This is a genomic window from Prevotella sp. P3-92 (assembly GCF_002251205.1).
In the GTDB taxonomy this organism is placed as follows: domain Bacteria; phylum Bacteroidota; class Bacteroidia; order Bacteroidales; family Bacteroidaceae; genus Prevotella.
On the sequence record NZ_NPJE01000063.1, the window covers coordinates 1 to 115343 of the forward strand.

At 46.4% G+C, this 115343-nt stretch carries 89 protein-coding genes, 2 tRNA genes, 1 pseudogene and 1 riboswitch (1 of these 93 running past the window's edge); of the genes and pseudogenes, 46 read left to right on the top strand and 46 right to left on the bottom strand.

Annotation, left to right across the window (positions count from 1 at the left end; genetic code table 11):
* Positions 1-500 precede the first annotated feature (500 nt).
* The 6 genes from topA to CIK93_RS11135 all read left to right on the top strand — a co-directional run bounded on the left by topA (position 501) and on the right by CIK93_RS11135 (position 7304).
* Entirely contained in the window at positions 501-2819 is a 2319-nt protein-coding gene (gene topA / locus CIK93_RS11110; protein WP_094391510.1) for a type I DNA topoisomerase, read from the top strand.
* On the top strand, positions 2816-3343 hold the full coding sequence (locus CIK93_RS11115) for a shikimate kinase (RefSeq protein ID WP_094391511.1): 528 nt from the start codon (positions 2816-2818) through the stop codon (positions 3341-3343). Before topA ends, CIK93_RS11115 begins: the two co-directional genes overlap by 4 nt.
* A 40-nt stretch (positions 3344-3383) precedes the next feature.
* Positions 3384-5276 carry a biosynthetic arginine decarboxylase gene (speA, locus tag CIK93_RS11120; protein ID WP_094439928.1) on the top strand — a complete coding sequence of 631 codons (1893 nt, stop codon included), beginning with the start codon at positions 3384-3386 and terminating at the stop codon, positions 5274-5276.
* Between the two features lie 190 nt (positions 5277-5466).
* The gene (argB, locus tag CIK93_RS11125; RefSeq protein WP_094391513.1) at positions 5467-6237 is read left to right on the top strand and encodes an acetylglutamate kinase; all 771 of its coding nucleotides are present in this window, start codon (positions 5467-5469) and stop codon (positions 6235-6237) included.
* Between the two features lie 67 nt (positions 6238-6304).
* Positions 6305-6823 carry an RNA polymerase sigma factor gene (locus CIK93_RS11130; RefSeq protein WP_094391514.1) on the top strand — a complete coding sequence of 173 codons (519 nt, stop codon included), beginning with the start codon at positions 6305-6307 and terminating at the stop codon, positions 6821-6823.
* Positions 6813-7304 carry a hypothetical protein gene (locus CIK93_RS11135; RefSeq protein WP_094391515.1) on the top strand — a complete coding sequence of 164 codons (492 nt, stop codon included), beginning with the start codon at positions 6813-6815 and terminating at the stop codon, positions 7302-7304. Before CIK93_RS11130 ends, CIK93_RS11135 begins: the two co-directional genes overlap by 11 nt.
* A 256-nt stretch (positions 7305-7560) precedes the next feature.
* Here the strand turns inward: CIK93_RS11135 and CIK93_RS11140 are convergent, their stop codons facing one another.
* Complete coding sequence (locus tag CIK93_RS11140; RefSeq protein ID WP_094447406.1) at positions 7561-8334, bottom strand: CPBP family intramembrane glutamic endopeptidase; 774 nt, start codon at positions 8332-8334, stop codon at positions 7561-7563.
* 46 nt (positions 8335-8380) lie between these two features.
* On the bottom strand, positions 8381-9346 hold the full coding sequence (locus CIK93_RS11145; RefSeq protein WP_158214638.1) for a bifunctional riboflavin kinase/FAD synthetase: 966 nt from the start codon (positions 9344-9346) through the stop codon (positions 8381-8383).
* 82 nt (positions 9347-9428) lie between these two features.
* Between CIK93_RS11145 and CIK93_RS11150 the strand changes: the two genes are divergently transcribed.
* Positions 9429-9502, top strand: a tRNA-Ile gene (locus CIK93_RS11150).
* Positions 9503-9777: 275 nt separating this feature from the next.
* Complete coding sequence (locus CIK93_RS11155) at positions 9778-10278, top strand: tetratricopeptide repeat protein (RefSeq protein ID WP_094434794.1); 501 nt, start codon at positions 9778-9780, stop codon at positions 10276-10278.
* A 778-nt stretch (positions 10279-11056) separates the two neighbouring features.
* On the opposite strand, the gene CIK93_RS11160 is transcribed toward CIK93_RS11155, so the two are convergent.
* A complete protein-coding gene (locus CIK93_RS11160) occupies positions 11057-12151 on the bottom strand; it encodes an FMN-binding protein (RefSeq protein WP_371327200.1) in 1095 nt (364 codons plus the stop codon).
* 298 nt (positions 12152-12449) lie between these two features.
* Between CIK93_RS11160 and CIK93_RS11165 the strand changes: the two genes are divergently transcribed.
* Entirely contained in the window at positions 12450-14594 is a 2145-nt protein-coding gene (locus CIK93_RS11165) for an LruC domain-containing protein (RefSeq protein WP_094447407.1), read from the top strand.
* A 270-nt stretch (positions 14595-14864) separates the two neighbouring features.
* On the opposite strand, the gene CIK93_RS11170 is transcribed toward CIK93_RS11165, so the two are convergent.
* Positions 14865-16211 carry an LruC domain-containing protein gene (locus tag CIK93_RS11170; protein ID WP_094447408.1) on the bottom strand — a complete coding sequence of 449 codons (1347 nt, stop codon included), beginning with the start codon at positions 16209-16211 and terminating at the stop codon, positions 14865-14867.
* Between the two features lie 220 nt (positions 16212-16431).
* On the opposite strand from CIK93_RS11170, the gene CIK93_RS11175 reads away from it, so the two are divergent.
* The 4 genes from CIK93_RS11175 to CIK93_RS11190 all read left to right on the top strand — a co-directional run bounded on the left by CIK93_RS11175 (position 16432) and on the right by CIK93_RS11190 (position 23104).
* Positions 16432-17823 carry a hypothetical protein gene (locus tag CIK93_RS11175; RefSeq protein ID WP_144007618.1) on the top strand — a complete coding sequence of 464 codons (1392 nt, stop codon included), beginning with the start codon at positions 16432-16434 and terminating at the stop codon, positions 17821-17823.
* 121 nt (positions 17824-17944) lie between these two features.
* Positions 17945-19177 (top strand): nucleoside recognition domain-containing protein, encoded by a 1233-nt coding sequence (locus CIK93_RS11180; RefSeq protein WP_094391522.1) that lies wholly within the window; start codon positions 17945-17947, stop codon positions 19175-19177.
* 332 nt (positions 19178-19509) lie between these two features.
* Entirely contained in the window at positions 19510-20964 is a 1455-nt protein-coding gene (locus tag CIK93_RS11185) for a lipopolysaccharide biosynthesis protein (protein WP_094447410.1), read from the top strand.
* Positions 20965-20974: 10 nt separating this feature from the next.
* Positions 20975-23104, top strand: coding sequence for a S46 family peptidase (locus CIK93_RS11190; RefSeq protein WP_094447411.1), 2130 nt, complete (start codon positions 20975-20977; stop codon positions 23102-23104).
* Between the two features lie 171 nt (positions 23105-23275).
* On the opposite strand, the gene CIK93_RS11195 is transcribed toward CIK93_RS11190, so the two are convergent.
* On the bottom strand, positions 23276-25207 hold the full coding sequence (locus CIK93_RS11195; protein ID WP_094391525.1) for a DEAD/DEAH box helicase: 1932 nt from the start codon (positions 25205-25207) through the stop codon (positions 23276-23278).
* A 692-nt stretch (positions 25208-25899) separates the two neighbouring features.
* Here CIK93_RS11195 and CIK93_RS11205 point away from each other — a divergent pair.
* The 8 genes and pseudogenes from CIK93_RS11205 to CIK93_RS13945 form a co-directional block, all read left to right on the top strand.
* On the top strand, positions 25900-26253 hold the full coding sequence (locus tag CIK93_RS11205) for a hypothetical protein (protein WP_144269544.1): 354 nt from the start codon (positions 25900-25902) through the stop codon (positions 26251-26253).
* Between the two features lie 17 nt (positions 26254-26270).
* Entirely contained in the window at positions 26271-26759 is a 489-nt protein-coding gene (locus CIK93_RS11210) for a hypothetical protein (protein ID WP_094391528.1), read from the top strand.
* Between the two features lie 13 nt (positions 26760-26772).
* Positions 26773-27729, top strand: coding sequence for a DUF6175 family protein (locus CIK93_RS11215; RefSeq protein ID WP_094391529.1), 957 nt, complete (start codon positions 26773-26775; stop codon positions 27727-27729).
* A 12-nt stretch (positions 27730-27741) separates the two neighbouring features.
* A complete protein-coding gene (locus CIK93_RS11220) occupies positions 27742-28680 on the top strand; it encodes a hypothetical protein (protein ID WP_094391530.1) in 939 nt (312 codons plus the stop codon).
* 39 nt (positions 28681-28719) lie between these two features.
* Entirely contained in the window at positions 28720-29556 is an 837-nt protein-coding gene (locus CIK93_RS11225) for a hypothetical protein (protein WP_094434814.1), read from the top strand.
* Between the two features lie 77 nt (positions 29557-29633).
* Complete coding sequence (locus CIK93_RS11230) at positions 29634-30548, top strand: hypothetical protein (protein ID WP_144269545.1); 915 nt, start codon at positions 29634-29636, stop codon at positions 30546-30548.
* A gap of 5 nt (positions 30549-30553) precedes the next feature.
* Positions 30554-31810, top strand: coding sequence for a hypothetical protein (locus CIK93_RS11235; RefSeq protein ID WP_254046790.1), 1257 nt, complete (start codon positions 30554-30556; stop codon positions 31808-31810).
* A gap of 190 nt (positions 31811-32000) precedes the next feature.
* Positions 32001-32270 (top strand): annotated as a pseudogene (locus tag CIK93_RS13945) (zinc ribbon domain-containing protein); the annotation flags it as partial.
* Positions 32271-33164: 894 nt separating this feature from the next.
* On the opposite strand, the gene CIK93_RS11245 reads toward CIK93_RS13945, so the two are convergent.
* Positions 33165-34115, bottom strand: a complete 951-nt coding sequence (locus tag CIK93_RS11245; RefSeq protein ID WP_094447454.1) for a carbohydrate kinase — start codon at positions 34113-34115, stop codon at positions 33165-33167.
* Between the two features lie 234 nt (positions 34116-34349).
* Here CIK93_RS11245 and CIK93_RS11250 point away from each other — a divergent pair, with 234 nt between their 5' ends.
* Positions 34350-35606, top strand: coding sequence for a pitrilysin family protein (locus tag CIK93_RS11250; RefSeq protein ID WP_094447416.1), 1257 nt, complete (start codon positions 34350-34352; stop codon positions 35604-35606).
* 127 nt (positions 35607-35733) lie between these two features.
* Here CIK93_RS11250 and CIK93_RS11255 read toward each other — a convergent pair whose 3' ends face one another.
* Positions 35734-36750, bottom strand: coding sequence for a glycoside hydrolase family 43 protein (locus CIK93_RS11255; protein ID WP_094391537.1), 1017 nt, complete (start codon positions 36748-36750; stop codon positions 35734-35736).
* A 26-nt stretch (positions 36751-36776) separates the two neighbouring features.
* On the bottom strand, positions 36777-38000 hold the full coding sequence (locus tag CIK93_RS11260) for an endo-1,4-beta-xylanase (RefSeq protein WP_094447417.1): 1224 nt from the start codon (positions 37998-38000) through the stop codon (positions 36777-36779).
* A gap of 180 nt (positions 38001-38180) precedes the next feature.
* On the opposite strand from CIK93_RS11260, the gene CIK93_RS11265 reads away from it, so the two are divergent.
* The gene (locus tag CIK93_RS11265) at positions 38181-40118 is read left to right on the top strand and encodes a sialate O-acetylesterase (protein ID WP_094447418.1); all 1938 of its coding nucleotides are present in this window, start codon (positions 38181-38183) and stop codon (positions 40116-40118) included.
* 305 nt (positions 40119-40423) lie between these two features.
* Here the strand turns inward: CIK93_RS11265 and CIK93_RS11270 are convergent, their stop codons facing one another.
* Positions 40424-41839, bottom strand: coding sequence for an MFS transporter (locus CIK93_RS11270; protein WP_094391540.1), 1416 nt, complete (start codon positions 41837-41839; stop codon positions 40424-40426).
* Between the two features lie 332 nt (positions 41840-42171).
* Between CIK93_RS11270 and CIK93_RS11275 the strand changes: the two genes are divergently transcribed.
* The 3 genes from CIK93_RS11275 (at position 42172) to CIK93_RS13735 (ending at position 43472) form a co-directional block, all read left to right on the top strand.
* On the top strand, positions 42172-42591 hold the full coding sequence (locus CIK93_RS11275; RefSeq protein ID WP_094447419.1) for a hypothetical protein: 420 nt from the start codon (positions 42172-42174) through the stop codon (positions 42589-42591).
* A gap of 88 nt (positions 42592-42679) precedes the next feature.
* Positions 42680-43120: a D-Ala-D-Ala carboxypeptidase family metallohydrolase gene (locus tag CIK93_RS11280; protein WP_094391542.1), complete on the top strand. Its 441-nt coding sequence runs from the start codon at positions 42680-42682 to the stop codon at positions 43118-43120.
* A 256-nt stretch (positions 43121-43376) separates the two neighbouring features.
* Positions 43377-43472: a smalltalk protein gene (locus CIK93_RS13735; protein WP_158214640.1), complete on the top strand. Its 96-nt coding sequence runs from the start codon at positions 43377-43379 to the stop codon at positions 43470-43472.
* 208 nt (positions 43473-43680) lie between these two features.
* Here CIK93_RS13735 and CIK93_RS11285 read toward each other — a convergent pair whose 3' ends face one another.
* The 10 genes from CIK93_RS11285 to CIK93_RS11330 form a co-directional block, all read right to left on the bottom strand.
* Positions 43681-44289, bottom strand: coding sequence for a hypothetical protein (locus CIK93_RS11285; protein ID WP_094447420.1), 609 nt, complete (start codon positions 44287-44289; stop codon positions 43681-43683).
* Positions 44290-44678: 389 nt separating this feature from the next.
* Positions 44679-45227: a DUF3332 domain-containing protein gene (locus tag CIK93_RS11290; RefSeq protein WP_094391543.1), complete on the bottom strand. Its 549-nt coding sequence runs from the start codon at positions 45225-45227 to the stop codon at positions 44679-44681.
* Positions 45228-45258: 31 nt separating this feature from the next.
* Entirely contained in the window at positions 45259-45909 is a 651-nt protein-coding gene (locus CIK93_RS11295) for a WbqC family protein (RefSeq protein ID WP_094434830.1), read from the bottom strand.
* Complete coding sequence (gene lepB / locus CIK93_RS11300; RefSeq protein WP_094391545.1) at positions 45903-46439, bottom strand: signal peptidase I; 537 nt, start codon at positions 46437-46439, stop codon at positions 45903-45905. Before lepB (CIK93_RS11300) ends, CIK93_RS11295 begins: the two co-directional genes overlap by 7 nt.
* A gap of 6 nt (positions 46440-46445) precedes the next feature.
* Positions 46446-47882 carry a signal peptidase I gene (gene lepB, locus CIK93_RS11305; protein ID WP_094447421.1) on the bottom strand — a complete coding sequence of 479 codons (1437 nt, stop codon included), beginning with the start codon at positions 47880-47882 and terminating at the stop codon, positions 46446-46448.
* A 3-nt stretch (positions 47883-47885) separates the two neighbouring features.
* A complete protein-coding gene (dapB, locus tag CIK93_RS11310) occupies positions 47886-48602 on the bottom strand; it encodes a 4-hydroxy-tetrahydrodipicolinate reductase (protein ID WP_094391547.1) in 717 nt (238 codons plus the stop codon).
* Between the two features lie 147 nt (positions 48603-48749).
* Positions 48750-49535: an inositol monophosphatase family protein gene (locus CIK93_RS11315; protein ID WP_094434834.1), complete on the bottom strand. Its 786-nt coding sequence runs from the start codon at positions 49533-49535 to the stop codon at positions 48750-48752.
* 382 nt (positions 49536-49917) lie between these two features.
* On the bottom strand, positions 49918-51441 hold the full coding sequence (locus CIK93_RS11320; RefSeq protein ID WP_254046791.1) for a cell wall metabolism sensor histidine kinase WalK: 1524 nt from the start codon (positions 51439-51441) through the stop codon (positions 49918-49920).
* Positions 51442-51459: 18 nt separating this feature from the next.
* Positions 51460-52155 carry a response regulator transcription factor gene (locus CIK93_RS11325; protein WP_094391550.1) on the bottom strand — a complete coding sequence of 232 codons (696 nt, stop codon included), beginning with the start codon at positions 52153-52155 and terminating at the stop codon, positions 51460-51462.
* A gap of 46 nt (positions 52156-52201) precedes the next feature.
* Positions 52202-54472 carry an inorganic phosphate transporter gene (locus CIK93_RS11330; RefSeq protein WP_094447423.1) on the bottom strand — a complete coding sequence of 757 codons (2271 nt, stop codon included), beginning with the start codon at positions 54470-54472 and terminating at the stop codon, positions 52202-52204.
* 182 nt (positions 54473-54654) lie between these two features.
* Here CIK93_RS11330 and CIK93_RS11335 point away from each other — a divergent pair, with 182 nt between their 5' ends.
* Positions 54655-55776, top strand: a complete 1122-nt coding sequence (locus CIK93_RS11335; RefSeq protein WP_094447424.1) for a porin — start codon at positions 54655-54657, stop codon at positions 55774-55776.
* A gap of 222 nt (positions 55777-55998) precedes the next feature.
* On the opposite strand, the gene CIK93_RS11340 is transcribed toward CIK93_RS11335, so the two are convergent.
* Positions 55999-56586: a GNAT family N-acetyltransferase gene (locus CIK93_RS11340; RefSeq protein ID WP_094447425.1), complete on the bottom strand. Its 588-nt coding sequence runs from the start codon at positions 56584-56586 to the stop codon at positions 55999-56001.
* Positions 56587-56698: 112 nt separating this feature from the next.
* Between CIK93_RS11340 and xpt the strand changes: the two genes are divergently transcribed.
* Entirely contained in the window at positions 56699-57280 is a 582-nt protein-coding gene (gene xpt / locus CIK93_RS11345; RefSeq protein ID WP_094434844.1) for a xanthine phosphoribosyltransferase, read from the top strand.
* A 147-nt stretch (positions 57281-57427) separates the two neighbouring features.
* Here the strand turns inward: xpt and CIK93_RS11350 are convergent, their stop codons facing one another.
* From CIK93_RS11350 to CIK93_RS11375, 6 genes are all read right to left on the bottom strand, one after another.
* Entirely contained in the window at positions 57428-57904 is a 477-nt protein-coding gene (locus tag CIK93_RS11350) for a hypothetical protein (protein WP_094447426.1), read from the bottom strand.
* Between the two features lie 397 nt (positions 57905-58301).
* On the bottom strand, positions 58302-58655 hold the full coding sequence (locus CIK93_RS11355; protein ID WP_254046792.1) for a helix-turn-helix domain-containing protein: 354 nt from the start codon (positions 58653-58655) through the stop codon (positions 58302-58304).
* Between the two features lie 92 nt (positions 58656-58747).
* Positions 58748-59143, bottom strand: coding sequence for a cupin domain-containing protein (locus CIK93_RS11360; protein ID WP_094391557.1), 396 nt, complete (start codon positions 59141-59143; stop codon positions 58748-58750).
* Between the two features lie 865 nt (positions 59144-60008).
* Positions 60009-60761 (bottom strand): succinate dehydrogenase/fumarate reductase iron-sulfur subunit, encoded by a 753-nt coding sequence (locus CIK93_RS11365; RefSeq protein ID WP_094391558.1) that lies wholly within the window; start codon positions 60759-60761, stop codon positions 60009-60011.
* 5 nt (positions 60762-60766) lie between these two features.
* Positions 60767-62746, bottom strand: a complete 1980-nt coding sequence (locus CIK93_RS11370) for a fumarate reductase/succinate dehydrogenase flavoprotein subunit (protein ID WP_094391559.1) — start codon at positions 62744-62746, stop codon at positions 60767-60769.
* A 43-nt stretch (positions 62747-62789) separates the two neighbouring features.
* Positions 62790-63467 carry a succinate dehydrogenase/fumarate reductase cytochrome b subunit gene (locus CIK93_RS11375; protein ID WP_094447428.1) on the bottom strand — a complete coding sequence of 226 codons (678 nt, stop codon included), beginning with the start codon at positions 63465-63467 and terminating at the stop codon, positions 62790-62792.
* A 607-nt stretch (positions 63468-64074) separates the two neighbouring features.
* On the opposite strand from CIK93_RS11375, the gene mnmG reads away from it, so the two are divergent.
* From mnmG to deoC, 6 genes are all read left to right on the top strand, one after another.
* Positions 64075-65946 (top strand): tRNA uridine-5-carboxymethylaminomethyl(34) synthesis enzyme MnmG, encoded by a 1872-nt coding sequence (gene mnmG, locus CIK93_RS11380; RefSeq protein WP_094447429.1) that lies wholly within the window; start codon positions 64075-64077, stop codon positions 65944-65946.
* Positions 65947-65990: 44 nt separating this feature from the next.
* A complete protein-coding gene (locus CIK93_RS11385) occupies positions 65991-66521 on the top strand; it encodes an adenine phosphoribosyltransferase (protein WP_094389978.1) in 531 nt (176 codons plus the stop codon).
* A gap of 42 nt (positions 66522-66563) precedes the next feature.
* Positions 66564-68390 (top strand): excinuclease ABC subunit UvrC, encoded by a 1827-nt coding sequence (uvrC, locus tag CIK93_RS11390; RefSeq protein ID WP_094440105.1) that lies wholly within the window; start codon positions 66564-66566, stop codon positions 68388-68390.
* A gap of 475 nt (positions 68391-68865) precedes the next feature.
* Complete coding sequence (dtd, locus tag CIK93_RS11395) at positions 68866-69318, top strand: D-aminoacyl-tRNA deacylase (RefSeq protein ID WP_094447430.1); 453 nt, start codon at positions 68866-68868, stop codon at positions 69316-69318.
* 351 nt (positions 69319-69669) lie between these two features.
* Positions 69670-69993, top strand: a complete 324-nt coding sequence (locus CIK93_RS11405) for a nucleotide pyrophosphohydrolase (RefSeq protein WP_094389982.1) — start codon at positions 69670-69672, stop codon at positions 69991-69993.
* Positions 69994-70075: 82 nt separating this feature from the next.
* The gene (gene deoC / locus CIK93_RS11410) at positions 70076-70987 is read left to right on the top strand and encodes a deoxyribose-phosphate aldolase (RefSeq protein ID WP_094447432.1); all 912 of its coding nucleotides are present in this window, start codon (positions 70076-70078) and stop codon (positions 70985-70987) included.
* Here deoC and CIK93_RS11415 read toward each other — a convergent pair.
* On the bottom strand, positions 70984-71961 hold the full coding sequence (locus CIK93_RS11415) for a polyprenyl synthetase family protein (protein ID WP_094447433.1): 978 nt from the start codon (positions 71959-71961) through the stop codon (positions 70984-70986). The genes deoC and CIK93_RS11415 overlap by 4 nt on opposite strands.
* A gap of 87 nt (positions 71962-72048) precedes the next feature.
* Between CIK93_RS11415 and polA the strand changes: the two genes are divergently transcribed.
* The 6 genes from polA to CIK93_RS11445 all read left to right on the top strand — a co-directional run bounded on the left by polA (position 72049) and on the right by CIK93_RS11445 (position 81372).
* Positions 72049-74814, top strand: a complete 2766-nt coding sequence (gene polA, locus CIK93_RS11420; protein ID WP_094447434.1) for a DNA polymerase I — start codon at positions 72049-72051, stop codon at positions 74812-74814.
* A gap of 56 nt (positions 74815-74870) precedes the next feature.
* Positions 74871-75353 carry a hypothetical protein gene (locus CIK93_RS11425; protein ID WP_094449308.1) on the top strand — a complete coding sequence of 161 codons (483 nt, stop codon included), beginning with the start codon at positions 74871-74873 and terminating at the stop codon, positions 75351-75353.
* A gap of 877 nt (positions 75354-76230) precedes the next feature.
* Positions 76231-77550: a TolC family protein gene (locus CIK93_RS11430; RefSeq protein WP_094389987.1), complete on the top strand. Its 1320-nt coding sequence runs from the start codon at positions 76231-76233 to the stop codon at positions 77548-77550.
* A 56-nt stretch (positions 77551-77606) separates the two neighbouring features.
* Positions 77607-78719: an HlyD family secretion protein gene (locus CIK93_RS11435; RefSeq protein ID WP_094389988.1), complete on the top strand. Its 1113-nt coding sequence runs from the start codon at positions 77607-77609 to the stop codon at positions 78717-78719.
* Between the two features lie 4 nt (positions 78720-78723).
* Positions 78724-80418 (top strand): MFS transporter, encoded by a 1695-nt coding sequence (locus tag CIK93_RS11440; RefSeq protein WP_094389989.1) that lies wholly within the window; start codon positions 78724-78726, stop codon positions 80416-80418.
* A 126-nt stretch (positions 80419-80544) separates the two neighbouring features.
* A complete protein-coding gene (locus tag CIK93_RS11445; RefSeq protein ID WP_094447435.1) occupies positions 80545-81372 on the top strand; it encodes an AraC family transcriptional regulator in 828 nt (275 codons plus the stop codon).
* A 50-nt stretch (positions 81373-81422) separates the two neighbouring features.
* Here CIK93_RS11445 and CIK93_RS11450 read toward each other — a convergent pair whose 3' ends face one another.
* From CIK93_RS11450 to CIK93_RS11465, 4 genes are all read right to left on the bottom strand, one after another.
* A complete protein-coding gene (locus CIK93_RS11450; protein ID WP_254046289.1) occupies positions 81423-81995 on the bottom strand; it encodes a sugar O-acetyltransferase in 573 nt (190 codons plus the stop codon).
* Positions 81992-82408 (bottom strand): PH domain-containing protein, encoded by a 417-nt coding sequence (locus CIK93_RS11455; protein WP_094434870.1) that lies wholly within the window; start codon positions 82406-82408, stop codon positions 81992-81994. The genes CIK93_RS11450 and CIK93_RS11455 overlap by 4 nt, the downstream gene beginning before the upstream one ends.
* Before the next feature lie 209 nt (positions 82409-82617).
* Positions 82618-83013 carry a hypothetical protein gene (locus CIK93_RS11460; protein ID WP_094389992.1) on the bottom strand — a complete coding sequence of 132 codons (396 nt, stop codon included), beginning with the start codon at positions 83011-83013 and terminating at the stop codon, positions 82618-82620.
* Between the two features lie 83 nt (positions 83014-83096).
* Positions 83097-83486, bottom strand: a complete 390-nt coding sequence (locus CIK93_RS11465; RefSeq protein WP_094389993.1) for a hypothetical protein — start codon at positions 83484-83486, stop codon at positions 83097-83099.
* 240 nt (positions 83487-83726) lie between these two features.
* Here CIK93_RS11465 and gltB point away from each other — a divergent pair, with 240 nt between their 5' ends.
* Together gltB and CIK93_RS11475 are read left to right on the top strand one after the other, a co-directional pair.
* Positions 83727-88247, top strand: a complete 4521-nt coding sequence (gene gltB, locus CIK93_RS11470; protein ID WP_094434874.1) for a glutamate synthase large subunit — start codon at positions 83727-83729, stop codon at positions 88245-88247.
* A gap of 31 nt (positions 88248-88278) precedes the next feature.
* Entirely contained in the window at positions 88279-89628 is a 1350-nt protein-coding gene (locus tag CIK93_RS11475) for a glutamate synthase subunit beta (RefSeq protein WP_094447436.1), read from the top strand.
* A 73-nt stretch (positions 89629-89701) separates the two neighbouring features.
* Here the strand turns inward: CIK93_RS11475 and CIK93_RS11480 are convergent, their stop codons facing one another.
* The 9 genes from CIK93_RS11480 to CIK93_RS11520 are packed head-to-tail and all read right to left on the bottom strand — an operon-like array spanning position 89702 to position 103335.
* Entirely contained in the window at positions 89702-90739 is a 1038-nt protein-coding gene (locus CIK93_RS11480) for an iron chelate uptake ABC transporter family permease subunit (protein WP_371327201.1), read from the bottom strand.
* Between the two features lie 13 nt (positions 90740-90752).
* A complete protein-coding gene (locus CIK93_RS11485) occupies positions 90753-91910 on the bottom strand; it encodes an ABC transporter substrate-binding protein (RefSeq protein WP_094447438.1) in 1158 nt (385 codons plus the stop codon).
* 26 nt (positions 91911-91936) lie between these two features.
* The gene (gene cbiD, locus CIK93_RS11490; protein WP_094440114.1) at positions 91937-93664 is read right to left on the bottom strand and encodes a cobalt-precorrin-5B (C(1))-methyltransferase CbiD; all 1728 of its coding nucleotides are present in this window, start codon (positions 93662-93664) and stop codon (positions 91937-91939) included.
* On the bottom strand, positions 93661-95412 hold the full coding sequence (gene cobM, locus CIK93_RS11495) for a precorrin-4 C(11)-methyltransferase (RefSeq protein WP_094389999.1): 1752 nt from the start codon (positions 95410-95412) through the stop codon (positions 93661-93663). The genes cbiD and cobM overlap by 4 nt, the downstream gene beginning before the upstream one ends.
* The gene (gene cbiE, locus CIK93_RS11500; RefSeq protein ID WP_094447439.1) at positions 95397-96593 is read right to left on the bottom strand and encodes a precorrin-6y C5,15-methyltransferase (decarboxylating) subunit CbiE; all 1197 of its coding nucleotides are present in this window, start codon (positions 96591-96593) and stop codon (positions 95397-95399) included. Before cbiE ends, cobM begins: the two co-directional genes overlap by 16 nt.
* A gap of 13 nt (positions 96594-96606) precedes the next feature.
* Positions 96607-98016, bottom strand: a complete 1410-nt coding sequence (gene cobJ, locus CIK93_RS11505; RefSeq protein ID WP_094447440.1) for a precorrin-3B C(17)-methyltransferase — start codon at positions 98014-98016, stop codon at positions 96607-96609.
* Positions 98013-100073 carry a TonB-dependent siderophore receptor gene (locus CIK93_RS11510; protein WP_094447441.1) on the bottom strand — a complete coding sequence of 687 codons (2061 nt, stop codon included), beginning with the start codon at positions 100071-100073 and terminating at the stop codon, positions 98013-98015. The genes cobJ and CIK93_RS11510 overlap by 4 nt, the downstream gene beginning before the upstream one ends.
* A 30-nt stretch (positions 100074-100103) precedes the next feature.
* Positions 100104-101207, bottom strand: coding sequence for a sirohydrochlorin cobaltochelatase (locus tag CIK93_RS11515; protein WP_094447442.1), 1104 nt, complete (start codon positions 101205-101207; stop codon positions 100104-100106).
* On the bottom strand, positions 101194-103335 hold the full coding sequence (locus CIK93_RS11520; protein WP_094435048.1) for a TonB-dependent siderophore receptor: 2142 nt from the start codon (positions 103333-103335) through the stop codon (positions 101194-101196). The genes CIK93_RS11515 and CIK93_RS11520 overlap by 14 nt, the downstream gene beginning before the upstream one ends.
* 85 nt (positions 103336-103420) lie before the next feature.
* Positions 103421-103615, bottom strand: a riboswitch (cobalamin riboswitch).
* An 80-nt stretch (positions 103616-103695) separates the two neighbouring features.
* Here CIK93_RS11520 and CIK93_RS11525 point away from each other — a divergent pair.
* Positions 103696-104994: a cobyrinate a,c-diamide synthase gene (locus CIK93_RS11525; protein WP_094447443.1), complete on the top strand. Its 1299-nt coding sequence runs from the start codon at positions 103696-103698 to the stop codon at positions 104992-104994.
* Positions 104995-105657: 663 nt separating this feature from the next.
* Here the strand turns inward: CIK93_RS11525 and asnB are convergent.
* The 4 genes from asnB to CIK93_RS11545 form a co-directional block, all read right to left on the bottom strand.
* Positions 105658-107322, bottom strand: a complete 1665-nt coding sequence (asnB, locus tag CIK93_RS11530; protein ID WP_094391027.1) for an asparagine synthase B — start codon at positions 107320-107322, stop codon at positions 105658-105660.
* 70 nt (positions 107323-107392) lie between these two features.
* Positions 107393-108100, bottom strand: a complete 708-nt coding sequence (locus tag CIK93_RS11535) for a hypothetical protein (protein ID WP_094391026.1) — start codon at positions 108098-108100, stop codon at positions 107393-107395.
* Between the two features lie 47 nt (positions 108101-108147).
* Positions 108148-109401, bottom strand: a complete 1254-nt coding sequence (locus CIK93_RS11540; RefSeq protein WP_094447444.1) for an ammonium transporter — start codon at positions 109399-109401, stop codon at positions 108148-108150.
* A 74-nt stretch (positions 109402-109475) separates the two neighbouring features.
* Positions 109476-109823 carry a P-II family nitrogen regulator gene (locus CIK93_RS11545; RefSeq protein WP_094391024.1) on the bottom strand — a complete coding sequence of 116 codons (348 nt, stop codon included), beginning with the start codon at positions 109821-109823 and terminating at the stop codon, positions 109476-109478.
* 335 nt (positions 109824-110158) lie between these two features.
* Between CIK93_RS11545 and dapF the strand changes: the two genes are divergently transcribed.
* The 3 genes from dapF to CIK93_RS11560 all read left to right on the top strand — a co-directional run bounded on the left by dapF (position 110159) and on the right by CIK93_RS11560 (position 114556).
* On the top strand, positions 110159-111034 hold the full coding sequence (gene dapF / locus CIK93_RS11550) for a diaminopimelate epimerase (protein ID WP_094391023.1): 876 nt from the start codon (positions 110159-110161) through the stop codon (positions 111032-111034).
* A gap of 33 nt (positions 111035-111067) precedes the next feature.
* Complete coding sequence (locus tag CIK93_RS11555; protein ID WP_094391022.1) at positions 111068-112297, top strand: LL-diaminopimelate aminotransferase; 1230 nt, start codon at positions 111068-111070, stop codon at positions 112295-112297.
* Between the two features lie 69 nt (positions 112298-112366).
* Positions 112367-114556, top strand: a complete 2190-nt coding sequence (locus CIK93_RS11560) for a glutamine synthetase III (protein ID WP_094447445.1) — start codon at positions 112367-112369, stop codon at positions 114554-114556.
* A 240-nt stretch (positions 114557-114796) separates the two neighbouring features.
* Here CIK93_RS11560 and CIK93_RS11565 read toward each other — a convergent pair.
* Together CIK93_RS11565 and nadA are read right to left on the bottom strand one after the other, a co-directional pair.
* Positions 114797-114881, bottom strand: a tRNA-Leu gene (locus CIK93_RS11565).
* 142 nt (positions 114882-115023) lie between these two features.
* Positions 115024-115343: the final stretch of a quinolinate synthase NadA gene (gene nadA, locus CIK93_RS11570; protein WP_094391020.1), read on the bottom strand. 670 nt of this gene lie beyond the right edge of the window; 320 of the gene's 990 nt are visible here — the last part of the coding sequence; its start codon lies off the right edge, out of view — the gene reads right to left on this strand; it ends in the stop codon at positions 115024-115026.

Consider the following 115343-nt stretch of genomic DNA (forward strand, 5'->3'; position numbering starts at 1 on the left):
ACGCTATGTAAAGCGTTTTAGTAACACTTTTCCTGCATTGTAAAGTGATTCAGTAAAGGAATAAAATGAGAGTGAAGTAATTTAGTAAAATAACAAGAAAAGTGTAAAGTAGAATCAGTTAAAGTCAAAAGAATACCCATAAGCGAGGAAATTCAATGAGTTTGCTCAGCAAATTCATTGAAATTGCCCGGTAAATTCATTGAATTTGGTCAGTAAATTCATTGAATTTGCTAAGAAAAGCAACGTCTGAACATAGACTGTTGATATGCAAGTAGCTGAATAACAGACGTTCAAGGCATATCAACAAGACATTGGCAACAGAACACAGAAACACCATCGGCACAACGCTGAGGTATAGATAGCCGACGTTGAAGACAAGCAGACACCAACCAACTATCATGCGGCGAATAGTTAAGAAAACAAAAAAACACCTATATATATAAGGTGTAACCAAAACTTTTACCTACTTTTGCAGCCCGAACAATATTATTATCAAAGGTATGCAAAAGAATTTAGTCATTGTGGAGTCGCCTGCCAAGGCCAAAACAATAGAAAAGTTTTTGGGGAAAGACTATAAGGTCATGTCAAGTTACGGACACATCCGTGACCTCAAGAAGCACGACATGAGCATCAATACCAGCACACTCGAACCCGAATATGAAATACCAGAAGAGAAAGAGAAACTGGTAAAGGAACTCCAGACAACTGCCAAGAAAGCTGAAAAGATATGGCTCGCATCCGATGAGGACCGCGAAGGAGAAGCCATCTCATGGCACCTTTGCGAAGTACTCGGACTCGATGAAGAGAAAACAAGCCGTATCGTGTTCCACGAAATCACAGAGCCTGCAATTCTCAAGGCCATCGAAACACCACGTCACCTCGATATGAATCTGGTCAATGCACAACAGGCCAGACGTGTACTCGACAGACTCGTGGGATTCAAACTGTCACCCGTGCTCTGGAGAAAAGTAAAGCCATCACTCTCTGCCGGACGTGTGCAGAGTGTGGCACTAAGACTTATTGTGGATCGCGAACGCGAGATACAAAACTTCAAGAGCGTACCCTTCTATAGCGTAAGCGGCGTGTTTGGAGTGGTCAATGCAGACGGTTCACAGACCGAAGTAAAGGCTCAACTCAACAAACGCTTCAAGACACACGATGAAGTACTGGCATTCCTCGAGAAGTGTAAAGACGCATCATTCATAGTAGAAGAGGTGACCAAGAAACCTACCAAACGCACACCAGCTCCCCCATTCACTACTTCTACGCTCCAACAGGAAGCTGCACGCAAACTCGGACTCACCGTGAGTCAGACCATGATGGTGGCACAACACCTCTACGAAAACGGACTTATCACCTATATGCGTACCGACTCGGTCAACCTGTCGGCACTATGCACCGAAGCAAGCCAACAGATTGTCACCTCACTCTATGGCGACAATTACAGCCGACCAAGACAGTATCACACCAGTTCGAAAGGCGCACAAGAGGCACACGAGGCCATCAGACCAACCTATATGGACCGTACAGAGATTACGGGAACACCACAGGAGAAACGCCTCTATGAACTGATTTGGAAGCGTACTGCTGCCAGCCAGATGGCAGACGCAGAACTCGAAAAGACTACCATCAGTATTGCCATGAGTGGAACATCAGAACTCTTCGTGGCACAAGGCGAAGTGATTACCTTCGACGGATTCATCAAAGTATATCGTGAATCATTTGACGACGATGACAACCAAGACGAGGAAATGGCAAAACTGTTGCCTCCTTTGAAACAAGGCGAAGAACTGCAACGCCGCGAAATACAGGCTGTAGAGCGATTCAGCCAAGGACCTTCACGATACAACGAAGCTTCATTTATCAAAAAAATGGAGGAACTCGGCATCGGACGACCTTCTACCTATGCACCAACCATCTCTACTATCCAACAGCGCAAATATGTGCACAAAGGTGACCGAACTGGAACTGAACGCAACTACACTATCGACACGCTGAAAGGACTCCAGATCAAAACCACAGAACGCACAGAGGTGACTGGGTCTGACAAGGGAAAACTGCTGCCTACAGATATCGGTATCGTGGTCAACGACTTCCTCATGGAACACTTCAAGGAGATCATGGACTACAATTTCACCGCTAAAGTGGAACTCGACTTCGATAAGATTGCAAGTGGAGAAGAGCAGTGGAAAGACATGGTAAAACAATTCTACGACGGATTCGAACCTATCGTAGAGAAGACCATCAATGCACGCGACGAGCACAAAGCCGGCGAACGGCAGTTGGGAACAGACCCCAAAAGCGGACGACCCGTATTCGTTAAGATCGGACGATTCGGTCCTGTCGTACAGATAGGATCTGCAGACGATGCAGAAAAGCCACTCTTCGCACAGATTCCAAGCGACAAGAGCATCGAAACCATTACATTGGAAGAAACACTCGAACTCTTCAAACTGCCACGCACCGTAGGAGAATTTGAAGGATCGCCAGTAGTGATTGGCAACGGACGCTTCGGACCTTACATCCTCCACGACAAGAAATACACCTCACTGCCTAAGGATACAGACCCCATGGCGATTACACTCGACGAGTCGATAGCACTCATACGCGAAAAGCGCGAACAGGACCAGAAGCGCCACCTCAAGGTGTTTACCGAAGATCTCGACCTCGAAGTCATCAACGGACGATATGGCCCATACATCGCCTACAAGGGTAAAAACTACCGACTGCCCAAAGCACTCCATCAGAAAGCAGCAGAACTGACATACCAAGAGTGCATGGATATTGTCAACACATCCATTCCCACAAAGAAAAAATGAGACGCATCATACTGATAGGCTATATGGGTTCGGGGAAAACCACAGTAGGCAAAGCCCTCTCCAAAGAGACGGGCATGATGTTCTACGACCTCGACTGGTATATAGAAAGCCGCATGAGAAAAACTGTGGCACAAATCTTTGCGGAAAAAGGCGAAGAGGGGTTCAGAAAAATAGAACACAACATGCTCCACGAAGTGGCGGAATTTGAAAACGTCATCATCAGCTGCGGCGGTGGAACACCATGCTTCTTCGACAACATAGACTATATCAACCAACAGGGAGAGGTGGTCTATCTCAAAGCTACACCCGAAGTGCTCTATCGACATCTGCTGATGGGAAAGGTCGAAAGACCACTCATCAAAAACAAGACACCAGAAGAACTCATTGCCTATATCACCGAACAAGTCGCCAAACGCGAGGAATTCTACAACAAAGCAAGATACACACTCGACGTCAGTCTCATGGACAACTACGAGAAAATACAACTCAGCGTAGATCAACTGCGCCAACTGCTCAACATCTGAAATCTATTCTCATCCACAACAAATCCCACTCTGTCAAGACATGAAGAAATGGACTATTGAAGATTCTAAGGAACTCTACAACATCAACGGCTGGGGCACCAGCTATTTCGGCATCAACGAACAAGGTAACGTCTATGTCACTCCGTTTAAAGACGGAACACAGATTGACCTGCACGAAGTGATGAACGAACTCGCTCTGCGCGATGTGGAATCACCCGTGCTACTGCGTTTCCCTGACATTCTCGACAACCGTATCGAGAAAACATGGAGTTGCTTTAAGAAAGCAGCAAAGGAGTATGACTACAAAGGTGAGAACTATGTGGTCTATCCCATTAAGGTCAATCAGATGCAACCCGTAGTAGAAGAAATCATATCTCACGGACGCAAATTCAATCTCGGACTTGAAGCGGGATCAAAACCAGAATTGCACGCGGTCATTGCCATGCAGTGTCAGAGCGACAGCATCATCATCTGCAATGGATACAAGGATGAAAACTACATCGAACTGGCTTTGCTGGCACAGAAAATGGGCAAGCAGATATTCATTGTGGTGGAGAAAATGAACGAGTTGGAAATCATTGCCAACAAAGCAAAGAAGATGGGTATCAGGCCTAACATCGGCATACGCATCAAACTCGCATCATCCGGAAGCGGTAAATGGGAGGAAAGTGGAGGCGATGCCAGCAAGTTCGGACTCACCAGCGCAGAACTGCTGGAAGCTCTCGACATACTCAACAAGAAGGGCATGCGCGACTGTTTGAGACTCATCCACTTCCATATCGGAAGCCAAATCACCAAAATCAGACGCATACAGACTGCACTCAGAGAGGCTTCACAATTCTACATACAGCTCCACAAAATGGGCTACAACGTAGATTTCGTAGATTGTGGAGGCGGACTCGGAGTGGATTACGACGGCACAAGGTCACCATCCAGCGAGAGTTCAGTCAACTATTCTATACAGGAATACGTAAACGACTGTATCTACACCTTCGTTGATGCGGCCAATAAAAACAATCTGCCCCACCCCAATCTGATAACAGAAAGCGGGCGATCGCTGGCTGCACACCACTCGGTATTGGTTATCGACGTGCTCGAAACAGCATCGCTGCCCGAAATGCCGGAGGAGTTTGAACCCGATGAGAATAGCCACCAACTGGTGAAAGACCTATACGAAATATGGGACAACCTATCACCAAGAAACGTATTGGAAGACTGGCACGATGCAGAACAAATCAGAGAAGAGGTGCTCGATCTCTTTGCACACGGCATCGTTGACCTCAAGACAAGAGCGGAAATTGAGGCGATGTACTGGAGTGTGTGCCATGAAATCAATGCATTGGCAAAGAATCTGAAACACATACCGGAGGAGCTGATGAACATCGACAAACTGCTTGCCGACAAATATTTCTGCAACTTCTCACTCTTCCAGAGCCTCAGCGACTCATGGGCCATCGACCAGATGTTCCCTATCATGCCTATTCAGCGACTCACCGAACGGCCCACACGAAACGCAACACTACAGGATATCACCTGCGACTCCGACGGAAAGATTGCCAACTTCGTAACCAATCGCCACAACTCCCACTCGCTGCCAGTGCATCCGCTACGTCGCAACGAACCCTACTACTTAGGAGTTTTCCTCGTAGGAGCCTATCAGGAAATTCTCGGTGACATGCACAACCTCTTCGGCGATACTACCGCAGTACACATTTCCGTTAAGGACGGACAGTATCACATCGACCAGGTGATCGACGGAGAAACCGTTGCTGAAGTGCTCGAATATGTGCAGTATGAACCCAAGAAACTGGTAAGACAACTGGAAATATGGGTTACCAAGAGCGTCAAGCAAGGTAAGATCACACTCGAAGAGGGTAAGGAATTCCTTTCTACCTACCGCAGCGGACTCTACGGTTACACCTATTTAGAATAATAACTGCCGGTTGTCAACAACCGCAGAAACATCACACACCGACGGTACAGACCGTCAACAACTGTTGGCTCTGACCAATCCGGTCAGGGCCAACAATAGTTAAAGAACAAAAAGAAACAAGTGAAACACTGCATATTACGCAAATTTATTACTAATTTTGTATGTGCAACATCACAACAATAAAAATGTTATGGAAAAAATAACCATCGTAAAAGTAGGCGGTGCGGTCGTTGAAGACGAAGCACAACTGACACAGTTACTCAAAGACTTTGCTGCCATCGAAGGGAAAAAAGTACTTGTACATGGCGGAGGACGACGAGCCACAAAGGTGGCTGCAGCACTCGGCATTGAGAGCAAGATGGTCAACGGAAGACGTATCACCGATGCCGACATGCTCGAAGTGGTAACCATGGTCTATGGCGGACTGGTCAACAAAAACCTCGTGGCACGACTGCAAGCTGCGGGAGTGAACGCACTCGGACTGACTGGCGCCGACATCGACGTCATCCGCAGCCATAAGCGCCCCATCAAAGACGGTATCGACTTCGGTTTTGTGGGCGATGTGGAAAAAGCCAACGGACAAATGCTCCACACCCTCATCAACGCAGGAATCACTCCCGTCATGGCGCCGCTGACACACGACGGACAGGGACATATACTCAATACCAACGCCGACACCATTGCCGGAGAAACCGCTAAAGCACTTGCACCCTACTACGATGTTACACTCATCTATAGTTTCGAGAAGAAAGGCGTGCTAAGCAATCCCGACGATGACAACAGCGTCATCAGCGAAATCACACGAGAAGACTTTGAGAGATACAAGGCTGACGGAACCGTAGCAGGGGGCATGATACCCAAACTCGACAATGCTTTCGACGCCATCGACGCCGGAGTAAAACGCGTGATCATCACCCTTGCAACAGCCATCGACGGACAACACGGCACCGTCATCCGATAATTTAGAGAAAAAAATATCCATCATTCTGTAACTTTCACTTTCCACAATCGTCGTATATATAGAGAGGATGAAAAAAATCAGTTTTCGAAATGACATCCTGCCACTGAAGAATCTACTCTACAGGCTGGCGCTCCGCATCACTCTCGATCCTGCGGAAGCAGAAGATGTCGTACAGGAAACCATGATAAAGGTATGGAACCGGCGAGACAGCTGGGACACGATAGACAATATCGAAGCCTTCTGCACCACCACATGCCGCAACCTCTCGCTCGACAAGACACGGCGCATGGGACGACAGGAAGCATCGCTCGACAGCGTAGCAACAGACCCTGAAGACCACAGCAGCGCGTCAAACCCCGAAGAGCAGGCAATGCAACGAGACCGGGTGGCACTCATCCGACAACTCATAGACAGACTGCCAGAGAAGCAAAGATGCGTCATGCAACTGCGGGATATCGAGGGGAAGAGCTACAAAGACATTGCCACCTTGCTCGACATCAGCGAGGAACAAGTGAAGGTCAATATCTTCAGGGCACGTCAGGCTATCAAACAACAATTTAAGAAAACAGAGAATTATGGACTATAAGTACATCGAACAACTTTTGGAACGTTACTGGAAAGCGGAAACCTCTATCGAAGAAGAGGACATCCTCCGTGCGTTCTTCAGCCAACAGGACATTCCTGCGGCACTGAAGCAATACCAGCCGCTATTCACCTGCCAGCAGGAAGATGCCGACATCAAGTTGGGCGATGACTTCGATGAACGCATCTTGGCACTCACAGAAGATACCGAAGTGAAGCCCGTCAAGGCTCGCACCATCTCTCTGCAACAGCAGTTGAGACCGCTCTTCAAGGCCGCAGCAGTCATTGCCATCATCTTCTCTGTAGGTGGAGCCCTTCAGCATCCATGGGATGCCAGTTGGAACGACCCACGAATCGACTATGCCAACTCCTATATCCAGCAGATTGACACAGCCGACACCATAGTGCCCATGCAGGCGGAAAACATCACCGATGCCCCTGCCGACAGCAGCAAAGCTGTCAACGAGACACTACACAAAGAATGATACATTTCTATGCTTTCTCTATATTTAAATCATTTCAACATTAAAACAACAACGAAACTGTGAAGTTTCACTTCTCTCAAATTTTTCATAACATACTAACGAAGCGGGCCACCCATCAATAATGATAGGTGGCCCGTCGTACTTTTTGTCGCTAAAGTCCTGAAACTGTTTATGGCTTAGATGATAAACCGAAATGCCGCAACCGTCATACGGTCGTTCTAACGGCCTGTCGGCGATGTTGACCAACCGGACGACATCAGTTCTGACTGTCTGCACGCTTCATCTGCAGATACAGCTGCCACAAGGCTGGAATAACTATCATCAACGAGAATCCTGCTGCCATCAGCGCATGTTGCTCACTTCCGAAGATATCTACCAGCTTCACATCAGCCTGTTGATACATATTGGAAACGATATACGCAGCACTGTTGTTCACCCAGTGATACACCATTCCGGGAATGATTGAACCCGTGCGCCAATACATCCATCCCAACAGCAAACCGCCAATAAAGGCATAGGGCATTTGGGCAGGATTGCCATGCACCAGACTGAAAAGCAAAGCAGATACGGCTATTGCCTTCCATGGTGTCAGCTTCTCAAGCAGTACGCGAAGCACTGCACCACGGAACACGACTTCCTCTACCAAAGGGGCCAACAGCCCGACAACCACATATCCCCAGTAGTTGGCCATCAAATTGCCCATCTCCATTTCTATCAGGTTAGGCAACTCAGGAAGATGCTCCTGCAACCAAGTAAAGGGAATTGCCATGCCTATTGATGCCAGTGCAGTCCAAAGCAGAACGCTCCAAGGACGTGTCAGCAACCAACTGGGCGATAAGGGTGTCATCCGTTTCCACAAGAAAACAACAAGGGCAAGGACATTGGCAGCCGACAAACCGATAATCATCTGTGTTGTTTTGTCAACCACCACCGCTGTGCTTCCTATCAATAGGCATACGCCTTCTACCACACTCATGACCACCACCTGGATGGCCACAAACAGCAAAACATATAATATTGCCTTTTTCATCTATTTCATCTATTTAATTGGTTTATCTTATTTCTACAGCTGTCAACTACTTGCCGCATACTGTTTCCTGCGCCTCTGCATCGGCACGGAGCACCTGCAAGGCGTCGCTCTGATCCTTTGCCAACTGCGCTTTCAGGGCTGAGGCATCGGCAAAACGCTGTTCGTCGCGCAACCTACCGACAAAGCGCACACGCACAGTCTGTCCATAGAGATTGCCGTTATAGTCGAAAAGATGCACTTCGAGCGTTGTAGGCCGACCGCCAAACGTTGGACAATGCCCGATATTCATCATGGCAGGCAGTGTAGGTCCATCCACACCGATTGTTGCCCATACGGCATAAACCCCAGCCTTAGGCAGCAGTTTATGGGTATCGGGCGAGAGATTGGCAGTGGGATAGCCAATCTTCATACCGATCTGTTCGCCGCTGACCACTTGACCTTCGAGACTATAGTCGCGTCCAAGACAGTGGTGCACCTTGTCGAGCGCACCGTCAGCCAACAGTCGTCTGACCATCGACGAACTCACGGGGCAGTCTTCTTCTGTGATGTTGCACGGCTCAAGCGCCTCAACATCCATATCCATCTCCTGCCCATAGCGCACATAGTCGCTAAAGCCAGCAGATCGGTCGTGGCCGAAACGGTTGTCGTAACCCGTCAGCAGAAGCTTCACACCAAGTTGTTGGCGCATCAGCAACATAAAGTCGCAGGCAGCCAAGCCAGCCATCTCTTCAGTAAACGGCAGTACCACGCAACGCTGCACACCGGTGGCGCACAGCAATTGCAACCGCTCATCGAGTGTTGTCAGCAGCGGAGGGCACTTGTCAGGACATACCACACTGAGTGGATGGCGGTCGAACGTGATGACCGTAGATATCAGTTTTCGCTCGCGTGCCTTATCTGCCAGTTGTTCGAAAACAAAGCGATGTCCACGATGCACACCGTCAAAAACTCCGATGGTTGCCACCGCCAATCCTTCGAGTTGCATCGCCTTATCGTATATTAATATTTCCATTTCGGGTACAAAATTACAAAATTTCATGCAATTAGTTGCGTATTTGCAAAAAAAGCAGTACCTTTGCACCGCAAAAATTTGCGGACTTGTAGCTCAGTTGGTTAGAGCAACAGACTCATAATCTGGAGGTCCCAGGTTCAAGCCCTGGCTGGTCCACACTTCTATTACAGCGACTTACGAGCATTCGTAGGTCGCTGTTTTTCGTTTCTGCGTAAACCATGTAGAAACAAACGGTTTGAATCGGAAGCGCTGTTGCGTTTCTGCAGCGATGAATTGGCGAGTAAGGTGTAATGATTCAGAGGGGAACGGTAGAAAAAACGAGGAGACATCAAGGCTTTTTTAATTTTTTTCTTTACCTTTGCAATCAGAAATAATAAGGTAAAGAGAAAAGCAATACCGAAGGATTGAAAACTAAAGACAAAACACAAAGCATGAAAAAAAATATCTTGATTACCCTCTGCCTGCTCATACTGTCAGCCACCATAACGTGGGCACAGGATGCCAACTTTTCTGAGATTCATTCAAACACCAGCCAACAGTCGCGCACACCTGAGGGTGACCGCCACCACTATGGACTATGGGCAAAAGACAAACTGATGTCGCCACCTCAGTTTAAGTCGCACTGGAAGTCAGCAGCAGACTCTATCCAGAAGCGTCGCGAGTTTGTCAATCTCTGTGGCAAGGCGTTTGGCTATTACGACGAGAAAGATGCGCTAAACACGGTTATCTATGGCGACAGCGCCCTGCGCACAGGTTTTGATAATGACCAGATATACTTCTATGTGGCACTCTCCTACGAGCAATTGGGCGACTACAAACAGGCTGAGCGCACCTTTAAGCAGGCTCGCTCGCGTGGCATTCCCAATGCCGGCAGAGCGCTGAAGGCTTTCCGCAAGCGCATGAAGGAAATGAAGGAAGCCACCAAGAAGTAACCTACCCTTGCAGGCAGGAAGATTGAGGCAACCTACTTGTATTATATAGTAGGTACGCATGCGCACACGCGTATTTGCAAAATTTCGACCACACGACCACCACAACCGCATAACGCGCTATGTATATGCAGCTTACATGTGTGGTCGATTACGTTGGCTCGGCAGTTTCCGACCACCCTTCGACCACCAGCCATCTGCTGTTACCATCACAGAAACAGCTTGACCAAAATAGTCACCAATACACGATTTTGCATGTTCTGACGACCGGCAACACCCTTGTCAAACGTTGGACAAGACTATTGCATAATATTTGACACCACTATTTTCCGATATTTGAAACAATTTGTTTCCAACGTTGAAAAGACCCTTGTCTAACGTTGGACAACACTCTTATCTAACATTGTATAACACCTTTATCCAACGTTGGATAACACTCTTACCTAACGTTGGATAACACTCTTATCTAACATTGGATAACACTCTTATCTAACGTTTGACAATAACTTTGTCAGCCGTTTGAAAATGCCTGAAAATAATTTTTGTTTACTTCGCGTGAATATCCGCCATGATTATCGGGAAAAGAATGCGTGGTCGAAGTGTGGTCGAAAGCACGGGTTTGGAACAATCGACCACAGCCTGAAGATGCTGTCTCATAGCCGATTACACCACATCTGTGGTCGTGTGGTCGAAATTTTTAGAAAATAAAATTTTAAGGATTCCAAGTGGCAGCACCCTGCCGCCCATCCGAGATGATTGCTGTCTCAATACCGACCTCCCGTCAGAAGGGTCGCCACTTGGAGGACTGGCAGATTCTGAGCCATGTGCCCATGGGGCAGACGAAGCGACAATACGGACGAACAACCACGAAAGACAATAGCACAAAGGCGATGGCGATGGCGATGACCACCCACGATGCCGACTGGAAGATGAATGCGGCAAACGGTTCATAGTCGGTCCAATCTGCCCACACCCCTGTCCAGATGAGGATCATCAGCACGCACCATAGCAGTTTTCGGAAAATGTCCAATCCCCGCACGAGGCGGGCACCCATCTTCACCTTATAGCTGACACACCGACTTGCCATATACTGCAGCGATCCGAATGGGCACAGGTGGGTGCAATAGTATGACTTATGGCCTATCAACGGATAGACCAAAGCGACCAAAAGCATGAGACAAGGCACCGCTACCGCCAGCGGATTCATGCCGTGTGCCATATATCCCATGAGCGAGGTGTAGGACAGGAAGGATCCACACCATAAGCCGAGCACCACTACATTGAGCGTGGATTGGCAGAAGCGGTAGGTTTTGTTTTTCACAAACAACGGCAGGATGGCAGCCATCAGCACCACCAAGATGCCGGCTATGTTTTTTACCGACCAGTCGAAAGACGGTTGCGCAACCGCAGCCTGTGCGCGACGGGCATACGCCAATCCGCGCTGCACGTTGCCGATAATGGCTTTCGAAGAAAAGGTAGCACCCGACACCGCATCCACCTGCAGAGCCTCAGCCTCTTCCGTGGTTTTGCCGTTCCACCGGGAAAGCAGCACCGCTGCCGTTTCAAAGAAATCTTCCGTCTCCTGATTGGGCAACGCCTTGATATGCTCCACCCTGTTGTCTTTGATGGTAATCAGGAGTGGAACCGTTCCGGCATAGCCGATAATATCTGATGCGATCGACGTGGTATTCACCACCATAGATCCATCGTCGAGCACCTGCAAGGTGTCGTTGTCGGCTTGGTGGGCTGTGGCTGTTGTCGCCTGGAAGTCGTGGCCGGGCAACGAACCATGTTTCGCCAGGGCAATCGAAGCGAGAATCAGCAATCCCGCCAACAGGCTGCCCATTTGTCGCATAGCATCTTTCTTCTTCATCATCAATACTTGTCGTTGTGATAGATCATCGTGTTTTCGTGCACAAAGATACGGCGATTATTTCTAATCTCCAATTTTTCCAACACAAAATAAAGGATTTCTCCACCCCACTTGTTCGTTTGTCTGTTGCCCCACACAGCAATTCCACAAGGTGAAAAACGCATATAAATAGGTGGAAATCATAAAATTATTGGGATTTACGCTTGTCATTTTCACAAATATTCGTATCTTTGCATCCAGAGAATCACTATACTTATCGTTTCCGAAATAACGAACAAACAAAAAATATAATTATAGATCTATGAGAAAACTATTATTGTTATGTGCCTTGATCACAGCATCGGGTACATTCTTTTTGAGCTCCTGCTCTAAAGACTCAAACCTCTACGATCCCAATCAGAAGGTCAATGAGTACAACAACAGTTGGAACCAGCAGTTTGGAGCCATCGACCCCACACAAAACTGGAATGTAGCAACCACCGTTAGCGCAACAGCCGCTTGCCCCACCATTGCCGGTGAGAGCGAGATGCGCATCTATTCTGATGCTCCGCTGGAAGACGAAAGCAACCTGATGGCAGTTACCAAACTGACCAATGGCGCAGGCAGCATCTCGTTTGATGCCAAGAAGGCTGCCAACCACGTATTCGTTTCTATCAAAAACAGCGAAGGCCTCTTCAAAATCTACAACTACTATGCTATCGTAAACGGCACAGTAAACATCACCCCGTCAGACTATATCACACCAACTCGCAGCGGATTTACACGTGCTGCCAATAATTGTCCGGTGAAAATAGGTGAGAAGAAGACGATAAATTTGCAATATAAAACATTAGCCAAAGATGCAATTTTTTGGAACGGAAATACAAAAACCTTTGATGAATGGAAAAAAGTTTACCAAGGTCAAAGTATTCAGTATTACAACCCTGGTCCTTTCACCGATGAATCTATCGTAACCAAAAACGCAGACGGTTCTATCAACTATACAGTATTTGACTTCTCTCATGTCGAGCTTAAGCCTGATGCACAATGGGTTGGATCTACCAAGAACATTGAACTCACCCTGCTCAAAGGTGTAGCTCAAGAAGAAGCTGTTCCCTGCTGGACATTGGGTCAAGGCTACAAGCTCTTCGGTCCTGGTTCATTCTTTATGGAGAGTCAGAAGTACTACTGTAGCGAAAAAATGAAACTCTACAATGGTATTGAAGGCTTGAAGAAAGTGGAGAAGGGATTCTCTATCGTTACCGAAGGTGGAGAAATCAAAATGCCTGTAATATTTGGTGCAACACAGAATTACAACCGCCTCGGCTACATTTACTACAAAGACGGACAAGACCCATTGGCTCAGCCCCACTACATCTTGATGAACGACGCATCTCCTCAGGGCAACATCTATTTCTACAGCTGGAAAGGAAAAGGACAAGCCGTTGGTGGCATGGAGTTGTCTCACTGGAACTCAACAACAGAGTCAATCGGCAGCTACGCTAAAGACACCAAGATGTATGGCACTTCATACAAATTGGCTTTCTTCGGCGAGAACCACGACCAAGAAGAAGCAACCTACAATTTCCCAGCTGGCTACCACATCGTGTTCTTCATCGCACCATTGTATAGCCAATATGGCGACTATAACCCTGGCACCTACAATTACTCGCTGCCCGAACTGAACAAGCGCATCGGTCATCTTGATTATAATACAAATTGTCCTACATACATATCAGAACCGAACCAACCATGGATACCTGCCCGTGGCGCTATCAAGGCTACCGCTTGGACTTTCAACGGACAGACATTCCTTGGATTTGAAGATGGTGGCGACGATGACCTCAACGACATCGTATTCTGGGTACAAGGACAATACAAGACTCCAGAACCTCCAATCACCGTGCCCGACCCGGATCCACTGCCCGAACCACAGTCAGAATCATGGATTATCGCATGCGAAGACTTGGGTAATACCGACGATATCGACTTCAACGACGTAGTGTTCAGCGTAAGCCATACCGCTGGCGAAACCACAGCGAAAGTCACTCCGCTGGCTGCAGGTGGTGTGCTGCCTTCAAACATCTACCACGGTGGCAACAACCTCGGCGAAATCCACAACCTCATCAATGGTGCACAGCCCAATGCCAACGGACAGTATTCTATGCTCAACACCGGCAGCAAGGGCACTCCCGGTAGCGCAATCACCATCAACGTGCCTGCCGACTACTCTGTAACCAACCATGGTTTCACAGTAAAGGTGAAAGACCAGAACGAGTCTATCGTGCTTGAGTCAGCAGAGATTGGCACAGCTCCCCAGATGCTTGTATTGCCAGGCGAATGGGCATGGCCTACCGAGCGTACTTCTATTGGTACCGCCTTCCCCATGTTTGTAGAATGGAGCAAGGCTGCCAATACCGCAATCGACTGGTATAAGAGTCCCGTAGAAGGTAAGGTGGTGAAGTAATTCACTACTCCCTATACAATCCCCCAATCACCCTAAGCAACTCCCACCCTCCATGGGTAGAGTTTCTTAGGGTGATTTGTTTGTTTCATCCCCTTGCAGGAAGACCATACCCTGCATCGCATTCCCCATTCCCTTCGGGATGCGTTCGGGATGCGTTCGGGATGAATATGATATGGATATAGTATGGGTTTAGTATGGATTCGGGAAAATAAAACTGAGCCCACTTGCAAAGGAGGGCTCAGTTGGTAATATAGCAGATGGTCGTTGCTATTATCTATAGGTATTGGTATTATCGGGATAGAGATACCAGTCGCGTGCATTATAGCGGTCGCGTCCCCAGTCGAAGAAAGAATGGCTGGGCGTGCAGTAAGCACCATCATAACCGTTAGCTCCGAGCGTTCCTATCACTTTTCCTTCGCGGGCATAACGGAAATCCGTAGCCACGAGCAAAGCCCAAATATAGTTTTTAGAATAAACCTCCTGGTTGGCACCATTTATATATTGGTGGATTACTTCGTCGGCTTTATACGTCATGGTGTGGGTTTCAAAATATCCGCCATTATAGGAAGTGACTGCAAAGAGGTCAAGATCCATCATGTTGAAATCGTTGAAGGAGGCACGGCTCGACTGATGAAACAACACACGAAACTCACGCTTCACCGTTCCCACCTTCATTCCCAACTTGCCGGTAGTAGCCACCTCAGCCATATCTTCGTCGGTCATGGTGTTGTAATAACAGCGCACCACCTGCTGCGCATTGTCCATAGACCCTTTGCTGATGGCATAGTGGGCATCGCAGAATAGCGGAATACACACGTCGCGGTTGGCAGGATTCACCTCGCTCGTCTTCTCTATAAACTTGCGGTCCTCGGTTGTCGGCACAAAACTGCTGCCGTATTTATAATAAGGATAGGTGTCTTCTGCCTCGTAGGTAGTACCCACCACGGCGGTATTCACCCCTTTCAGGCGCATGGCAGCACCTATGGGGTTGACCGTTCCCACCGCTTTGAGATTGGTGGAAATAATCAGCGTATCGGGATCGGTGGTGTTGGCAGCATAGCGCTTGTTGAGCTGAACGCCCATCACCAAGTCGTTGAAATCGTAGTCGCCAGGCTGTGGAAACGCATCTTCAAAACAGAATGTATAGGGTTGCGGACTTACTCCAGCCAGCATGGCAGGCGTAGAACCACGCAAATAGGCATTGCTGAGGTCGGCTGTGATGTTGACCTCATTGGTTCCAACGGCAATACGAGCCTCTTTCACTTCGCCCGCTGCATCGACAATAGCTATCCATAGCTCCGAAAGAAACGTCGGACACGACACGTTGACCGACTGCCGGTTGGCTCCATTGAGTTTCACATGTTGCAACAGTCGGGTTGTTGAAACGGCAGGAATGCCCGTAAACATATAAACCTCATAGCTGTCGGCAGAAGGCAGTATGACCGACATGGTGAGTTCTCGTGCCGTAGCCCAAGTATGTCCTGCATCAAAGTCCTTAACAGGAAATTCCTCTGCCACCAGATCAACATATCTTTGTTTTTGGAAAAACTCATGTTGACAAGCAGTCAGCACGAGCGTTGCCATTGTTGCGGCAATCAATAGTTTCGGTTTATTCATATTTGTGCGTAATAAAAACAGGATACAAAGTTAAGTAAAATAATGTATATCAGCACTATTCTCGATGGAATTATGATTTTTTAACATACTGTTAACTATACAAAAACGAAAAAGTTTTTATCTTTGCACCCACAATGGAAAGACTCTATATATAACGAAAATGAGCCAACCGTTTAATCTCATAGAATTATCAACAACAGTAAAATTAAAAATCGAGAAAATGAAAAAGATTCTTTTTGTAGGAATTACAGCCTTAGCCATGGCTAGTTGTACGCACGATGACTATGCCCCTGTTAGTAAGCAAGAGCAATATCAAGCTGTCTTCGAAAAGGAGTTTGGTGCAGTCAATCCTAATGTTAACTGGGGATTCACTCCTCAGCAAGTATTCACATTCGACAAGGAAGGCAAGCTCATAGGTACTCGTGGTTCAGACCCCAATGCCAACGACTGGTATAAATATCTGACCGTACCCGCCCCACTGACCGACGCTCAGAAAGAAGTGGTACGCAAATGGTTCCAGAATAACCCAAACCCTAAAGGCCTCGAAGTCAACTGGAGCGACTTCTTTGTACAGCAAGTGTATCAAGGTGGTACTAATCCTGGTTCAAATTCGCCCGAAATTTACACTATCAAAAAACCTGCTGGCGGAACTGAACAGATTACTGGTTCCGAAAAGATGAACTGGCTGCATTGTGGTAACAACTCACAAGTCGGAGACCACATCTACAACTTCAACGGTGGTAATGCAAGCGAGACGAATGTTGGAGAGGGCAACAACAAGTTCCATAAGGACAGAATCATGTATATGAAGGACTACAACACCACTTGCTTTGGTTTCCACGATTCTTATGGAGATAAATACTACGACAAATCATACGTGCTGATCTCTGGTGACCAAATCGACCCTAGCGTGGCAGGCATGTATTTTGTAGGTTTCGACTATCAGATGCAAAAATACGACAACGGAAACATAGAAGTCAGACCCGACGGATACTATAGCGACTGGATTGTCAGAATAGCTCCAGGCCTCAACGCTCCTGGTACAGCTGCTATGCGCGTCATGGTAGAGGATATCATCGATAGCAATCTGACTTCTGTGACGAGCAGCGACTGGGACTTCAACGATGCTGTATTCGATGTAAAATTCGAGGACGTTACTATTCCCGGAACACAAGAAACCAATTGGCAAAGTCACAATCAAAGACAAGCTGTCATCACATTGCACGCAGCTGGTGGTACGAAGTATCTCACCATCGGTGGACAGGGTGCCAACGGTGTAGAGGTGCACGAAGCTCTCTGTGTAGATCAAAGCACTATGGTCAATACTGTCAAAGATCAGGGAATCACTCGTCCAGTAGCTATCTTCCGCATCCCCGTGGGAGCCAATGTGAACGATGCCAACGATATTCCCGTTTATGTAGGTGATCAAGTACTGGAGGCTAAGCAGGGCAAGGCTACCCAAAAGTTCTGCGTACCAACAGACGTAAGATGGATGCAGGAGCGCAAACAAGTCAGAAAAACCTATAATGAGTTCAAAGACTATGTTAGAGATGACGCCCCTAAAGATTGGTACAAGACAGTCAAGGATAAGCAAAATGATTTCAGATACTAATTCTTTATAATCATATAGACACAGGAGGAAGCGTGTCGGCGTATTGCTGACACGCTTTTTCTATGAAAAGACCAGCATATATTTGGCGTTGTGACAGAAAAAGTGTAATTTTGTTGGCTGTATGGTTTTAAATTATATTTGGGTAGCATTCTTCATCATCGCCTTTGTGATAGCGATGGTGAAATTGGTATTCTTTGGCGACTATAGTGTGTTTCCTGCCATGATGGATTCCACATTCAGTTCGTCGAAGACAGCCTTTGAGATTTCATTGGGATTGACGGGTGTATTATCGCTATGGCTCGGTGTGATGAAGGTTGGCGAACGCGGTGGCGTGGTCGATGTATTGGCACGAATCCTATCGCCGGTATTCAGCAAACTCTTTCCCGATATTCCCAAAGGGCATCCCGTCACAGGCAGCATCTTCATGAATATTGCAGCCAATATGTTAGGACTCGACAATGCTGCCACACCATTGGGATTGAAAGCCATGGAACAGATGCAAGCCTTGAATCCAAAGAAAGACACAGCATCCAATCCGATGATCATGTTTCTCGTGCTCAACACCAGCGGATTGACCCTGATACCAGTCAGCATCATGGTTTATCGTGCTCAGTTGGGTGCTGCCCAACCCACCGATATCTTCATCCCCATCCTTTTGGCTACATTCTTCTCGACGTTGGCAGGAGTGGTAGTCACCTCACTATTCCAGCGCATCAATCTACTGAACCGCATCATGCTGCTCACACTTGGTGGTGCTTGTCTGGTGGTGTCAGCCATTATTTGGGCATTCAGCCAGATGGATGGTGAGACGATGAACCGCGTCAGCACGACAGTAGCCAACATCCTGCTGATGTCTATCATCATAGGATTCATCCTTGCCGGAGTGCGCAAGAAGGTAAACGTCTATGATGCTTTTGTAGAAGGAGCCAAAGACGGATTCCAAACTGCCGTGCGCATCATCCCCTATCTGGTGGCTATTCTGGTGGGCATCGGTGTGTTTCGCGCATCGGGAGCCATGGACATGCTGATAGACGGTATGCGCTGGACGGTAGAACAAACTGGCGTTAATGCACAATGGGTGGATGCGCTACCCACAGCACTCATGAAACCGCTATCGGGAAGTGGGGCACGCGGCATGATGGTCGATGCAATGACCACCTATGGCGCCGACTCCTTTGTAGGACGCCTGTCGTGCATCTTCCAAGGATCTACCGATACCACATTCTATATCCTTGCCGTATATTTCGGTAGTGTGGGTATTGCCAAAACCCGACATGCCGTAGCCTGCGGCTTGCTGGCAGACTTTGCAGGCATCGTTGCCGCCATCTGCATCAGCTATCTCTTCTTCTATTAAGAAATAAAGAAACTGAACTATCGCATGTGGGGAAGTTAAGGGAAGTTAGAGAGAAGTTAAGGGAAGTTAGAGGGAAGTTAAGGGAAGTTAGGGAAGTTAGGGAAGTTAGAGGGAAGTTAAGGGACAAATGTCCTACGTCTTACGGCAAAAGGCTATTGTCTCTTAACTTCCCGAACGACCGTAGGAAGTGATAACTTCCATTTTATGGCACCTTTTCTCGCCATGACAGAATTAAAGCGAGCTTTATTCTGCTCATTTGGCTTAACGAAAACGTTCTTTTACTTCAATCAATTCCCTCAGTTGCGAAACTTGAATAAAAAAAAAATAGAAATATGCCAAATCTGAAATCATTAGCAAAAGACACAGCCATCTATGGATTGAGCAGCATCGTAGGACGCTTCCTCAACTATCTGCTTGTGCCGATCTACACCGCATCCATGCCGGCATCGGGCGGTGGTTATGGTGTCATCACCAACATGTATGCCCTGACAGCATTAATTCTTGTATTGCTGACCTTCGGCATGGAGACCACTTTCTTCCGTTTTGCCAATAAGGAAGGGGAGCATGCAGAACGGGTATTCTCTACTGCTCTGATAGGAGTGGCATCAGCATCAACATTGTTTTTCATAGCCATTCTGCTACTCATCACTCCCGTCAGCACCTTCCTTGGCTATGCCGACCATCCGCAATATGTGTGGGTCATGGCGCTTACCGTTGCTATCGATGCCGTGCGTGCCATCCCCTTTGCCTATCTCCGACTACAGAAGAAAGCGTTGAAATTTGCAGCCCTGCAGATGCTGAACATCGCCATCAATATTGCACTCAACATCATCTATTATATCGGTATGGACGGTCATGATCCCGGTTATGCCTTCTATATCAACCTCGCCACATCAGCAATCGTCACACTCTGTCTCTTCAAAGAACTGTGGGGCATACGTTACGGCTTCGATTCACAACTGATGAAGCGCATGCTGAACTACAGCTGGCCTATCGTCATCCTGGGTGTGGCAGGCATCCTCAACCAAGTGGCAGACAAGATTCTCTTTCCTTTTATCTATCCCGGAAAAGATATGCACACCCAACTTGCCATCTATGGCGCTACGGTGAAGATTGCCATGATTATGGCTATGATCACACAGGCCTTCCGCTATGCTTATGAACCATTCGTGTTCGGCAAGTCGAAAGATAAAGACAACGATCAGATGCAGGCTTCTGCCATGAAATACTTCATCATCTTCACCCTACTGGCGTTCCTTTGCGTGATAGGTTGGATGGATGTGCTCAAGCGCATCATCGCACCCGACTACTGGGAAGGACTGCGCGTAGTGCCTATCGTCATGGCTGCCGAAATCATGATGGGCATCTATTTCAACCTGTCGTTCTGGTACAAACTGGAAGATAAAACCTATTGGGGAGCAATCTTCTCCGGTGTGGGCTGTGCCGTTCTCATCAGTATCAACGTCATCTTCGTACCGCGCTATGGGTATATAGCCTGTGCATGGGCAGGGTTTGCCGGCTATCTGACAGCGATGGCCCTCTCCTACCTTGTAGGACGAAAATACCACCCGATAGCCTATCCGATGCGCGATATTGCCCTCTATGTGGTATTGGCAGCGGCTGTATTCTTCGTGATGCAAGCCACCAACCACCTCTCTACCGCTGTTGCCATGGGAGTCAACACCATCTTCATCCTACTCTATACCGCCCTTGTGGTGAAGAAAGATTTCCCATTGGGCAGTCTGCCCGTTATCGGTAAATACGTCCGGAAACATCAAAACAAATAATTATAACACTATGAAAAGAAAAGCAATGTTACTTTTCGGCGCTTTGATGGCCCTGTCTGTCAACAACGCCAAGGCCGACGAAGGCATGTGGACACTCTACAACCTGCCGCCAGCCATCTATGAACAGATGAAACAGGAGGGATTCCAACTCCCTATGGAACAACTCTATCAGAGCAGCAATGCCGTGAAAAATGCCGTTATCAACTTTGGAGGCTATTGCTCAGGCGTTGTGGTATCTCCCGATGGACTCGTATTCACCAACCACCATTGCGGTTTTGAATCTATCCGTAGCCACTCTACCGTAGAGCACGACTATATGCTCAACGGATTTGTTGCCAACTCGTATGAAGAGGAATTGCCCAACAAAGATCTCTTCGTAAGCTTCATGGTGGAACAAAAAGACGTGACCGACGAATTGCGCAAACTGGGCATGAGCAGCCTCGCTATCGGCAAAGTGGGCGAATGGGTGGATTCTGTAGAGAATGCCTGGCAGAAAGACATCCGCCAGAAAGACTCTACGTTGCGTGTAGAAATCAAGCCTTTCTACGAGGGCAACAAATACTATATGACAACCTATCGCGACTTTACCGACGTGCGTCTGGTATTCTCTGTGCCCAAATCGATGGGTAAGTTTGGTGGAGAAACCGACAACTGGATGTGGCCCCGTCAGACTTGCGACTACTCTGTATTCCGCATCTATGCCGACCCAAAGACCAATGGTCCTGCCGCTTACTCCAAAGACAACGTGCCCTATCATCCTGCATCATGGGCACCAGTATCAATGGATGGCTATAAACCGGGCGATTTTGCCATGATTATGGGATATCCCGGCAGCACCAGCCGCTACCTGAGCAGCTATGGTATCAAGGAACGCCGCGATGCTATGAATGCTGTTATGGCTCAGGCTCGTGCCGTAAAACAGGAAATCATGCTCCGCCACATGCGTGCCGACGAAGCTGTGCGCATCAAGTACGACTCGAAATATGCCCACAGCTCCAACTACTGGAAGAACTCCATCGGTATGAACAAATGTATCGATTCCATCGGACTCATCAGACAGAAACAGGAGTTTGAAGCCAAATTGCAGCAATGGCAACAGGAGTCTGGCTATCTGAAAGGATTGCTCGACTTTGCAAAACTGGAAAAACTCTACGCTAATCGATTCTCTGCCCTGCGTGCCCTCTACTATTGGAACGAGACTTGGGGTCGTGAACCAGACCAAATGAGCCTTCGTGCTAAGCGCATCCACAACGGCATGGAGGTGAAAGGTCCGGAAAACAAGAAGCAGAAACAATATGTGGAGTTTAAAGACAATCGCAACGAGTGGGATGAAGCAACAGACCGCGAACTGCTTGCCGCTATGATGAAAAACTATAGCGAGCATGTGGAAAAGCAATATCACCCTGCATTCTTCACCACCATCGAAGAGAAATACAAGGGCGATTTCACCGCCTATGTCAACGATCTCTACGACAAATCGCTGCTGATGAAGGACAATACTCCTATTTATATTAATAAGAAGAGCTATGCCAAAGACCTCGGTGTGCTGTTCGGTCAGGACCTTATCGAGACCATGGGTGCCATCCGTGCCGATCTTTCTGGTAGTGCCGACCAGATTGAGGAACAGGAGAAATGGCTCTGTGCTGCCAAACTGCGCATGGAACAGGATCTTCCTAACTATTCGGATGCCAACTTCACACTCCGCATGACCTATGGTCAAGTGGGCGAATACACCCTTGGCGGCAAACCTTCTGGCTACTATACCGATGCTCGCAGCCTCTGGGAGAAGATGCAACGCGCCAACGACAACTTCGAATACTTTGCCGAACCCGTCATGCACGAACTGCTCTCGGCAAAAGATTTCGGTGCTTATGCCGACAAAGAGACAGGTACGCTGCAACTCTGTTTCCTCTCTAACAACGACATTACCGGCGGTAACTCTGGTTCTCCTATCTTCAACGGTAAGGGCGAACTGTTGGGCCTTGCCTTTGATGGCAACTGGGACAGCCTGTCGAGCGATATCTTCTTCGACAAGCAGTTGGCACGTACCATCAACGTGGATGTGCGCTATATGCTCTACATGATGGATCGTTGGGGCCATGCCGACCGTCTGCTGAAGGAAATCGGCATCAAGAAATAAGATGAATGATAACCCATAGCAAAGGGAGCAGCACCGTAGTGTTGCTCCCTTTCTTTTATTAGAATCGTTGCCCATACCCCGATATGGTATGCTCAACGACTATCGTCCCATTTGGTCGTTAGGTTTTATCACAAACCAGATGTTAGGGTTTATCCCCTATCGGTCGTTAGTTTATTTCTTCTTCGGACGACGACGTGCCCAGCCTTCCTCGCTGAAGTCGGGCTCTTCACCACGCAAGCGCATAGAGTCTGGATTCATCAGCGATCGCCAATCGTTCATATCTTCATGATTCTGATGGCGTGCAGCTCCCCTTGAACCACGTTGCTGACGACCGTCGTTTCTGTCGGCACGACCATAACCTTTAGCGCCACGGCCTTCGCCACGTCCACTACGACCCTCGCTACGCTGATTGCGTGGAGCAGACTCGGAGGAACGTCTGCCGTTTCCGTGTCCAGCCTCATCAGCATCGTTGCAGCGCACTTCACGGCGCTTATAGTGCTGTCCGTTGAGGTTCTGCATCACGCGGTCAGCATCTTCCTCAGGAACTTCTATATAAGAGAACTTGCCCAAAAGGTCGATATGTCCCACCTGTACACGTCCTGGCACACACTTATTGAGGAACTGCATCACTTCGCCAGGATAGAAACCATCGTCCTTGCCTAAATTGACAAACAAGCGGCGGTATCCGGCTTCAGCCTTACGCGGTCCGTTCTGACGAGTACGACGGTTGCCGTCTGCTTTACCTTCGCCCCTTGCAGCCTTGGCACTACGGCTATCGGGCTTGATGATTTCGGGTGCATTCTTATAATAGTCGAGAAATTTACCGAAGGTGATTGTCACCATCTTCTTGATAATATCCTCTTTGTCGATATATTCAAACTGACGGTTGATTTCTTCCATATAGGGAGCAATCTGCTCATCATCAACATCAGTCTTCATAATATCGTCCATGGTCTTGAAAAGCTGTTTCTTGCAAATCTCCTCAGGAGCAGGCAACGTACCATCCACAAAGTCCTTACCAATCTGTTTCTCTATCTGTCTCACCTTGAATTTCTCTTTGGTATGGATGATAGAGATAGACGTTCCCTTCTTGCCTGCACGTCCGGTACGACCGCTACGATGGGTGTAGCTCTCAATATCGTCGGGCAATCCGTAGTTGATAACATGGGTAAGATCATCCACATCAAGGCCTCGTGCTGCAACATCGGTAGCCACAAGGAACTGTACGGTGTGCTGGCGGAACTTCTGCATGGTCAGGTCGCGTTGTTGCTGACTGAGGTCTCCGTGGAGTGCCTCGGCATTATATCCATCCTTGATAAGTTTGTCGGCAATCTCTTGTGTTTCTATCTTAGTGCGACAGAAGATGATGGCAAAGATACGAGGATAGAAATCTACCACTCGTTTCAATGCGAGATATTTATCACGTGCATTGACCAGATAATAGATGTGGTTCACATGTTCAGCACCTTCGTTTCGTGATCCCACCACAATTTCCTTATGGTCGTGCAGATAGTTGAGTGCTATTTTCTCAATGTCTTTACTCATAGTAGCCGAGAAGAGCAATGTGTTTCTATCGGCAGGCACACACTCGAAAATAGCATTGATACTGTCAGAGAATCCCATGTTGAGCATCTCGTCTGCCTCGTCGAGCACTACATTATTCACCTGATCGAGTTTAGCAACTCCACGGTTGATGAGGTCGATGAGACGTCCTGGTGTGGCAACGATAATCTGCACACCATGTTTTAGTGTACGTATCTGCGAACCGATATCCGTTCCACCATATACAGCGGCAATATGCATACCGTCGATATATTTTCCAAAACTGTTGAGATCGTCAGCAATTTGCAGACAGAGTTCACGTGTAGGACTAAGGATGATGGCTTGTGTTTCTTTTCGCGATGCATCTGTTTTCTGCAACAACGGCAGTCCATAGGCAGCAGTTTTACCTGTTCCTGTCTGTGCCAATGCAATGACATCGTTTTTGTTACCCAACAAATAAGGGATTACTTCTTCCTGTACTGGCATTGGATGTTCGAATCCAAGCTCGTCAATAGCGCGGCGAATCTCTTCGCTGACGCCCAATTCTTCAAATGTTTTCAATGTTTTTTACCTTGATAATATTGCTAATAAAGAAGGCTGAATTCACCCTCCCAGCCATTATCCCACACAAACGATATGGGATCATCAGGGTGCAAAAACCTTCCAAAAATCCTGCGGACCATCATACACATGGTCTAAATTCGTTTGCAAAGGTAGTGCAAACCGAGCGAAATACAAAGAAAATCAGAAATTTTCTTTTATTTCCGAGGTGCAGCCTACCTAAGAGACAAAGTCTCAAAGGTACGAATAAGTGAGTGAAATACAAAAGAAAACTGTTTTTTCTTTTGTATTTTCGAACGTAAGTACCTTCGACGCATCGCGTCAAAGGTAGTGCAAACCGAGCGAAATACAAAGAAAATCAGCATTTTTCTTTGATTTCCGAACACTTGCAAAGTTGACGCAAAAATATTTTTGTCCTCTTATCAACCAATTTCTTCCTCTTATCTGCACTTATTACCTGTCATCGTATATGAGCATTTTGGCGACTTGTAGAATCTAAAAAAACACAGTAAATTTGCAAGTAGGAAATGATTAAAAAATAACTAAAAACTATACCCATTATGAGAGACTGGACGATACGGTTGCTCCTCCTATTATTGGTTGCTATGCCAATCACAATGGAGGCTAAAGAAAAAGACAAACCACTTATATATGAAGTAAGTTGTGGCGGGTCAGCAAAACAAGGTTTTTTTTTGGTAAAAGAGAAAGCCGTGGTCGATAAAAAAAAAAACGGCGAAAATATCCTAAAGCGTTGCGCTATCCATGGCGTGTTATTCCGAGGCTATTCAGGTGGCGGTGGATGCATTTCGCAACCGCCAATGGCAGGTAGTGCCATGGTTGAACAACAGTATAGCGACTTCTTTATTCCTTTTTTCCGCAAAGGAGGAGGATGCGAGGCTTATGCCACTCTGATAGAAGGATCTATGCAGGTAGTGCGTCAAGGCAAACAGTATATCGTTACCGGCATCATCTCTGTATCCAAAGAACAACTCCGCAAAGATTTAGAAGCAGCAGGAGTGGTGAAACGATTAAACAGTGGATTTTAACCCTAACACGAAACAATATGAAGAAAACCATTCTCATCAGCATCGCCATATTTATGATGGCAGGTGCAAAGGCACAAGTGGCCATGTCGCCACGAGTAGGATTCGAGACCCAATGTCTCGGTGTGGAGGAAGATGGCACTCAGACACTACGTGTATGGGGATTCGGCAGCAAGAAGAAAGATGCGGTAGAACAAGCTATGAAAACTGCCGTACGTGACATTCTCTTCAAGGGTATTCATGCTGGCATGGAAGGTTGCAACACACGTCCTATGCTGACAGAAGTCAATGCTCGCGAACGTCACGAAGCCTATTTCAACAAGTTCTTTGCCGACGGCAACCGTTTCAAGAAATATGTTTCTTTCAAGGATGAGAAAAAGAAGAAAAAGTCAAGAGAACATACCGAGAGTACGTTGGGAACCCGATGGAGCATTGTGGTAACCGTGAAATGTCCACAGTTGCGCCAACGACTCATCAAAGATAAAATTATTCAGAAAGACTATAAATAGACACGCTATAATAATGAACACAAGGATTAACATTATACTGATAGCATTGTTGGCAATTGCCATGCCGTCGTTCGGACAGGCCAAACTGCCGAAATTGATGGTTGTGCCAAGTGATGTATGGTGTAACGAACACCATTGTATGGATACTGTAGATGTAATGGGCATCAAGGAAATGATTCCCAACTATAAGAAGGCACTACAGGAAAACCGCGACCTGATGGCGGTCATCTCCAAAATCAACACCCTCATGGCAGAACGTGGTTTCCCTTTGCAGGACCTCTCACAGACCATCAAAAGTATAGAACGTCTCAATCAAGAGAATAGTGTTATGCGTACCAAGACCTCAGGTGCTGGTTTGGCAGAGAGTCCTGTTGATCGTTTGCGTCGCACGGCTCGTGCCGACATTATCTTAGAAGTAGATTGGGGAGTGAATGTCAATGGACCGAAACGTTCCATTACCTACAATCTCCGCGGACTCGATGCCTATAGTAACAAGCAGGTTGCTGGTGCAGAAGGAACTGGAGCACCATCATTCTCTGCAGAAGTTCCAGTACTCATAGAAGAGGCGGTACAAGACCACATGGACAGTTTCACATCTCTGCTCCGCCAGCACTTCGATGACCTTCTTGCCAAAGGCCGCGAGGTTGTTATCGAATTACAGATTCCAGACAACGGACAAGAACTCGATTTCGAAACAGAGTATGATGGTAAGGAACTCGGCGAACTGATTACCGAATGGATGGCAAACAATACCGTAGAACATCGTTTCAACAAGAGCGATGCCACCGAAAACTATCTGCTCTTCGATCAAGTTCGCATCCCACTCTACCACACCAACGGTATGGCTATGGATGCAGAAGGTTTTGCACGCGAACTACGTAAATATCTGAAAGGAGCCCCACGCAACATATCCACTAAGGTGGTCAACCGTGGACTGGGTCGCTGTCTGCTTATTGTTGGAGAAAAATAAAGTATTACGACTATGAAGAAATATATTGCATCGTTTATCATAGCCTGCACAACGGCACTTTCCGTTCAGGCTCAAGAGTGCAGTCTGCCTATTGGCATTGCATTCCAGTCTGGTGCGTCTGCCATTCCTGTATCTTACCAACGAGTGGTAGCAGGCAAACTGCGCCAGTTGTTGACAACGAATGGTGTATCGGCAATGGCAGGACTCCATAGTTTTGCATTGGTCCCTGAATATGAAATCATAGGCAAGAGCATCACAGCAGGTCCTCCCCGCCAAACAGTCTGTCAGATACAACTCAACCTAAAGGTGCTCAACGCTGACGATGGTGTTGTATTCTCGGCATATACCACTCAACTCGATGGTGTCGGTCAGAGTGATGCTGCCGCATTCAGCGATGCCGTAAAACGGCTGACGCCACGTCATCAAGGATTGTCAGACTTCATTGCTCAATCTCAAAAAAAGATTGTTGCATACTATGATGCGCAAGCAGACCGTATCATTGCCCGTGCCAAGATGCTGGACCAAACCCGTAAGTATGATGAAGCCATCTACGAGTTGCTCATTATTCCCGAATGTGCAGCAGCCTATGATCGTGCGCTATCATGTGTCAAGGAAGTATGGCAACATCGTATCAACACCGAAGGCGAACGACTATTGACCAAAGCCGTTGCCGTTTGGTCTGGTCGTACAAATAGTGATGCTGCTATCGAAGCCGCCAATCTGTTGGCAGAGATAGATCCCGAATCATCAAGTTATGAGGCTGCTATCAAACTTCTTGAGGAAATCAAAGAGAAGGCTGAACTGAATACACCATGGGATATTGCACTAAAAGTCATGGACGACAACATCGATATGGAGCAACGTCGCCTCGATGCTTCCAAGGAAGTAGCTAAAGCCTACGCAGAGAACATGCCACAGACAGAAACCAAACTTCTATTCTTAGATAAATAAATATCTTTAAGCAGAATTTAACTTATAACTCCCGAAACAATGAATATGAAAAATTTAAACTTCAAGTATTTTTTAGGCATTCTTACCGTATGCATCATGCAAGGAGTTTGCAGTAGTTGTTCAAACGATGACAATGGAACAGCTTCTGTCCAAGCATCACTTGCAGGAATTTGGCAAGGTGACTATGCTCAATGGGTCATTCAACCAGATGGCACATACGAGGTAATCAACGAAATAATTAATATCGGACTAAATCCCGGAGAACCGGAGTCTAGTGAATATATCGAATGGGAAGGTAGTGGCAAAATCATCTACAATGGCAATAGTTCTCCTTTAATTATCGAAACTGGAGAAGGGAGTCTTACCATTACTGACTATAAAATAGAACGTGATAAAATTACACTAAAGATGCAAGGCGAAACGGTTACTCTTAACAGAAGGGCTGCTTTCAAAAACAAAGCACCGAAACAACTGAAGAATTGCCGTTTTAACTGCGAAATAGACAGATACTACAATCTTTATTTCGACGAAACAGGAAAGGCGCTCTTCGCAAAGGGTTGTGAATGGGATGGTTTGACAGAACCTATAACATATAATTACACTAAAACAAGTCAGAATACTGCAACTTTGACTTGTAGTTTTACTATAAAATACCCGATGGTGGGTAATTGTTATGGAATAGAAAAACATACCTTGACTTATGATCTTGAATTCAGAGGCACTTATATGGAAAACGGAATAGACAAGATGTATTTTGGAAAAACTATAGCAGAAGAAAAAATTGAGTATGAAGCGTATGACAAAAATGGAAATTTAATTAATGAGTCTTCTTCAACAGATAGTGGATATGAATATTTTGCTATCCGAAACGAATAGAATCAAGCAACAACTCATATTTCAATATATATAAAAACAGATATCAATATTACAATAACCTCAAAAAAATTATGATTATGAAAAAAACAGTATTTACATTTGCGTTACTTCTTATTTTAGGAATAGGAAACAGTACAGCCCAAACCAATGAAGCAAAACCATTTGAAGGAGAAATAGTGTCTAAAGTAAACTCTTACCAAAAGGTAAAGACCAAACTCAAAACAAAGAATATTATTGCCAAAATGATAGCGGGATCTATTATCAAGAAGAACGTTGATAATAATCCTGATTTTTACAACGGCATCTGTACCACCACCCTTCTTATTAAAGGATCAAAGATACGCGAGCATCATGGTGGTAAAAATAGTGTTACGATTACTCAGACAGATGGAAATGTGACAAAAACTGCCATCTATTATCCCTACATCAAAAAAGGCTATTACTTCACTGATGCTGCTAATAATGCCACAGGAGAAGGAGGAACAACAATTGGTGGTGTGACTATCAACCAGTCAAAAATAGAAAAGACCGGTGAAATGATGGTTGACAGTTACAAGTGTGATGTATATAAAGTAAAATATGAGTTAGTGTCAGATACTTTGGACAACCATTCTGTGACAAACGTCCACTGCGAATGGGCTGTTATCCCTGATTCTGTTACAGCGGGAAAAGGCAATACACCACTGGCAGAAAGCAGAGTTTTGAAATCCACATCAAATATTGTCGTTCAATCTACATCGGAAATGCTCAATATGGACATGCAATTTAATATCTCCAGCACTTTAAAGAAAATTACTATGCGCCCTGTTGACGATTCTGAATTTGAGATTCCTGCGGATATCAAAATGGTGGATATAAATGAGAAACCCAAGGAGATGATTAAGATCATACAGGAAAATGCTAAGTATCTCAAGAAGAATGGACTGTGGCAAGAAGCTCCAGATGAGGCACCCAAGATCTATGACAACCTTTCCGAAGACTGGGATTATTAAAACGTATGAGACCACGATTTATCATATTACTGACAATGGTTTCTTCTGCTGGGTTCGCCCAACAAGAAGACTCCTTGTTTCTATACAGACGAGGGTCGATATATTCTTTTATGATATGTCACCGCGATTTAGCTTTTTCCACCGAAATAGAACAGGCTTTCAATGCTATGCCTATTCCTGACAAATATAACGACCACAATGTAGGAAAGAGAGTCTTCTATACCACAGAACGAAAACTGAAGATGAAGGAACTTGATCATCATTATGGTTTCAAGATCAACGACTTGTCTGACAAAGCAAAGATGAACGACTTCGACCTGATTCTTCAGCAGCAACACATTGCGAGTCGCCTTGTTGCACGATGGTTTCAGCGCAAGAAATCCACAGGCATTTGTAGTATGAACCTTGTTCAAGAGCGTGGTTATAATAATGCATCTGAAATGGAGAAACGCCTTGCTGCCCTTTCTGTGCGCAAAGATGCGCTGTTGCAGGATGCTGGCGAGGAGTTAATCGGCAGTACATTTGTATTGATCAACGATATTCGCTATATAGATAAAAGTTCCGGATCTGCTGTTATTGGCGGAATAGTGAGTGCTGCTATTCAAACCAACAATATTCTGAATGGTTCCAACACCATTGGTCAGGATGATTTAGGAACACTTATCGCCACATACAAAGGATTCAATGTTAAAATCAACACTTACCTTTATCAATTGGTGTGGGATAAAGAGATCTCATCGTTCTTTTATAATGAAATATATACAGACACTATAGACGATAGAAAGAAACAAAACTTCGAAAGCAACCGAGGCAAATTCACACTGATATTCCTTGGCATGCAGGAAAGCAGTGGCAAAGACATTTCTTTCATGGGTATCAACGAATCAGAGCCACAGGTCATGGTGCGCAAGGCTTGTCAACGGGCTTTGGATGAAAATGTGGCAAACCTCCAGAAAAACTTCGATGTATTCAAGATTAAGTCACCATTATTGGCCGTTGCGCCTTTGAAATGTGAAATTGGAAAGAAAGAAGGTATTACCGAGAAGAGTCGTTTTGAAGTCTTAGAGGCTGTAGAAGACGATAAAGGGCACATAGAATATAAGCGTGTTGGTGTTATACGTCCTGCAAAAAATCTGATTTGGGACAACCGCTTTATGGCAAAAGAGGAAAAGGCAGAAGGTGCAGAATTGGGATTCACAACTTTTGAGAAGGTCAGCGGTAAAGATTTCTATCCTGGCATGTTGATTAGAGAGATCAAGTAACATCGGCTATGGGAGAAAAGAAGAAGTAAAAAACACATATATGGTTACCTTTCGGCGATAGGCTGTTGCAGCATGGTTTTCCTTCGTTGCAAAATCATTCATGTACATGCCATCTTTTCCGTTACGTTAAAATGGTTTGTTCGGAATATCCATACCTTTGCAATTGGATATCAATCAACACTATTATAATATGGATAAGAAAGAAATGAGATTTTGCCAAAGCTGCGGTATGCCGCTGACAGACGATATTCTTGGTACCAATGCCGATGGCAGCAAGAGTGAAGAGTTTTGCATCTACTGCTATAAAGACGGGGTATTTACCGGAAACTACACTATGGAAGAGATGGCAGATTATTGTTCAATGTTTGTAGATGAATACAACAAGAACATGGGAAAACAACTCACAAAGTGTGAATACAAGCAACAACTACTGCAGTGGTTTCCGAAACTCAAGCGATGGAGCATGCCACAGGATGCCATTCCACATGCCGACCATCCCATGAAACAGGTATATATCGACCACATCAATGCACTCGGCATTGACGAACTTCACGTGAACAATCTCTATGTCTTCATAGGGGCTATGGTCAACCAATTCTATACCGTCAATGGCAATACCACCAAACTTCTTAATGATAATGAGGCATATTGGGGAACTCAGATTCAGAAATCAAATGGTCGTTGCTATGGTGTTGCGTGTAATGAGAAGTATATTCTCGTGAGCGAATATAACAAAAATGGTAGCAATGCCGAAGTTGTGACCTTAACCCGAATCGACCATGAAGTAGGAAAGAAATAGAATCTACATCGTTCTCGTGCGCACGCATGCGTATGTATGCACGCGCACGCGATGTCGAAAAAATCGACCACTCGACCACCACATAGCATATCTCGCTGTAAATTACCCGTTTATAGTGGTGGTCGATTGTTCTCTGAGTGCTTTTTCGACCACCAATTGACCACCCATCGACCACCATGCGCTTATTGTTGTTAAGATGATGACTGTTTAGACAGCGAAGTAAACCAACAGCGACAACACCTGTTCCTAATATTTGAAAGTACTTGTTTCTTATGTTTGAAAAGACCTGTTTACAACGTTGAAAAGACTTGTTTACAACGTTTGAAAACAACTTTATCAAACGTTGGATAACATCTTTGTCAAACGTTGGATAACATCTTTGTCAAACGTTGGATAAAAACATTATCAAGGTTTGTTAGAACCCTGAAAATAATTTCTTTTCAATAATTTCAATATTTCGTCACAAGCATATAATAGTTAGCGACCATAAAACCTGATATATAAACTGGAGAAACGGATGCTTGTTTCTCCAGTTATATTCGGTTATTTCATGCATCACAAACCATTATTCTGCAAACCTTTCCGCATCTTTTCGCCATATTCCTCCGACACATAATTGTAAATATCCCTACAACACTCTGCCGAGAAATCAAGAGCTGACAATACAAGAGCGTCCCATTGTGATTCGGTAAGCCCTTGGTCAATATGCTGGCGGGTAATGCCATTCTTGATGAGTCCGTAGATGAAACCTGCATTGAAATTGTCGCCGGCACCGATGGTGCTGACCGTTTCGGTGGGCAAAACGGGATATTGCTTGCTGAAACCACTATCACCACGCACCTCAACAGGGTCTGCCGAACGGGTATAGATGAACTTTTTGGTATAGAAGGCTATCTGCGAACGATAAACGGTGTCGGCATCATGCTGGCGGAAGAGTATTTCGAAATCCTCCGAACTGCCACGCACAATGTCTGCCATCTCTAAATTGTCGAGCAGATTGGGCGTCACCTTCATCACCTCGTTCTTATGAGAAGCACGGAAATTGACGTCATAATAAAGTATGGCGCCACGTTGGCGAGCATAGTCAAGGAAGGCATATACCTGGGGACGGATGACAGGATTGAGAGCAAAGAAACTGCCGAAAAGCACGATGTCATCGGCATTAACCTCAGGATAGACATAGTCTATGCGATCGTGGGGATGGTCTTTATAGAAAATATAGTCGGCATCGTTGTGGTCGTTGAGAAATGCCAACGACAATGGCGACTTTGATTCAGGATAGACATTGACGTAGGAAGCATCGATACCATTGCTTTCCATAAACTTAATGATATTTTGTCCGATACGGTCGTTGCCTGTCTCACTAATCATACTCGCCTTCACTCCCGAACGTCCGAGAGAGATGATGGCATTGAAAGTGCTACCACCAGGCAGTGCGCTGATGGGTTTCTCGTCGCGAAAGATGATGTCGAGCACCGTTTCGCCTATTCCTATTACTTTTCGCATAGCATTTGTGTGTTGTTGTTTCAATATAGCAGACAAAGTTAAAGCAATTTTGCGTAAATACAAAAAGAAAAAAATATTTTTTATGAACGTTTTCATCGGAACCGAACTGGGTCGAGTTATGTCATGTCGTGAAAACAATGATGAAATCCAACCATTTTTTAATATCCTCCATCCATTTATGGCTTTTTCTCAATTATTAGCTGTAATTTTGCAAACGAAATATTGTTTTTTGAGATGAACAACTATCACACCTATACACTCAACAATGGTCTCCGAGTAATCCATCTGCCATCTGATTCGCCCGTTGTATATTGCGGAATCGGCGTGCGCGCGGGGTCCTGCCAGGAAGAAACGGGCAAAGAAGGCGTTGCCCACTTCTGCGAACACGTAACTTTCAAAGGCACTGCACGACGCTCGGCACTACAGATTCTCAACACACTGGAGCGTGTGGGTGGCGACCTCAATGCCTTTACCAACAAGGAAGACACGGTGTTTTACGCTGCTATACTGCGCGACCACCTGCCCAAGGCGGTAGATTTATTGTGCGACATCGTATTCCACAGCACTTATCCTGATACTGAAGTGGGGCGCGAACTGGATGTGATATGCGACGAAATAGAGAGTTACAACGACTCGCCTGCCGAACTTATCTACGATGACTACGAGAACTTGCTGTTCTGCGGACACCCTTTGGGCCACAACATACTGGGCAGTCGCGACGTGGTGGCACACTTCACTGCCGACGATGCACGTCTGTTCACCAGAAAACACTATCGCCCTAACAATGCCATTTTCTTTGCCTACGGCGATATAGACTTTCAGAAGCTCATCAAACTGCTGGAACGCCACGCTGATGTCATAGGCACAACGATGAAAAGCGACGAAAAAGCGCCCATTTCATCGGGATCTACAGACCTGTCCGAAACTTATACCGACCCGGGAGAGCATACCCATATCGTGCAACGAAACACCCATCAGGCACACGTCATGCTGGGCTGTCGCACCTTCTGTTTCGATGACAAGCGACGTCTGCCACTCTATCTGCTCAACAACATATTGGGCGGACCAGGCATGAATGCACGCCTCAACCTGTCGCTGCGCGAGCGCAACGGACTGGTATATACCGTAGAAAGCAGCATGGCGAGCTATCACGACACAGGGGTGTGGTCGGTATATTTCGGTTGCGACCACCACGATGTGAAGCGCTGCCTGCGACTGGTTCACCACGAACTGGACCGACTGATGCAGCGTCCGCTCAGTCAACGACAACTGCACGATGCAAAGCAACAGTTGAAAGGACAGATTGCCATAGCCTGCGACAACCGCGAACAGTATGCACTCGACATTGCCAAATCGTATCTGCACTACGGCAAGGAGCGCGACATCGACTTGCTACTCCAGCAGATTGACGCCTTGACCGCTGACCAACTGCTCGATGTGGCACGATATACGTTTGATCCTGAACGGTTGCAAACACTCATTTACGAATAGAGCTACACAGCGCGTTTCGCCAGAAACTACGACAGAAACAGCCATCAGACAGTAAGAGGATGCTACGGAGCAAAAGCTCTATAGCATCCTCTTATACTTAGGATTGGCAGTTGCCAGTATGGTCTGGCTACTCGTTGATAACTTTCTGAATGGTGCCATCCTCATTGTAGAAGAGGCGTTGTACCTTCAGTGAACGCAACCATGTCTTATCGTTGCTGGGCACACAGTCGTGGTAGAAGAGATACCACTGACCCTTGAACTCTACGATAGAATGGTGAGTGGTCCATCCCACAACAGGATCGAGTATCACACCCTGATAGGTGAACGGTCCGTAAGGATTGTCGCCAATACCATAGCAGAGGTAGTGGGAGTCACCAGTAGAATATGAGAAATAGTACTTACCATTATACTTGTGCATCCACGATGCCTCGAAGAAACGGTGAGGATCGTCGGCCTTAAGGGGCTGTCCGTCTTTGTCAACCACGAGAACTGGGCGTGGTGCTTCAGCAAACTGCTTCACATCGTCGCTCATGCGAACCACACGACTGGGCAGTGCTGGTGTACCTTCCTGCAATACCAACGGAGTTTTTTTGTCGGGAGCCGGGCCCATCACAACGCCCTGCTCACCTGGAACGGGAGTTACGCCATTGTCGCCGTACCACTGAAGCTGTCCGCCCCAAAGTCCGCCAAAATAGCAATAAATCTGTCCGTCATCGTCTTTGAATACCGATGGGTCGATACTGAACGAGCCGCGGATGGGCTGTGGTTCCGGCACAAACGGTCCTTCGGGACAATCAGCCACAGCCACACCAAGATGGAACACGCCATTATAATCTTTTGCAGAGAATATCAGATAGTATTTGCCATCCTTCTCTACCACGTCGTTGTCCCACATCTGCTTCTCTGCCCATGCCACTTGCTCTACATCGAGCACTACGCCATGGTCAGTAGCCTCATCGTTTTCCACATCGTTGAACGATAATACGTGGTAGTCTTTCATTTGGAAATGACCGCCATCATCATCGAAAGCCTCACCGCTCTCCCTATCGTGTGAGGGATAGACGTATAGCTTACCGTTGAACACATTGGCTGAAGGGTCAGCCATATAATCTTTCGGAAATAGGTAACGGGGTAGTTTTGCCATAATAGTCAGTTGTTTTATTAGTTATGTTATTTCTTTGTTTTCTTCTTGCCTTTGGTCTTTGCTGCTGCTTTACAGCAGTCACTACCTTCAGGGCGCACTACATTGATGATGGCTTGGATCTCCGGTTTGGGTTGGTTCTGACGGTCAAAGAGTGTGGCATAATCGGTGCGACCCTTGATGGGGAAGTCGTTTCGCCACGAACAAGCATCGTTCAGACACCAGAAATTGACTCTCAGAATATCGTCGCGATGGCGCACCAACATCTGGAAAAAACGAGTCCAGAAGTCTTCCACCTCTTTCTTCTTCGCTGCAGGGAGACCATCTTTATAGGGATCCATCTCTGGACGATAGGCAAACATATCGGAGATATTGGCGCCAGCAAAGCCAAACGGATTGGGCAACACCGACAGATCGAGCTCTGAGAAGAAGGTCTTTACGCCCAAACTGGTAATGGTCTTGATGGAATGTTCGTATTCCTCTACATAGTTGTTATCATCGAGTATGAGATGCCCCTGCATGCCGATGGCGGTAATGGGCAGTCCTTTGCGGATGAGTGGAGCGAAGTATCGAGCTACACCTTCCACCTTTGTCGCCCTATTCATCGAGAAATCGTTGTAGTAAAGTTGGGCTGTTGGGTCTGCCTCGTGGGCATATTGGAATGCCAGAGGTATGTAGTCTTCACCCAGAATCTGATAGAAGAGGCTCTTGCGAAGTGTTCCGTCATCCTCAAATCCCTCATTGACCACATCCCAGGCTTCGATTCTTCCTTTGAAATGACTGACGATAGTGGTGATATGCTCGCGCATGCGCTTCTTCAAAACCTCAGGCGAAACGAGGTTCCCTTGTTCGTCATAATGGAACCATGGGGCACATTGCGAGTGCCAAATCAAGCAATGGCCCAGCACTTTCAGTCCTGCAGCACGTGCCTTATCTACAAATTGATCGGCAAGCGTAAAGTCATAGACACCCTCTTGGGGGTGGATAACTTCGCATTTCATGCAATTTTCAGCCACTACATAATTGAAATTGCGGACGATAACATCCCAATCTATAGTCTGATCGGTATCGATTCCGCCGGTAATAGTCTGATCTGCCAGACTCTTTGAGTTGGCTTTCACCTGCCACTGGTTAACACTTACGCCAGTATTCCAATAGTCACGGTAGGCGTCTTTCAAGGTGATTTGCTGCGCAAAAGCAGCGGTTGCCACGACTGTGGCGGTTGTCAGGAGTGCTGTTCTTAGATGTTTCATTGATGCTTTAAGCGTAGTTTTACGGTGCAAAGATAACACTTTTCTGCTTCACTTTCATTTGATGGTGTCACACAATACCACATCATTTGTTTCATTTCGGGATAAACCCATGTTTTTTTTCGTTTTCATCGCTTTTTTTATGTAAGTTTGCAAGAGAAAAAACAAAAAACTATAAGACAAATGAAACGAAGACTTTCCACTACTCTCCTTACACTCTTTTGCATCGCCATGAGCGGTACAGCACAAGTGCGACTGCCACAACTCTTTCAAAATGGTATGGTGGTGCAACGCAACAAACCCACCGTAATATGGGGCGATGCCCAACCAGGACAGCAGATAGGCATCAGGCTGCACAAGCAGAAAACGATGGTAACGGCTGATGCCGACGGACATTTTCGTGCCACCCTTGCACCACAGAAGGCTGGCGGACCTTACCAACTGACCATTGGCACTACGGTTATCAATGATGTGATGATTGGCGACGTGTGGTTGTGCGCCGGACAATCGAACATGGATGTCACTATTGAGCGCGTATATCCACAGTATCCCGATGAAATCGACCATTATGAGAACTCCAAGATACGCTATTTCCGCGTACAAACTGATAAGGACACCCATGCTCCGAAAGCCGATGTGCTACCCACAAGTTGGAAACCATTGACACAAGCCAACGTTAAGGGTTTCTCCGCCATCAGTTATTTTCTTGCCAAAAGGATGTTTGAACAAACCGGTGTGGCACAAGGAGTGATCTGCAACTCCTTAGGTGGAACACCCGTCGAGGCTTGGATTTCTGCCGATTCACTACTGTCTGAATTTCCCATAATGGTACAGAAAACCATGCTGTACGATAATCCGGAGATGGTTGCAGCACAGGACAAAGCCAACAATATGGCAAACAACCGATGGTCTGAACTGCTTGACAAGAGCGACAAAGGCATGGCTGAAGGATGGAACAGCGAGGCTTATAACGATAAAGACTGGCGCACCGTGAACCAATACAGCACGCTGACACAAGGCTACCATGGCAACTATAGGGGGGCGCTTTGGCTTCGCCAACACCTCAACATCGACAGCAAGCATGCCGGAAAAGCAGCGCGACTGTTGGTGGGAACCCTCTTCGACATGGATTACACCTTTGTAAATGGTCGCGAGGTGGGTCGCACCTATTATCAATATCCGCCACGCCGCTACCAGATTCCTACCGGTTTGCTTCACGAAGGTGACAACGTACTGTCCATACGCTTCATCAGCAAATACGGAATACCCCATTTCATCCACGAAAAACCCTATATGCTCATCTTTGAAGATGGCGACACCCTGCGTCTCAGCGAACAATGGAAAGTGCAGGAAGGAGCATTGATGACAACCTGTCCAAGTGGCGGTACATCCATACAAAACTTGCCTTCGGTACTTTACAATGCTATGCTCTACCCCTTGGCACCTTATACTATTAATGGTGTGGTGTGGTATCAAGGTGAATCGAATACCGGTGCCAACGATGGATGGGTGGAAGACAATGGCCCTGCCGTATATGGAAAACTGCTGAAAAAGATGATGGGCAACTGGCGCGCACTGTGGAACAACGAACAACTGCCGTTCTGCATCGTGCAATTGGCAAACTTCATGGCGCCCAGCGAACAGCCTCAGCCTCGCTCGGCATGGGCACGACTGCGTGAAGCACAGCGTCTGGTAGCCATCAACGACCCGTTTGCCGAACTGGCAGTAGCCATCGATATGGGTGAAACGGTAGATATCCATCCGTTGCGCAAAAAGGAGGTTGCTGATCGTGTAGGTGCTTGCATGGATCATTTAGTATATGGCAAGAAGGCATGGCTGTCGCCACAACCCGTGAAAGCAACAGCCAACGAGCGCCAAGTAACCGTCAGCTTCAACCAACCCATGCTGTCGGGCGAACAGCCAGAGTTTGAAGTTTGCGACGCTTCAGGCCGTTTTGTCAACGCCAAAGCCACATGCGATGGCTCCACAGTCACTATCGAGAGTCCTGTTGCCAACCCTGTCCGCGTGCGTTATGCCTTTAAGGACAACCCATTGAAAGCACGCTTACAATCGGCAAAAGCCGTTCCTGCCAGTCCGTTTGAAATAGCTATCGAACACTAATATTCTTCATTTTTAGCCGATTCCATCGGCATTATATCAATTCGTCAGCCTCATCTGTGATTCCTCAGATGGGGCTGATGGTTGTTTATACAATATGGTGATATGATGTAGCAAGGACTATTATCACTATCAACAATACCGATTGCTGTTTATATATAATATGGTGTCGCTTTACCACAGAAGGCAGTTCGGTAGATTACAAAAAATAAATAGCGCCTATAAACACTACGGGTCGCATGCCTATGCACACGACCCGTAGTCTATTTCATTAAGCGTGGGCATAAAACCACACGCCACACAGCCTATCAATTTATAGCATCGGCAGTCTCACGCTTTTCAATTTCCATGTTAATCTCATCGATTACATCGTCGGTCAACTCATAACGAGAGATGATAAACATAGCCAAAACCAACAGAACAGCAGGTATCACACATACCAACCAGAGGATTCCTTCCTCGGCAAATGGTGTCTGTTCGACGCTCTTTGGATTATAAGCTACGTAAGCCAAGATAGCAGGAGCAACCACACTGCCGAGTGTCATACCAGCTTTGAAGAATATTCCAGTCAGGGCGTTGACAATACCGGCAATACGCTTTCCGCTCTTGTATTCACCATAAGAGATTACCTCTGGCACCAGTGCCCACATATAACCAGTGGCAACGATAACACCAGTAGATTTCACAAACTGAGCCACATAAACAAGTGTCATGCTTGGTGCATCCATCTTTGCCACAATATAGAGGAAGGCCATACCGATAATGGCAATGCTGAGGAATACATAGAACATATTCTTCTTGCCAATAGCTCTTTTAATCATTGGTACCAATGGCATGAAGATGAATGAAGGCGCCGAACCAAGTCCCATGAATATGGAGAGCTGCTCGGAAGTGCCGTGCATATTGCAGTTCATGAAATAAGCACCGGCAGCATTACCAATACTCATCATAGCAAAGGCTGTGATGAAGAAGAAGGCTATGATACGCAATGGACGGTTATGGAAAAACTCCATCCAAAGGTCGCTGACCTTCACATTGGCACTCTCTTCTGCATTCATTACCACACGTTCCTTACACTGTGTGAAGCAGAACAGCAGTAGCAACAGACCCACCAAAGCATAGATTGTCATCGTAGTAAACCATGCGCCAGGATCTTTAGGCAGTCCTTCCACCTGCTCATCGGTAAAGTAAGCAATGAGCAGTGGCAGACCTGAGCCTACTGCCAGACCACCACAGTTTGCCATAAACATACGCACTGAGGTGAGAATGGTTATCTCGTTGGTGTCGCGAGTCAGTGAAGAGTTGAGCGCACCATAGGGCACATTGATGAAAGTATAGAGCAATGTCATGGCAATGTACGTCACGTAGGCATAGAGCAACGACGGTGCAAAGCCGTTCCAGAAACACAGAATGGCAAAACCCGATAGTGGTATGCCGACATAAACCAGGTATGCCCTGTATTTACCCAATGTAGGATTGTGCTTGTCGATGAGTGCCCCAACAATAGGGTCCCATATCACATTAGCCACATTTCCCACCGTAAACATGACCGATACATCGACAGCATCGAGTCCGTAGATATCGGTGTAGAAGAATAGCAGATACATGCAGGTAGTCTGGAAAATCAGATTCTGAGCTAAATCGCCGGAACCGAAACCGATTCGCTGCAACCACGAAAGCTTATAGAAGCCTTTCGTTTCATTTTGAGATTCAAATTGTGCCATTATTACTTTATAGTTTTATTGTTTTCAAATACAGTTGGCTTAGTTGCTTGCAAAATTAAAAAATTTGTGGCTGATTACCATTCACAGATGTTACAAATATATTGTACTTTGTTTCATCCATGCCTTACAAAGGCAAAAAAGCTGTTGAAATGGGCTTTATAGCGTGTTATAAACCCATGAGAACAATAAGGAAAATACTAAAGGCGCTATTGCTTAACAGATGTTAATAGAAAACATTTTTTAACTAAGAAAAATAGAAAGTGAACTTATTGTGCACAAACTACAAGTAATTTTGCCACCGAAAAACATTATTCACTATAATCTTTTATACTATGAACTACAATTACAGAACCCCGCTAAACCCTGCTTCGAGCGAGCAGCAGTTGATGATCAAACAACAAAGAAGAATGGCACGTACGAAACTGGCACAAGATTTTTGCCAACTACTAAACAGTCCGAACAGTCCTAACCTGCATTGGAACAGTACCATCAGCGATCTCATGGAGGTGGTACTCCTGGTGTTCCAAGAAGGAAACATCGTCAACAAGACCGGATGTCCCTGCTCGTTTAGAGATATGGCAACCGAGATTTGCAACAAACTGCATGTCAAACAGCCCCGCTATGCCCGACGGTGTGCTAACCAGGCCACGCAGCGCAAAGGTGTCAGACAGTGTTCGTTTCTGGACCGCTACCTGTTTACAATGACCAACAACAACGGTGATTCACTACTCAACCAGTATGTGGGACGATGATTACACGGGGCGGGAAATGCCTGCCCAACAATTTTCAATTAACCCAAAAACACACTCTTATCATAACAACCGAATAATTTTTAATATCATGAAAAACACCAAACAAATCCAGTTGAGCGAACATTTCTCGCTCAGAGAGATGACTGCATCGGGCACTGCCATGCAGTTGAACATTGACAACACGCCCGACGAGGCACAAACCGAATGTCTGCGCAACCTATGTCAACAGGTGCTCGAACCGCTGCGAAAGCGCTTTGGAGTCATCAGAGTGACCAGCGGATTCCGCAGCAAACGGTTGAACAACGCTGTTGGCGGTGTGATTTGCTCGCAACACCTGTTGGGTGAGGCAGCCGACCTACACATCAGCAACAGGGAAGTGGGGCGAAAGATGTATGATTACATCCGCAACAATCTGGATTTCGACCAGCTATTGTTCGAACACCGAATGGCAAACGGATGTATTTGGCTACACGTCAGCTACACCAAACGCCATCCCAACCGCCACGATGCACGCCCGGTCTATCTCTAAGCGCCTACTGGCAGAGGGCCTACGAACTATCAATATGCTCGAAAGGCAGTATGCCGGAATCGTATGTCAGCACTGCTGGACACCTGTCTCCCACCCTTTTATATAAATAAAGTGTGGGGGCTTGGCAAAAAACGAGGTATCCTGTGGGGGATAAGACAATTTGCTTTCGCCTCTAAAAAACATTAACTTTGCACCTGCAATCCGGATGCAACGAGATTATCAACAACATGTCTAACTCAAAAACACCATGAAAACAATGAAAAAGAATTGGCAAACCATCATCAAAGCAATTATCGCAGTACTCAGCGCACTACTTGGCGCACTCGGCACCTCAGCCATGTATAACAGCTGATGAACACCTACAAAGGAAGAGGGAAGTCCACAACGGACTTCCCTTTTTTATTGTTTTGATTTCAATATCACCAATACGCTTTGGCAATATCGCTCGCGTCGATTGGCAATATCGCTCGTGTCGATTGGCAATATCGCTCGTGTCGATTGGCAATATCGCTCGTGTCGATTGGCAATATCGATTGCGTCGATTGGCAATATCGATTGTGTTATTCAACAACGACAGGTTTTTCGTCGTTTTTCTGCAGTTCGCGATAGATCACAGCATTGAGCGAAACGGCAGCACAGAGTCCTACAATGACAGCGATAAGAACAATGAGCCATCCAATATAAGGAATATTTGTGCCAATCATGATGGTGATGAAAATCACAAACGCAAGTGCAAGTTGTAGGAAGAAAATCTTCCATTTATATCCCATAGTCATCTTGTTGCTCTCGGTGAGACATTGTGCCCAACTGATTTTCTTATCGAGCAACAGATAGACAGCCATTGACCAACTGATGGAAATGACAATGGCAGGAATCACAAGGAATGCAAATCCGATACCAATACCTGCTGCCATCACACCTTGCAACAGGAAATATTCACCCATCACATTGCGATATTTGGCATCAAAGATGCTGAGTGGACTGATCACCTTGCCTTTGCTCAACTCAACAGGAAGGTTGGAAATGGCAATGGTGGTGCCCACGTTGATATAAGGAATCCATACGGTCAACACATACAGAATGACTGCCACTACGATAGATGTCACATTTTTCATTCCGATGACATACGCATCGGTCAATGAAGGCATGAAGGATAATTTTTCGTTCATAAATCTTTAGGTTTTTATTTGTTATTGAATAATTATGCCAGTATATTCCGTATAATATCTATCATTCGAAAGCAAAATTAGAACATTTCATTCATATTTGCAAGTTATTCATTGCTTTTCTTTATATTTTGTTTAACTTTTCACCACTATCCTGTATCAAAAACTGTAAATGATGAAAAGAACCGCTACACTAATTATCATCGCCCTGATGCTCATGGCTTTGCACAAGTGGTTTTCTGACTGTCGGTTTCTGTTGCAGCCAACCCGATGTTGCAGAGTAATACAGTGACGAAAAACAAAATGGCAAGTCAGTATGAAGTATTATAATAGGCATAAAAAATCTCCCGCCCAATCCGGACGGGAGATTTTTATGTTGCTTAGCAATGAAATTAATTCATAGCGAAGAAGATGTCGCTGTTGGCAATGAGGCGAGCCTTGTTTACACCTTCCTGATTGAGGGTAAAGCTTTCGGTTTCACCGTTGATATTTGCCATGATAGTGCCATCACCGTTGAAGCGGAAGATTTCCTTCACAACGCCGTCCTGCTCCATTGACCAAGAGTCAGTTTTCTGGTCGTGGATGAAGCGTGTAACTTCTCCGGTAGGCGCTTTGACCTCATATCCGTTTTTCAGCGTAGTCACAGCATAGTAGCGACCATCCTGTCCCATCACCTGCTTCGTCTTTCCAACATCAGCCAAGGGATTTGATCCTGTCCAGAACTCGATAGAGTTGAGCACCAAAGAGTCAGCAAACAGACACAAGCCGCCCACGATAGGAGTGAGGATGAAGCCAACGATAGCGTTGACATACTTATTGTTTGTCATCTGAGTCTCCCACTTAGCAAACTTGTTGAAGAGACTGAAAGAACCGATACACGAACTGGTTGCGAGGCAACCGATGAGCAGCCATGCTGCTACTTTCACATTGAGTTTTCTCATAGTCGTGGTGTTTAAGTTAATAATATAATGATTATAGATAATATACAGATTCTGGACCCATGCAGAAGAGCAGGTCGAGGATGGAGAGGTTGGACTGAAATCCGTGTCGCCGCTCAAACACTTGCCAGTAGCGCCGAGGTTGGAAATCGGCATCGGGCAAAGGATGTTTGGCATGGATGACCTGTCTGAAATCGTCGTAGGATCCATCGCCGACAGCCGTTAGTGCCGTTTTGCCGTGGGCAGTATCGGCAGGCAGATATGCCGTGGAGTATTCCACGGCGGGACTGATGTCAATCAGCTGGCATACAGTCTGTCTGATTTCCTCGTTGAAATCAATAAGATAGTCGATTCGCCGCTCATAGAATGGGCGGATATCATCGGCATAATATTCAAAGAATGGACTCTCGCTATAGGCGCTCTGAAGGGCATTCCAGTGTGTGCGGCGCCACTGGTTGTGGTCGCTGATGCGCAGGTCTTTCACCTCGTGTCCGTCCGCCAACCGTTCTACGGGCACTGTGAGAGCCTGCAATCCGTTGGCCGTAGCGATGATACAGCGGTTGCGGTAGGTTTGTTTCTGATAGGAGTCGTGTTGCTCAATGATGGTGCGGTCGTATCGGTGGAGCTTCTGATACCACTGTATAGGACCGAAATAGGCTGTTTGCAATACTGCCGTTTTTACCATATTGCACTCCTTTCTGGACTATAACCCTCGAAGATATTCTTGGTATCGTCGTGACTGTAGAGTATGCCAGCTACCCTTCCGATGATGTTGCGCTCGCTGATGAATCCCAAATGGCGTGAATCTACGGGGTTGTCATCGGCAATAGCTTCGAGCCAATAGTAGTCGAAGGCGCTGCATGTGATGCGTCCGGGGACTATCAGCGGTCCGTTGGTGGTGTGGATGGTATCGCCAGGAATGGCGGTACAGCGTGCCACACAGATGCCTTTGACAGAGTCGCCTGGCATGTCGAATGCCACGATATCGCCGCGTCTGACGCCTTCGCGCAGCAGTCGGCTGTAGGGCAACAGTCGTCCGCCATCTATGCGCAAGCCGTAACTCCATCGGCTGACGATGAGTCTGTCGCCGTTGATGAATACCGGTGCGAGTGCTCGTCCGTCCACGGTATATAGCGTGAAGGCTAAAGCGCGAAATGCCAGCATCAGTAGGAATGCCGATGCAAGAGCTATCACGAACTTCAGCCAATTAGCCATTATATACTATTTAATGTTATCAACAAAGCGGAACAATCTGCTCCAGCGTATGCCGCCGAAACCGTTTCTATCGGGATCGCTGCTCCACCAGATGAAGATGGGCTTGCCCACGATATGGTCTTCGGGCACAAATCCCCAGTATCTTGAGTCGAGCGAGTTATGGCGGTTGTCGCCCATCATCCAGTAGTAGTCGAGCTTGAAGGTATAGCTTGTTGCCACCTTACCGTTGATGATGATTTTCCCGTCAGCCACTTCGAGGGTATTTCCTTCGTAGGTACGTATGCAACGCTCGTAGATGGGCAGGTTGTCGAGTGTCAGTTGGATGGTTTGTCCCTTAGCGGGTATCCATACCGGACCATAGTTGTCGCGAGTCCAGTGGGTATTGCCGTTGAGTGGGTAGATGTCGAGTGTGCTGTTGTCATCAGATATTTTGATGCTCTCCACCAGATCTTTTCTCTTGGCAAGTGTGCTGACGGCGCGTTGTGTCAAAGGCATATATCCTGCCGTATTGAGCGACATGAGGTCTTCCATGGTAATACCTAAGTCTTCCATGAGTTCTTCGGGCAGGTTTTGCTTGAGCTTCAGATTGTAGGCATACTGCACATTGTCGGGCTCTTTGTTGGCTTTGCCGTCGAGATAGACAATGCGGTTTTTGATTTGCAGGGTCTGTCCGGGCAGTCCTACGCAGCGCTTCACATAGTTTTCGCGGCGGTCGGCTGGTCGGGTAATGATTTCTCCGTATTCAGCCTGATTGCGCTCCACTTCCTGTCTGCCTGCCTGATAGATGAAGTCGAAATACATGCGGCGCTGCATGGCAGAGAGCGAGTCTGGATTTGGACGTTGCGGATATATCTGGTATCCCAACTGATAACAGAGTTGATAGAAATCGTGGGCTTGATACTGTGGTGCGGCACACAGGGTGTCGCCGGCAGGATAGTTGAACACCACGATATCGTTGAGTTTCACTTTTCCAAAACCTTTGGCTCGACGGTAGTCCCAGTGTGGCCATTCGATATAGCTCTTACACTCGAAGATGGGCAGTGTATGCTGTGTGAGTGGAAGTGTGAGTGGTGTTTCTGGAATGCGTGGTCCGTAGCTCATCTTCGAAACGAAGAGGTAGTCGCCCGTCAGCAGTGATTTCTCAAGTGAACTTGATGGAATGACATAGTTCTGAAAGAAGAACAGGTTGATGAAATATACTGCCACGAGTGCAAACACCAGTGCATCGATCCACGACATGATGAACTTGACGGGGCCTTCAGCGTCTTTCCACCACTGCCAACGTATCTTCTTGGTGATATAGATATCGTAGATGAATGGTACGACGATGAGTCCGAGCCATGATTTCAACCATACGAGAAACAAGAGATAGAGGATGATGACAATGGCAAACTTAGTCCATTGCACCTTCATATTGAGTTTTTCCTTTTCTTTCTTCTCCATGATTTAGAATTTAAACATGTCTGATATGGTGAGCAGTCCCTGATGGTCTTTGGTGTATTCGGCAGCAAGCACGGCACCAAGTGCGAAGCCTTTGCGGCTATGGGCATCGTGGGTGATGGTGATAATGTCGGCATCCGAGTCGTAGCGCACGGTGTGTATGCCTGCCACCTCGCCGCGACGGATATGATCCACACGCAGCATTTTGGGGTCGGTGGTCTCTTCTGCCCATGCTTCCTTGCGGTCGATACGCTCCACGATCTCGTCGGCAAGTGTGATGGCTGTACCGCTGGGATGGTCGAGCTTATGCACGTGGTGGGTTTCTTCCATCTCCACATCATACTGTGGGAACTGGTTCATGATCTTTGCGAGATAGCGGTTGACAGCCGAGAAGATGGCTACACCGATGGAGAAATTGGATGCCCAGAAGAGTGTCTGACCTTCTTCGCAGCACATGCGACGCACATCATCGCCATGGTCTTTCATCCATCCGGTCGAACCGCTTACCACTTTGACACCGTGACTAAATGCTTTGAGATAGTTGCCATAGGCTGCCTGTGGTGCGGTGAACTCAATGGCGACATCTGCCGACTGGAATTGGGGTGAATCAAAATCTTGCTGATTGTCGATATCGATAATGCTCACAATCTCGTGGCCACGCTCGCGGGCTATCTGTTCTATCATCTTGCCCATCTTGCCGTAGCCTATCAATGCTATTTTCATCTTTCGTTTCTTGTTTTATATTGTACTATTGTTTGCTGTATTCTTTATTAGTATGCTATGCAAAGGTAAACAATTTATGCCACAATACGTTGGTTTGCAACAGAAAATAACATTTCAAGGGGCATTTAGCTACCATTTGACATCTTTTCAGACTCCTGCAACAGCTTTCAACATATCGTCGTGGACAAGTCTGTTAGTGGCTACAACATCGTTGCCCTCAGTGAAATCGGTGCTACCGGCATAGTTGCTGACTCGTCCACCTGCCTCATTGACGATGATGGCACCTGCCATATAGTCCCACTGACCGATATACTTCTCCATATAGCCATCGAGGCATCCCTGTGCCACCAGACATAGTGCTATGGCGGCAGATCCTATCATGCGGATGCTTGCCACCCGGCCATAGAAGGTGTCGATGAGATGTTTCGCCACGGGATTGTAGGCTTCGTTGTTGTAGGGCAATTGCAGACAGAGCAGCGCATCATCGAGCTGACGGTCACTGACATGTATGCGGTTGCCGTTCATCCATGCTCCCCCGCCCTTCCAGGCATAGTAGCAAGAGGCTGTGGACACATCACACACCACGCCAAGGAGTATCTCTTTTCCGCTTATCAGTGCGATACTCACGGCATAAGGAGGATAGGCGTGTATGAAATTGGTTGTTCCGTCCAGTGGGTCAACCACCCAACAGTAGTCTTCTCCTTGATAGGTTGCCGATTTCTCTTCAGTGATGAAACCTGCGTCGGGCAATAGTTGTCGCAGTTGGGCAACGATTTTTTCTTCCGACTGCTTATCCACATACGACACATAATCGTGTGCTTGTTTGTGTTCCACGCAGTTTTGATTGAAGTTGCGACGTTCGTTGCGAATGTATTCTGCCACTCTTCTTGCCACGGCACAAACATCTATGGTAAGCAACTCTAAATTTATCATACTCATAATGGTTGTTATTTCCTTGTCGCAAAGGTACGATTAAGTAAGCAAAACACAAAGGAAAAAACTGTTTTTCTTGTGTTTCACCCATCACAAGCAACATTGTTGCAACAAAAAAGCCATAGCCATACAACTAAAAACCGTATGGCTTGGCTCTAACTAATGATATTATCCTGATGTCACGCAAATATGACTTGGCACGGTCAAATATCTTGTCATAATGGTGTGTGCCTATTGTGTTGGTTTGCAAATTAAATTGATTTACTCAGCAAATCAATTGAGTTTACTCAGCAAATCAATTGAATTTACTCAGCAAATCAATTGAATTTGCAGAGAGAAATACCTTTCAAGCAACTGCCGACAAGCCTCAACAAGCTATCTATCAACAATGTATGTCAAACACAAAGCGTACTCCTGAATCCTCGTTGCGACAGGCTGTAATGGTGCCGCCATGCATGATAACAGCATTCTTTACAATGGCAAGACCCAGTCCGGTGCCTCCCATCTTGCGGCTACGACCTTTATCCACACGATAGAAACGCTCGAAAATGCGCATGAGATGCTCCTGCGGAATACCTACGCCATTGTCGGAGAAACAGAAATGCCAATAGTCGCCGGTCTGACGGGCGGTCAGCGTGATGGTGGTGCCATCGCCGGCATAGGCAATGGCATTGTCGGTGAGATTGCGGAAGATGCTGTAGAGCAGCGAAGCATTGCCTCGCACGATGAGTGGCGATGGCAGTTGATTGACAAATGTCATGCGGCGCCCAGACAACTGGAGGGCTGTTTCCTGCTGAATGTGACTGACGGTTTCATAGATGTCAACGGGTTCGAACTCGTAGGCGATGGTTCCGGAATCGAGTCGGTGAAGCGTTGAGATGTCTTGAAGAATGGCTGTCAGACGCTGCGTCTGTGCAAAACTGCGCTCCAAGAACAGTTGGCGATTCTCCTCGGTCATCTTGGTATCGGTCAGAATGGTCTCGATATAGCCTTGAATACTTGCCACTGGGGTTTTCAATTCGTGGGCTGCATTCTGTATGAGTTCGTGTTTCAGTCGGTTTTGCTCCTCTTTGGTGTATTGCAAACGACGGTAGATTTTGATGATGCGCTCGGCTATCTCACCCAGTTCGTCGCCGGGAAACTCTGCCAAGTCCTCTACGTCAAGACTCTCATTGGCGGCTGCTCGCTGGGCAAAGATGCGCAGTTGGTTGATGTTGCGATCGAGACGCTTGCCGAAACGGAACAGCAGAAACGACAGCAATGCCACAATGACAAGGGCCACCCAAATGTAGCGTTGCTCGGCTTGGAGTGCTTCGGTCAGGGTGTGGTCGTAGGGCAATGCCGAACGCACAATATAGTGTTGCTTGGGAAAATAAGATGCTGAATAGAAGTATTCCTTGCCCGTACTGGCACTGCGGCGGTCTATGTCGGAACCGTTGCCCTGTGTCAATGCCTCTTGCACCTCTTTGCGCTGCAGGTGGTTGCCCATGTCGCCATAGTCTTTGCGCGTGTTGTCATAGAGCACATAACCTTGCTCGCTAATCAGCGTGAGTCGCAAACCAGGCATGTGGTGGCGGCGCTCAAAACTGGCAATAGCGGGTTCGGAGTGATCGCCTGCAGCTGTTAGCGACTGACAGAGTTGCTCGTTGTAGTCTTGCAACTGTGTGTTGAGGCGCTCTATCTTAAATTCTTTCTCACGGTGATGCTGGAAAAGGATGAACACCACAGCAAAAATGCAGAATACAGATATGATCTGCAAGGAAAACTTATTGCCTATCGACATGATGATAAAGGGTTTTCGTTGTTTTTCGGCACTAATACCGAAGAAGAGGTGATGATGGAATTGATATGTTCTGTGCGTTGGTATCTGATGACCGAACGGTGTCAAACAGTCATTGTCTGACACCGAACGGATACTTTCAGATTAGGGATTGAAGTAATAGCCGTAGCCCAAACGCGTGCTGATGCACGGGGCATAGCGACCTATCTTCTTGCGCATTCGGGTGATATTTACATCGACGGTGCGGTCGAGCACCATCACATCGCTGGGCCAAACATGGTCGATGAGTTCCTGACGAGAGAACACACGACCCTTATGCTCCAACAACAGGCGCAACAATTCAAATTCGGTCTTGGTAAATGCCACTTCCTCGCCATCTACCGAAACGGTCTTGGTGTTGAGATTGAGCACCAGGTGATCGTAACGCAGCGTTTCGGGCGATACCTGCGTGCTGTGTGTGCTACGGTTGAGCACTGCCTTTACACGTGCCAACACCTCCATAATGCGGAAGGGTTTGGCTATGTAATCGTCGGCACCAAGGCCAAAGCCGTGGAGCATGTCCTGCTCGGTATCCTTGGCCGTAAGGAAGATGATGGGGATATGAGCTGTCTTTTCCTCGGTTTTGAGGCGGCGTGCCAAGTCAAATCCCGACATGCCTCCCATCATCACATCGAGCAACATGAGGTCGAAAGCTGCCAACGGCAACTCCAATGCCTCTTCGGCTGAATTGGCCTCGGTCACCTCATAACCGTCGTTACGGAGGTTATAAGCAAGTATCTCGCATAGGTTTTGTTCGTCATCTATTACGAGTATCTTATAGGTCTTATTATCTTCTTTCATCGTTGCAAATATAGTGATTTTTTGCGTATGTTGCTACGTTTCATGATTAAAAATCAACCAAAACCTCTTCTTCATCGGGTTTTAGCAGTTTTTTGCCTGCACGCAACTGGTGACGCATGATGCTCAGAAGCTCCTGACTCTCCTGGAGGATGTTCAAATAGATGAGCGATACTTTGTATTCGGCACTGTTGGTAGAGCGCTGCATGCGGTCGATATGGCGCTTACGATAGACTGACAGCGTGTTTTTGCAACTGTCGGCTTCGAGCATCGTCTCGCGGTAACGGTCGAAACGGCGGGTGTCGAGCATCTGGGCGGTGGTCTTCATCAAGTCGTTGATGCGCTGGCGCATGGGTTCAAACTCGTCGCGGTAGCTCTGTGGCAGCGGAGTGAAATTGTTGTCAACATGTTCCTTGGCGGGATCGAGCATACGTTTCAGACAGTAGATATACTGCTGGTTGCTGTTGAATCCAAGGTGAAACCAGGTATTGCGCTCAAGAGAAATCTGGGATGGAGAACGGCGCAAGGCTAAAAATTCACGGCGGCGTATCTTGGTCAACTCATCCAATTTATCGTTTAGCGCGCGATGTACGCGACGAAGACCACGAAGATTCTGGTCGGAGAAACTCTCCACAATATCGTTATACTGGTCGAGGGCAAACTCGCAGGTGCCGCTCTGTGTGCGACTCACATGTTTGCAAAGCACATCCCAAACGATCTCTGGATCGCGACTGCGCATCATCAACTTGAACGAAGCATCTTCGGGACTAGCCTTCTTGGCTTTGCGGGCATACTGGATATTGCTGCGAATAAGCAGGAAAACGGCGAGTGCCATGAAGGCAAACATGGCGATAAAACCTCCAAAATAGATGGTCAGGCAGACTAAAGCACAGGTGGCGAAGGCTACACCGGCGGTGACAAACCATCCACCAATCACACTCAGCACACCGGTCACACGGAACACAGCACTCTCGCGACTCCAAGCGCGGTCGGCAAGACTGGTACCCATGGCTACCATGAAAGTGACATAGGTAGTAGAGAGGGGCAACTTGAAGTTGGTTCCGATAACAATCAGTACTGAAGCCAATACCAAGTTGACGGCAGCACGAACCATATCGAAGGCGGCACCGTCTTTCAAAACGACTTCTTCCTTGTTGAAACGGCTGTCAATGCGCTGCATCATGCCCTTGGGCAAATAGCGCACAAGAAACTGACCGCACTCCTGTGTGGCGCGAACGATACTGCGAGCGGCGCGAGAAGTACCAAACATTTCATCGCTCTCGTCCTGACGACTCAAATCGACAGAGGTCTTTACTACATTCTGTGCCTTCTTAGAAGTGGCCATGGCAAAAATCATAACACCACCGGCTATCATCAGATAAAGGAACGGAGACTTGGCAGATTCCATCAAGGAACCCATCATAAACGTATCAACATTGCCAGCACCGTGGCTTACCCAATCTTGATAGGATGACAAACCGGCAAGAGGAACACCAATAAAGTTGACGAGGTCGTTGCCGGCAAATGCCATGGCGAGGGCGAAAGTGCCCATCAACACAACCAAGCGGAACACGCTGACACGCATCAGCAACAACAGATAGGATAATAAAGTGGCGGCGGCAAAGACTGCGCCGAGCAACATCGTGGTATTGGCATCTATCCACACTTTGGCATCAGTTGCAAACACAGGCGACTTTGACAAGCCCTTGATAAACACAAAGTAGGCAAGAATGGCAAACGAGATACCTCCAAATACCGACTCGGCTACCTTGTGATTCTTGGTGCGGAACGTGAAGATGATACGCGATAGCCATTGTACCAATACACCACAAACAAAGGCTATGGCTACACTGACAAAGATGGCAACAATGACCGATAGGGCTTTGTCGCTATTGAGAAGGTCGGAAAGTTCCAAAGTGGGATCGCCTGCCATCTTCACAAGTGCCAGAATGAAGGTACCACCTAACAGATCAAATACCAAAGATACGGTGGTTGAGGTGGGAAGGCCTAAGGTGTTGAACACGTCGAGAATGATGACATCGGTCACCATCACGGCAAGAAACACCACCATCACCTCATGAAACGAATAGTTGACAGGGTGCATGATGCCATGACGGGCAACATCCATCATGCCTGCCGACATCATAGCGCCTACAGCAACACCAACGGATGCTACTATCAATACGGTACGAAAGCGAGCTGCCTTGGCGCCAATGGCAGACTGCAGAAAGTTTACGGCGTCGTTGCTGACTCCGACGAAAAGGTCGAATACTGCCAGTATCAGCAGGAATGCGACAATTACGATGTACATTGTTTCCATCTTTTATTTGATATATTTTGTTGATTTCTGCCGCAAAATTACGTCACAGAGATTACAGCCGTGTGACAACCTTGTTACATTTCTGTTACAGCGCTCGACTGTAACACGTTCTTAACATGTTCGACACTTTTCCGTAACACCGTCATTTTACCTTTGCAGCAGAATAACAAAACAAACAAAAAATGAAAGACAATTATTACATTATGGATGAAAAGAAAGCAGATCACATCCGCACTATAGTGGGATGGATCAGATTGGCAATCCTCGTTGTACTCTTATATATTATAGGTACAGCTATCTGTCACGCGCAACAACGAGACAGCTTGGTAAACCTACACGGTGTGTTGCGCGGTAAATACGAGTATCAACCGGAGATGAATGCTGGACGATTTGAGGTGAGAAACGCACGAATGAGTATCAGCGGTAAACTGTCGAAACGGTCGGAATACAAACTGGAGGTCGATCTATGCGATGAATCATCCATCAAGATGAAGGACGCATGGGTAAGACTGTTGCCATGGAAACAACTGCGAGTCAGCATCGGACAACAGCGTTTGCCTTTCACCATCGACGCACACCGCAATCCTGCCAACCAGTATTTCGCCAACCGTAGCTTCATCGCCAAACAGGTGGGAGATATGCGCGACGTGGGACTGCAACTGGGATATACCTTCAAAAACAAAGAGGGACGAACTCTGGCAATTGCAGATGCGGGAATATTCAACGGTAGCAACCTCGACAACCAAAAGACTGCATGGAACAAAGACTTGAACTACTCTGCACGACTGCAATGGTTTCCAGTAGAAGGACTGGCTATCGTGCCTAGCATTCAGCATACTGCTATTGCCGACCGAAAAGCTGAATATACATCGCTTGACTTCGGCGCTTTCTACGAAACTAACGGATGGCACCTCGAAGCTGAATACCTACACAAACAATATGCACACGATGCTTTCGACGACTGTGACGCCGTGAACACCATGGTCATCTACAAAATGCCGATAAAAAACAAGGACTGGTTCATGCAAAGCGTATCATACCTGGCTCGTTACGACTATATGGGCAACCATGCTGACGGTAAGAAAGGATTTGAACTCGATGCGGACAACAACGAAACCACACGATTGAAAATCAGCGACTATGCACGCCATCGCATGACACTGGGACTGACCTTCGGCATCCGCAATCCATACCTTCCCACAGAAATTCACCTCAACTACGAGCGGTATTGGTATCCCAACGGCGGTATTGCCAAAGAGAGTGAACAAGATAAACTGGTGGCCGAACTGATGATTAAATTCTAATCATCAACGGCCAACCAGTCGTATTTACCCCAAATCTATTGGTATGATTGGCTTGATCTTGTATTTTTTGGAAGATGGATATTGTTCGGCTTTGAATGAATCATAGCATGCTATGACAATTACAAAACGGACTAAAATCACCTCATAAGAAACAAAAGACTGCAATAATCATATAGATGGTCTAATGACCGATTGGGGCTTAACCAAAAGGCGTTTGAGAGGTCATTCTACAGGACGCACCAAATGGCGCATGGCATGGCCACCCCATTGGTTGTCGTCAACATAGCTGAATCCGCAAGATAAATATAGGCGTTCGGCATTGGGATTGCCTTTATCTACAAGCAGACCAACACCAGGAAGGCCCATCTGACGTGCCCTTTCCAAGGAAGCATTGAGCAAATGGGTGGCAATGCCACGACCACGATAGACGGGATCTACTGCCAAACTGTCGATATAAAGTTCGCCTGCCTGCGTCTCATCATCGAGATTGGAATGATCCCGATGCAGATATTCAAGGGCATAACGCACAAACTGCTGGCGCAACTCACGGAGCTCGCCGCCATCATAACACACTAACGCACCTACCACACTGTCGCCATCCATAGCCACCAGCGTGTTGCAATAACTATACTGGCTGTCTTCGCGCTCCACCAGCAACGTCATCATCGTGAGAAAATCATCAATCGTGGCACCCTCACCACAGAAGTGAAGACAGCACTCTTCCGTCATTGCCATCATCACCAATCGTGCAATGGCTGCCGACTGCTCAATACGGGCAGGACGTATTTCTATCGTTGTTTTGTTATTCATGCAACAAAGATAGCATATTTTTTCTATAAAACAACCATCATTCCGCCGCTATCGTTGGATAATTGCAAAAATAGTCTTACTTTTGCACAAAATAACTACAACGTAACAGAAAATGGCATTAAAAGTATTACGCGACCGCATCCTCAAGGATGGAAGATGCTTCGAAGGAGGCATACTCAAAGTAGATAGGTTCATCAACCATCAGATGGACCCTTACCTGATGAAACAGATTGCTGTGGAGTTTATCAAACGTTTCGCACACAAGCCCGTCAACAAGATTATCACCATAGAGGCTTCTGGCATTGCGCCGGCTATCATGTTGGGATATATGATGGAGCTGCCTGTGGTGTTTGTCAAGAAGAAAAAACCTTCGACCATGAACGATATGTATTCCACCACCGTGACATCGTTTACCAAACAACGTGACTATACCGTTGTGATCAGCAAGGAATATCTCGGTCCGGAAGATCATGTGCTCTTCATTGATGACTTCTTGGCATACGGAAATGCTGGTAAGGGGGTGGTTGACCTATGCCGACAGGCTGGCGCTACTATAGAGGGCATGGGATTTATCATTGAAAAAGAGTTCCAACACGGAAGGGAACTGCTCCAGAAAGAGGGTATCAGTCAGATAGAGTCGATGGCGATTATTGAATCGCTCGACAACTGCGAAATACGCATCAAAAACGACTAAAACAACAATCAGCAATACCATCTTTCGGTCAAACGTCCGATTACGAGATAAAAAAAATCGCCCCATCCGCATGATTACGGATGGGGTGAACTTATAAGAAGGGGATTTCTATCATTTGCGATTGACTTTCATGATAGTGCAACAGGCCTACTCTTTGTTGGTTTCAGGTGCTGCATACTTGCGACACTCAGTAAACTTAACGCCTTGCAACAACTTCTTGATGCGCACGCGGGTATTGACAGTTACCACCTTTCCATCAACAGTACGAGTCAGAGACATGGGCTCGGTGACGGTTTCGGGAATGAAACGAATCTTCTTCTTGCGTATGTTGGTGGCAGAAAAGTCGGCTGCCTTTTCCACACAGGAAGTGGAAATGGTGGGCTTGAAGATGCCCAAGCCTGCGATGCGAACCGCATTTCCGTTGTCGAAAGACTGACGAACGGCATTCTTCAACTCCTTCAGTACGGCATAAACATCCGACTCCTTGACTGATACGTTTTGCTGGATGAGGTCGGCAAGAGTATCGGTATCGACAATAGACTTGATTACTACACGACCAAAATACTTTCCATAGGCGCTGTTCTTTGAATTGTTGTTCTTGTAAACTTCGTAATTAATGCTCATAGTGTTTTTCTTTTAAAGGTTAAACTTGTGTTTTTCTCTTGCGTGTCTGACGTCTGACTTGCGATTGCAAAGGTACAACATTTTGCAAGCGAAAGCAAATATTGTATAGCCACACTACATACCCACTTTTTTGCCATACCATATATTTTGGAACTTTAAACCCCTATTTTTTGTGCCATTTACACCTTATAAAATATAAAAGGCTATCGGTTTTAATTTTTATTCTTTTATGTTCATATAGCTCTTATAAAATGGTACAAACGGAAATAATAGGCAGAAGAAAAAGAAAAAATATATGTTGGCAACAAGACGAAAGGGGACGATGACTATGACATAAGTGACATCACGACAAAAGCTGTAGTAACAGAGAAAGTGGTGACGACTGAAGAAAGACGAACTAACCGCGGCTTTCACGGTCTTTGATGATGGCGGAGAAATTGTCGATGGCCCATTGTATCATAGGACGACAGGCTTCCATAAACGAACAAGCACGTGGTGTCATGCTATATTCTGTGCGTGGTGGCACTTCAGGATATACCTTACGGATGATGAATCCATCGGCTTCAAGGTCACGCAGCGTGGTGGTAAGCATCTTTTGTGATATGTCGGGGATGGATTTTTGGAGTGCTGAAAAGCGCATAGGTTCGTGGTGTTGCAACAATTCGTGCATCACTATCAACGACCATTTTGCACCTACACGTGCCAAGATATTGCGCACGGGGCAATTGGGATACATTTCGTTTAGAAACATTGTGGTAGTATCTTCCATAAAAACATGAACGGAGAAGATGCACGTTTATTGTTTTCCCCGCCTTGGTTTTTAATTATCCTGCGTGTGTTTGCTTATTCTTCTACCACACCATCGGTAGCTGTATATTGTTCAAGAGAACCTTCTTTGGCTTGTATGCAGATATATACTAAGGGAGTGTTGCCAGTATTCTTGGTACAACGGCTTACGGCCGGTGCAATTCTCACCAGACTGCCAGATGCAACGGGTTCTTCTATGCCATCAAGCGTAAATACACCTGTTCCACTAACTACGATATAGAGTTCTTCGTTTTGTTTGTGGTAGTGATTGAACGGAATAGCCTGACCGGGCGCAAGCGTTCCAAACGATACTTCCATTCCGGTAGTACCGACGATGTCTTTCACAAAGGCCTTACCTTCAAAGGTGGCGAGGTTTCCTACTGTAGCTACGGTGTAGCCATTGCCTGTTTTCTGTAATTCTGTCTGATTCATATACTTTGTATTTGTTTGGTTTGACGCTGCAAAATTACTACGTTTCTACCTTTCCCACAAGAGGGCAATCAGAAGATAGTTACTTACCTTTAAGTAACTATTGTTGAGTGTCTGCAGGTTACACAAGACATATTTATGATACATTAACTTATAGCAAAATGGCGATATAAACTTGCTAACAGCGATTGCCAATGGAGTAATTACTACGAAGATGATGGTCAACGGCTCTACAATACCCATAGAAAGCATTTACAGGCGCGCTAAGCGGGCATAGCACGACTATCCTTAGGGAACACCTCATTTTCCTATAAAACGCCACACAGGCCATTTATGCAACGTGTGACAATACCATTGCACAATGGTTGATAAGATCTTTGCGCAACGGTTGGTAAAACCTTTATCCAATGGTTGCAAGATCTCTGTCAACGTTTGATAAGACTTTGACCAACGTTTTGCAATATCCTTGTCTAACGTTTTGCAATACTTTTGCCTGTGATTTGGGAAAGCGAAAAATAACGTTCGTTTAGAGGACGCTAATGCTATAAACAAGTTATTTTATTATCGGGTGGTGGATGTGTGGTCGAAGTGTGGTCGAAAACACGAGTAAATGGGCATCGACCACAACATTAAAAATATAATTGCCAAAGAATTATGGTATAGGTGTGGTCGAGTGGTCGGAAAAAACCGAAAACCGACATTTCTGTATGCGCCTTTGCACCACCCTACTGCTTGGTGGGGATGATATTTGAGGAATTTAGGATTATTGCTTATGCTAACCAACAGATAGGGACGGGAAATGAAATGAACCGTATCATGTCCAATAGGGACTGATACGGTTCAAGTGATAAATTATCTAAGAATCAGATCAATCGGCAAGTTTTGCCTTGATCATCTCACGATTCAGACGTGCAATGTTGCTGATGGTCTCGTTCTTCGGGCAAACTGCTTCGCAGGCACGGGTATTGGTGCAGTTACCAAATCCGAGTTCGTCCATCTTGGCAACCATGTTCTTCACACGGCGTGCAGCCTCTACGCGACCTTGTGGAAGGAGTGCGAGCTGGCTAACCTTAGATGATACGAAGAGCATGGCAGAACCGTTCTTACAAGCGGCTACGCAAGCACCACAACCGATGCATGAAGCGCAGTCCATAGCCTCGTCGGCGTCTTCCTTCGGGATGAGGATAGCGTTAGCATCCTGAGCCTGACCGGTGCGCACGGTGGTGTATCCACCTGCCTGCATGATCTTATCGAAGGCTCCACGGTCAACCATACAGTCTTTGATAACGGGGAAGGCTGCCGAGCGCCAAGGCTCTACGGTGATAACGTCGCCGTCTTTGAAGCGGCGCATGTAAAGCTGGCAGGTGGTGGCGCCACGTTCGGTCTTACCGTGTGGTGTACCGTTGATATAGAGCGAGCACATACCGCAGATACCCTCGCGGCAGTCGTGGTCGAATACGAAAGGCTCCTGGCCTTCGTTGATGAGTTCCTCATTGAGGATATCCAGCATCTCGAGGAATGAGGTGTCATCGGGGATGTCCTTCATCTCGTGAGTATCGAAGTGGCCCTGGTCTTTGGGTCCGTTCTGACGCCAGAACTTGATGGTAAATGATATATTCATGATGCTTAGTTCTTATAGTTACGTGTTTGTACCTTGATTGCCTCATACTCCAGTGGCTCTTTGATGAGTTCGGGCTCGTTGCCTTTGCCCTTGTACTCCCAGCAACCTACATAGAAGTAATTCTCGTCGTCGCGCTTAGCTTCGCCTTCCTCGGTCTGATATTCCTCGCGGAAGTGTCCACCGCAAGATTCGTTGCGTGAAAGAGCGTCGAAAGCTACGAGTTCACCCATGGTGAAGAAGTCGCGGAGGTGGATGGCTTTGTCGAGTTCGACATTGAGTCCTTCCTTCTTACCGGGCACGAAGAGGTTGGTGTCGAACTCTTTTTCGAGCTCATGCATCTTCTTCAAACCTTCTTTCAGTCCCTCTGCGGTGCGACCCATACCTACATATTCCCACATGATGTGGCCGAGTTCTTTGTGGATTGAGTCAACTGAGCGCTTACCCTTGATGTTGAGCAGACGGTCGATTTCAGCGTTGACAGCCTTCTCAGCTTCCTCAAATTCGGGAAGATCTGTGGGAACCTTTGCCCATACAGCCTGATCGGCCAGGTAGTTCTGGATGGTGTAAGGCAATACGAAGTATCCGTCGGCCAGACCCTGCATCAATGCCGAAGCACCGAGGCGGTTTGCACCATGGTCAGAGAAGTTACACTCACCAATGGCGAACAGACCGGGGATGGTGGTCTGCAGCTCGTAGTCAACCCAGATACCACCCATGGTATAGTGGATGGCGGGATAAATCATCATGGGCTTGTAGTACTTCACACCGTTGATTTCGTTGGCTACATCGCCAGGGAATACGTCGGTGATTTCCTCATACATATCGAAGAGGTTGCCATAACGCTGCATGATAACGTCGAGGCCGAGACGGTTGATAGACTCAGAGAAGTCAAGGAATACGGCAAGTCCGGTATTGTTTACACCGTAGCCCTTGTCGCAACGCTCCTTAGCTGCACGTGAGGCTACGTCACGGGGTACGAGGTTACCGAAGGCTGGATAGCGACGCTCAAGATAGTAGTCGCGGTCTTCCTCTGGAATTTCCCATCCCTGCTTGGTGCCAGCCTGAAGGGCTTTAGCGTCTTCAAGTTTCTTAGGAACCCAGATACGTCCATCGTTACGGAGTGACTCTGACATCAGGGTCAACTTAGACTGCTTGTCGCCGTGTACGGGGATACAGGTGGGGTGAATCTGTACGTAAGAGGGGTTTGCGAAGTATGCGCCCTTGCGGTAGCACTGTACTGCTGCGGTGCAGTTACATCCCATAGCATTGGTAGAAAGGAAGTAGGTGTTTCCGTATCCACCAGTAGCGATTACTACGGCATTGGCGGTGAAGCGCTCGAGTTCGCCGGTCACAAGGTTCTTGGCGATGATACCGCGTGCACGTCCGTCAACGATTACTACGTCTTCCATTTCATAGCGGGTGTAGAGCTTCACCTTACCAGCTTGTACTTGGCAAGAGAGTGAGCTGTAGGCACCGAGCAGAAGCTGCTGACCGGTCTGACCCTTTGCATAGAATGTACGTGATACCTGTGCACCACCAAAAGAACGGTTGGCGAGCATGCCGCCGTACTCACGTGCGAAAGGTACGCCCTGAGCTACACACTGGTCGATGATATTGTTTGACACCTCTGCCAGACGATATACGTTGGCTTCGCGGGCACGGTAGTCACCGCCCTTTACGGTGTCATAGAACAGACGATATACTGAGTCGCCGTCGTTCTGATAACATTTGGCTGCATTGATACCGCCCTGTGCTGCGATAGAGTGTGCACGACGGGGAGAATCCTGAATGCAGAGGTTGATAACATTGAAACCCATCTCACCCAAAGAGGCTGCGGCAGAAGCACCGGCAAGACCGGTACCAACCACGATGACGTCGAGTTTCAGTTTATTCTTTGGGTTGACCAGACGCTGATGAGCCTTATACTCTTTCCATTTGTCGGCTACTGGTCCGGCAGGGATTTTTGAATCTATTTGTTTTGCCATAATTCAAAAGTAATTAAAGATTTGACATTAATCCTGCTCTATACTACCACAGGCTGGGAGCAAGTCCAGCAGCGAAAGCTACTACTACTGCTATGAAAGCAAGGATGAGCAGAGACACATAGATGTTGCCGATAACGCGCCAACGGTTGAACCAAAGTTTGCCGCTGATACCGATAGTCTGCATGGCTGACCAGAATCCGTGGGTCAGGTGGAACCACAGAGCTACCAACCAAACGATGTAGAGCACTACATAGACTGGGTTCTGGAACGTGTCGATGATAAAGGCGAAACCATCTGAAGGCAGATGACCCATGGTGGTACCGATAAGCTCGGCAAACATCATGTTGTACCAGAAGTTGAACAAGTGGAGCAGCAGACCCAGTACAACGACGATTCCCAGAACGAGCATGTTCTGAGAAGCCCATTCTACCTTTGCGGGCTTTTCTGTCTCAGCATAACGCTCCGAACCACGGGCAGAACGGTTCTGTGCGGTCAGGATGAATGCATAAACAATGTGAATTACTGCCAAGGCAGCCAATCCCAAGGTAGCTACTACAGCATACCAGTTGGCACCAAGAGCTTCACAAATCCAGTTGTAAGCCTCGCCAGAGAACAGCGCAACAATGTTCATGCATCCGTGGAATGTCAGGAACAGGATCAGCGCGATACCCGTTACGGACATCACAACCTTACGACCAATTGATGAATTGATTAACCACATAAAATGTTGAAATTTAATTAATTAAATATTTGATTTTGTTGTTTATACAAAGGAACTTTGCCTCACGGCATATTCGCACAATACCCACTAATAAGTAAGCTTTTGCGCTTTCTGCCGACAAAATTACTAAAAAACAATGAACCACGCAAACGTTTTCGTTAAAATCATCACAATATTATATATTATACTATGTATTGATGCGCGCTATTTCACTTCGTATTTTTGAATAATTCTATCGTTTCGTTTACCTTCGGGATGCATTCGGGATGCATTCGGGATGTTATCATAAGCCATACGCGGTTAGTCTGATGCATATACGTGAAAAGCCTCAAATAATTCTGCTGTAAGTCCCAACTAAGTCCCAACTAAGTCCCATGATTTTGCGGACTACAATGGGAAAATATTGGGAGAAACAACCTACCTGCATAGTGGGTCAAACAATCTATCAAACCTATCGCCTGCTCCACAAACCACCGCTTCAGCCTTTTACTACAATACAGAAACCAATCGTATCAGACTGCATAATATGCTTTTTTAATACTTTAGTACACTACTTGAAAACTTTTTTTGTAATTTTGCACACGGAATAATAAAACATCATTCATCTATGATTCTTCATTACGACGTACTGGTGATAGGAGGCGGACACGCTGGATGCGAGGCAGCATGCGCTTCGGCAAACATGGGAGCAAAGACTTGTCTCGTCACCATGGATATGAACAAAATAGCACAAATGTCGTGCAACCCGGCTGTGGGAGGCATTGCCAAAGGACAAATCGTGCGAGAAATAGACGCGCTCGGCGGACAGATGGGTCTCGTGACAGACGCTACTGCCATTCAGTTTCGTATGCTCAACAGAAGCAAAGGACCTGCCATGTGGAGTCCACGAGCACAATGCGACCGAGGAAAATTCATTTGGGAATGGAGAAACATACTCGACAAAACCGATAATCTCGATATTTGGCAAGACCAAGCAGACGAACTCTTGGTGGAGAACAAATGTGCCGTAGGTGTGAAAACAATATGGGGTGTGGAACTGCGTGCCAAAGCGATCATCATCACGGCGGGCACTTTCCTCAACGGACTGATGCACATCGGACGTACCATGGTGCCGGGTGGACGTATCGCAGAACCGGCAGTTCCCCACTTTACCGAAAGTATTACCCGACACGGAATTCGTTCAGAACGCATGAAAACGGGAACTCCTGTGCGCATAGACCGCCGTTCGGTAGATTTCAACGAGATGGTAGTTCAAGAAGGAGAACACGATTTTCACCAATTTTCCTATATGGGCAAACACAGAGTGTTACCTCAACTGACCTGTTGGACTTGCAACACAAATGCTAAGGTGCACGAGATTCTGCGCTCTGGACTTAAAGACTCTCCTCTTTATAATGGACAGATTCAATCCATAGGTCCACGCTACTGCCCTTCGATAGAAACCAAGCTCGTGACGTTTGCAGACCGCGAACAGCACCCGCTGTTCCTCGAACCAGAAGGAACCGACACCAACGAAATGTATCTGAACGGCTTTTCATCATCACTCCCGATGGAGGTACAAATAGAAGCCTTGCGACAAATTCCTGCTTTCCGTAACATCAAAGTCTATCGACCTGGTTACGCCATCGAATACGACTTCTTCGACCCAACTCAACTGAAACATTCGTTGGAATCGAAAATCATATCTGGACTGTTCATGGCAGGACAGGTGAACGGAACAACAGGATACGAGGAGGCTGGCGGACAAGGTACCATTGCCGGAATCAACGCCGCTATATTCTGCACAGGAGGCGAACCGCTCGTTCTGCATCGCGACGAAGCTTATATCGGCGTACTCATCGACGACCTCGTCACAAAAGGCGTCGATGAACCCTACCGCATGTTCACATCAAGAGCAGAATACCGCATCCTACTCCGACAAGATGATGCCGACGCTCGTCTCACCGAGAAGGCTTACCAACTCGGCGTGGCTAAAACAGACCGATTCAACTGGTGGATGGAGAAGAAACAATGCATCGAAGAAATCGAAAGATTCTGCCAAACATTCCCCATTAAACCCCGTCTCATCAACAGAGCGCTGGAGGCAATGGGTTCTACCCCACTCGTCTATGGTTGCAAACTTGAAGACTTGATCACACGACCCGAACTCAACATCGACAAACTTGAGGAGGTCATTCCCGAACTGAAAGAGCAACTCGACCGCTTACCAAACCGCAGAGAGGAAATCAAAGAGGCTGCCGAGGTACATATCAAATATAAAGGTTACATCGAGCGCGAGCGTATCGTAGCCGACAAAATGCACCGTTTGGAGAATATCCGCATCAAAGACCACTTCAATTATAACGAGCTTCAGCAATTAAGCACAGAGGCAAGACAGAAACTAACTGCAATAAACCCCGAAACACTCGCACAAGCAAGTCGCATACCTGGCGTATCCCCCAGCGATATCAACGTGTTACTCGTGCTGTTAGGAAGATAAAGTTTCACGTGAAACAACAACAATATTAAATAAATTACACGATTATGAACAACCCAGTATTATTGGAAAATCTTCGATGCATTCCGGATTTTCCGAAGAAAGGCATTAATTTCCGCGACGTAACAACACTCTATAAGAATCCAGAGTGCATGAAGATTATGGTCGATGAAATGTATGAACTCTACAAAGAGAAGGGAATCACCAAAATTGTAGGCATCGAAAGCCGCGGTTTTGTCATGGCCGCTGCCCTCGCTACTAAACTCGGCGCAGGTGTTGTATTGGCAAGAAAACCTGGAAAACTCCCCGCTACGGTTATCAAAGAGTCTTTTTCTAAAGAGTACGGAGTAGACACCGTTGAAATGCACATCGACTCTATCGATGAAAACGACGTAGTTCTTATCCACGACGATCTACTTGCCACCGGTGGAACCGCAAAGGCAACTTTAAAACTCGTGAACCACTTCCATCCCAAGAAAGTATATATGAACTTTATCATCGAAATAACCGACGAAGGACTGCACGGACGCGATTGCCTTGAAAAGGACGTAGAAGTAACAACCTTGATGGTTATTTAAATCATTCTTATATACATCTGTTTCACGTGAAACAACAGTAACATGACTAAAGAAGAGAACGAGGCGCGCATTGCAAGACTGAAATCTATTGTGCTGAATATGCCAGAGAAACCGGGCAGCTATCAGTACTACGACGAAAATGGCACTATAATATATGTAGGCAAAGCCAAACGCTTAAAATCGCGCGTCTCGTCCTATTTTCACACAGAAGTAGATCGTTTCAAGACAAAAGTACTTGTATCGAAGATTCACGATATAAGCTATACGGTAGTAAACACCGAAGAGGACGCGCTATTATTGGAAAATTCTCTCATTAAGAAATATAACCCTCGATACAACGTACTACTTAAAGACGGCAAGACCTACCCCAGCATTTGCATCACCAAAGAGTATCTTCCTCGTATTTTCAGCACGCGTACTATCAATAAGAAATGGGGAACGTATTATGGGCCATATTCTCATGTGGCTTCGATGAATGCCGTGTTGGATCTTATCAAAAAGCTCTATCATCCCCGCAGTTGCCGTTTTCCCATCACCTGGGATGGCGTAGAGCAACGTAAATATCAGGTTTGCCTGGAATACCACATGAAGAATTGCGGTGCGCCATGCATTGGCAAACAGAGTATGGAAGACTATCAACGTAACATCGAACAGGCCCGCGAGATTCTAAAAGGCAACACACGTGAGGTTTTACGCGCCATGAAAGACGAAATGATGGCTTTGGCGGAGGAATTACGGTTTGAAGAGGCAGAAGAAGTGAAACGTCGATATTTGCTCATCGACCAATTTGTTTCGAAGAGCGAAGTAGTAAGCCATACGATTAATAATGTTGATGTACTTACGATTACTAATGACGAAAAAATTGCTTTCGTCAACTATATCCATGTAGCGAATGGCGCAATCAACCAGAGCTTCACATTTGAATATAAGAAGCGCTTGGATGAAAGCGATGAAGAATTGCTTCAATTGGCGATTGTAGAGATGCGTGAACGCTTTCAAAGCAATGCGCGGGAGATTATACTACCACAGGAAATAAACTGCAATCTGGAGGGAGTAACCATTACTGTACCACAACGCGGCGACAAGAAAACGCTTCTCGATCTTTCCCTTATGAACGGGAAACAGTATAAATTTGACCGACTAAAGCAAGCAGAAAAGTTAAATCCTGAACAAAAATCAGTACGACTGATGAAAGAAATACAGGACGCACTCCATTTACCTAAACTTCCATATCAGATAGAATGTTTCGACAACTCCAATATTAGCGGTACAGACGCCGTGGCTGCATGCGTCGTTTTCAAGAAGGCAAAACCTTCAAAACAAGACTATCGTAAGTATAATATAAAGACTGTGGTTGGTGCAGATGACTACGCAAGCATGAAGGAAGTAGTTGGTAGGCGTTATCGTCGTCTGATAGACGAACAACAACCTCTACCTGATCTCATTATTGCCGATGGTGGAAAGGGGCAGATGGAGGTTATTCGCGAAGTCATTCAAGATGAATTGAAACTAGACATTCCTATCGCAGGATTGGCAAAAGATGACCGTCACAGAACTAATGAACTGCTCTACGGATTTCCACCAAGGGTAATTGGAATGAAGACAGACTCAGAACTGTTCCGACTTTTCACTCAAATACAAGATGAAGTGCACCGTTTTGCAATTACATTCCACCGCGACAAGCGTTCCAAGCACCAACTCCACAGCGAACTTGACGATATTAAAGGTATTGGTCCTAAAACGCGAGACAGTCTCTTGAAGGCTCTAAAAAGCGTAAAACGTATTCGCGAAGCAGACTTAAATACCCTAAATAAGATTGTGGGCGAAGCCAAAGCAAATATTATCTTTGAGCATTTCAACAAACCATAAAGCATGCACAAAAAGATCGGTCTGAGTCAATAACCATGCAGCATAAGTTAAACCAGCAAAGAAACATGCCCGAAAAACGCTTTAATTTGCCGCTCAGAGACAACGAGCAACATATATATAGAGTTTATCCACAATACTAATCAAACGGCTTTAGATAGAAAAAAAGCATATTCATTAACAAAAAAAACACAACCAAAGTAATAGTTAAACAAACCTATCATTTTAAAAACCTTTATTATAATAGTAAGGAGTAAGACAACGCTTACTTTATATATCGCTCACTTAATCGTACTTCTGGGACTACAGCGCTTAGGTACTAACATTCGGAAATAAAAAAGAAAATGGGATTTTCTTTTGTATTTCGCTCACTTAATCGTACCTCTGCGACTACGTCGCTTAGGTACTAACATTCGGAAATACAAAAGAAAATGGGATTTTCTTTTGTATTTCGCTCACTTAATCGTACCTTTGTAGCATGAGAGTAGTAATACAACGCGTACAGCATGCCAGCGTAACAATAAAAGGCACGTTACATTCCAAAATTGGTAAAGGTTATCTTATCCTATTAGGAGTGTGTGAAGAAGATACTTCTGAAGATGTGGAATGGCTGGTAAAAAAGATAGTAGGCCTAAGAGTCTTTGAAGATGAAAACGGAGTGATGAATCGTTCTATTATGGAAGAAGATGGTGAAGCACTCGTAGTAAGCCAATTTACACTATATGCAAGCTATAAGAAAGGCAACCGGCCATCGTGGTTTCGTGCAGCCAGTCACGAGATTTCCATACCTCTATACGAGGAATTTTGCAGTAAGTTAAGTGAAGCGATGAACAAGCCTGTTGGCACAGGAGAATTTGGGGCAGACATGAAAGTGGAACTCTTGAACGATGGTCCTGTTACCATCTGCATGGACACTAAAAACAAGGAATAGCTAACAAATAGAAACAGATAAGCTTGATGATTAAAAGGTTTCTAACCGAAGAAAAGTGGTCAACTATAGCCTATATCTTAAACATAGTGGGCTTAGTGATGATCTTCACACGAAAATCATGGGATACATACAACCCATGGTATGGTTTAATAGGAGGGCTATTGATTGTGTTAGGCTTTAGCATCAACACATACATAGATTTCCCCCACCCTTTTCGTCAAGCAGAAACATCTAAAAAATTTGGGATTATATTTCGAATTTGCGCAATAATAGTACTCATCGTCTTGCTTATCTATACAATATTTGAAGAACAGGCAGAACTATCTTTGAACATGTAAATACTTCTAAATAATGACTATAAAAGAAGCTCAAGAAACAGTTGACAATTGGATCAAAGAATACGGAGTACGTTATTTCTCCGAACTTACCAATATGGCTTGCCTAACAGAAGAGGTAGGTGAGCTGGCTCGTATCATAGCCAGGAAATATGGCGATCAGAGTTTCAAAGAAGGTGAAAAGTGTGACCTTAGCGACGAGATGGCCGATGTGTTATGGGTGTTACTATGCCTTGCCAACCAAACAGGTGTGGACCTTACAGAAGCATTGGCACGTAACCTTGCAAAGAAAACACAACGCGACGCCACACGCCACATCAACAATCCAAAGTTGAAGTAATAACTAAAAGTCATTGCCCCACCCCTCCCAAGGGGCAATATTTCATTTACAAATAAAAAAACAACAATAAAAAAAGAACATTATGTCAGAGAAACTGAACAACAAACAAGACGAGAACAAGTACGAAAAAGCTTTGAGTCTCTACAATTGTGAAGTATCCGACGAAGAAGTGCGTGACGCAGTCCGCAAGATTATCGCAGAGAAAGTTCATGAAAACGACAACCTTGAGGTGAAAAATTTCCTCATGGGTAGTGTTGAACTTACAACGTTGAAGACCACCGATTCAGAGGATAGTGTACTTGCATTTACCGAGCGCGTCAACCAATTTGACGAGCAATATCCAGAACTACCCCATGTAGCCACTATTTGTGTCTATCCATGTTTTGCTAAAACAGTTAGCGAAACACTTGAAGTTGATGGAGTAGAGATTGCCTGCGTGAGCGGCAGTTTTCCCTCATCACAGGCACTTATCGAGGTAAAGGTAGCAGAGACTGCCCTTGCAATAAAGGATGGTGCAACAGAGATAGATATTGTCATGCCAGTAGGAAAATTCCTAAGTGGCAACTATGAAGAAGTGGCAGATGAAATCTCCGAACTGAAGAATGTATGTGGAGAGAAGAAGATGAAGGTAATTCTTGAAACTGGATGCTTGAAAACAGCAGCCAATATTAAGAAGGCCTCTATCCTTTCTATGTATGCAGGAGCAGATTATATCAAGACCTCAACAGGAAAGTTAAAACCCGCTGCAACCCCGGAAGCTGCTTATGTCATGTGTCAAGCTATCAAGGAATATTATGATAAGACAGGCATCCAGATAGGTTTCAAGCCTGCTGGTGGTCTCAATACCGTCATGGACGCCATCACGATGTACACTATAGTCAAGGAAGTTTTGGGTGAAAAATGGCTCACCAACCAATGGTTCCGTATGGGCACATCACGCCTTGCCAACCTGCTTTTGAGCGAGGTGGTAGGTCATGAGACCAAGTTCTTCTAAAGGCGACGCTCTATCACGTAGTCAACATAGGCAGTCAAGGCATCCTTGACTGCCTTTTCTTTTACGCTATTGTTGATGTAAGACATACATATCTTACTCATTTCCAACATCTTTTGTTCAGCATATTCAATACCGCCGTTACTCTTTGCAAACTCTACCAGTACCGCAATTTCATCCTTATTGACAGTGCCTTCTTTTACTTTACGTGCCAAAGTCAGCATCGACTCCATTGGTGTATGATTAAGTGCATATATTACAGGAAGCGTTAGCTTACCTTCCATCATATCGTTTCCTGTGGGCTTGCCAATTTCTTTAGAATCATAATAATCAAATATATCATCCCGGATTTGGAACATAACACCCAAAGTCTGTCCAAATTCGCCAGCTTTTTCTATTTCTTCATCGGATGCACCAGTAGATAAGGCACCGATTACGCAACATGCTTCAAAGAGCGCAGCCGTTTTCTGTTTGATAACCTGATAATAAACTTCCTCGCTAATCTCCTGATTTTGAATGTTCGACAGTTGAAGTATTTCACCTGCAGCAAGTGTCCGGCCGAGTTCAGAGAGGTTCTGCACAATATGTTTATTACCTGTTTTAGCAACATTGAGCAACGCAGTAGAAAGTATGTAATCACCCACAAGTACAGCTACCTTATTATTATAAGTAGCATTAACCGATGCCTGTCCGCGTCGTTCATCACTTTCATCCACCACATCATCATGCACAAGAGAAGCAGTATGCAGTAGCTCAAGACCTACAGCAGCATGCTGGGTCTCTACCGATACCTGCCCATAGTTCTTCGCTACGAGTAAAGTCAACATAGGTCTCATACGTTTTCCACCTCGTTGTCTGATGTGATCCAACACTTGAGAAAGCAAAGCTTCATCATGTTTGAGATTACTATTCATCAACTCAATAAAATCGTTGAGTTCCTTCTCTATTGGGTGCTTAATAAGTGATAAATGATCCATAATCGCAGAAATTTAATGCAAAAATAGTGAAAATCTCGCAGTAATGAGAAATTATTTAGTAATTTTACGCAGAAAATAGAAAATGTTATGAATAAACTATTCCTTTTAGACGCTTACGCACTGATATACCGTTCATATTACGCCTTTATCAAGAACCCGCGTATCAATTCCAAGGGGCTGAATACTTCAGCAATCGTAGGGTTTGTAAACACCCTCCAGGAAGTACTTACGAAAGAGCAACCCACACACATTGGCGTGGCATTTGACCCTCATGGACCCACATTTCGCAGCGAAGCATTCCCAGAATACAAAGCACAACGTGAGGCAACTCCAGAAGACATCCGCAAGTCTGTTCCTATCATCAAAGACCTCTTGCGTGCATGGAACATATCCATCCTTGAAGTTGATGGCTATGAAGCTGATGATGTGATAGGTACTTTGGCCACAAAAGCAGGCGAGTTGGGTGTTGACACCTATATGCTCACGCCCGATAAGGACTATGGCCAATTGGTGACAGAACACGTACACATCTATCGTCCGCGACATGGCGGTGGTTATGAAGTAATGGGACCAGAAGAAGTGAAAGCCAAATACAACATCCCCTCACCTACTGCTGTCATCGACTTGCTCGCCTTAATGGGCGATGCAGCCGACAACTTTCCAGGTTGCCCAGGTGTTGGAGAAAAGACAGCAGCCAAACTCATCGGCCAATTTGGAAACATCGACCAGCTCCTTGCCCATACCTCAGAACTGAAAGGTGCATTGAAGACAAAAGTCGAAACCCACGTCAATGACATCCGCCTATCACTTTTCCTCGCCACAATCAAAACCGATGTTCCCGTCGAACTCAACCTCGACGAATTGAAGGTGAGTCACCCCAATGAGGAAGAACTGGGTCGTTTACTCGAAGAATTAGAGTTTAAGAGCCTTGCTAACAAGATTCTTAAAAAATCTAAAAATACTCAAACATCTGCTAATTCTCAGCTCTCTCTCTTTGCAGAATTTGCGCCCGAGAGTGCGGAAAGCTCAAAATTTTCGAGTTTTGAGAGCTTAAAAACCACTCCTCACAAGTATCATCTTGTTGATAATGAGGAAGAAATGCAACGCATTTGTGACTATTTTAGGACAGTTGAAAATGTCAGTCTAGACACAGAGACCACTTCGACAACAGCAATAGACGCAGAACTCGTAGGTTTGAGCTTTGCGACAAAGGAACACGAAGCGTATTACGTACCAGTGCCAGCAGATAGAGCCGAAGCACAAAAAGTAGTTGAAATTTTCCGCCCGATCTATGAGAGCGACAAAATAGTAAAGGTTGGACAAAATCTAAAATACGATTTGGAAGTGTTGCGCAACTATGACATTCATCTGCAAGGTCCGATGTTCGACACCATGATAGCCCATTATCTTCTCCAACCCGAACTGCACCACAACATGGACTACATGGCAGAAGCATATCTCCACTACCAAACCATCCACATCGACGAACTGATAGGACCGAAAGGAAAAAAGCAACGTTCGATGCGCGACCTCACTCCCGAACAGGTCTATGAATATGCTGCCGAGGACGCAGACATTACTCTTCAACTGAAAAACCACCTTGAGCCACAACTCAAAGAATATGGTGCTGACCGCCTGTTCTACGATATCGAGATGCCATTGATGCCTGTATTGGCAGAAATGGAAATGAATGGTGTATGTATTGACGCGTCATCATTGGCTGATACCTCATTACAACTTACCGAACGCATAAACACTATAGAACAAGAGATCTATACCTTGGCAGGCGAAACATTCAACATTGCCTCCCCCAAACAAGTTGGCGATGTGCTGTTTGGTAAACTGAAGATTGTTGAAAAACCCAAGAAAACCAAGACCGGACAGTATGTCACAAGTGAAGAAGTGCTCCAACAGTTACGCCACAAACACGAGATAGTAGATAAGATTCTGCAACATCGTGGATTGAAGAAACTCTTGGGCACCTATATCGATGCACTCCCCCGACTCATCAATCCCCGTACCGGCCACATCCACACCTCATTCAACCAGACAATCACAGCCACCGGACGCCTTTCGTCAAGCGATCCCAACTTACAAAACATACCTGTGCGAGGTGAAGATGGCAAAGAAATCCGTAAAGCATTCATCCCCGAACCTGGATGCCTTTTCTTCTCTGCCGACTATAGTCAGATTGAACTACGTGTCATGGCACATCTAAGTGGGGATGAAAACATGATTCGGGTATTCCGCGAAGGCAAGGACCTGCATGCTGCCACAGCTGCCAACATCTATAAAAAAGATATCAACGAGGTTACTCGCGATGAGCGCTCCAAGTCTAAGCGCGCCAATTTCGGAATTATCTACGGCATCACCGTGTTTGGTCTTGCCGAGCGTCTTGACATCGACCGTAGTGAGGCTAAACAACTGATAGACGGATACTTTGATACTTTCCCACAAGTGCATGACTATATGGAGAAGGCCAAAGCACTGGCTCACGAACAAGGTTATGTCACTACCCTGTTTGGCCGTCGCCGCTATTTGCCCGACATCAATAGTGCCAATGCCGTGGTGCGCGGATTTGCCGAGCGCAATGCCATCAACGCTCCTATACAGGGAACTGCAGCCGACATCATTAAGGTAGCAATGATACGCATCTTCCAACGTTTCCAACAGGAAGGCATCCGCAGCAAGATGATTCTCCAGGTACACGACGAACTCAACTTCTCTGTCTATCCTGAAGAGCGTGCGCAAGTGGAGCGCATCGTACTCGAAGAGATGCAAGGAGCCATCAAACTCCATGTTCCATTGGTAGCCGACAGCGGTTGGGGAGCCAACTGGCTTGAGGCTCACTAAACATCAGGCAAGAATCAATAGAACTCTAAACATTATTCTATAAAACAACAAACAAAATGAAAAGGAAACAACTCTTTCTGACCGTCACTACCCTATTGGTATGTTTGACCCTTACTGCAATGTTCACATCTTGCGGAGATGATGACTCAAAAACAGATGATTCTCAAAGCTGGATTTGCGGCAAATGGGATGTAAGCGTCGATGTCACCAACTACGAGAACAACAAGGTTGTTGAACACCGAACCGACAGAAAAGGTACAGCCAAGTTTGAAAGAAACGGCACCCTCAGTGGCTTTGAAGATTTCACGAAATGGAAACTTACCGCCAACACCCTGACCGTTAGCGGTTCGAAAGGTAACGTAAGCGAGAAAACTTTCAATATCTCAACAGATGCAAACAATCAAATCTTCACTTTCACCGAAGAGATAGAAACACTAAAGACAAATGACAGCACTTCTGCCAACGGCAAGATAGAAAAGAAATGCATCAAAGTGTATGTCTTCCGAAAAGACTACACTTACAGTTCTAACAAACAATAAGACCCTATCCATCGCCCGATGTGGATTCAACATCCTATCGGGCGATTATTTTATATCGGTCATAATTCCCACGAAAGTATATCCGCAAAATTTATATCTATTCGATGTCGCTCAGAAATAAAACAGATCGATATTCTTTTAATAACGCTTTGACATGGTTTTCCAGACGTTTGGCAAAACGTATTGTCCAACGTTTGCAAGGGTATTTCCTAAGGTTTGGCAAAGATATCGTCTAACGTTTGAAAAAGGTCTTTTCAAAGTTTGACAAAAGTGTTATCCAACATTTGACAAAAGTATTATCCAACGTTTGATAAAAGTATTATCCAACGTTTGATAAAGGTATTATCCAACGTTTGATAAAGGTGTTATCCAACGTTTGATAAAAGTATTATCAAGGTCTGAAAAAACGCTGATAAACTATAGTAAACCCATTTATACATCAATCGCTTAGCTGGTCCGTGTTGATGATAGATGGCAATCCGGTGGTCGATGTGTGGTCGAACTTTCAGACATCGACCACCACTTAAAGTTCTAATATACTGCACGTTATACTATAGGTATGGTCGAGTGGTCGAAATTTTCTGAAAACTAAAATAACTGCGTGCTGAGGTAGTAATACTTTCTTGGACGACACGGATTTACAATGATGCCCACAAAGCAACCTTGCTGCCGTCAATAGAAAACATGCTTATTATCAACCGAAAACACATTTATTCGCCATGAAAATCAGCACAATAAGTGAAAGAAAAGGTATAAATGGAAATTTTGAACATTATGTAGTAATTTATGAATAGTATGATGTGATGGAAAAGTCGTAACTTTGCGCTCGATTAGTTATAGTTTAGAATATCAGAAGAAATATATCAAGCATAAGAAGATGAAAAAAGTATTGTTTTTTTGTATCGCTCTCTGTGCAATCACAATGGTCAAAGCACAGGAGACCCTTACGCTGAACCAGTGTTTGCAAATGGCGATAGACAACAATCTCTCGTTGAAAATCAGTCGAAATGAGGTTGCAAAAGGTAAACAAACCATTAGCGAAAACCGCGCCAAACTGTATCCACAGATCAATGCAGTGGCACAGCTCAACGACAACTTCACTCCACCAGTATCTGTCACCGATGGTTCGGCATACGGTAAGTCCTACAATGTGACCAAAACCCTACAATACAATGCCTCAGCAGGTTTACAATTACAGATGCCCCTCTACAACCAAATGGTGCTTACAGCTATCGACATTTCCAAAACTGTTGACCATCTGAACCAGCTCTCTTATGAGAAAGCACGCGAAGATCTCATCGTGCAGACCGCCAAAGCCTATTATATGGCGCAAAACACATTAGAGCAAATTCGCTTGGTGAACGATAATATCAAGCGTTTGGAAGAGTTGCGCGACATCACCCAAGCATTCTACGACAACCAGATGAGCCTTGAAGTAGATTTGAAGCGCGTCAACCTCAATATCGAGAACCTCACCGTGCAGCGCGACAATGCCGTTGCCATGCTCGATCAGCAATATACCATGCTAAAATATGTCATCGACTATCCTGCCGACAAGGCCATCCAAGTGACCGACATGGAGCCTGCCAAGATAGAGGAAGTGAAGGCCAACGGCCTCAATACCGGCCTCTACGAACTGCAACTGCTTGAGAAGAAAAAGGAATTGACCAAGAAGCAAACCAAGCTTGCCAAAGACGGCTATCTTCCCACACTAAGCCTTACCGGCAGTCTGATGTACTCAGCTTTCACCGATAAGTTTGAACATTGGTTCCATTCGGGCGATTCCAACCATTGGTATGGCTCCAACGGTTTAGGCCTTCAGGTGCGCGTTCCCATCTTCGACGGTTTTGAGAAACGCTCTAAAATCAGACGTGCCAAGATAGAAGAAGACAATGCACGTATCGGCTATGAAAATGCCCTGAAAGGCATGCAGGCCAACTATATCAATGCTGTCAGCGAAGTAAACAACTGCCAACGCAACTACAAAAAGCAGTCAGACAATTATCTTTTGGCACAAGATGTATATAGCGTGACCGCCGACCAATATAAAGAAGGCGTCAGTTCGATGACCGCAGTACTCCAAGACGAGATGCGTATGAGCGAAGCCATGAATAATTATCTTACAGCCTGCTATAGCTATAAGATAGCCAACCTGTCACTTCTCAAACTCACCGGTCAACTGGACCAAGTGAAATAAAGCCATTTTCAAACTATATTATCATACAATAACAACGAACAAAACAAAACGAAGATATGGAAAACAAGGAAAACAAAGAAAATAAAGAAATGGAAAACGTAGAAACAGTACAGGAAGAAAATGCCAAGGAGTTTAAGAAGCTCAGAGGCCGTCGCCTCGTAGTCAGTCTTATCGGCATTGCCATTCTTGCCTATGGTCTATGGAAAATCGGCTGTCTCTTCTTCGATTACTCTTCCAATGAGTCGAGCAACGATGCCCAGATAGAGCAGTATATCTCTCCCGTTAACCTCCGTGCATCAGGCTACATAGCCAAAGTTTGTTTCAGAGAGCATCAAGAAGTGCATAAAGGCGACACCCTGCTCATTCTCGACGACCGAGAATACCGCATCCGTCTGATGGAGGCAGAGGCTGCGCTGAAGGATGCTTTGGCTGGCGCCAACGTCATCGATGCCACCAAGCAAACCACCGAGACCTCGGCATCTATCTATTCTGCCTCTATCGATGAGATAGAAGTGCGCCTCGCCAAACTTGCCAAAGACTGCGAACGCTACCGCAATTTGGTGGCCAAGAAAGCCGCAACCCCAATCCAACTGGAACAACTGGAAGTGGAATATGCCGCCACGAAAAAGAAACTCGAAGCCGCCAAGAAGCAACAAGCTGCTGCTTATAAAGGCGTCAACGAGGTGACCACTCGCAAGCAAAACGTTGCAGCCGCCATCGAGCGTGCTCAGGCAGCAGTCGAAATGGCCAAGTTAAACCTCTCCTACTGTGTTGTTGTGGCCCCTTGCAACGGTAAATTGGGACGCCGATCTATTGAGGAAGGCCAGATGGTCAATGCAGGAACCACCATCACCTATATTGTCCCCGACAATCAGAAATGGGTGGTAGCCAATTTCAAGGAGACCCAGATAGAGCACCTCTACGTAGGTCAGAAGGTGCGTATCAGCGTAGATGCTATGCACGACAAGGAGTTTGAAGGCACCGTTACCGCCATTTCCGGTGCCACAGGCGCTAAGTATTCACTTGTTCCTACCGACAATTCTGCCGGCAACTTCGTAAAGATTCAGCAGCGCGTGCCAGTACGCATCGACTTCACCAATATCAGCAAAGAGGACAATGCCCGCCTTGCCGCAGGTATGATGGTAATCGTCAAAGCCCAGAGAAAATAGTAAGATGTCGGAAAAGTATAAGAATTATCCGTTTTACAGTTGGGTGCCGAAACCACTTGGCATCATCTTTATGATCATCCTCTTCGTACCGATGATCACTATGGGTGGTGTCTATGCCGCCAACAGCGGTGAGATGATGAGCGGACTCGGCATCCAGTCGGAGTATATCGTCTTTGCCAGCTTCTGCACCTCAATAGGTATGGCAGCATTTTCGCCATTCTTCTATGACTTGGTGTGTATCCGACGAGAGAAGATGATGTGTATCGTAGGCTTCTCCATTCTCTTTCTGCTGAGTTATGTCTGTGCTATGACCGAATCGCTTTTCATTCTCGGTTTGTGCAGTCTGCTCATGGGTTTTGTGCGCCAAACGCTATTGATGGCCCATCTCTTCGTACTCATCAAGTATGCTTTCGGCATAGAAGCCACACGTAATCTCACACCAGGTTGTGAACCTACAACAGAGGAAGGTTGGGATGCTGCAGATAGCGAAAAGATGGTATCACAACCGGTCATCTACCTTTTCTTTATGATTATCGGACAACTCGGAACATGGCTTACAGCTTGGTTGGCCTACGCTTACGAGTGGCAGTATGTCTATCATTTCATGATGGCATTTATGCTTGCAGGCATCATCATCGTATTCTTCACCATGCCCTATCATGAATATGCACTGCCAAAATTCCCCATATCCTTTTCAAAGTTTGGCAATGTCACGGTGTTCAGCGTTATGCTTTGCTCGTTTGTCTATGTCATGGTGTTTGGCAAAACATTAGACTGGTTTGACGACAAATCCATCTGCCTCTCCACACTGATATGCATCGTCTTTACGGGGTTGTTTATCTATTTGGAAGCCTCACGCCGATCACCTTATTTCATCATGGAGGTATTTAAAGTAAGGGTCGTCAACTATGGTATCATGCTGTTCTTTCTGCTGATGTTATGTAATTCAAGCAGTATGTTCGTCAATGTGTTCACCAATGTCAGCATGAAGATAGACAACTGGCAGAATGCCACTTTGGGCAATTGGGTAATGGTGGGCTATACCGTTGGACTCATCTTTGCCATTATAGCCAGAGCCAAAAACGTCCACTTGAAATGGATGTATGCCCTTGGATTTGTATTTATCGGTGCATACGCCCTCTTCATGTATTTCGAGGTTCAAAACGATGGAATGTATGAACGCATGAAGTGGCCCGTCATTATCCGCTCCACCGGAATGATGTTGCTCTATTCACTGATATCCACTATTGCCAACCAACGCATGCCCTATCGATTTATGTCCACCTGGGTATGTATCATGCTCACCGTGCGTATGGTCATTGCACCAAGTATCGGTTCTGCACTCTATAGTAATGTGCTTCAGCACCGTCAACAGTATTATGTCACACGCTTCGCACAGGATTTCGACCGCACCAGTATCGAGACTGCCACCACCTACGACCAAACAATTCGGGGCATGCAGCATCAAGGCAAGAACGAGACCGAAGCACAACACATGGCAGCCATGAGCGTCAAGGGTAAGATTCAGGTGCAAGCCACGCTGACCACCATTAAGGAGATGGCCGGCTGGACTTTCTATGGGTGTATGGCCTGTGCGCTACTGATGCTTATCATCCCTTGGCGCAAGCGCAATCTGAAGGAACTCACTCGCGAATATTTGCTCAAGAATGTAGATGTCAGTTCACTTGGGGCAAAATAAGAGTGGGGCAAAATATCAAAAAAAGCAAGACTTTCATCGGGAAAGAATGATATTTTTGTTATCTTTGCACCAAATAAGGTCATGGGAACGGTCATCGTTCTCATGACTTGGGCAAAGAAACAATAAATGGAACTGACCGAAAACATCATCATCTGCAACGCCAGCACCTTTCCCCATTGGCTGACCGAACCCTTCTATTCCGACTATGTGGGTATAGTGGTTTGTCATCAGGGAACGTTTCATTTCTGTGTAGATGGCACTTCATATACTACTAAAGCAGATGAAACCGTATTCCTGTCAAAGGGCATCATGCTTCAAGTGACAGAAAGTTCTTCCGATTTACAGTTCACTTTACTCTTCTACCACAGCGAAAACATACGCCCCATGTTAGGCAATACCGTAGTCACCATGCGCCTCTATGCCACCATCTATCCTAAAGCATGCCACATTATCCATACAGGTTTTGAGGATATGCTTGCTTCTTATGCCCGCATGTTGCAGGCATTGGAGCAGCAAGAAGACACCAGTCCGTATAGTGCCTACGAAGAAAAACTCCTATTGCTGGCAGTCACTTACCGACTATGCAGTATCTTCTCCATGTCGTATAAAGTTGTAGGCAAGGATATGGCACGTAAGATAGAAATCTTCGAGTCGTTGCTCAAGCTCATTGAAGACAACTACATGCGTGAACGCAGTGTGGCATTCTATGCCGATCAACTGTGTCTTACACCAAAATACTTATCTGTCATGGTGAAATCGCTATGCGGAAACACTGTTCAACAATTGCTCTTCAAAGCCATTATCCGCCGTAGCATTTTCCTTATGAAGAATACCAATATGTCGATTCAACAGATTTCCTACGAGTTGAATTTTCCCAATGCTTCCACCTTCGGCACATTCTTCAAGAAGCACACGGGACTTTCACCCAAACACTACAGAATGGCTACAGAATAAGCTGTGTAGCCCACTGATATAGCACTATATCGGTTATCTTGCTGGAAAACTCATTTCAAATGCTTGATAACACGAGCAGGATTACCCACTGCCACCACATTAGAAGGGATGTCGCTGACCACCACACTACCCGCTCCTATCGTCACATTGTCGCCAATGGTGACACCGGGAAGAATAGTAGCACCACCACCAATCCACACACTATGGCCAATGGTGACTGGTTTTGCCCATTCACGACGTGTGTTACGCTCCTCAGGATTGGTACTGTGACAAGCGGTATAGATGCCAACATTGGGACCGATAAAACAGTCGTCGCCTATGGTTACTGGTGCTTCGTCGAGCACAGTCCAATTGAAATTGGCAAAGAAACGCTTACCCACGTGTATATTTGTACCATAATCACACCAGAACGGTTGTACAATAAAGGTATCAGTTTCACTGGTTCCCAACATCTGTTGCAGTTTTAAGTTGCGTGCCTGCAAATCGGTTGGACGTATCTGGTTGTATTCCCAACAATCGTCCTTACATTTATTCAATAGTTGTATAAGGTACGCATCACAAGCATTATACTCCTCGCCGCGCACCATTTTCTGGTATTCGACCATATTATGTTCGGTCATCATATTTTCACTTCTATATTAGGGTTCTGTCGTAGCAGTTCTTGTACAAACTCCTGACTGTTTTTGGGCGATATGATAATATCATCGAAGCGGTTGTAGAAAATACAAATGCGCTGAAGACTCAATGCTGGCGAACTAAGCATCGTACGACAAGGCGTTATCTTCAGTATCTTGTCGATAGGTACATCCCATCCGATAAACATGCCGCACCTCACCTTCAACACCCCTTCTCCAATGGTATAGTCGGTATGCAGCAACAGATCTACTAAGAGCCATGTCATCAACACCGTCACCACTACAATTATCCATTCATAGTTGGTGACTATCACCTGCCATATCAAAAAGCCGATAACACACATGAATAATATCACGAGCCAAGTATCCACTCTCGATTTATATACCTTGTTTTCTATCATTTAGCGTTGCAGTTATTCGACTGCAAAGATACATTATTTTTTCGAACTCTACACCTTTTCTATAAACAAATACAAGAGAAGTCGTAGCAAAAAGATTGTCTTTATGGAGACAACCCAGAGTTTCTCGACTTACAAAGTGTCAGCCACATACCATGAAGGGCTGCCGCATCGAGATGCAACAGCCCTGTTATCAACATATATAAAAGCGCTTAACAAAGTAGCGCAGAGACTGCCAGTGCGTCATCGCCTTCATAGACTTTCATCTCTGTCATGGGCGAATAGTTGAAATTGGAAAAACGGAAAAGTTGAACTGCAAGGTATTCATAGTCTTGCGAACAAGCTATTTCCAAGCGGAAAGGTCCAACCGCAACAGTGGGCAACTTACCCTTTTCCACTTCGCTACGCATCGTCTTACCGTCAGTCTGAAGCAGTTGTGTGAGTCGGCCTTCCATATCTGGAGCATACTCATTGACCTTCAGATTGATTTTAGATGATGTGGGGGCGTAGGTAAGATTGGTCTTCAATCCGAGAAAACCACGACTGATATTAATACGAGAATCGTTGGAGAGAGCCTCAGCCATCTCCATGTGTTTATAATTTGCCATTGTTTTTTGATGTTAGAATGTGTTTCTTAAAATAAATAAATAATTGTGCTATAGGCCAAGAAGGCCAATAAAGAAACACACTGCTAACGCAGAATCCGCCTCAGTGCAATGATATAATACTGGCACGAGACGGCACTCTGATGGGGTGACACCTCTTGGCGACGACGCCCATCATAGTGATCATGTATAAGAATGATTGGGGTTTTCAGCGAAACGGCTACTAATCGCTGGCCTGTAGGACGCCCACCGCCCATGGTGGGCAAGCGCAACAAGCGTGGCGTAGCAATACGATAGCCATCATAAACATCTGTCAACAGTGCCTCACCCAAAGGTTGATGTTTGCTATCATTATCATAGATCTGGTCGGAAACAGGCACCGATTCGTTACATCTTTCCACGGCAAAAACCTCCTGCTGCTGACCAAAAGTCATCAGCAGAAGCAACAATACAAAGTGGAAAAGACGCTGTTTCATAACTGCAAAATTAAACATTCTGCGCGAAAAAACGGCATATAAATCCATTTTTTACATGTTTCTTAATATTTTAAATAATATATGGATATTTTTTGTTAGATTGTAAGCAATCTTATATATATTGCTTACAATTCGTTTGCAAGCTTTCATTTGTAGATAGAAAACCACCGCTTATCCTATCATATTGCTATCTTATTTTGTAATTTTGCAAGCAGAACGAAAGTTTAAATAGAGGATAATATGACAAAGTGTAAGCAAACCAACAAACAACAAGGGCTTTATCAACATGATTATGAACATGACGCCTGCGGTGTGGGCATGGTGGTCAACATCCATGGCAATAAGAGTCACGAATTAGTAGATAATGCTTTACGAGTGCTGGAAAATATGCAGCACCGCGGTGCAGAGGGCGCTGACAAGAAAACCGGTGATGGTGCAGGTATCATGTTGCAGATTCCCCACGAGTTTATACTGCTTCAAGGCATTCCTGTACCTGAAAAAGGAAAGTACGGAACAGGTTTGATTTTCCTTCCAAAAGACAAGGAACGCCAACAAGAGATACTCTCTATTATGATAGAAGAAATAGAGCGCGAGGGGTTGCAGTTAATGCATCTGCGTAACGTGCCCGTCAATCCCGAATGTTTGGGACAGGCAGCACTGGGCAATGAACCCGACATCAAGCAGGTTTTCGTTACTGGAGTTGCCGACGACAGCGTTGCCGACTTTCCACGCACACTCTATGTCATCCGCAAAAAGATAGAACATCGCGTCAGCGATGAAGACTTCTATATCTGTTCGCTAAGCAACACAAACATCATTTACAAGGGAATGCTCACCAGCAAACAGCTGCGTGAGTATTTTCCCGATCTTTCAAATCCCTATTTCACCAGTGGTCTGGCACTTGTACACTCACGTTTCAGTACCAACACCTTCCCCACTTGGTCGCTCGCACAACCTTTCCGACTGTTGGCACACAATGGTGAAATAAACACCATACGTGGCAACCGTGGATGGATGCAGGCACGCGAAAGCGTATTGTTGAAAGAGGATTCACCACTTACTCCAGCAATCTCGCCCATCGTACAGCCGGGTATGAGCGACTCGGCATCACTTGATAATGTATTAGAATTCTTTGTGATGAGTGGTCTGTCATTGCCTCATGCCATGAGTATTCTTGTGCCTGAATCGTTCAACGACAAGAACCCAATATCCGAAGATCTTAAGGCTTTCTATGAATACCACTCTATTCTGATGGAGCCATGGGACGGTCCCGCAGCCCTACTTTTTAGCGATGGGCGCTTTGCCGGTGGTATGCTCGACCGCAATGGCCTACGTCCTGCACGCTATACCATTACTAAAAACGATACGATGGTAGTAGCTTCTGAGGCAGGAGTAATCGATTTCAATCCTACGGAAGTGGCTGAAAAAGGTCGCTTGCAACCAGGTAAAATCTTGCTCATCGATACCCAAGAGGGCAAAATCTATTATGATGGCGAAATCAAGGAACAGCTCGCCAAGGAGCATCCCTATCGCCAATGGCTTTCTACCAACCGTATCCAGTTGGAGAAACTCAAGAGCGGTCGCCATATAGCCAACAGCGTAGATAACCTTTTGCAAAAAGAAGTGATGTTCGGTTATGGCGAGGAAGATGTCGATGGCACCATCGCACCGATGGCAGTCAATGGTGTTGAGCCTACCGCTGCCATGGGTAACGACACACCATTGGCGGTGTTGAGCAATCGTCCACAAACGTTCTTCAACTATTTCCGTCAACAGTTTGCCCAAGTCACAAACCCTGCTATCGACTCTATCCGCGAATCACTTGTCATGTCGCTCACGGAGTATATCGGTCGTGTAGGCGCTGGCATCCTCACTCCAGACGAGAGCAATTGTAAGATGGTGCGTCTCCCCCACCCCATTTTGAATAACACTCAGCTCGATATACTCTGCAATATTCGCTATAAAGGATTCAACACCGTGAAGCTTCCCATGCTCTTTGAATGTAAAAAGGGCGAAGATGGACTCCGCGATGCACTATCGAAACTCTGCCACGATGCAGAACAGTCGGTTGATGCAGGCTACAACTACATTATCTTATCAGACCGTGAAGTAGATCAAGACCACGCTGCCATCCCATCATTACTCGCAGTCAGCGCCGTCCACCATTATCTCATCAGCGTTGGAAAGCGTGTGCAAACCGCCCTTATCGTTGAAAGTGGCGAGATTCGTGAAACGATGCATGCTGCTCTGCTCTTAGGCTATGGCGCCTCAGCGCTGTGTCCTTATATGACGTTTGCCATACTCGACGACCTCGTCAAGCGCCACAAGATACAGGAAGACTATACTACAGCCGAGGCCAATTATATCAAGGCTGTCAAGAAAGGACTGTTTAAAATTATGGCTAAGATGGGTATTTCTACCATCCGTAGCTATCGCGGTGCTAAGATATTCGAGAGCATCGGACTCAACGAGAGTCTCCTGAAGGCATATTTCGGCACAGAGGTGAGCACCATTGGTGGTATCGGTTTGGAACGTATCGCACGCGATGCTATCATACTACACGACAAGGCTTTCGCCACCGGAAACGATGCAGAAACAGCAGCCGAGGCTTTCTTGCCCAATTTAGGACAGTTCCATTGGCGCAAAGACGGTATCCGTCATGCATGGAATCCAGAAACTATTGCCACCTTGCAACTTGCTACTCGCACAGGCAACTATGATAAATTCAAGGAATATACACACTTGGTGGATGACAAAGCAGACCCCATCTTCATCCGCGACTTCCTTGGTTTCAAGAAGAATCCTATCCCTCTTGAAGAGGTAGAACCCGTAGAAAGCATTGTCAAGCACTTTGTTTCAGGTGCAATGTCATTTGGCGCACTGTCGAAAGAAGCACACGAAGCCATTTGTCTGGCTATGAATCTGCTGGGAACAAGAAGTAATACTGGTGAGGGCGGTGAAGACTCTGAACGTTTTCACAGTACCGTTGACGGCATCTCTCTATCTTCTAAAACCAAGCAGGTGGCCAGTGGTAGATTCGGTGTCACAACTGAATATCTTGTCAATGCAGAAGAAATTCAAATCAAAGTAGCACAGGGTGCAAAACCTGGCGAAGGTGGTCAGTTGCCCGGATTCAAGGTCAATGAGGTCATTGCAAAGACACGTCACAGCATTCCGGGTATCAGTCTTATCTCTCCGCCACCACACCACGACATCTACTCTATCGAAGATTTGGCTCAACTCATCTTTGATTTGAAACACGTAAACCCTCGCGCTGCCATCAGCGTCAAGCTCGTTGCAGAAAGTGGTGTAGGCACTATTGCTGCCGGTGTAGCAAAGGCAAAGGCCGATCTTATCGTTATCAGCGGTGCTGAAGGCGGCACAGGCGCATCACCTGCCAGCAGTATGCGCTTTGCAGGAATATCGCCTGAAATCGGACTGAGCGAAACTCAGCAGACCTTGGTAAAGAATGGATTACGCGGACAGGTACGCCTCCAAGTTGATGGACAAATCAAAACCGGACGCGATGTCATACTCATGGCACTGATGGGTGCCGAGGAGTTTGGTTTCGGCACATCCGTACTTATCGTATTAGGATGTATGATGATGCGCAAATGTAACCTCAACACCTGTCCTATGGGTGTTGCCACACAGAATCCGGAACTGCGTAAGCACTTCATCGGACGCTACGAATATCTCGTCAACTACTTCACTTTCCTTGCAAGAGAAGTACGCGAATATTTGGCTGAAATGGGCTTCCGTCGCCTTAACGATATCGTGGGACATACAGAACTTGCTGTGGTAAAGGATACAGAGACAACAACAGACCACAAACCTGTGCTCGATTTCACACGTCTGCTCTTTAAAGAGGGTGACAGTAAGACAGCACTCTGCCATATCCCAACCAGCGAAATGCACACTGACACTACTTCGCTCGATGCACAGATGATACGCGGTGCAGAGCCAGCCATAGAGCGTCAGGAAGAAGTCAATCTTGACTTTGCCATCAGAAATACCGACCGAGCCGTTGGCGCAACACTTGCAGGAACCATTGCCCTCCGCTATGGACAGCAAGGATTACCCGACCAAACCATCAATGTGAAGTTCAAAGGATCGGCTGGTCAGTCATTTGGTGCATTCCTCAACAAGGGTATTTCATTCAAACTGGAAGGCGAAACCAACGACTACTTCGCAAAGGGACTATCAGGCGGACGTATTGCCATACTGCCTCCAGTACGATCTAACTTCAATGCAGAAGATAATATCATTGCAGGAAATACCGGACTTTATGGTGCTACAAGCGGCGAACTCTATATCAATGGTAAGGTTGGCGAACGTTTCGGAGTAAGAAACTCAGGAGCTATAGCCGTTATAGAAGGTGCTGGCGACCACTGTTGCGAATATATGACAGGCGGACGCGTCGTCGTTTTAGGACAGACAGGACGCAATTTTGCTGCAGGAATGTCGGGCGGTGTTGCTTACGTATGGGATAAAAACCATAACTTCGACTATTTCTGCAATATGGATATGGTAGAAATCAACCTTGTAGAAGAAGCACAGTACCGCAAGGAACTACACGAACTCATCAGACAACACTATCTGTACACCGGTTCAAAACTGGCACGTACCATGCTCGATGACTGGCAGCGTTACGTAGAGGACTTCATTCAAGTAGTTCCTATCGAATACAAACGCGTGCTGCAAGAAGAACAAATGAACAAACTCAGACAGAAAATCGCTGATATGCAAAGAGACTATTAAGCATTGAAGCACAGAAAGACAATAGACAACTATGGGAAATCCAAAAGCATTCTTAGAGATACACCGGCAAGAAGCTGGCTATCGTCCAATACATGACCGTATCCACGACTTCGGTGAAGTGGAGCAAACGCTCAATACCAAGGAACGCAAAGCACAGGCATCACGCTGCATGGACTGTGGTGTTCCATTCTGCCACTGGGCTTGTCCGCTGGGCAACAAACCACCCGAATGGAACGATGCTTTGTATCGTGGAGACTGGGAACTTGCCTATCGGCTACTCAATGCCACCAATCCGTTCCCTGAATTCACAGGACGCATCTGCCCAGCATTGTGCGAGAAAGCATGCATTCTCAATTTGATAGAACACGAACCCACTACCAACCGAGAAGATGAAGCCTCTATCACAGAAGCCGCATTCCGTGAGGGTTATGTTATTACCCACCATCCCAAGCGCAACGGCAAACGCGTGGCTGTCATCGGAGCAGGTCCTGCCGGCCTCGCAGCAGCTAATGATTTGAATCTAAAGGGTTATGAGGTGACCGTCTATGACCGTCACGAAGCTGCCGGAGGTCTGTTGCGTTATGGTATTCCCAACTTCAAACTCAACAAGGCCATTATAGACCGACGCATGAAAGTGTTGTATGATGAAGGTATTAAGTTTGTATTTGAAGCCGATATCGACCTACAGCATCTGTCACTCGCCAACGAGTTTGATGCCGTAGTGATTGCCACCGGTACACCAACAGCACGCGATTTGAAGATTCCCGGACGCGAACTCAAGGGAGTTCACTTTGCACTCGACATTCTCTCACAACAGAATAGAATACTCGATGGTATAGAGTTTAAGAAAGACGAAATCGTCACCGCTAAGGGTAAAGACGTGCTCGTCATTGGTGGCGGTGACACCGGTAGCGACTGTATTGGTACAGCCCACCGTCAGGGTTGTAAGAGCGTGACACAGATAGAAATCATGCCTAAGCCACCTGTAGGACCAGAAGATCCTAAAAATCCATGGCCTGCATACCCCAGAACTCTCAAAACTACGAGTAGTCACGAGGAAGGATGCACCCGTCGCTGGAATATCAATTCACTTGAATTCATAGGCAAGGACGGTAAACTGACTGGTGTACGCGTGCAAGAAATAGATTGGAAACCCAATCCAGAGGGCGGTCGTCCACTCATGGTGGAAAAGGGAAAACCAGAGATTATCAAAGCCGAACTGGTATTACTCGCTATGGGATTCCTCAAGCCCGAACATCCACAGTATCCCAAGAATGTTTTCGTTTGCGGCGATGCTGCCAATGGCGCCAGTCTTGTGGTACGTGCATTAGCAAGCGGCAAACAGATTGCCGACAAGGTGGATGACTTCCTCAAGAAATAACATCACAAACAATACAAACACAAAAACCATTGCGTGCAGACCGAATCCATTCGTGTCTGCACGCTTTCATTTGCTATTTACGCTTGATAAGCATCATCGCCACGATAGGAGCACCTACCAGTGCTGCCACACTATTGACGGGCAGAGCGCCTTCAAAACTGGGCAATCGCGACAACAAACAACATATCAACGTAAGCATAATACCAGAAAACAAGGTGGCAGGCATTAACCATCGATGGTCTGAGGTGCGAAACAAAACACGCGCCAGATGGGGTACAGCCAATCCAATAAACATGATAGGACCGCAATAGGCAGTCACTACAGCAGCAAGCAAACCCGAAGAAACGATAATCATGGTGCGTGAGCGACGGATATCAAGTCCTAAATTTCGTGCATAATTATCTCCCAATAGCAACATGTTCATCGACTTGATGAGCAGCATACTCATAGGCAACAACACCGCCATCATAACGGTAAAGACCATAAGTTGTGTGCCACTGGTGCGTGTGAAGCATCCCAATCCCCACACCACATACGCCTTGACATCCTCTTCAGCACTGAAAAATTTCAGAATGCCTATTATAGATGTGGCAAGATAACCAGTCATCACACCGATAAGTAGCAACGTAACATTTCCCTGTACGTATCTTGCCACAAATATGATGAGTGCTAATACGAGCAATGAACCAGCCATAGCGGCAATAGTCATAGCTACATCGCCCACATAACCCAATCTACTCAATGCCACACCACCAATGGAACTGCTCAACAGCACAACGAATGCCACACCAAGCGAAGCACCGTTAGACACACCAAGCACCGACGGTCCTGCCAAAGGATTGTGGAAAACGGTCTGCATCTGAAGTCCACTCACCGCCAGACCTGCGCCTGCCAAGAGCGCCGTAAGCGTCTGTGGAAATCGTGAGTTCCATATAATATTACTCCAGATGGTAACCTCCGTGGCATCATATCCCGCAGTATCGAGTCCAAGGAGTATGTCTGTCACGGCACGCAAAGGTATCGTTACCGTTCCGATAAGGATGTTGAACAGGAAAAGGACGGCCACTCCCACAAGAGTGAAAGCCATCATGATGGCAGGACGATGTTTCACTTGTATAGCTATATTATTGTTTCAACAGATGATAGAATGTCGGTTTGTAATCCTTCGGCATGAGTTCGGGATGGAAAATGGCAACGAAATCAGCCAAAACCTTATCAGGACAGACAGGAGAAATCTCGTAATACGGTTGGCGTTTCATATTGCAATAGATCACGTGGCGGTCATTATAAGCCTTAAAGAGCTTATTACGAGGTTCCGATTTAGCAAGCGCTTCATAGGAAAAGTCACCCGGAAAACTATTCAGAATACGCCAATAGTCGGCTTGCGCAGCCTTGACATACATCGCTTCGAAGTCGATGGGCTCACCTCCGGTATTATCGTCTTGGATAACATAGTCTGCACCTGCATCACGGAAGATCTGTGCCAAATAGTTCTTTCCGCCTACAGCATGCCAGTTACCACCGTGCATTTCACCGCTAAACACAGTAGGACGTTTGCCATTAGCCTTTGCCACTTTCTCCTTCAACGCCTCATAGCGGTCGGCTATCTCCTGAAAAACAGTATTTGCTTCACGCTCCCTGCCTACGAAAAGAGCCACAAACTTAATCCATTCAGCCTGTCCCAACGGGTCGAGTTCCTTAAAGCCGAGATGTGGCACAAGCGTCACACCAGTCTCCTTGATGGCATCATAACCACCTCGTTTGAATGGCGATATGAAAATCACATCAGGTTTGGCAGCCATCACCAGTTCGGGATCAAAGTTGCCTTCCATACCTATTTTTACAATATCACCAGCTTTGACACGAGCCTTGATCTGCTTATCAAAGAGATTTTTTGTACCCGTAATACCCTTCACCACTTGCGTAGCGTCAAGGACAGTAAAGTTTGAAAGTTGCAACATGGTCATCAGTACGACACTACGCACAGGTACCTCTATCTTAGTATATCCGTCAGGAATCTCATCAGTGGCACCTCTGTTGACAAGTGCAAAACGATAGGTCATACCTTTTCCTTTCTGTGGGTCCTTCACTTCCACTAATCGGATGCCGTTACCGGGATATTCCACATGGAATCCCTTGGCATATTTTGGCTGTACTATACACAGACTGTCGGTAGCTTTTGACAGTTCGGCAGACTGCCCATCTTGTTGTTTTTTATTGCCTGTACACCCCACTGTTACAGCAAGGAAAGCGATGAAAAGATAAATGTAGAACTTCTTCATGTTCGTCAGTTATTATGTTTGTTTTGTTATTCTTCATTCAATATAATGATCTCCAACTGTCCATTGGGCAACAACGGATGACACACCCGATAGCAATAACCAGTCAACACATCGATAAAAGCCTGTTGGCGGTCGGCGGGCACGATAGTCCATAGTTCACGTGCCAGAGTCATTTGCAGCGCCCTACGGCACACATTCTCATCACATCCAGCCTCTGCCAGCATCTTAGCAATGAAGTCTTTGTCCATCGTACAACGCTTGCTATGGGTATCCAGATGTCCGGCTGCCAATTTCACCGCCTTGCCCATCATCATCACCAAACATACTTGCGCAAACTGCAATTGTTGCGCAATCTTCAAGGTATCACCGATATAGTTGCCATACTCCACAAAACACTGTGCTGGCAATGTTGGAAAGCGGTTGCGAACCATTCTTTCGCTTTTCGCACCGCTATTGATAACAACCGTATCAAAACCTGCAGCCTTTGCCACTGTCATACATTTGCGGATGCTATCAACGAAGGCTTGCTCTGAAAAAGGTTTGATAATGCCCGACACACCAACGATACTGATACCGCCCTCAATGCCTAATCGTGGATTAAACGTATGTTGTGCGAGTTCTTCACCTCCCACTACAGACAGCGTCACACATACCGATTCCTCATGAAGATTACGGTGTATCATCTGTCGCGGCACCTTGTTGATGGCAGCTTCACCTGGTGGATAATCAAAACCAGGAAGTGTGAAACGACCGATACCCTCACCACCTTTGATGGAAAGCGGCTGTCCTGTACAGGTCACCGCAGCACGTATTTCCGCTCCTTTGGTAATATCAGGGTCGTCACCACTTGGTTTGATCACATACGCATACCCCATGCCATAACCCACCGCCACAGGTATTGTCTCACCGTTGGGCAGCATGACATCGACCGTATCGGTTTGTTGTTTGCCCATCAACTGACGATAGGCAGCCACAGCAGCAGCAGTAGCACAAGTGCCCGTAGTCAGCCCGCTATGTAGCGGAAAGAACTCAGGCAACAGTTTTTCTACCATCAATCGCAGTCCATGTTCACCGTTTACACTCTGAAACGACTGCGGCATAGCAGGTCTGCGGATAGCAATCATCTTCATATTGCGCCGTCTGGCTTCATCCACCTTTTGTTGGAAACCACCCGAAAGTCCGCTCTCCTTCAGTATCATGACATCTGCATGGAGTTGATTCTCCTGACCGTATCGGATGAGTTGATCCATGCTCACACCACAAGCCAAAGCCTTGATCAGGCTCGATGGTCGGTCCAGAATATGATAATACATCTTGATGCCATGGTTTTCCAATACTTTCAACCGGGCAATACTCTGTACCCCCGTAGTGGCTTCCACTATCGTTCCAGGTTGTTTGCTCAATAGTTGAACCACGTCGTCATAGGAATCTACCCATGTGATGTCCGTGTCACGTGGAGGAAAGATGCGTTCAAACCTGATGACGGGCAACCGCAATTGATTTGCCACCCTTGCCACCGTATAGTGCAGTATGGTAGCAAAAGGATGGGCAGCATCCACCAGCAGACGTATCTGCTTCTGTTGACAAAACGCCAACATAGCCTCTTCTGTCATGGCACCTTGTATGGCAATGCCATGACAAAGTTCCACTTCCTGCTCTCCCGTCTTCGTGGAATAGTAGAAAATGTTACCAGCCTCTTCCAGTTCGGCAACGGCTTTTCGTCCTTCTGTGGTACCTCCCAATACCAGTATCATTCCTTTGTAGCTTTTCTAAAAAGATGTGTAAAATGACTGCTGTATAGTTCCGACAATCCATGTCGATTATCGATAGCCTCTCCCACAACAATCATGGTGGTCAATGTCAAATGGTTATCTTTGACAATAGCAGATAGCTGATCGAGCCTGCCGCGGTAGATATGCTGGTCAGGCCACGTCAGATGGTAGCATGCAGCAACGGGTGTATGGGGCGGATACTCCTGCAACAACTGCCGTTGCACATCATCCACAATAGCTGCACTGAGGAAGATGCACATCGTACTTTGACTTCGTGCGAGGAGATGCAGTTTTTCCTTTTCAGGCATAGGCGTACGCCCTTCACCGCGTGTAAGTATTATCGTTTGGCAACGCTCAGGTATGGTAAACTGCGAGCGCAACTCTGCTGCAGCCGCCAAGAACGATGATATGCCCGGTGTGATATGATAACTGATGGCATTGTCATCAAAGAATGCCATTTGTTCCTGTATAGCTCCGAAGATACAAGGGTCTCCCGTATGGAGTCTCACCACTAAGAGTCCACGGTCGGTAAACGATTTCATCAGTTCGCATTGCTCTTCCAATGCCATCGAAGCACTACTTCTCACCACAGCCCCATCCTTCGCACAGAGCGTGAGTTCGCGCGGTACAAGACTGCCAGCATATAATATAAGGTCTGCTGTCTCTAAGAAACGGCGTCCGCGCACAGATACCAAATCAGGATCACCGGGGCCTGCCCCAACTATTTCCACGTGTCCACGACGTTCATAGCGAGGTTCGACAGCCATGGCAAGTGTCCAGTGTGTACCCTTCTGCTTGGTCATCAACAAGTCGTTGGTGGCTGCTCCCAACATAGCCGCAGCTTCACAAACGCTCTTAGTGCCTACGTGGTTTTCCACCACTGCGCTGGGTGTGGGCACCTCCTTGGTATTGAGTTCGTCGGCAGTCAATAGTTGCACAGGCGCTTCTTCCTGTAGTTTTCGTATGATAGGTTCGTCAGCTTTCACATCAATAGTATGCCAAGCGACAATTGCCTGCTGCATGATGCGATGATCACTGATACACTTGCAGATGCTTTGCAAGTGAGTGATGGGCGCTTGATGTGCCAGTCCGATGCCGGCATGCAGGCACTTAGGCGAATACCACACGGTCGGCAATTGAGTTTCGGGCATTACAGGCCCCACCACCAAAAGTAGTTTATAGCGTTCCATATCGATGTCTTCCGCATGATAGAACACGCTGACGTGTGGCAAACAATGGCTTTCCATCCAGTCAGTACCCTTGTCTCTTGTTTCCAACAACAATGCGGTAGGCTGTTGAGCAACAAACAGAGCAATCTGTTGATTGATGTGTGTATCAGCCATGACCCATCCAAAGCGTTGCGCCAATATGTCGAGAGGCCACAAATCATTTAAGTCACTCTGCGTAGTGATGACAGCTTCTGCCCCTATGATATGTGCAATATGCCGGGTGAGTTCGTTGGCACCCCCCACATGTCCTGATGCCACGGCAATGGCATGGCGTCCGCAGGTATCTACACAAACCACTGCAGGATCAGTATGCTTGTCTTCCAAGAGCGGTGCTATCGTACGTACACAGATGCCCAGCGCGGCAATAAATACAAAAGCCTCGTAGTATTTCCAGCTTTTTTCCACGTCTTTTACCGACAAGATATCGGCATCGGTCTCTCTGGCCATCGTTTCTGCCAGCATCCGCTGATCTTCCGAAAGGATAATTATTGCTTGATGCATTTCCTTATTGTTATAGGGTTATAATCGTTAAGTATCAGGTGTAATGGCGTTTGTGGTGTGAGCGGAAGGCTCTGACAGGCTTCTTCAAAGAGTCTGTTGCTCTCTTCCGTCACACAGTTCATCACCATACAGCCTCCCGATGGCAACACTTCACAGAGTTTTGCCATCATTTCTTTGAGTTTTCCGCCATGTCCTCCGATAAACACACTGGTAGGTTTGGGCAACGTATCAAGATGCTGCAGCATGAAATCGCCTATGACAGTCTGTATGCCTGGAGTACCAAATCGGCGCGTATTCTCGCGCATGAGCGCCTCCCCCTCCTTTCTTATTTCAAATGCCACAATATCTATTGTGGGATAGAGCCGTTTGGCTTCTATCGATATGCTACCAGTACAGAATCCCACATCCCACAGTACACTATCGGCATGGAGTCCCAGCTGTTGGATGCTCAACAGTCGGAAGGGCATCTTGGTAATCATCTTGGGTCTGCCATCAAGTATGGAGAAATCCTCGTCGGGTATTCCCATGGGAACATTTTCACGGAATTCTTTCTGCAACAGTATGCAGCAGTTTGGTTGTGCAAAAGAGAGCGATGCCGCCTGTTCAATACTGATTTGACAGATATGCTCCGTCTGTGGGTTTCCCAAGTGTTCGCCAATGGCTATTTCGTAGTTGTCATAACCATAGTCCAGCAAGCGCTGTGCAATGGTAGCCGGCGTATGGTGACGGTCTGTGAGACATCCTATCTTCTGTTTTCCAGTTATCAGTGCCGCATCGAGGGCATTCCATGGTCTTCCTGTGAGCGATACAAGCGTCATGTCGTGATAGGGCAAAACGAGTCGATGTGCCAACATTTGGAGGGAATGAAACGTGGGTACGACGCGGATTGGAGCCTCAGGAAACTGTCTTTTCAACGTTGTTGCAAAACCATAGAATAATGGATCGCCAGATGCAAACACCACGATGTGTCCCTCACATGCCATATATTGCCTGAACACATCCGCAAGCGGAACGGTGATATCTATCCACTGTGCACCATGTGGCAACCGTTCCGCCATGATTTCATGATGTCGGCTTCCACCCGAAAACACCGTCGATGTAGCGATAAGCTGTTCCACTTCTGAAGGAAATACTGGATTAGGATGGTCGTTGATACCTATGACTGTAAACTGTAACATCATCGATTGTGTTTTATTATAAATCTCTTCCCGGCACGAGTTGAATGGCGTCGTCGAGTGTCATGATGGCATTACACAGTGTTGCAGCAATATTACTGCCACCCTTGCGCCCTTCAACAATGACCTTGGGAACGTCAGCAAAACTCTTCACCATATACTTAGACTCCTTCACATGTACGAATCCAACAGGTGCAGCCACGATACCTTGCGGTCGTGCTTTACCCTTACGCATCAGTTCGCAAAGTTCGATAAGTGCTGTAGGTGCGTTGCCAAAGGCAAATAGTGCATCGGGATGTTCCTCCACAGCCAGTCGTATGCCAGCCTGTGTCCGTGTGATATGCTGTTGGGCTGCCATCTGTTCCACTCTTGAATCGTGTAGATAGCACTTCACGTCCAGTCCTAACCGTTGCAAAGCACCCTTGCGTATGCCGCTCTCCACCATGGTGACATCGGTCACGATGGTCTTGAGCTTTCCTTGTCTGATACGCTCAAAGATGCACTCCGCAGCACCCTGATCTGTATAGAGCACATTCTCCATTTCGAAATCGGCAGTGGTATGGATGGCATGTAGCAATAGCCAACGATGGTCGGTGGGATAGTCTTTGCGGTGCAGCTCTGATAGAATAGTGCTGAAACTCTCGGTCATAATACCCGCACCTATCGACTTTTCACACTCTTTCTGACCATATTTCTGTATATAGCCACGCGGTGTTATCATCTTGTCGGCAAAGGCAAAGGTCTGCGAATTACCTATGATGACGATGGTCAGCATATCGATATCATCCGGATTGAGCTTTCCGAGCGTGGTAAGCACTACCGTTTCTCCTTCACGCCCAGCCTGCCTGACATAGCCGACGGGTGTTTCAGGACTTCTTCCCGCGTTGAGGAATATCTCCTTGAGACGTCCCAACTGCCAATAGCGCTCGTTGGAACGTGGGTTATAGACGGCAGTCACAAAGTCTGCCTGTGCTGCCGCAGTGATGCGACGTTCTATAAGATTCCATGGAGTCATCAGGTCAGAGAGTGAAATCACACAGAAGTCGTGACTGACAGGAGCGCCCAACAAGGCGCCTGCCTTCTGAAAAGCGGATATGCCCGGATGCACGATAACCTCTACATCCGACTGACTTTTCGCCTTCATCTCCCATATCAGCGATGCCATGCCATAGATGCCGGCATCGCCCGACGACATGACAATCACCTGATGGCCCAGTTCTGCCAGTTGAAAAGCTATTTTCGCACGCTCATACTCACGCTTCATTCCAGTGTCGATACACTGTGCGGTATCGGGCAGCAAGGGTTTTATAAACTGGAAATAGAACTTATATCCCACCACGACATCGGCTTGTGCGAGGGTTTCTCGCACAGCCATTGTCATGTCGTCTATACTTCCCGGACCTATTCCTACAACGATGATTTGTTTCATAACTTAATTTTTAATCCAGCTACCAACATACGTCCCGGTGAATAGAGTGCATAGCGTCGCAGGCTGCTGTCTATTCGGTTGTCCGTCTTGTTGAATATGTTGTCTATACCCAAACTGGGCTCTACGGTCAGATGGCGAGCCAGCGAGAAGGTGTGTGTGGTATTGATATTCCACACCCCATAGCCCAGTGCATCCTCGTAAGCCGCATAATAGGTTTTCGATTGTAGTCTGCCATTGACATTAGCCGACAAGCAGTAGATGCCCCAAGCGCGGCTATAACTTACCGACAGCGTAAGTGCATTCTTGATACTGCGGTCGAGAATCTGCCATTCGTCGCCCGATTTCGAGCGTGCATAGGTATAGGCATAGTTCACATTGAAGTTGAGTCCATCGACAGGATTAGCGTAGATGTTGACCTGTAGTCCTTTCACATCACCCTTGTCGCTATTGACATAGTGTGCATAAGACGTCATTTTGTTGGCTTGTTCATCTGTCATTTCAGGAAATTCAGCCTTCAGCATCTCGCGCAATGGGTCAGTGAGCTTGATATTATCCTTGATAATCATGTCGTTGATGCGGTTGATATAACCCATGACCGACAGCGAGAAGCGGCTAACGCGATATTCTGCTCCCAGCGATACATAGTGGCTGGCTTCCGATTTCAAGTTTTTGTTGCCAAACGACACCTGTGGTTTTCCGCGATTGACAGAGAAGTAACGGTAATAGAGTTCGTCGAGTCCGGGAGCTCTGAATCCGTTGCTATAGGTTGCTCTGAGTCGTATAGGTCCGTTGCTAAACATCAGTGCCACCTTTGGTGTCAGTCTGCTACCAAACTCCTTATGGTAGGTATAGCGTGCACCAACGGTAGCTTTGAGGTGTAGTGGCAATGCCATTTCGTGCTGTCCATAGCCAGAAAGGGTATAGGCATTATTGTCTATGTTTCCTGATGTAGTCACCAACATATCGTTGCGCCAATCAACACCGAAGATGGTTGTAGAGTTTTGGGTGAGTCCGAGTATGGCTTTCACCTCGCCATCCATGGTGCGTTGCTTCTTCGACTGCACATAATCGCCCACCTTGTAGGTTTTGGTTTCTACGTCATACTCCTTTCCATAGCGGTAACGATCTACTGTAAAATCCGTCTGAATGGAGTTTCTTGAGTTCCATTTGTATATTCCTCCCACATTCCAGCGCAGCGATTTATAGCGCATTTCATAGTCGAGACCACCGGTGATGTCGGGGTTTGTATTGGGACGGTCAGTCTTTTTATATCCATACTCCATGCCCGCATTGAATGCCAGTTGCTTGGTTGTCTGCCAAGTGAAGCGCTGACTGACCAGATTGTTTCTATATCCAGTAAACAAGGGTGACAGCGATTGCTGTGTTTTGTCCTCTTCTCCCTTCACATATTCCAGTGGGTTGATACGATAACTGTCTGCCCTATCGTGTGAAAAGGAGGTGTATGATCCGAATCCATGGCTATAGATATCTACATTGACCTGCTCGGTAAACTGTCCTTTCCCACTTACCCGCGAGTTGGAAGTGGCACTGACAAGATTGCCTGTAGGTTGGTCTGTGATGATATTGATTACTCCTGCGATGGCATCGCTGCCGTACAGTGAACTTGCCGCACCGTCGAGTACCTCTATACGCTTCACTCTTGCCATGTTGATGCGATTGAGATCTGCGTTGTTGGAGATGTCTCCACTGAGTTTATGTCCATTGATGAGGATAAGAATATACTTTCCTCCGAGTCCGTTCAAACGGAGTTGCGACCCCATGGCATTAGGTGCCATGGAAAGTTGCGGCATGGTATGTGTGAGCGCATCAGCAAATGTAGTGATGCCTTGCTCTTTGATTTCCTTCGCCGAGAGTACGTGCACCGGTGTAGCAGTGACTCCCAAACGCTGATGATGCCCCGACCCCGTCACTACAACGGGATTGAGGCTCATCTGTTTGTCAGCATCTGCCGATCCGCTTTTGCTGTGGATCTGTGCCGATGCAACTATTGCGTTTACTGATAAGGCGAAGATAACGAGTAGTCTGTTGGTCTTCAAAGTTTATCAGATTTTATGTTTGTTTCTGGTTTATTCGGGGTTCTTTGAGTGATAGTAATCCACAGTTTCAGCGTTCTTGGTGTGTGCTTTATAGAGTGCGCGGACATTGGCAAACTCAAGCAGACCCTTTACAATTCCCTTGTCGTCGGTATAGCTATCGTCCTCGATGGTGTATCCCATGTGTTTGAAATACATCTTCCAACTGGTGTCTTCAACCTCACCTTCGTCGTTGGTCTCAAATCCATTGTCCCAAGCATCGTCGTCACCAGCCATATCGTTGTGGGCGTGGTCACCGGCAATAGACATCAGCGGAGCGCAATATACCTTACCGCTGGTGATGCCATCGTTGGCCATGCGCTGGTGAACGTGAGTTTTGAAGTTCTCCTTCATATCAACAGTTCCTACATAGTAGTTAGAGCTGTAAGCCTTCAGGGCTGTTTCCAACTGGGTGTAGCGAACATTGGCTTTGTAGGTATCGTAGGTGTCGGGGTTACCGTGACCCATGAACAACAAAGCGCCTTTCTGTGCATAAGAACTGAAGTTGTCGTTGAGTGCCTTAGCCAACTTATTCACGTCTGAAGGATATTCAGCCATCAGAGGATAGCCCAGCTTAAGGGTCATGGTGCTCAGATACTTATCGTCGAGGTCACCGTTAGAGTTGTTAGCGAAGTCTTTCATAGCGTTGATGACACGTGTGTATTCTTCTCCGGGAATCACCTGCATAGACTGAACGATGATTTCCTTATACTGCACACGTCCGAAAGCCTCCAGCCAGTATTTTGGCTCATAGAAATTGCGGGGCTTTACGTGTTCGCCAGCCATAGCACGGTTGATACAGATAGCTGAAGAGAACGACAGATAGACGTCGTAACCAGGGAATTCTTTCTTGTATTCCTCTACGGTAAGGTCGAAAGCATCGTATGCCTGCTGCCATGTCGAACCAAATGCAACGACGAGAATAGCCTTGTCGTTTTTCTTCTGTGACTTAACGGTAGCATCTACTTCCTGCTGGTAACGCTCCATGTTTGACTGTTGTCCGCCCTTGGAGTCATCGTCGTCGTCACCACAAGCAACGAATGTTGAGGCAGTCAGCAATGCTACGGCTGCCATCATGAGAAATTTAATCTTCTTCATTGTCTTTTTGTTTGTTATAATGTTGATTATTAAAAATGTTTCTAATCTTCTTTCCTTTCGCAAATCTGACAGTCAGCGAGGCGAAAAGCGTAGTACCCGATGTATTGGTACCGAGGTGTAATCCGTGTGGAGTTTTATCCACATAGTTGAAGATATTATCCACTCCAGCCTCTATACGGTAGGTCATGTGTTTGCTTTTTCCAAGGTCGTGGGTGGTGCTGAGACGCCATATCTGGTATCCCTTACCGTTGCCGTTGGTCTGATAGTAGCGTTTGGTTGACATCTTGCCATAGATACCGACACCCATCTGATAGTTGGTGGCAAACTGATGGTTCCATGTAGCGAAGACGTTGGCTTTATGGTGTGCCATGCCATCGATGGTGACATTGACCATTCTGTCGTGTGTGGTGTCGTAGATATTGGCTTTGGTATCAAGGTAACTATACCCTGCCCCGATACTCAGATGGTCTGTGGTGTATCGCAGATTGACATCCACACCATAGGTTTTGGCATCTTCCATGTTGTGATAGCGACGCACTTTACTGAGCATCTCACCATACTGTTGGCGGTAAACGTCTGGTGCTTCGCTCTTGGGTATGGTTACCAAGGCTATCATATCATCCACCTTATTATAATATCCCGTAACAGATACGTTGAAATGACCTATGGTATATTCGCCGTTTAGCGAGAAGTAATTGCTGGTTTGTGCCTTCAGGTCTGGATTTCCCAAAAACAGAATGATGCCGCTCATGTCGCGTGCATACTGGTAATTGAGCTCTTTGATGGTGGGTGTCTTAAATCCCTGGCTCCACGATGCTCTAAGTCTGAAGTCGCCAAGTTTAAGCATGGTAGAGAGTTTGGGGGTAAGTTTCCATCCGAAACTCTCGTTGCGGTTGAGTCGGAGTCCGGCTGTCACCTGGAGGATGTGCAGCAGTTGGAGTTCGTCTTGCACATAGATGGCCTCGGTATTATCGTCGGCGGTGCGTCCTTTGATGCTTGCAGGAGCTTTGAGATAATCGTAGCGTGCCTCAATACCGGCGCTGAGTTTGTTGGTTGGGGTGAGTGCAAACACACCTTTTAGATTAAACATGGTGCGCTCCTGATTGCTCATCAGCAGTTTTTGTCCGGTGAAATAGGGGTAGTCGAGAATGAAGTTGCCATCTTCATCGAAGCCTTCTGCCAGTGTTGTCGAGGTGAAAGCGTGGTAATAGGCATGTTTGTTCCAACTGACATCTGCCGTGACGAGGTCGCCGCGATTAGTGGTCCATTGCATGCCGGCAACGGCTGAAGCGTTCTTATACTTTAGGTCGTAGTTATAGACATCATATTTGGGATATTTGCCGCTCTTGCGGTATATACCCTTCTGATACCATGATCCTTCGGCATAGAGTTCTAATTGTTGGGTAGGATTCCATGCCAACCGCTCTGCTATCTGCCAATTGGTAAACTCGTTTGCAGTTTTGCTTTTCGAGTCGGTGACGGGTGTTGCCGAACTTGGTGTATGTTCGGTGGCGGTATTCTGCCATCCGTCGTTGTGCTGAAGTTGAAAGTTGGTGTATGATTTCCATTGTCCAAAGCGCAGGGCAATGCCGTTGTGCTGTCTCACATCGTTATGCGATCCGTAGCGTGTCTTGTTTTCAAGCATCACGCCTTCATTATGCTTACGGGTGATAATATTGATGACTCCGGCTATGGCATCGCTTCCATAGAGTGCCGACGAGGCACCCTTGACAATCTCGATGCGCTCAATATTGTTGGGGTCGATAAGTCCGAGGTCGTTTTGTCCGCCTACATCACCATGCAGGCGCTTACCGTCGATGAGTATTAGGATATAGGAATTGCCCAGTCCGTTCATCTGCATTTGCGATCCCATGTCGCCCTGTTCGAAGTCGAACGATGCTGACAACTGGGAGAGTATGTCTTCGATGCTGCGTCCGGCAAAGGTTTTCAGCACCTGCCGATTGATGACTTCGGTCTGTACCGGAGCATCTTTCAACAAGTGGCGCGTACCAGTTCCTGTCACCACAACCTCTTGCAGCGACTCCTTGCTCTCAATGGTTTTCTGTGCTAAAACCGGCGGACACACTACTATAGCAAGTAGCAGACCCGCAATATTTCTGCAAGTCATAATACCCTTATAATTCATTCTAAAATAAAATAGGAAATTGTCAACCCTTAATCCTGAGGGCGCAATGTCTTGTCTGGGCGTTTGCCTGAGATAGAACATATAAGGCAGGTCTTCTGGCTCTCCCCAGTCTGTCATACCTTCCCGAGTTGCCTCAGTGGCGTTATACTGACAAACTTGCTTCAAAGGGGGATTACAGCTGCAGGTACAGCTCCGGTCTTTCACCGGATTCCCTTGCATCATACGGCATCTGCCGTTGATTGCCTTTCCTTTCCGGGTGCAAATGTAGTCATTTTATGTTATATGGCAAAAAAATCATAGAAAAATCGGATTATTATCCTCCTTTTTTGTAATTTCGCACCCATGAAGCATACTTTCGCCCAATTTCTAATAGCGGCACCGGCATCTGGGTCGGGCAAGACCACCATTTCCATTGGTATGATGGCGGCGCTGGTGCGTCGCGGCAGAGTGGTGCAACCGTTTAAGTGCGGTCCCGACTATATCGATACAAAATATCACGGTATGGCGTGCCACCGATCGTCATACAACCTCGACCTCTTCATGGCGACAGATTCGCACGTGAAGGCTATCTACTCTGAGGCTTCGCGCGATGCCGATATATGTGTGGTGGAGGGCATGATGGGACTTTTCGACGGCTTTCAGCGCCAGCAAGGCAGTGCGGCACATGTGGCAGCCACACTCCATTTGCCGGTAATACTGGTGGTGGATGCCAGCCATACGGGCTATTCAGTGGCACCACTGCTACAGGGTTTGGCGCGTTACGATGCCGATGTCCATGTCAAGGGTGTTATATTCAATAAGGTGGGAAGTCCACGCCACGACCTCATGCTGCGTGAGGCGGCAGCCGATGCAGGGTTGGTGTGTCTGGGATGTGTACCGCGACAGCGACAAGCGGAGGCTTCGTCGCGCTATTTGGGACTGGACTTTAGTCGTACCACGGATATGGACGAGATGGCAGACCTTGTGGAACAGCATGTGGATATAGACCAGTTGTTGCTGCTGACAAGTGGCGAGAAACCGCAGGAAACTATCGACCATCACACCGATAGACCACTATCAGACTGCCACATCGTAGTGGCTCGCAACGACGATTCGTTTTCGTTTGTCTATCAGCACCATATCGATTTACTGCAACGCTTGGGCAGGGTTACCTTTTTCAATCCTGAAGACAATCAGCCGATACCGGCGGACACCACCCTACTCTATCTGCCGGGAGGCTATCCCGAACAGCATTTAGAGGCATTGCAACGCGCCCAACAAACCAGAGCGAGCATACGCCGCTATGCCATCAGTGACGGAAAGATACTGGCGGAGTGTGGCGGCATGATGTATCTCTGCAAGGATATCGTCAGCGACGAAGGTACTTATGAGATGTGTGGCGTACTGCCCTACTCTATTGGCAGCCGAAAGAGCGACCGAAAACTATCTTTAGGCTATCGCCGCGTGACAGTTGGAGAGAAGGAATATCGCGGTCATGAGTTTCATTACTCCCAGTTTTTGCCGCCACTGCCCCACTCCGGCGCCGATGTGTTCAACGCTCGCAATGAGCAAACGCCTTCGCCGTTTATCATCGAAGGCAATGTGGTGGCGAGCTATACCCACTTGTATTGGCAGGACGAAGTGCCGTTCTTTGGCAAATGACAATAAACCACAGTAGGACAAAAGACCTTTGTTGCCACTGCTACACAATAAGCATAACGTACTGATATAATGTACGTTCCAACACTTTGGAACATACTTTCCTCAGCAAATCAATTTGTTTTCCTCAGCAAATCAATTTGTTTTCCTCAGCAAATCAATTTGTTTTCCTCGGCAAATCAATTTGTTTTGCTCAACTACATGACGTTTGCAGCCATGCTGAATGACGTTCTCGATGACGTTGAATGACGTTCTCGATGATGCTGAGTGACGTTGATGACTATGCAATTTCAATGAGTTTGGTCAGCAAATTCATTGAATTTCCTCAGCAAATTCATTGAAATTGGTCCGCAAATTCATTGAGTTTGCTGAACTATATGGCACTTATGAGTATTTAATCTTCTATATACCAATAGGTTACGCCACATCAAAAAACCTCTGAAAAACAAGGTATCAGGACGATACGCAACCCACTGTCTGCTGAAACAACTGTCAGCTACGGCTGGGAAGTGATGCGGAATGAAAGAAAAACAGTCTCCGACAAACAGCGTGTCGGAGACTGAAAAGAGTAGGGGATATCAACTGTTTGGAGTTGAAAAACTGTAGAAAGTACTACTACCTGACATTGTTGCCAGCATAAAAACATCGGCTGGAGAAAACACAGACTTAATATGCCTGTTCGTGAACACCCTTCACAGCACGACCACTGGGGTCGTTCAGATGTTGGAACGAACGGTCCCATGCCAATGCTTCGGCAGTGCTGCATGCCACGCTTGGCACACTTGGAACACTGCGAGCTGCACTATCGGAAGGGAAATGCTCAGCAAAAATGCTGCGATAGTAGTACTCTTCCTTATTCTGTGGCGTATTGATGGGGAAGCGCTCGGCGGCATGTGCCATCTGTTCGTCGGTCACAGCGGCTGCGGTAACGGCTTTCAGCGTGTCGATCCACGAGTAGCCCACACCATCGGAGAACTGCTCCTTCTGGCGCCATGCCACTTCATCGGGCAACATATCTGCAAAGGCTTGACGCAAAATCTTCTTCTCCATCATCATGCCGGGACAGAGTTTTGCCTCAGGATTGGTGCGCATAGCGATGTCGAGAAACTCTTTGTCGAGGAATGGCACACGACCTTCCACACCCCATGCAGCAAGACTCTTGTTGGCACGGAGGCAGTCGTAGAGATAAAGCTTAGAGAGTTTGCGCACCGTTTCTTCATGGAAAGCACGCGCATCGGGCGCTTTGTGGAAATAGAGATAACCGCCGAATATCTCATCGGCTCCTTCGCCAGAGAGTACCATCTTAATGCCCATCGACTTGATGACACGGGCAAGGAGATACATCGGAGTAGAGGCACGTACGGTTGTGACATCATACGTCTCAATGAAATAGATGACATCGCGGATGGCATCAAGGCCTTCTTGAATGGTATAGTTGATTTCGTGGTGGACAGTGCCTATGTGGTCGGCCACCAAACGGGCTTTGGCAAGGTCGGGCGCTCCCTTCAATCCAACGGCAAAACTATGAAGACGGGGCCAATAGGCTTTGGTCTTACTGTCGTCTTCAATACGCATATCGGCATATTTCTCGGCTACGGCTGAGATGATACTGCTATCAAGACCACCGCTGAGCAACACGCCGTAGGGTACATCGCTCATCAGTTGGCGGCGTACAGCGGCTTCAAGACCGTCATGGATAGCAGTCACACTGGCCTTATTGTCCTTCACCTGGTCGTAATCCATCCAATCACGATGGTAATACCGATGCATCTTTCCCTCGCCACTCCAGTAGTAATGGCCTGGCAGGAATGGTTCGTAGTGGTCGCACTGACCTTCAAGCGCCTTCAATTCAGAGGCTACATAGACCTTGCCATCGGCATCATAGCCGATATAAAGAGGGATGACACCTATCGGATCGCGGGCGATGAGAAACTCATCGCGCGTCTCGTCGTAGAGTGCGAAAGCGAATATGCCATTCAATTCTTCAAGGAAATCGATGCCACGGTCGCGATATAAGGCTAAAATAACCTCGCAATCGGAACCGGTTTGAAATTGGTATTGATCCTTATAGCGCTCGCGAAGGTCCTTATGATTATAGATCTCGCCATTGACGGCAAGCACTTGGCAGCGATCGGGACTATAAAGAGGTTGCTGACCTGACTCAGGATCGACGATAGACAAACGTTCGTGGGCGAGAATGGCATGGCCTCCACAATAGATACCGCTCCAGTCTGGACCACGATGACGTATTTTCTGACTCATGCGCAAGGCCTTGTCGCGAAGGGCTTGCGTCTGTTCTTCCACATGGAAGATGGCTACTATTCCACACATGATGATATTGTTGTTTTTATGTTTGCGTTGAGGTTAGGATAGGGGAGTGGCTGGATTAGCCTGCAGCCACTTAGGGCTGCAGGGTGAATCCAAACACGAAATAGGCTTTCTGATCACTTGGATTGGCCACCACCTGACCGAAGATAGGCAGGGTGAAGTGGTCGGTGATCTGAATGTCTTTAGAGGCTTTGAGGGCAAGATTGGTAACCGCAAAACCTGAAGTGTTGTAAGTGGTGGTGGCAAAAGGCACAGCACCGGCTGTGGCTGTCCAATCTACACCGCCCAACTTAAACGGAGCGTTGACTTCGAAATAAGATGAATAGGCACGGTCACCGTCTTTGTTGACACCGTCGTTGCCTGCAAAATTGGTGTACCAAGCTGCTGAAACAGGACCGAAATCGTAGCTCACATATCCTTCAAAGATATGGCTGGTGCCATGGGCGTTATAGTAGAAATAACGCTTTTCGGGGGTATTAAACCAATAATCGGTGACACCGATAGAGAATCCACCTACACTGTAACTGGCAGTAAGGTCGAGTTCTTTGTTGTCGTCTTTATCGAGTCCGACACTTCCCCAAGCCGAAAGACTCAGGCCTTTATAGGCAACACCCAAGGTGGGCTGAATACTTACATTGCCGCAATCAGTACCACGCCAGATATAATGGTTTACTACATCGGCAGATAAAGTGGTTTCTACTTTGTCCTGTGCATGGGCGGTAGCGACTGCAAAAAGCAGTCCTACCGATATAAGCAATACATTCTTTTTCATCGTCTTCATATTTTTTATTGATTAATACTATTGTTGTGATCTCTCAAGAGAGAGGATCAGTTGTAGCAAGTCTCACCGTGTTCGTAGATGTCAAGACCTTCATCTTCAATACGGGCACTGACGCGCAGACCGTGAATCTTCTTAATAGAGTAGAACAGAATGACACCAGTGACTGCTGCCCAAAGGTCGATTATCAGTATACCGAAGGCTTCGGCACCGAGGAATCCCCAGCCATGACCGTAGAAAAGTCCTTCGCTGACAGAGAACAGACCGGTCATCAATGTTCCCAATATACCACATATACCGTGTACAGAAGAAGCACCTACAGGGTCGTCAATGTGAAGTTTCCGGTCGATGAACTCAATAGCATATACAAGAACTATGCCACAAACCAAACCGATGATAATGGCACCCCAAGCATCAACAGCATCGCAACCAGCAGTAATACCTACCAATCCTGCCAATACACCGTTGAGGGTCAGTGAGAATGAAGGTTTGCCGTACTTCATCCAAGAAACAAACATCGTGGCGATACCACCGCAGGCGGCTGCAAGATTGGTAGTCAGGAAGACGTGAGAAATAGCGATGCGGTTTACTTCACCCGTTGCTGCCAACTGAGAACCGGGGTTGAAACCAAACCAACCCATCCACAAGATGAATACACCGAGGGCTGCCAAGATGAGTGAATGACCAGGAATGGCACGGCTCTTGCCGTTTGCATCATACTTGCCGCGACGGGGACCGAGGGCAATAGCACCAATCAATGCCAGCACACCACCTACACTATGAACAATGGCTGAACCTGCAAAATCATGGAACACATGTCCGAAAGTGGTCATCATAAAGCTTTCGGCTGCGTCGTTGCACAACCATCCACCTCCCCAAGTCCAATGGCCTTCCACAGGATAAATAATCAGAGAGATGAAAAAGCTATAGACTATATACATAGAGAACTTTGTGCGCTCGGCCATGGCACCGCTGACAATAGTGGCGGAAGTGGCACAAAAGACTGTTTCAAACATCAAGAAACCCTCTACAGGCAGATCACTCTTATAAAAAGAAAGGTCGCCCCAGTTGGGAGCACCGATGAAACCAGCGCCATCGGAGCCAAACATAAAGCCAAAACCTACGAAAAAGAACAATACCGAACCAAGCATGAAATCGACAAAGTTCTTAAACAGAATATTGGCAGTGTTCTTACTGCGGGTGAAACCTGCTTCACACAGCGCAAAACCGGGCTGCATCCAAAATACGAGTATGGCAGCTAACAACATCCATACGGTATCGAGAGAAATTCCTACTTCATTCATAATCTTCTAAATTTTGTGTTTGTGTTATTGTGTTATCCGTTTCTCTTGTTGTGTTTCAATATTACGCAACCAGACTATTTCTTATCGCGCAAAACCGTGTCGCCGTTCTCACCTGTACGGATAGAATAGGTGTCGATAACCTCACTGAGGAAAATACGACCATCACCAATCTCTCCGGTATGGGCTACATTTAATATGACTTTGATGGTTGGTTCGACAAACATTTCACGACACACGATGGTTAGCGCTACACGCTCTATCACATCGGTGTTATACTGAACACCACGATAAATGCGCTCCTGCCTGCTCTGACCTATTCCGTGTACGTCGTGGTACTCAAACCAGTCGATGTCGGAAGAGAGCAAAGCACTCTTCACCTCCTCAAATTTTGTTTTGCGGATGATTGCTTCAATCTTTTTCATACCTTAAACCTTTAATGTTACTAATTATATTAATATGTCGTATTGATAACAAACTGTATTGTTTCGGATGCAAAATTAGTGCAAAAAGTAAGTAAAACAATGATATTTATATCAATAAGAAAATAAAATATTAGTTTTGTTTGCATTTATTATAGTTTTTATTGTAGTTACTTACAATTTGAAAGCAATATAGCCTATTTGCTTTCAAATTAACAAAATAACACAAAAAGTTATCAAATAAACTTGCAATAAACTTGCAAATACTATCAAATCGACGTATCTTTGCACCAGAAATAAGACATTAAGCAATTAAAAAAGGCAAAAAGATTAGCATGATGAAAGCTAAAGTTCATTTCACAAAGATGCAGGGGGCTGGTAATGACTATATTTACGTCAATACCTTATTATATAATATAGCCAACCCTGAAGAGGCTGCCAGAGTATGGAGCAAGCCTCATACAGGCATCGGAAGCGATGGACTGGTGCTCATCGGTGAGGTAGATATGCCTGAAGCCGACTATTCCATGAGAATATTCAACGCTGATGGAAGCGAGGCGATGATGTGTGGAAACGCATCAAGATGTATTGGTAAATACCTCTACGAAAAAGGGATAACCCATAAGACCGATATCCGACTGTTGACAAAATCGGGCATTAAGACATTACATCTGAACGTTGCCCATGAGAGAGTGTGCAGTGTCACAGTGGATATGTCAGAACCTAAACTGTACAACACAAGGCAGTTTATAGGTTCAGACAATCGGTCGGAACAACTAATCACCTTAACAGCAGACGGAGAGGATTGGCCCGGAACATTCGTGTCGATGGGCAATCCACACTTCGTCATCTTCACAGAAAAACTGAATCAAATAGACATTGCACGAATAGGAAATATACTGGAACACCATGAGGCTTTTCCTGAAAGATGCAATATAGAATTTGCACAAGTCATGGATAACGGACATATCAGAATGAGAGTATGGGAACGCGGAAGCGGAATTACCATGGCGTGCGGAACAGGGGCATGTGCTACAGCGGTTGCAGCAGCACTCACTGGAAGAAAAGGAAGAGAGTCGGTCATTGAAATGGACGGCGGCAACGTCACTATCAAATGGGACGAAACCAACAACCATATATATATGACAGGGCCGGCGGAATTTGTTTTCGAAGGAGAAATAGAACTTCCAGACGGAGAACCGCCCACCAATTGAATACAAACGACAACTTTTAAAACAACCAAAGATATGGCATTAGTAAACGAACACTTTCTCAAATTGCCGAACAATTACTTGTTCGCTGACATCGCCAAAAAGGTGAATGCCTTCAAGACGATGCACCCAAAGTCCGACATCATATCGCTCGGCATCGGTGATGTTACTCAACCACTGTGTCCAGCAGTAGTGGAAGCCATACACCACGCAGCTGATGAAATGGCTACACAAGCCACGTTTAGAGGCTACGGACCGGAACAAGGCTACGACTTCCTGCGTGAAGCCATCCTGAAAAACGATTTTCTTCCTCGCGGAATACATCTCGATATCAACGAGATATTCATCAACGACGGTGCTAAAAGCGATACAGGAAACATACAGGAACTGGTGAGATGGGACAACAGCATCGGTGTGACAGATCCTATCTATCCTGTATATATCGACTCCAACGTAATGATTGGAAGAGCTGGGGTAGTGGAAAACGGACGATGGTCAAATGTTTTATACATGCCATGCACGGCTGAAAACGGATTTATACCACAGATTCCTAACAAAAGAGTGGATATCATTTACCTCTGCTATCCTAACAACCCAACGGGTACGGTACTTCCTAAGGAGGAATTGAAAAAGTGGGTAAACTACGCATTAAAAAACGATGCAATCATATTCTACGATGCAGCGTATGAAGCATATATTCAAGATGACTCTATACCACACTCCATTTACGAGATAAGAGGTGCAAGAAAATGTGCTATAGAATTTCATAGCTATTCGAAAACAGCTGGATTTACCGGTGTAAGATGTGGTTATACCGTGGTGCCGAAAGATATTACAGCGTCAACACTGACGGGTGAACGCATTCCACTGAACCACCTTTGGTACAGAAGACAATGCACAAAATTCAACGGAACAAGTTATCTGAGCCAAAGAGCTGCACAGGCTATCTATACACAAGAAGGTAAGGAACAGGTGAAAGAAACCATCAGCTACTATATGCGCAATGCACATAAAATGAAGGAGACACTCACTAAACTCGGACTGGAAGTATATGGAGGTGAAAACGCACCATACCTTTGGGTGAAAACACCAAATGGAGAAGGGAGTTGGAGATTCTTCGAACAGATGCTATACGATGCTCATGTGGTATGTACACCAGGTGTGGGATTCGGTCCAAGTGGCGAGGGATACATTCGTCTGACTGCCTTCGGACAACAAGAGAAAACCGACGAAGCACTGCTACGTATAGAAAACTGGTTGAAGTAACAACAATATAACAGACAACACAGACACAAAATAACAAAAACACAAACACAAAATAAAAACACAGTGATTATGGCAAATTTAAGATTTCAGGTCGTGGAAGAGGCTTTTCAGAAAAAGCCACTCGACGTAAAAGCTCCATCGGAAAGACCGTATGAGTATTTCGGTAAAAAGGTATTCAACCGCGAGAAAATGTATAAGTACCTGCCGAAAGATGTCTATGAAAAAATGATTGATGTCATAGACAACGGTGCTAGACTCGATAGAAAAGTAGCTGACGCTGTGGCTGCAGGTATGATGCAGTGGGCTAAAGAGAATGGCGTAACTCATTACACACACTGGTTCCAGCCTTTGACAGAGGGCACAGCAGAGAAACATGACTCGTTTATAGAGCATGACGGTAAAGGTGGAATGGTAGAAGAGTTTTCCGGAAAACTCCTTGTGCAGCAGGAACCTGATGCATCATCATTCCCTTCAGGTGGCATACGTGCTACTTTCGAAGCAAGAGGATACTCTGCATGGGATCCTACAAGCCCTGTGTTTATCATCGATGATACGTTGTGTATCCCGACCATCTTCATCTCTTACACCGGTGAAGCACTCGACTATAAGGCTCCACTGCTACGCGCATTGCATGCAGTAAACGTGGCTGCTACTGATGTGTGCCATTATTTTGACCCAACAGTCAAGAAGGTCACATCTAACTTGGGATGGGAACAGGAGTATTTCCTCGTTGATGAGGGACTCTATTCGGCTCGACCAGACCTCTTGCTCACTGGACGTACACTGATGGGACACGATTCTGCAAAGAACCAGCAAATGGATGATCACTACTTCGGATCTATTCCTGAGCGTGTTGCAGCATTTATGCGCGACTTGGAAATGCAGGCTCTTGAACTGGGAATTCCATGCAAGACAAGACATAACGAAGTAGCACCTAACCAGTTTGAAGTAGCTCCTATATTCGAAGAGACTAATCTCGCTGTCGATCACAATATGTTGCTCATGTCGTTGATGAAGCGCGTAGCTCGCAAACATGGATTCCGCGCTCTGCTGCACGAGAAACCTTTCGATGGCATCAACGGTTCTGGTAAACACAACAACTGGAGCTTATCTACCGACAATGGCGTATTGTTGCATGCTCCTGGTAAGACTCCAGAGGCGAATCTGCGCTTCGTGACCTTCATCGTAGAGACACTTATGGGTGTTTATAAGCACAACGGATTACTCAAAGCTTCTATCATGAGTGCTACTAATGCACACCGTCTGGGTGCAAACGAGGCGCCCCCTGCCATCATTTCATCATTCTTGGGCAAACAGTTGACCGAACTGCTCGACCATATCGAACTCGCAGACAAGGACGATCTATTTACTATGGCTGGAAAACAGGGTATGAAACTCGATATTCCGGAGATTCCTGAACTGCTTATCGATAACACAGACCGCAACCGTACATCGCCTTTTGCATTCACAGGTAACAGATTTGAATTCCGTGCCGTTGGTTCTGAAGCCAACTGTGCATCAGCCATGATTGCACTGAATGCGGCAGTTGCTGAAGCTTTGATTAATTTCAAGAAGCGCGTTGACGCTCTCATTGAAAAAGGTGAAGATAAGACCAGCGCTATTGTGGAAGTATTGCGTGAGGATATTAAAACCTGCAAACCTATCCGATTCGATGGCAATGGATATAGTGACGAATGGATTGAAGAGGCTACCAAACGTGGTCTTGACGTGGAAAAATCATGCCCGAAGATCTTTGAGCGCTATCTCGACAAGGCAAGTATAGAGATGTTTGAGAAACTCGGCGTGATGAGTAAGAAGGAACTGGAAGCCAGAAATGAGGTGAAATGGGAAACATACACCAAGAAAATACAGATTGAAGCACGTGTTCTCGGCGATCTTTCTATGAACCATATCATACCTGTAGCTACTCAGTACCAAAGTAAATTGCTCGATAATGTACAGAATATGCGCGCCATTTTCCCTGTTGACAAAGCTGATAAACTATCAGCACGCAACATTAAAATCATAGAGGAAATTGCTGAACGCACATCAACTATCGAGAAAGGCGTAGAAGAACTTGTCAACGCAAGAAAGGTTGCAAACAAAATTGCCGATGAACATGAAAAGGCTATTGCATATCATGACACGATAGAACCAAAGATGGACACCATCAGATATCAGATTGATAAACTCGAACTGATTGTTGATGATACCTGCTGGCCATTGCCTAAATATCGTGAACTATTGTTCATCCGCTAATATAAGACTGATGAATAGACATCAATAACAACAAATCTATTTCTTTTTTTGGTTGTTTGAAGTTTGCGCAGGGTTCGATGCTGTGAAGTATCGGACCCTCATTTTTTATATCTATAGCAATAGCAAGACCAACGTTCCAAAATATTCTCATGCGGGAAATCCCTACTTCCCATCCTACAAAAGCAAGCCCCGCCGTTGTTTCAAAACTAAAACATCGACGGGGCTTGTCTTATCCTAACGTGCCGCGAGCGGGACTCGAACCCGCACAGCCATTACTGGCCAAGGGATTTTAAGTCCCTCGTGTCTACCATTCCACCATCGCGGCAGTGGAATTTGGAATTCGCCTGCAAAGGTACGAATAACTAAGCAGAATACAAAAGAAATTGTTATTTTCTTTTTTTTATCACACATAGAAAATGGCGAAAAACTATGGCTTTAGCACCGTCTATCACCATTATTTCCACGCATTAACTCAATGCTAACATACGCTCAATAGGCTTCACGGCATCGCGAGCTGTGGCTTCATCCACCTCTACGGTAGGCCATTCGTGACGAAGGGTATGATAGATCTTCTCTAAAGTGTTCTTCTTCATATAGTCGCACTCATTGCACGAACAACCCAATCCGCCTTCACTAACCTCTGGAGGTACGGGATAGAACATGGTGGTGGGACACTGGCGCTGCATCTCATGCAGTATTCCAGACTCTGTAGCCACGATGTATTCTTGCTCTGGGTGTTCTACCGCATACTTCAAAAGAACTGCCGTAGAACCCACTACATCGGCTA

Coding starts and splice junctions, on each gene's coding strand:
- topA (WP_094391510.1), top strand. CDS start 501: ATGCAAAAGAATTTAGTCATTGTGGAGTCGCCTGCCAAGGCCAAAACA.
- CIK93_RS11115 (WP_094391511.1), top strand. CDS start 2,816: ATGAGACGCATCATACTGATAGGCTATATGGGTTCGGGGAAAACCACA.
- speA (WP_094439928.1), top strand. CDS start 3,384: ATGAAGAAATGGACTATTGAAGATTCTAAGGAACTCTACAACATCAAC.
- argB (WP_094391513.1), top strand. CDS start 5,467: ATGGAAAAAATAACCATCGTAAAAGTAGGCGGTGCGGTCGTTGAAGAC.
- CIK93_RS11130 (WP_094391514.1), top strand. CDS start 6,305: ATGAAAAAAATCAGTTTTCGAAATGACATCCTGCCACTGAAGAATCTA.
- CIK93_RS11135 (WP_094391515.1), top strand. CDS start 6,813: ATGGACTATAAGTACATCGAACAACTTTTGGAACGTTACTGGAAAGCG.
- CIK93_RS11140 (WP_094447406.1), bottom strand. CDS start 8,334: ATGAAAAAGGCAATATTATATGTTTTGCTGTTTGTGGCCATCCAGGTG.
- CIK93_RS11145 (WP_158214638.1), bottom strand. CDS start 9,346: ATGGAAATATTAATATACGATAAGGCGATGCAACTCGAAGGATTGGCG.
- CIK93_RS11155 (WP_094434794.1), top strand. CDS start 9,778: ATGAAAAAAAATATCTTGATTACCCTCTGCCTGCTCATACTGTCAGCC.
- CIK93_RS11160 (WP_371327200.1), bottom strand. CDS start 12,151: ATGATGAAGAAGAAAGATGCTATGCGACAAATGGGCAGCCTGTTGGCG.
- CIK93_RS11165 (WP_094447407.1), top strand. CDS start 12,450: ATGAGAAAACTATTATTGTTATGTGCCTTGATCACAGCATCGGGTACA.
- CIK93_RS11170 (WP_094447408.1), bottom strand. CDS start 16,211: ATGAATAAACCGAAACTATTGATTGCCGCAACAATGGCAACGCTCGTG.
- CIK93_RS11175 (WP_144007618.1), top strand. CDS start 16,432: ATGAAAAAGATTCTTTTTGTAGGAATTACAGCCTTAGCCATGGCTAGT.
- CIK93_RS11180 (WP_094391522.1), top strand. CDS start 17,945: ATGGTTTTAAATTATATTTGGGTAGCATTCTTCATCATCGCCTTTGTG.
- CIK93_RS11185 (WP_094447410.1), top strand. CDS start 19,510: ATGCCAAATCTGAAATCATTAGCAAAAGACACAGCCATCTATGGATTG.
- CIK93_RS11190 (WP_094447411.1), top strand. CDS start 20,975: ATGAAAAGAAAAGCAATGTTACTTTTCGGCGCTTTGATGGCCCTGTCT.
- CIK93_RS11210 (WP_094391528.1), top strand. CDS start 26,271: ATGAAGAAAACCATTCTCATCAGCATCGCCATATTTATGATGGCAGGT.
- CIK93_RS11215 (WP_094391529.1), top strand. CDS start 26,773: ATGAACACAAGGATTAACATTATACTGATAGCATTGTTGGCAATTGCC.
- CIK93_RS11220 (WP_094391530.1), top strand. CDS start 27,742: ATGAAGAAATATATTGCATCGTTTATCATAGCCTGCACAACGGCACTT.
- CIK93_RS11225 (WP_094434814.1), top strand. CDS start 28,720: ATGAATATGAAAAATTTAAACTTCAAGTATTTTTTAGGCATTCTTACC.
- CIK93_RS11230 (WP_144269545.1), top strand. CDS start 29,634: ATGAAAAAAACAGTATTTACATTTGCGTTACTTCTTATTTTAGGAATA.
- CIK93_RS11235 (WP_254046790.1), top strand. CDS start 30,554: ATGAGACCACGATTTATCATATTACTGACAATGGTTTCTTCTGCTGGG.
- CIK93_RS11245 (WP_094447454.1), bottom strand. CDS start 34,115: ATGCGAAAAGTAATAGGAATAGGCGAAACGGTGCTCGACATCATCTTT.
- CIK93_RS11250 (WP_094447416.1), top strand. CDS start 34,350: ATGAACAACTATCACACCTATACACTCAACAATGGTCTCCGAGTAATC.
- CIK93_RS11255 (WP_094391537.1), bottom strand. CDS start 36,750: ATGGCAAAACTACCCCGTTACCTATTTCCGAAAGATTATATGGCTGAC.
- CIK93_RS11260 (WP_094447417.1), bottom strand. CDS start 38,000: ATGAAACATCTAAGAACAGCACTCCTGACAACCGCCACAGTCGTGGCA.
- CIK93_RS11265 (WP_094447418.1), top strand. CDS start 38,181: ATGAAACGAAGACTTTCCACTACTCTCCTTACACTCTTTTGCATCGCC.
- CIK93_RS11270 (WP_094391540.1), bottom strand. CDS start 41,839: ATGGCACAATTTGAATCTCAAAATGAAACGAAAGGCTTCTATAAGCTT.
- CIK93_RS11275 (WP_094447419.1), top strand. CDS start 42,172: ATGAACTACAATTACAGAACCCCGCTAAACCCTGCTTCGAGCGAGCAG.
- CIK93_RS11280 (WP_094391542.1), top strand. CDS start 42,680: ATGAAAAACACCAAACAAATCCAGTTGAGCGAACATTTCTCGCTCAGA.
- CIK93_RS13735 (WP_158214640.1), top strand. CDS start 43,377: ATGAAAAAGAATTGGCAAACCATCATCAAAGCAATTATCGCAGTACTC.
- CIK93_RS11285 (WP_094447420.1), bottom strand. CDS start 44,289: ATGAACGAAAAATTATCCTTCATGCCTTCATTGACCGATGCGTATGTC.
- CIK93_RS11290 (WP_094391543.1), bottom strand. CDS start 45,227: ATGAGAAAACTCAATGTGAAAGTAGCAGCATGGCTGCTCATCGGTTGC.
- CIK93_RS11295 (WP_094434830.1), bottom strand. CDS start 45,909: ATGGTAAAAACGGCAGTATTGCAAACAGCCTATTTCGGTCCTATACAG.
- lepB (WP_094391545.1), bottom strand. CDS start 46,439: ATGGCTAATTGGCTGAAGTTCGTGATAGCTCTTGCATCGGCATTCCTA.
- lepB (WP_094447421.1), bottom strand. CDS start 47,882: ATGGAGAAGAAAGAAAAGGAAAAACTCAATATGAAGGTGCAATGGACT.
- dapB (WP_094391547.1), bottom strand. CDS start 48,602: ATGAAAATAGCATTGATAGGCTACGGCAAGATGGGCAAGATGATAGAA.
- CIK93_RS11315 (WP_094434834.1), bottom strand. CDS start 49,535: ATGATAAATTTAGAGTTGCTTACCATAGATGTTTGTGCCGTGGCAAGA.
- CIK93_RS11325 (WP_094391550.1), bottom strand. CDS start 52,155: ATGAAAGAAGATAATAAGACCTATAAGATACTCGTAATAGATGACGAA.
- CIK93_RS11330 (WP_094447423.1), bottom strand. CDS start 54,472: ATGGAAACAATGTACATCGTAATTGTCGCATTCCTGCTGATACTGGCA.
- CIK93_RS11335 (WP_094447424.1), top strand. CDS start 54,655: ATGAAAGACAATTATTACATTATGGATGAAAAGAAAGCAGATCACATC.
- CIK93_RS11340 (WP_094447425.1), bottom strand. CDS start 56,586: ATGAATAACAAAACAACGATAGAAATACGTCCTGCCCGTATTGAGCAG.
- xpt (WP_094434844.1), top strand. CDS start 56,699: ATGGCATTAAAAGTATTACGCGACCGCATCCTCAAGGATGGAAGATGC.
- CIK93_RS11350 (WP_094447426.1), bottom strand. CDS start 57,904: ATGAGCATTAATTACGAAGTTTACAAGAACAACAATTCAAAGAACAGC.
- CIK93_RS11355 (WP_254046792.1), bottom strand. CDS start 58,655: ATGTTTCTAAACGAAATGTATCCCAATTGCCCCGTGCGCAATATCTTG.
- CIK93_RS11360 (WP_094391557.1), bottom strand. CDS start 59,143: ATGAATCAGACAGAATTACAGAAAACAGGCAATGGCTACACCGTAGCT.
- CIK93_RS11365 (WP_094391558.1), bottom strand. CDS start 60,761: ATGAATATATCATTTACCATCAAGTTCTGGCGTCAGAACGGACCCAAA.
- CIK93_RS11370 (WP_094391559.1), bottom strand. CDS start 62,746: ATGGCAAAACAAATAGATTCAAAAATCCCTGCCGGACCAGTAGCCGAC.
- CIK93_RS11375 (WP_094447428.1), bottom strand. CDS start 63,467: ATGTGGTTAATCAATTCATCAATTGGTCGTAAGGTTGTGATGTCCGTA.
- mnmG (WP_094447429.1), top strand. CDS start 64,075: ATGATTCTTCATTACGACGTACTGGTGATAGGAGGCGGACACGCTGGA.
- CIK93_RS11385 (WP_094389978.1), top strand. CDS start 65,991: ATGAACAACCCAGTATTATTGGAAAATCTTCGATGCATTCCGGATTTT.
- uvrC (WP_094440105.1), top strand. CDS start 66,564: ATGACTAAAGAAGAGAACGAGGCGCGCATTGCAAGACTGAAATCTATT.
- dtd (WP_094447430.1), top strand. CDS start 68,866: ATGAGAGTAGTAATACAACGCGTACAGCATGCCAGCGTAACAATAAAA.
- CIK93_RS11405 (WP_094389982.1), top strand. CDS start 69,670: ATGACTATAAAAGAAGCTCAAGAAACAGTTGACAATTGGATCAAAGAA.
- deoC (WP_094447432.1), top strand. CDS start 70,076: ATGTCAGAGAAACTGAACAACAAACAAGACGAGAACAAGTACGAAAAA.
- CIK93_RS11415 (WP_094447433.1), bottom strand. CDS start 71,961: ATGGATCATTTATCACTTATTAAGCACCCAATAGAGAAGGAACTCAAC.
- polA (WP_094447434.1), top strand. CDS start 72,049: ATGAATAAACTATTCCTTTTAGACGCTTACGCACTGATATACCGTTCA.
- CIK93_RS11425 (WP_094449308.1), top strand. CDS start 74,871: ATGAAAAGGAAACAACTCTTTCTGACCGTCACTACCCTATTGGTATGT.
- CIK93_RS11430 (WP_094389987.1), top strand. CDS start 76,231: ATGAAAAAAGTATTGTTTTTTTGTATCGCTCTCTGTGCAATCACAATG.
- CIK93_RS11435 (WP_094389988.1), top strand. CDS start 77,607: ATGGAAAACAAGGAAAACAAAGAAAATAAAGAAATGGAAAACGTAGAA.
- CIK93_RS11440 (WP_094389989.1), top strand. CDS start 78,724: ATGTCGGAAAAGTATAAGAATTATCCGTTTTACAGTTGGGTGCCGAAA.
- CIK93_RS11445 (WP_094447435.1), top strand. CDS start 80,545: ATGGAACTGACCGAAAACATCATCATCTGCAACGCCAGCACCTTTCCC.
- CIK93_RS11450 (WP_254046289.1), bottom strand. CDS start 81,995: ATGATGACCGAACATAATATGGTCGAATACCAGAAAATGGTGCGCGGC.
- CIK93_RS11455 (WP_094434870.1), bottom strand. CDS start 82,408: ATGATAGAAAACAAGGTATATAAATCGAGAGTGGATACTTGGCTCGTG.
- CIK93_RS11460 (WP_094389992.1), bottom strand. CDS start 83,013: ATGGCAAATTATAAACACATGGAGATGGCTGAGGCTCTCTCCAACGAT.
- CIK93_RS11465 (WP_094389993.1), bottom strand. CDS start 83,486: ATGAAACAGCGTCTTTTCCACTTTGTATTGTTGCTTCTGCTGATGACT.
- gltB (WP_094434874.1), top strand. CDS start 83,727: ATGACAAAGTGTAAGCAAACCAACAAACAACAAGGGCTTTATCAACAT.
- CIK93_RS11475 (WP_094447436.1), top strand. CDS start 88,279: ATGGGAAATCCAAAAGCATTCTTAGAGATACACCGGCAAGAAGCTGGC.
- CIK93_RS11485 (WP_094447438.1), bottom strand. CDS start 91,910: ATGAAGAAGTTCTACATTTATCTTTTCATCGCTTTCCTTGCTGTAACA.
- cbiD (WP_094440114.1), bottom strand. CDS start 93,664: ATGATACTGGTATTGGGAGGTACCACAGAAGGACGAAAAGCCGTTGCC.
- cobM (WP_094389999.1), bottom strand. CDS start 95,412: ATGCATCAAGCAATAATTATCCTTTCGGAAGATCAGCGGATGCTGGCA.
- cbiE (WP_094447439.1), bottom strand. CDS start 96,593: ATGATGTTACAGTTTACAGTCATAGGTATCAACGACCATCCTAATCCA.
- cobJ (WP_094447440.1), bottom strand. CDS start 98,016: ATGAAACAAATCATCGTTGTAGGAATAGGTCCGGGAAGTATAGACGAC.
- CIK93_RS11515 (WP_094447442.1), bottom strand. CDS start 101,207: ATGAAGAAGATTAAATTTCTCATGATGGCAGCCGTAGCATTGCTGACT.
- CIK93_RS11520 (WP_094435048.1), bottom strand. CDS start 103,335: ATGACTTGCAGAAATATTGCGGGTCTGCTACTTGCTATAGTAGTGTGT.
- CIK93_RS11525 (WP_094447443.1), top strand. CDS start 103,696: ATGAAGCATACTTTCGCCCAATTTCTAATAGCGGCACCGGCATCTGGG.
- asnB (WP_094391027.1), bottom strand. CDS start 107,322: ATGTGTGGAATAGTAGCCATCTTCCATGTGGAAGAACAGACGCAAGCC.
- CIK93_RS11535 (WP_094391026.1), bottom strand. CDS start 108,100: ATGAAGACGATGAAAAAGAATGTATTGCTTATATCGGTAGGACTGCTT.
- CIK93_RS11540 (WP_094447444.1), bottom strand. CDS start 109,401: ATGAATGAAGTAGGAATTTCTCTCGATACCGTATGGATGTTGTTAGCT.
- CIK93_RS11545 (WP_094391024.1), bottom strand. CDS start 109,823: ATGAAAAAGATTGAAGCAATCATCCGCAAAACAAAATTTGAGGAGGTG.
- dapF (WP_094391023.1), top strand. CDS start 110,159: ATGAAAGCTAAAGTTCATTTCACAAAGATGCAGGGGGCTGGTAATGAC.
- CIK93_RS11555 (WP_094391022.1), top strand. CDS start 111,068: ATGGCATTAGTAAACGAACACTTTCTCAAATTGCCGAACAATTACTTG.
- CIK93_RS11560 (WP_094447445.1), top strand. CDS start 112,367: ATGGCAAATTTAAGATTTCAGGTCGTGGAAGAGGCTTTTCAGAAAAAG.